This window comes from Actinoplanes missouriensis 431, from assembly GCF_000284295.1.
Lineage (GTDB): Bacteria > Actinomycetota > Actinomycetes > Mycobacteriales > Micromonosporaceae > Actinoplanes > Actinoplanes missouriensis.
Window position 1 is genome coordinate 7854546 of the sequence record NC_017093.1, and the last position, 113640, is coordinate 7968185.

A 113640-nucleotide genomic window follows, 5' to 3' on the forward strand; every position below is an offset into this window, starting at 1 on the left:
CCCCCGAATTAAGAAGGGGATCACGATGGCCGACATCGAGACTTCGGAACAGCCCGGCAAGCCGTTGATCAGGACCGGGGCCGAGCAGTCGTGGGATCCCGAAGATCTGGCCGTGGCCCAGGGCAAATACCCGACGCCGGCGAACATCGCCCGTGCGAAGGCCGAGCTGGAACGGGACGGCGCGGCCGCGATCGAACGCACCGTCCCGTAAAAGAATCAAGGGAGTGCGACGGTCGTACCGCTGCTAATCGCTTTCTCGGCGGCGGCGAGCACCGCCGTGACATCCGCGCCGAACCGGACGTCGCACTCCGGCGAGGCGCCGCCACCCGCAGCCGTCAGCAACTGATCGATGGCGCGGCCGAGCGCCTCGTCCGGGCTCCAGCGGGCCCGCGGCACGGTCCGCACGCCCGCCTCGCCGGCGAAGACCGCCTCCTCCCGGGCCGCCGCGGCCGGCGCGTCCACCGAGAGCGTGAGCCGGCTGGTGGCGCCGCCCTCGTGCTTCAGCAACAGGTGGGTCAGGTCGCTCGTGCCGGCCATCCCGGCCACCTCGGTCACCCGGCCGAGCACCGGGAGGACCAGGGCCAGCGCGTGCGGGCCGACGTCCCAGAGGCCGCCGCGCTCCCGGCGCCACGGTGAGGCGCCGAACGCGTTGCCCGGCTGGAAGATGGAACCCAGGTGGTCGACGCGCGCCTCGGTCCAGCCGCCGGTCTGCGCGGCCTCGGTCAGGAACGCGGACAGCTCCGGGGTGAACCGCCGGGTGAAGAAGACCACCGAGGCGAGGTCGCGTTCGGCGACGGCGGCCGCGACGGCCTCGGCCTCCTCGGCGCGCACCGCGACGGGCTTGTCCAGCACCAGGTGCCGGCCCGCCTGAGCGGCGTGCAGGGCGATCGGGGCCTGGACGTCCGGCGGCAGCGCGATCGCGACCGCGTCCACGTCGGCGATCAGCTGGTCGGCGTCGGCGTACGCGCGCGTCCCGTGTGCCTGTGCCAGCTCCGCGGCCTTACCGGGGTCACGGCCCCAGACGCCGGTGAACTCCACCTCCGGGTGGGCGGCCAGCGCCGGCGCGTGCGCCAGGTGAGCCCACGGTCCCGTACCGAACAATCCGAATCGCACCGGGCGCACCTCGTGTTCTTCCTGTGATCTCCGCCAGGCGGAAGTTACCAGCACATCACCGCATCAGTAACCTGTGCCGGGTGAACGGTCCTCTGTCGGTGGTGACGATCGTCGCCGCCCTGATCCTCGCGGTGTGGTACCTGGCACGCGCGGCACTCGACCGCGCCCCCAGCCGCACCGACCTGCTGGCCACCGTGGCGCTCGGCGCCCTGGTCACGGTCCTCGTCCTGGTCGCCGTGATCGACCTCTTCGCCGGGAGCCAGCCGCAGGAGCTCGCCACCTTCGGCGGTTACCTGTTCACCACCGTGGCGTTCGCCCCGACCGCGCTGGTGCTGGCCCGGATGGAGCCGACCCGCTGGGGCAACCTGATCCTCGGCATCGGCGCCCTCGTCCTGCCGGTCCTCATCCTGCGCCTGCAGCAGATCGCCTCCGTTACAGCTGTCTGAGGAAGTGCCCGTGTCCGACGAATCCACCGCCACCCGGCCCCGCGACGCCGCGCTGAACAGCGGGATCGGCCGGGTCCTCCTGATGGTCTACGGCATCTTCGCGCTCTCCGCGAGCGCTCGCGCGCTGGTCCAGATCAGCACCCACTTCACCGAGGCGCCGCTGGCCTACCTGCTCTCCGCGGTGGCCGGCCTGGTCTACATCGCGGCCACCGTCGGCCTGGCCCGGGGCGGGCCGCGGGGCCGGCTGATCGCGCTGGTCAGCTGCAGCATCGAGCTGGCCGGTGTGCTGATCGTCGGCACGCTCAGCATCGTGGACGCGGTCGCCTTCCCCGACGACACCGTCTGGTCCCACTTCGGCAGCGGGTACGGCTACGTGCCGCTGATCCTGCCGTTCATCGGCCTCTGGTGGATCTGGCGGCACCGCCCCTGATGCTCTAGTTCTTCCCCTCGATCACGTGCGGGAGGAAGTTGCAGGTGTTCGTGGTCACCAGGCCCTCGGTGCCGACGCCCTCGCGGATGCCCATACCCGCCGGCTCGCCGTCGATCAGCCAGGAGCCGATCACCGGGTGCACGGTGCCCTCCAGCGACTCGAAGGACGGCAGCTCGCGCAGCTCCTGCACGATGTAGCGGCCGTCGGCGCCGTACTCGGACGGCTGACCGGTGATCGGCACGCCGTCCCGGACCAGGGTCACCGAGCCGCCCTCACGGCCCCAGACCGGCTTCTTCGCGTACGACGTCAGTTTCGCGGCCGCGGACGACTCGGCGAAATAGGACGGCAGCAGGTACTTCCCCCGCTCCGGGTCGTCGCCGAAGAGCATCCAGAGCACCGGCAGCAGCGCCTTGTTGCCGAGCAGCGCGGCCTTGTACGGCGGCTCGATCCAGACCGTGCCGCGTTTCTCCGGGTCGGCCATGTTCCGGAAGAAGGCCTTGCCGCCCTCCTCGTGCCAGAACCACTCCCACGGATAGAGCATGAAGATCACGTCGATCGGCTCGGCCAGGTGCTCCTGGCCCGGCGACGGGACGAACAGCACGCGGTCGCCTGCCACGTCCCAGCCGATCTGGCTCATCGCGATCAGCTCCACCGGGTAGCCGGCTTCCTCCGCCGTCGCCATCAGGTACGCGACGTTCATCCGGTCTTCCCCGGACGTCTCGCTCGTCTCGTACGCAAAGAAGATCTTGGGTTTCTCGGGCAGCCAGGTCCGGGCCTCGCGCAACTTATTGATGTTGCGCCGCCACGCGCCGGGGTCGCCCGGCTCGCCGGGAACCGCCTCCCAGCCGACCAGGCGCTCGTGGATGGAGTTCCACTGGCGCCACGGGTGGTCGGTGAGGGCTGTCTGATCCATCCAGTGCCACTGGACGACCGCGGCCTCGACCAGCGAGGTCGGCGTCTGCGCGTTGAACTCCAGCAGTTTCGGGCCGCTGCCGGCGCCGTTGTACCACAGGTCGAAGCGGCCGTAGACGGTCGGCGAGAAGTCCGGCGTCTGCATCGGCAGCCGCATGTCCGGGTCCTTGTCGTAGTGCGTCCACGTTTCCGGGTCGCCGTCGTACCAGGTCCGGATGATCTGCTCGTGGGTGTACTCAGGGACACCGATCTTGGCGAGGAAGCACGTCTCCGGGGTGCAGATGGAGGCGAAGTAGCCCCGCTTACGGCCCTCGACGGTCCGCCTCGGGCACTGCTTCACCATCCACTCGCCGGCCTCGATGCACATCTCGTAGAGGACCGAGGTGGCCGTCTCCAGCTCCTCGATCTCGGCCGCGGTGAAGTCGTAGTACGGTCCCTCCTGCCAGTACGACTGCATCGTGCCGTCCGGCAGCTCGGTGTCGTTGTAGGTCAGTCCGAGGCTGAAGTTGGTGAGCCGCCAGCCGTCCCGCACCGGCCCGTACGCGATCCGACGCACGCCTCAGCCACCCGACTTCGACGAGGACTTGCCGCTGCCGCTGCCGCCCTTGCCGACCACACTCGTCTTGATCGTGCCGTTGCTGATCTTGCCGCTCGCCGGCAGCCCGAACTTGGACCGCGACGCCACGTCGTTGTAGGCGAACTTGCTCCCACCGGCCGGCAGCCTGTGCCCCACCGGGTAACCCCTGGCGTAGCTCGTGCTGTGCCAGATGAAGAAGCCGAGACCCGGATGGTAGGAGTCGTCGTCGTCACAGTAATCCTCGTCGACGACCACACCGTTCGCGTCGGCGCAGTAGAAACCCTCGTCCACGTACTCGTCGTTGTCGCACGCCGCCGCTCCCCCCGCGGCCAGCAGAAGAAAGGTGCTGGTCAGCGACACGCTGCGGGAACTCATGCGTCGGTTCATGATTTCTTTGTAACTCTTCTCAGCAAGTTGCCAGCTCAGTCCTGGGGTCCACCGGCCACATAGATGACCTGTCCGGTCACGAATCCCGCGCCCTCGCTCGCCAGGAACGAGACGGTGTGCGCCACGTCCTCCGGCCGGCCGGCCCGGGCGACCGGGATCGCGCCGACCGCCGCCTTCTCGAAATCGGCGAAGTCGACGCCGACCCGGGCCGCGGTGGCCCGGGTCATGTCGGTGACGATGAAGCCCGGCGCGACCGCGTTCGCGGTGATGCCGAACTTCCCCAGCTCGATCGCGAGGGTCTTCGTGAAACCCTGGATCCCGGCTTTCGCGGCAGCGTAGTTGGCCTGGCCCCGATTGCCGAGAGCAGACGTGCTGGAGAGGCTGACGATCCGGCCGAAACCGGCATCCACCATGTGCTTCTGCACCGCGCGGCTGAACAGGAACGCGCCGCGCAGGTGCACCGCCATCACGGTGTCCCAGTCGTCCTCGCTCATCTTGAAGAGCAGGTTGTCGCGGAGCACGCCGGCGTTGTTGACCAGCACGGTCGGCGCGCCCAGCTCGGCGACCACCCGCTCCACGGCGGCGGCGACCTGCGCCGGGTCGGCGACGTCGGCGCCGATCGCCACCGCGGTGCCACCGGCGTCGTGGATCGCGGTCACGGTGTTGGCGCAGGCGCCCTCGTCCAGGTCGACGACCGCGACGGCCAGGCCGTCCTTGGCGAGCCTCAGGGCGATGGCCTCACCGATGCCGCGGGCGGCTCCGGTCACGATGGCCACCCGGCTGGGTACGGACTGCGACATTGCGGCCTCCGACGGACTCCGGGACGCATCAGCGATGCTCCTGGTGTGATCTTCACTGCTCCTGGAGCCCGACTCTAGCGGTGATCAGGCCGTCCTGCGCAGCCGGATCCACCGGTAACCGTGCCCCTCGACCCGGATCTCGTCCAGCTTGCCGGGTTCCGGGTACTCCTGGTCGGCCAGCACGTCGTTGGGAAGCTCGGCCTCCTCGGCGAGACTGCCCAGATCGACCACGGCCGGTTCGGTGCCGAGATTGTGCACGAACACCATCGTTCCGGTAGCGGCGTCGGCCCGGTGCACCAGCACGCCACGCGGCGCCGGCACGTCGACGTGGGTGCAGGTCCCCCGGCCGATCTCCGGCGCCTCCTTGAGGGTGCGGATCATCCGCTCGAACCAGGACAGCAGCGACCGCGGGTCCTGTCGCTGCACCGTCACGTTGACCTTCTCGAAGCCGAACTCGCCACCGGAGATCACCGGCCGGCCCAGCTTCGACGGGTCCGCGCTGGTGAACCCGCCGCTCGGCAGCATCGACCACTGCATCGGCGTGCGGATCGCGTCCCGGCCCTTGAGCGACAGGTCGTCGCCCATGCCGATCTCCTCGCCGTACCGCAGCACCGGCGTGCCCCGCAGGCTGAACTGCAGCGCGTACGCCAGCTCCAGCCAGCGCCGGTCGTTGCCGAGCATCGGCGCGAGCCGGCGGCGGATACCACGCCCGTACAGCTGCATGTCCTCGTCCGGGCCGAACCGGGCGAACACGTCCTGCCGCTGATCAGCGGTGAGCCGGGACAGGTCGATCTCGTCGTGGTTGCGCAGGAACGTGGCCCACTGCCCGCCCTCCGGCAGTTTCGGCGAGTCCCGCAACGCGTCGATGATCGGCTCGGTGTCCTCGCGCGCCAGGCCGAGCACGAGCCGCGCGTTGAGCATGAAGTCGAACAGCATGTGGATCCGGTTGCCGGAGCCGCCCTCGTCACCGAAGAACCGCACCAGCTGATCGGGCTCCACATTGGCCTCGGCCAGCAGCACCGCGTCACCGCGTCGCCACTGCACGTGCTGGCGCAGCTCGGACAGGAAGTTCATGTCCTTCGGCGAGTTCGGGTTGCCCGGCTCGGTCTCCTCGATGATGAACGGCACCGCGTCCATCCGGAACCCGGCCACCCCGAGCTGCAGCCAGAACGAACAGATCTTCTTGATCTCCTCGCGCACCGCCGGGTTCTTGATGTTGAGGTCCGGCTGGAACTTGTAGAACCGGTGATAGAACCAGAGCTTCGCCGTCCGGTCGTAGCTCCAGGTCTCGTTCTGCTCGCCGGGGAAGACCATGCCCTGGTTACGGTCCGGCGGTGCGGTCTCGCTCCAGACATACCAATCCCGGTACGGCGACTCCGGCGAGCTCCGTGCACTCTGGAACCACGGGTGCTGGTCCGAGGTGTGGTTGACGACCAGGTCGATGATGACTTTGATGCCCCGGTTGCCGGCCTCGTGCAGCAGTTCGGCGAAGTCCCCGAGACTCCCGAACCGCGGATCCACGTTGTAGAAGTCCGACGCGTCGTAACCGTCGTCCCGCCCCGGCGAGGGGTGGATCGGGTTCAGCCAGAGACACGTCACACCGAGCCGTGCCAGGTAGTCCAGGCGCCCGATCAGCCCCCGGATGTCCCCACAGCCGTCCCCGTCGGAGTCAGCGAAGGAGTCGATGTCGAGACAGTAGACAACCGCGTTCTCGTACCACCGGTCACTCATGCCCCTGTTTCTTAGCCTCGCCCCCACTCGCCGAAACGTCCGGCCCGCCCCCACCCCCCGACCACGCCGAGGGTGAGAGCCGCGAGCGGGACCAGGGTGAGCGCGAGCGCACCGGCCGTCACCCGCCCCGGCGCCACACCGGCCGTGGCCTCGTCGAGCACCAGCGCGTCCCACCACGCCAGCATCGTCAGCGGCCCCACGACCACCGCCGCGAACAGGGCCGCGCATCGGCTGCGCACCCCGCGCGGCGCGCACGTCACCGCAGCCGCGCCGAGGCCGAGCGGCAACCAGAAATCGAACATCTCGGCGGACAGCGGCGCCGGCAACGGGATCGACAGGTCGGCGAGCACCAGCGTCCACCCGAGGACCGCGACCACCGCCGCGCCGGCCAGCCACGAACCGGACCGGCCCAGCACCCGCAGCGGCGGACGACCCGGCGCCGCCGCCAGGAACGCCCCGAAGACCAGCACCGCCACCGCCGGCGTCCAGGTGAGACGCACCGACTGCCAGGGCGCGACGCCGGCCCAGAACGCGATGGTCCCGATCTGCGCGAGGGCCGCCACCCCGGCCAGGACCGCGGTGACCCGCCGCAGCCCGGCGACCGCCGCGACGGCCACGGCACTCCAGGCGAGCGCCCGGATGCCCGGCTCCGCGATCAGCAGCCCACCGCCGGCGCCCAGCCCGTCCCCGCCGCTCACGCCGAGCCCGCGCCCGGCACTCATCGCCGGCCAGCCGTCCGTCCCGCCACCGGTGGACAGCCACGCGCGGAGGCCGTCGACGAAGGCGTCGATCGCGTCGGTCGCCAGCATCAGGGCGAGCGCGAAACCGGTGAGGGTGGCCGCGTCGCGCCAGCCCGGACCCCGCAGTGCCCGGGCTGACCAGCCGAGACGGGCCGTGAGGCCCGCACCCAGCAGGTCCACCGCGTCGGCCGGGGAGGGGAAGCGACGGCCGGGCGCGGCACCGGACATCAACACCCCCACCATCTCCTCCTCATAGGCAGCACGGTGACCCGCCGGATAGACCCGCAGCAGCCGCCGGTAGCGGCGTTCCAGCGGTGAGGCGCTCATCCGGCGCCCTCGGTGAGCCGGGACCTCTCGAACCGGGTGGTCAGGTGAGACACCACCAGGAACGCCGCCGCCGGGATCAGCACCAGCGCGGTCCACTGGAACGGGTTGATGAGCTGGGTGGACTCCGGGTGGCGCATGTTGTACTCCACGAAACCGTCGAAGCCGGAACGCACCAGCGGCACCGCGGCCAGCACCGGCGCGGCCCAGGCCAGCAGCCAGCGGCGCACCTCGGGGTCCTGCCTGATCACCGCGAACACGACCAGGGCGACGACCCCGAGCATCACCAGGGCTCCGACGCGAACTTCCGTCACGGTCTCGGCGTCCCAGATCGGCGCGGCGCGGTCACCGAGCAGGAGCACCTCGAGCATCCAGCTCGGTGACCACAGGTTCAGCAGGCCCAGCGAGGCCACCAGCGCCGCGGCGGCCAGCATCGGGATCAGCCCGCGCGGGCGGCCCGCACCACGGGCCGCGACCAGGCCGGCGACCAGCACCACGGCGGCGGCCACGATGAGCCAGTAGGCGTTGAGCACCATGGCCGGCGTGTCCAGATACCACCGGGCGGGAGCGGCGATCTCTCCGGCCAGCCCGGCCGAGGCGCCGGCGAGACCCAGAAGCCGCCACCCGAGAAGGGCGGCGAGCACGACCACCGACCACCCGGCCACCCGCAGCGGATCCACCGCGTCGAACTCTCGCCACTCGTGCGTTATGGGGTTGACCAGCGGGATCATCCGCCGCAGCGCGACACCCAGCAGCAACAGCGCGCCGAAGAGCTGGACCACCCCGGCCGCCCGCCGCAGGCCGGCCGGCACCGGCACCCGCCGCAGACGCACCACCAGCGCCGACCGGACCAGATCGATCACCTGGCCCGGACCGGGCCGCCCCTCGGCTGCCAGCACCGCGAGCATCTCCTCCTCGTAGTCCCGGCGGAAGTCGCGGGGATAGAGAGCGAACAACCACCGCTGCGTGCCGCTCATGCGGGCGCTCCCCCGAACTCGGTGCGACGGGCGCGCAGGCGGCTGTCGGCGATCGCGGCCTGCTCGCGCAGGCGGGCGGTCTCGGCGGCCAGGCTCTGCTCGCCGGCCGCGGTGAGCCGGTAATAACGCCGGAGGCGGGACTGCACGACCTCCTCGCGGTCGACCTCGATCAGGCCCTCGGCGCGCAGCCGGTCGAGGGCGGCGTAGAGAGTGCCGGCGCGGAGACGGACCCGGCCGCCGGTCATCGCGGACACGTCCTCGATCACGGCATAGCCGTGCCGGGGCTCCTCGGCCAGGGCAGTGAGAACCAGGAAGGTCGGCTCCCGCATCGGCGCATCGCTCATGCCGGCAGCATATACCGATCGTCGGTATATACGCCATGCGGTTCGTACGCTGGCTGTCGGGTAACACCAGAGAAACCAGGGGAGGACGACACATGGCCGAAAGCGATCTCGGAAATCTCGGCGGCCTGACCGGATGGGTCGCCTCGGTGATCGAGTCGACCGGTGAGATCGGCGTCGGCCTGCTCGTCGCGCTGGAGAACCTGATCCCGCCGATCCCCAGCGAGATCGTCCTCTCGATGGCCGGCTACCTGGCGAGCGCGGGCCGGGTCAACCTGGTGCTGGTCTGGATCGCCGCCACGGTCGGCGCGCTGGTCGGCGCCTTGCTGCTCTACTGGCTCGGCCGCGGCCTCGGCGAGGAACGGCTGCGCCGCTGGCTGGACAAGGTGCCCCTGGTCGACCTCGACGACCTGGACAAGGCGGACCGCTGGTTCGAGAAGCACGAGCGGGCCACCGTCCTGTTCGGACGCTGCGCGCCGGTGGTCCGGAGCCTGGTCTCCATCCCGGCCGGGGCGAACCGGATGCCGGTGGGTCAGTTCGTCCTGTTCACCGCGATCGGCAGCGGCGTCTGGAACGCGCTATTCGTCGGCGCCGGTTACGCCCTCGGCAACCGCTGGCAGGACGTGGAGAAGTACAGCCACTGGTTCGACTACGCCATCTGGGCGTTCTTCGCGATCGCGATCGGCTCCTGGGTGGTCAAGAAGGTGCGCAAACGGCGTCGCGCGGCCGCCCGTGAGGGCGACCGCGCGTCAACCGGCTAGCCGGTTCAGAAGCCGGCGCTCACCTTGGTGAACGCCCAGTCCGCCTGCGCGATGCCGGAGCAGTCGGAGACCACGCCGCCACCGGCGCAGCCGCGGTCCCGGTTGACCGCCCAGAAGGCGAAGCGGGCCAGGCCGTTGTTCCGGGCGTAGTCGCGGATCCGGGTCCAGGTCTCGACGGACGTCACCTCCTGCTGGTCGGAGAGCCCGTTCATGCCGGAGATGCCGATCCGCGAGTAGGCCTGCGCGTCGGTGTACCCGAACGTGCTCTTCAGGACGTTCTTCAGGCCCTCGGTGGCGCCGACCGTGCTGGCGTACATGTCCGCGCCGCCGCTGAAGTCGAACGGCATCTGGGTGAAGACGTCGATGTTCGCGTTCTTCGCCTTGGCCTGCTGGATCAGCCGGACGCCGTGGGCGTTCGGCCCGGTCGTGGTGGTGCCGAAGGTGAGGATGGTCTTCACCGACGGGTTCTTCTGCTTGACGATCTTCAGCGCGTCAACGATCCGGTCCGCCACCACGTAGTTCTCGAACTCGTCGGTGTTCTCGATGTCCACGTCGATCGCCTTGAGACCGAAAGCGTCGATCACCTTCTGGTACGCCCCGGCGAGCGCTTCCGGAGTCGAGCAGTTCGGGCCGAGCTTGTTGCCGCTCCAGCCACCGATCGACGGGATCACGTCCGCCCCGGCCGCCCGGATCGCCGCGATGGTGCTGGCGTGCGCGCCGCCGGTGAGACCGGTGGAACCGTCCCAGGCCGGGTTGCAGCCGTTGCTGGCGAGGACGAAGGCGATGGTGAACGCCTTGATCCCGGTGGCGTTGACGACGGTGGCGGGCGCCGGCGGGTTGCCCCAGCCCGGGTAGATGTACGGCGCGGCCGCCATCTTCGTCCCGGTCGTCGGCGGCGGGGTGGTCGGCCCGGTGGTGGGCGGGGTGGTCGGGGGCGTGGTGCCACCGCAGACGCCGTTGTCGGCCCAGACCGCCCACTGCGAGCTGTTGGTGGCCGGCGACTCGTTCTGGGTCCACCACTTGGCGGTGTAGTTGTGACCGTTCTGCGAGGCGACGTTGTCCTTGACGTAGACGGCGCTCGCGCTCCAGGCCGGGGCACACGCGACGGCCGCGTTCGAGGTGGCCATCGGGAGGACCGCGGCGGCTGTTCCGGCCGTCGCGACCGCCGCGATCACGGCGATCTTCCTGCTGAGTTTCACGGGACGCTCCGAGAGGGGAGGGGATCAGGGGAGGGTGGCGAGGTGCGGGTCGACGGTGTTGGCCCAGCTGGTGCCGTTGGTGACGTCCCAGTTGATGGACCAGGTCATCGCTCCGCGGATTCCCGGGTACGTGGCCGGGGGCTTGAAGGTGCCGCAGTTGGTGCCCCGGGCGAGGCAGTCGAGCGCGGCGTTGACCACCGACGGCGCCACGTATCCGCCGCCGGCCGCCCGGGTGCTGGCCGGCAGGCCGAGGGCGATCTGGTCGGGGCGCAGGCCGTTCTGCAGCGGGATGCAGGCGAGGGCGGTCAGGAAGTTGACGGTTCCCTGGCTGTACGCGGCGTTGTTGTCGCAGCCGAGCATGGAGCCGGAGTTGTAGTACTGGGTGAAGACGACGGTGAGGATGTCCTTGATGTCGAGCGCCAGCTTGAAGTACGAGGACTGCGGACTCTGCATGTCGATGGTCTGCGGCGCCATCGTGATGATCAGGTTGCTGCCCGCCTTGGCCCGCAGTGACCGCAGGGCGCTCGCCATGTAGGTCGGGTTCAGCCCGTTCTCGAGGTCGATGTCGACGCCGTCGAACCCGTAGGTCCGGATCAGCGAGTGCACCGAGTCGGCGAACGCGGTGGCGGCCGCCGTGCTGTTGACCGCGACCGTGCCCTTCTCGCCGCCGACCGAGATGATCACCTTCTTGCCGCGCGCGTGCAGGGTGGCGATGTCCGCCTTGAACTGCGCGTCGGTGTATCCGCCGACCGCGGTGGCCAGGCCCGGGTCGAGATTGAAGGTGACCGCACCGGCCGTCGTGGTGGCGTCGGCGAAGGCGACCGCGATCAGGTCGTAGGCGGCGGGGACGTCGGCCAGCTTGAGGGGCGCGGCGCCGTTGTCGAAGTTCTGCCAGTACCCGGTGATGAAGTGCGCCGGTAGCGCCCCGTTGCTCGGAGACTGCGAGGTCGAGGGCGAACTCGACGGCGAGGAGGAGGGGGACGACGACGGGGACGACGAGGGCGAGGTGGAGGGCGACGACGAGGGGGACGACGACGGCGAGGGATTGACCCCGCCCTCACACACCCCGTTGTCGGCCCAGACGTCCCACTGCCCACTCCGGACGGACGGGGACTCGTTCTGCGTCCACCACTTCGCGGTGTAGTTGTGGCCGGCCAGCGAGACCACGTTGCCCTTCACGTACACGGCGGACGAGTTCCACGCGGTGGCGCAGGCGGTGGCGGCCTGGGCGTTGCCCGCGAACCACGTCGCCGCGCCTCCGGCGACGAGCGCCGTGACCGTTGCGAGGATGACCGATCTGGAGCGCTTCATCGACGTCCTTCCGTACACACTGTGAGGTGTATCAATCTTTAGGACTGTTAACAGTAAAAGTAAAGAGTGACAGCCTTAAACATCCTTAAAAATCTTCGGGTACGACAATGGGCCGCAACCGCAGGTCAGCGGCTACGACCCATCAAAATCAGTCGTTAAAAAGTATTACCGTCGGAACTGGATCCAGTTGAGGTTCACAAAGTCAGCGGGTTGACCGCTACTGAACGTCACGAACACCGTGTGCATGCCCGTCACGTTCGAGACGTTGCCCGGAATCGACTGCCAGGTCTGCCATCCGCCGGTGCCACCGAGCGCGAAGCTGCCGATCGGCGCGTTGCTCCGGCTGTCGAGCCGCACCTCGACCAGACCGCTGACTCCCCCGGCCGCCCCGGATGCGACACGTGCCACGAAGTCCCGCACTCCGCCCGTACCGAAATCGACGTTGTTGAACTGCAGCCAGTCACCGTTCGCGATCCAGCCGACGTCCTGGCCGCCCTCCGCGCACGTCTCCACCTGGACTCCCGCGGACGCGTTGTAGGACTCCGCCTCGATCCGGGAGTACGCGTCCCGGGTGGAGCCGCCGGACGTGGGCGAGGTGGTCGGCGTGGTGCCGCCGGAGGACTGCCAGACCGCCACGTAGTCGACGAGCATCGGGACGCCAGGCTGGGTCTGCGCGGTGGGACCGCCGCCGAAGGCCGCCGGGAAGCCGCCGCCGATCGCCACGTTGAGGATCACGAACATGCCGTGGTGGGTCGCGTTGTTCCAGGTGGTGGCGTCGACCGCAGTCGAATTGAGGGTGAAGTAGTTGACCCCGTCGAGGTACCACCGCATCTGCTCGGGCGAGGTGCTGCGGTCGTACTCCACGGCGTAGGTGTGGAAGCTCGACAGGCAGCCGCTGCAGGCGCGCTCACCGCTGGTCAGACCGGTGGTCTCGTTGCACGGGCCGCCCGGGTTCGTCCCGCAGTGCAGGGCCGCGAAGACGCTGGACCGCCCGTTGATGTTCTCCATGATGTCCCACTCGCCGATGCCCGGCCAGTTGGTGGCGCCGACCGGGCGGGCCGCGTCGCCGAGGGCCCAGAACGCCGGCCAGTAACCGGCGGCCGCCGCGCCCGTCACGTTCGGTTGCTGGATACGCGCCTCGATCCGCACCCGGCCGCCGACCGGCGCGGCGAAGTCGGTCCGCTGGGTCTCCACCCGGCCGGACGTCCACCGGCCCGCCGAGTCCCGGAGCGGCTTGATCGCCAGGTTGCCGCTGCCGTCCTGGTACACGTTCGCGGTCGAGTCGGTCATCGTCTCGACCTCGCCGGTGCCCCAGTTGGCGGCGCCGCCCGGATATCCGGTGCCGGCGGAGTAGAGCCAGTTGCCGCGGTTGAGCCCGGTGCCCGCGGCACCGGTGAAGTCGTCGCTGAAGACCAGCGTCATGCCGGACGGCGGCGGGGGCACCGCCGCGTCGGCCGTGGTCACGATCGTCACGGAGGCGGCCACCACGAGAGCGGCCGCGGCGAGAACTCGGAGACTTCGCATGGGGACACACGCCTTTCGAGGGGGACGAGAGAGCGCTCTCACGGCAGTTTCACGCTTGTTACACGGTGTGTCAACATGTACGAATGTCAATGCTTAGCGGCACGTCCCCACGGGTACTTGGCGGCCCATGGACACCGCCACCGAGGGGACCACGCTCCCCGCGGACATCGCCGCCGAGGCCGAGCGCCACGATCTGCTGACCCTGGGCATCGAAGAGGAGTACCTGCTCGTCGACGCGGCGGAGCCACGCGCCGTGGAGGCGGTCGACGACGTCTTCGCCGAGCTGCCCGAAGAGATCCGGGGCGGCGTTCAGCACGAGTACTACCGCAGCCAGATCGAGGTGGCCAGCCCGCCCCGGCTCGACCTCGCCGACCTGCGCGCGGAGATGACCCGGCTGCGGTCCGGCGTCGCGGCTGCCGCCGAACGCGCCGGCGCCCGCCTGGTCGCGGTCGGCACCGGCCCGGCCGCCGGGCCCAACCTGCGGATCGTGGACAAACCCCGGTACCACCGGATGCGGGACCGTTTCGGCGACCTCTCCCCCGGTCAGGGCATGTGCGGCACCCACGTGCACGTGAGCATCCCGGACCCGGAGACCGGCGTCAAAGTCCTCAACCACTTGCGCCCGTGGCTCCCCGTGCTGCAGGCCGCCGCCGCCAACTCCCCGCTCTTTGCCGGGCGCGACACCGGGTACGCCAGCTGGCGCTCGATGATGTGGGAGCGCTGGCCCACCGTCGGCCCGACGCCGTACCTGCGCTCGCACGAGCACTACCTGACGCTCATCTCGGACCTCGAGGCGAGCGGGGCGATGCTCGACGAGGGGATGCTCTACTGGTACGCCCGGCTCTCCGCGAACTACCCCACCGTCGAGATCCGGCTGGGCGACGTGACCCCGACCCTCGACGACGCGATGCTGCTCACCGCGCTCGCCCGGGGCCTGGTCGCGACCCTGTTGCGCGAGGTGCGCGACGGCATCGAGGCCCCGGACGTGGAGCACCCGCTGCTGATGGCCGCGCACTGGCGTGCCGCGCACGACGGGCTGGAAGGGCTCAACATCGACATGGCCACCCGGGAACCCCGGCCGGCCTGGCGGCTGATGCGGCAGCTCTTCGACTATGTGCGCCCGGAGCTGGAGCGACACGGTGACCTGGAGACCACGACGGTCCTGATGGGACGGCTGCGGGCCGGCGGGACCGGTGGGGCACGGCAGCGCGCCATGCTGGCCCGGGGCGCCTCGGTCGCGGACGTGGTGGACGAGCTCGCCCGCCTCACGAAAGCGACAGAACCGGACCGATAAGGATCACACCCCTATCGGTGCGGATATTGCTGAGCGTAGTCACGTACGGTGACCTGGGGAAATCACCGTACGTGGTAGTGAGATGACCGATTCGGTATCGCGTTCGATCATGCCGCACGGTAGGCATGACGGATGTTTCCGCACAACCCGCGCCCAGCAGCACCGACGTCGGGTGTGGACGGCGCGAAAGGCGGGCGGCACCGCAGGGCGGAGACGTCGGCCGAGAGCGTCCCGGGCCCCTCCCGGGCCACCCGCCGGACCCGCGGCAGCAAGCCGCGCACCGCCCGTCATGCGCGCCGCACCCCCTCGGCGCAGACCGGCGCCCACCGCGCACCGGGGACGCTGCCCGTCGAGGAGTGGATGGCCGCCGCGCGGAACCGGCCGGCGCTGCTGCTCGGCACCCTCGTCGTCGCCGGCGTGCTGCTCGCCTCGGTGCCGACGATCCCGCAGCAGGACGGCGAGCCGACAAGCGTGATGAACGCCGCGGCGCAGGCCGTCGCGTCCCGGGTGACCAACCCCAAGGCGACGCCGACCCCGGCGGTCGACGAGGACCCGTGGACCGAGCCCGCCGCCGAGCCCGAGGAGACGCAGGTCGCCGCGCCGCAGCGTCCGGTCGCCACGCCGACCCGGACCCGGCCCACCTCCGAGGCGCAGCAGGCCGGGCGGAAAGCGCCGCGCGGCGACGGCCCGGCCAACTCGCTGGTGACCACCGGCTCCCGCACGGTGACCCTCAGCTTCGACGACGGCCCCGACCCGAACGAGACGCCGAAGATCCTCGACATCCTGGCGAAATACCAGGTGAAGGCGGTCTTCTGCCTGGTCGGCTCGCAGGCGCAGAAACACCCCGACCTGGTCCGGAAGATCACCGAGGCCGGGCATGTGCTCTGCAACCACACCTGGGACCACGATCTGAAGATCGGCAAGAAGAAGCCGGAGCAGATCCTCCGCGACCTGGACCGGACCAACGCGGCGATCCGGGCGGCCGTGCCCGGCGCGGCGATCCCCTACTTCCGGGCGCCCGGCGGCAACTTCACCGTCCGGCTGGTCGACGTGGCCTACTCGAGCGGCATGACGTCGCTCTACTGGGACGTCGACCCGCGCGACTGGTACCACCCGGCCGGCGAGTCCGACGCGGACCACGTGAAGCGGGTGGTGGCCGAGGTCAAGAAGAACACCCGGCCGGGATCGATCATCCTGTCGCACGACTTCAACCAGCCGGCCACGACCACCGCCTACCAGCAGCTGATGCCGTGGCTGACCAGCAACTTCACGGTGGGCCTGCCGGGCTCGGCACCGACGCCGGCCACGACCGCGCCGGCCACCCCCTCGACGCCCGTGACGACGGCTCCGACGCCCTCGGCGCCGGTTGCCACCCCGACGTCGCCGACCCCGGCGCCGCCGGCCGTCTCGGAGTCCCCGGCGGCGCCCGAGGGCGTGGCGGCCGCCGGCGTCACCCCGCCGGCGACGACCCCGGCCGGCTGAGAAGGCCGCGTCAGCTTCGACCCCGGCGAGGTGATCTCGCCGGGGGTCCGCTGACGGCCGGCTGGCACGTCGGGCACCAGTAGAGATTGCGGCCGGCCAGCGGTCCGCGGGCCACATCGGTCCCGCAGACCAGGCACGGCTGGCCGGGACGGCGGTAGACGTACACCTCGCCGCCGTGCCGGTCGACGCGCGGCGCCCGCCGCATCGCCTCCGGGGTGTGCTCGGTGTGGACGGTGTCGATCCGGCCGCGCGCCACACCCTCCTTCATCAGCGCCCGCAGGTCCTCCCAGATCGCGTTCCAGCGCGTCTCGTCGATCGCGGTGCCCGGCGTCTCCGGCGACAGCCCGGCCCGGAACAGCACCTCGTTGGCGTAGATCAGGCCGCAACCGGCCACGACGGACTGGTCGAGCAGGAGCGCGAAGAGCGGCTTGGTGCTGCTCCGGACCCGGATGAACGCCCGAGCCGGGTCCGCGTCGTCGCGCAGCGGGTCGGCGCCGAGCCGGGCCTTCAGCAGGTCCACCGCGGCCGGGTCGAGGACCTCGCAGGCGGTCGGGCCACGCAGCTCCAGCCAGTGACCGGAACCGGTCATCTGCAGGCGCACCTGGCCGATCGGCGCGGGGGCCGGCAGCTCACCGTCCGCGAACTTGCCGTAGAGGCCGAGATGGACATGCACGGTCCGGTCGTCCTCGTAGTGGTGCAGCAGATGCTTGCCGTACGCCTCGGTGTCGCGCAGCACCCGCCCGTCGACGAGCGCCGCGCCGGCCGCGAACCGGCCCTGCGGGCTGCTCACCTCGACCTGCTGCCCGGCGAAGAGCTCGCGGTGACGTGTGGCGAGGCGGTGAATGGTATGTCCCTCCGGCACGCGACCAAGGTATCCGCCGCGCGACGCCGCACGGATTCGGCGTGATGATTGCCACCGCGGCCCGGTTCTGCCGAGAGCGGATTCGCCCTGAGGGGAATCAGTGGCTGTCACGCCACGCCTGGGAGAAGGTGTGAAACGAGAACAGCGATGCGAGAAGGTGGGCTCATGAGCATTGACACGACCATGCGCGGCGGCGGCGCGTCCTTCGACGACCAGGTGTTCGAGCGGCTGCTCCGGGAGCGGATCATCTTCCTCGGCAGCGAGGTCAACGACGAGGTGACCAACCGGATCTGCGCGCAGATGCTGCTGCTGGCGTCCGAGGACTCCGAGCGCGACATCACGCTGTACATCAACTCGCCCGGCGGCTCGATCAGCGCCGGCATGGCGGTGTACGACACGATGCAGTACATCAAGAACGACGTCGCCACCGTCGCGATGGGCATGGCGGCCTCGATGGGCCAGTTCCTGCTCACCGCGGGGACGGCCGGCAAGCGGTTCGCGCTGCCGCACGCCCGGGTGATGATGCACCAGCTCTCCGGTGGCATCGGCGGCACCGCCGCGGACATCGCCATCCAGGCCGAGAGCATGCTGCACATCAAGCAGGTGATGAACGAGCGGATCGCCTTCCACAGCGGGCACACCCCGGAGGAGATCGAGCGCGACTCGGACCGGGACCGCTGGTTCACCGCGCCGCAGGCGAAGGACTACGGCCTCGTCGACCATGTGATCACCACGACGGCCGACGTGCACACCGGCGCCTCGATCGTCTGATCCTCAGCAGCAAAAGAAGGGCACGTGGAGTGACATCCACGTGCCCTTCGTGTCGTTTCCGGCAGGGTGGGGTATAGAGACGCGTCATCACTGATGAAAACTGCTCGGAGGTGCTGACGTGAGGATTCCTTCCTTCCCCCGCCAGACCTCGGCCGATAGCACGGTCGAGGACCGGCCCACCACGACCACGACGCAGCGTGACGACCGCCTGCCGCACCGCTCGCCGGTCGCGACGCGGGCCGGCACCGTCACCCCGCCGCGGGACGAGACCACCACGACCATCCCGGCCACCCGCACTCTTCCCGAGACCCGTACCGAGTCCGAGCGGGCCGCTGCGGTGACCGAGGAGCGCCCGCCGGCCGGCCGCGCCACGGTCGACCCCCAGCCGGTTGCGGACCGCAAGCCGCGCGCCAGCCTGATGGCCACCGCCGGCCTGGTCCTCGGTGTGGCCGGTGCCCTGCTGGTGCTCTCCGGCCCGCTGATGGGTTACGGCATCGGCGTCGCCGCGCTCGGCCTGCTGCTCTCGCTGGGCGGCCTGCTAGCCACCCGTAAGCGGCACGTCGCCGGCAAGACCGACGCGCTGATCGGCATGCTGCTCTCGCTCGGCGCGATCGTGATCGGCGTGCTGGCCCTGACCGGCTCGCTGAACTGGCTCGGCACCGACATGCAGCCGGTGAACGATCTCCGGCAGTGGCTTGACGCACAGTTTGAGACGCGATTCTGACGGGTATCTGACATCCAGCGCCGGTGATGCACCGGCGATCCTCCTCGGAACCGGGACGGCTCATCGTCGTCCCGCCCCGAAAGCCTCCGGCGGTTCGCCGGAGACACCGCAATGCTCTGAGGGACCGGCGGTTCGCCGGTCCCTCAAGCGTGTGTGCAACGAATCGCCGCACTCCCCCGTGATCACGCAACGATCCGCTGCTGGACGCATGGTTGATCCAGGGTTGCCGTCGGTCGATGCCGCATAGCGTCTTCTTCCATGACGTCCTCCGCCATGCCGCGCCGGTATCTCATGTGCCGGCCCACGCACTTCGCCGTCACCTACCGGATCAACCCGTGGATGGATCCGGCGGCACCGTACGACAACGCGCTGGCCGTCAGCCAGTGGGAGAACCTGCGGCAGACGTTCCTCGACCTCGGTCACACCGTCGAGCTGATCGACCCGCTGCCCGGGCTGCCCGACATGGTCTTCGCCGCGAACGGCGGCACCGTGGTCGACGGGCGGGTCCTGGGGGTTCAGTTCCGCGACGCCGAGCGGGCCGACGAGGCCCCGGCGTACGCGTCCTGGTTCCGCGACCGCGGTTTCGAGGTGCACGAGCCGAAGCACACCAACGAGGGCGAGGGCGACATCCTGCTCGCCGGCGACGTGCTGCTGGCCGGCACCGGGTTCCGCACCGCGCACGCGTCGCACGCGGAGACCCAGGAGGTGCTGCGCCGCCCGGTGATCACGCTGCAACTGGTCGACCCGGCGTACTACCACCTCGACACCGCGCTCTGCGTGCTGGACGAGACGAACATCGCGTACCTGCCGCAGGCGTTCTCGCCGGGGTCGCAGGCGGTGCTGCAGCAGCTGTTCCCGCACGCGATCATCGCGACGCCGCAGGACGCGGCGGTGCTCGGCCTCAACGCGGTCAGCGACGGCCGTACCGTGGTTCTGCCGGTGCAGGCCACGGACCTCACGGCTTCCCTGACGAAAGCCGGTTACCAGACCATCGGGGTCGACCTGTCCGAGCTGCGCAAAGCCGGCGGCGGCCCGAAGTGCTGCACGCTGGAGGTGCGCTCGTGACCACCGTCGATCTTCGTACTCCGGATGCGCTGGCCGAGGCCGAGCGCTGGACCGCACACAACTACCACCCGCTGCCGGTCGTGGTCGCCGAGGCGGAGGGCGCCTGGGTGACCGACGTCGACGGCCGCCGCTACCTCGACTTCCTGGCCGGTTACTCGGCGCTGAACTTCGGGCACCGCCACCCCGGCCTGATCGCCGCGGCGCACGCCCAGCTGGACCGGGTGACGCTGACCAGCCGCGCGTTCGTGCACGACCAGTTCGGCGCGTTCTGCCGGGGGCTGGCCGAGCTCTGCGGCAAGGAGCTGGTGCTGCCGATGAACACCGGCGCCGAGGCCGTCGAGACCGCGATCAAGGTGGCCCGCAAGTGGGGTTACCGGGTCAAGGGCGTCGCCGACGAACGTGCCGAGATCATCGTGGCGTCCGGCAACTTCCACGGCCGCACCACCACGATCGTCAGCTTCTCCACCGACCCGGAGGCACGGGCGGAGTTCGGGCCGTACACACCTGGTTTCGTGGTCGTCCCCTACGGCGACCTGGAGGCCGTCCGCACAGCGATCACCCCGAACACGGTGGCCGTGCTGATGGAGCCGATTCAGGGCGAGGCGGGTGTGCTCGTACCCCCGGCGGGGTTCTTCGCGGGTCTGCGTGAGCTCTGCACCGAGCGCAACGTGCTGATGATCGCCGACGAGATCCAGTCCGGTCTGGGCCGCACCGGTCGCACCTTCGCGATCGAGCACGAGGGCGTCGTCCCGGACATGTACGTGCTGGGCAAGGCGCTCGGCGGCGGGATCGTGCCGGTCTCCGCCGTCGCCGCCGACCGGGCCGTGCTGGGCGTGCTGCGACCCGGCGAGCACGGCTCCACCTTCGGCGGCAACCCGCTGGCCTGCGCGGTCGGCGCCGAAGTGGTCCGGCTGCTCGCCACCGGCGAGTTCCAGGAGCGCTCCGAGCGGCTCGGCGCCCGGCTGCACGCCGGGCTGAACGACCTGATCGGCAAGGGCGTGGTCGCGGTGCGCGGACGCGGGCTCTGGGCCGGCGTCGACATCGACCCACTGCTGATGACCGGCCGTCAGGCGTGCGAGCGTCTCGCCGAGCGGGGTGTCCTCGCGAAGGACACCCACGGCTCGACGATCCGTCTCGCACCGCCGCTCGTGGTCACCGAACAGGACCTCGACCACGCGCTCGCGCAGCTGGCCGAGATCCTGAAGAACTAGCGGCCGACCGGGCGGAACGCCATCGTCGGCGCCTCGCCCATCACCGACTCCGGCTGCACCACGCCACCGCTCGCCCACAGCTTCGAGCGGCCGAGGTGCACCCCGGCGTAGAGCTCGACGACGTCCTCGGGACCGAGGATCCGGCTCTCCTGGCGTTTCAGGGAGAGCCGGGCGTCGTCGTCGGACGAGCCGCCCGGGCGGATGCCCGAGCCGTTCGTGCTGACGTCCTGCACCGTCACCTCCTCGCCGCGCAGGCTGAGCCGGACGTGCCCGCGGCTGATCCACTTGCGGGCGTCGTCGCTGAGCCACTGGCCGAGCATGACGCCGTCGCCGCCCTCGGGCGCCCGGCCGACCACGACCGGCTTGTCCTCGGAGACCACGAACCGCTGGCGGATCACGCCGTCGATGCGCACCGAGAAGACCTCGGTGCCCGGCCGAGCGCCGGCGTCGCGCAACCGCTCACCGTGCCGCGGGCAGGTCGGCACGCCGGCCCGCAGCGCGGGCGGCGGCTGGGAGACCGGGCTGGTGTAGGTCCGCATATCGGAGAAGAAGCTGTCCGAGTCGCCGCTGCTGCCGTAACTCGTGCAGTTCGGCGCCGGGCAGCTCCAGACCCGGGCGAGCAGGCGCTCGCCGAGCGGGGAGCGCGGCACCGGAGGCGCCACCTCGCCGCGGCCGACCCGCGGGACAAGCGTCGGGCCACCCTGGTTCGACACCAGGGCGAGAAGGCGGCCGGGATCGGCCACCCAGGGCCGGCGGTCGCGGAACCGGTCCTCCCGGTCCCGCGTGAGCACCGGCAGGCCGAGCATCTCGGCCACCTCGAGCACCCGGTCGTCGAGCTGCGGAACGACCTCGATCTTGCCGTCGTCGGCCCAGCGGCGGACGACCATCCGCTCGTTCGACGTGAGGTCGGTGTCCGAGATGAGGCCGCGCGGCGCGACCGCGTAGACCGGCACGTTCTCCTCGGCGACGTAACGACCGAGCGCATCGACCAGCAGCCCGAGGCGGACCAGGCTGGCCGGGCGACCACCGTCGAGATCCGCGTAGCGGACGACCTCCGACAGATCGACCACGGCCCGGGCGAGCGCCGGGTCAGTGGTTAGCCGGACCTCGATGGCGTCGAGGACCTTGCTGACCTCGAATCTCACGAGTCCTCCCCATGGGTAACGCGTACCGGCCCATCATGCCCGCCACATGATCCGCCGAGAAATCCGGGCGTCCGCGAGGCCGGACTTGTCCGTTTGCGAAGTCACCCCTCCGGGAACCTGACGATAGACCGGCGTCACATTCCAGGAGGGACACACAATGCGGAAAATCGCCATTTATACGGCGACCGCCACGCTCGCCCTGACGGGTTGCGCCAACGCCGACACCTCGTCACCCGCGCCCTCCACCTCGGTGGAGGCGGCCCCCAGCGTCACCGCGACCGCCGACCCGGCCGCCACCGCCGCCCTGGGCAAGGCCACCGCCGCGCTCGGCAACACCAGCTGGACGATGACCGTCACGGCCGGCAGCGGCTTCACGATGACCGCGCTGCTCGACCCGCCCGGCGGCAAGGGCACCGCCGAGCTGACCGCGAGCGGGCCGAACACCGAGATCACCGTCAAGTCCCTGCTGATCGGGCAGGATCTCTGGGCGCAGATTCCCACCATCACCAAGGACGGCACCTGGACCCACCTCGACATGAGCCGGCTGCCCGAGGGCGCCGAGGTCGGCCTGCGGCCCGGCCGGATCGACCCGGTGGACAGCGCGAACCTGCTCGCCTCGACCACCGACGTGCGGTCCACCGGCGGCAACTCGTACTCCGGCACCGTCGACCTGACCAAGGCGGCGGGCATCGCCGGCCTGGACCGGGTGACCATCGACGGGTACGGCTCGGCGGCCCGGCGCGTCCCGTTCGTCGCCGCGCTCGACGAGCAGGGCCGGCTCGCCACGCTGACGCTGCAGCTGCCCGCCGTGAACGGCACCACGATCGCCCCGGTCGAGGTCCGGTACACCGATTACGGCCGTACCGTCGACGCCGAGCCGCCCGCGGCCGCGACGGTCGTCGAGGCCCCGGAGAACGTCTACCGCGCTCTGGGCGGCTGAAGCCGCGGGAGCGGGAAGTCCGGCGGGTGGTTGTCGTCGATCCACGCGTCGATCCGGGCCCACCAGTCGTAGAGCCAGTCGACCCGCTCCTGCTCGCCGGCCGGCACCTCCTCCGGCGGCACGCTCCAGAACCTCATCACCAGACGTTTGTCCATCGGCAGCTCGCGCCAGACGTCGGACACCGTGACCATCCGGTCCAGGCCGGTGTGCGCCACGAAGATCACTCCGGCGTCCGGCGCGGCGTCGATCGCCGCGAACAGGCCACCCGGTTTCGGCGGCAGCAGGTTGTGCAGGTGCGTGGCCCGGTCGGCCATCTCGTCCAGGCCGCTGGCCCGCAGCCGGGCGATCGCCTTCGTCTTGCGGCCGGGCGTGAAGTTCCCGCCCTCCGGGAAGATCACGAACGCGTCGTTGTCGTCGAGGCCGGTGGCGAGCGCGCCGATCTGGTCCTCCAGCGTCGCCGTCCCGGTGCGGCCGGGCGAGATGAACCGGTTGGGCAGGCGGTTGAGCAGCACGTCCACCGCCGGGTCCCACTGCAGGGCCGCCTTCAGCACGATCCGCGGCTCCCGGGCGAACCAGTTGACCAGCGCGTGGATCAGCGTGAACGAGTCACCCGGACCGGCGTGCCGGCTCACCACGATCTCCGGGCGGCCGGGGATCGCGGTGTCCGGATCGGTGCCCACCACGTCGATCGTCAGGTGCAGCGACCAGCGGGCGAACCAGAACAGGATCCGCAGGAACCAGCCCGTCATCACATAGTGCGCACGCTGGAAGAACGCGTTGCGGATCTGCCAGCCGAACCCCGAGGCCACCCAGGTCACGGCGAGGGCGACGAGCGCCACCGCGTCCCAGACCAGGTAGACGACGATCAGGAAGACCAGCCGCGGCACCCGCAGCCGGCCGGGCACGAACGGCGACGCGGCAAGCGCGATCAGCAGCCAGACCGGCAGCGTGGTGACGAGCGTCGTGGCCAGCAGCACCACGAGCGGGGCGATCACGACCCGGCGCACCCAGATCGGCGGCAGGCCCATCACTGCTCCGGCAGCGGGTTCACGTTGGCCGTCAGGTACCGGCGGGACGCGGTGTAGGCCCGGCTGATCCGGCGGCCGACCGCGGCCATGTCCCGGTACGCCCAGGGGGAATCGTCGCGGGCCTCGCCGCCACCGCTCGGAAGAACGTGCACCCGGACATCGTCGGGCAGCGCCGCAAGCTCCCGGGCGAACCGGTGCCGGCGGGCGATCTCGAACGCCACCTGCGCCACCTCCCACGGCCGTTTCGGCACGCTGAGCTGCCGCTCCACCCGGCCCACCTGAAGCACGAAGATCAGTTTCGCGCCGATCCGGACCGCCTCGCCGATCGGGATCGAGTTCACGATGCCACCGTCCACATAGTGCTCGCCGTCGATCTCGGCGGGTGGCAGCAGACCCGGCACGGCCGAGGAGGCCAGCACCGCGTCGACCAGCGGGCCACTGTCGAACCAGTGCTCGGCGGCCCGCTCGATGCTCGCCGCGCAGCACCGGAACGGGATCTTCAGGTCACCGAACGACGTGCCCTCGCCGAGCTCGCTCTCCAGCAACCGGCGCAGCGGGCGCGGCGAGTGCAGATGGGTACGGGCCGCGAACCGGCGCATCTGGCGGCCGAGCGAGTCGCCGTACACCGCCGCGGCCTCCGGCGAGGTCCAGAGCCGCAGCAGACGATCGGTCACCGCCTCGGACGGATCCGCGGCCACCAGCGCCCCGTTGACCGCGCCGATCGACGTGCCGACCACCACGTCCGGCCGGAACCCGGCCCGGAACAGCGCGCGCAGCATCCCGACCTCGACGGCGCCGAGCACCCCACCGCCACCGAGCACGAACGCCACCGGACCGTTGACCATGAGTCCCATCTTGCCTTGACGCCGGTGTGAAGGCATAACGTCGGCGCATGCTGATCGGAGAGCTCGCCGAGCGGGCCGGCACCAGCCCGCGGACCCTGCGCTACTACGAGGAGCAGGGACTCGTCCGGCCCCGGCGCGACGCGAACGGCTACCGGCAGTACGACGACGCCGAGCTCCGCGTGGTGCACGAGATCCGCACCCTGCTGGCCGACGGCTTCGGGCTCGACGACATCAAGCCGTTCGTCGCGTGCCTGCGCGCCGGCAACGAGGCCGGCCACGTCTGCCCCGACGCGGTCGCCGTGCTGCGCCGCCGCCTGGCCGAAGTGGACGGATACCTCACCCAGCTCACCGACGTCCGGCAACGCCTGCACGACCAACTCAACCAAGCGATCGAACACCGGGAGATCCGATGCCTGATGAATCCCTGCTGACCGCCACTGATCAGAACTTCGCGGAGCTCGTGCTGGCTTCGGAGATCCCGGTCGTCGTCGACTTCTGGGCGCAGTGGTGCCCGCCGTGCGGGCCACTCTCCCGCGTCCTGGCCGAACTGGCGGACGAATTCGCCGGTGAGGTCAGGTTCGTCACACTCGATGTAGACGCCAACCCTGCGAGCACCCGTGACTACCGGGTCCACTCCATGCCGACCCTGCTCTTCTTCAGCAACGGCGCCCTGACGAACACTCTGGTGGGCGCCCGTCCGAAATCGATCCTCCGCAAGGCGATCACCGCAGCCGCATCCCCCTACACCAACGCCGGCTGATCGCCTCCCCCGCACGCTTTCCGAGACCCCTCAACCTTTTCCGATACCTCTCAACCCTTTCCGATACGGCCTGATCCCTCCCCAACCGCACCGATCCGTCCCGCCCCGGCCGGGCGACTGACGCCCCTTCCGCCGGCTCACGCCGCCGCCGGCCCCGGCGTCCCCGCACGCGCACGGGGGTCCCGAGCCGTAGCCCAGACATGTGATCAACGTGGGCGCGCGGCGTCCACTACCCCCTCGGTGCGCCGCCCGCCCGTAACGAGCCGAGCCCATCGTGTGCGCTGGCCGCCCTTAACGAGCCGAGCCCATCGTGTGCGCTGGCCGCCCCCTCCGGGGGCGATGCGGTGGCAGATCGTGGAAATGCCGATGCCGACTGGCGCCCAGCGCGGACAAATCGGACGGCCGACAGCACTGAGAGCCAGCTGGGCGAGTCGAGCTGGCTCTCAGTGCTGACCCTGATGGCTTATTCGGTGGGCGTGTCCGTTACCTATGGCCGTCGATGGAGTTATGTGGTCATGTCGATGCAGCCAAGGCCGTGGCCTGAGGTTCCGGAGCAGACTGCGCGGATGGCGCGGGCGGCGTTTCGGAAGGGGAATCTGGCGACGCGGATCCGTGATGAGTTGGGTCAGGTGTATGAGGACGGCCGGTTTGTGGCTGTGTTCGGGGTGCGGGGACGGCCGGGGATTTCTCCGGCGCAGTTGATGATCGTCAGTGTGTTGCAGTTCGCGGAGGATCTCACCGATCGGCAGGCCGCTGAGGCGGTCCGGGACCGGATCACCTGGAAATACGCGCTGGGTTTGGAGTTGGACGATCCGGGGTTCGATGCCAGTGTGCTCAGTGAGTTCCGGGCGAGGCTGGTCGATGGTGAGCTGAGCAGTCTGGCGCTGGACGCGTTGTTGCAGCGGCTGGCCGCGTTGAAGCTGGTCAAGGCCGCCGGTCGGCAGCGCACCGATTCCACGCATGTGCTCGCGGCGATCCGCCGGCTCAACCGTCTGGAGCTGGCCGGGGAAACGGTGCGGGCCGCGTTGGAAGCGTTGTCCGCCGCGGCGCCGGACTGGCTGACCACGGTGATCGACGCGTCCTGGCTCGACGTTTACGGCGCCCGGATCGACAATCTGCGGCTACCGGCCAGCCAGACCCGACGCGACGAACTGCTGCTGCAGTACGGCCGCGACGGCTATCACCTGCTCGATGCCGTGCACCAGCCGGACGCCCCGCCCTGGCTGGCCGAGATCCCCGCGGTCCAGGCGTTACGCCGGATCTGGATCCAGCAGTTCTGCGGCGACACCGACAGCAGCGGCCGGCGGGAGGTGCGACGGCGGGACCCCGCCCCCAGCGGGGACGGTGTCCCGCCGGCCAGAGACCGGATCGCCTCGCCGTATGAACACGACGCCCGTTACGCCACCAAACGCGGTAAGGCCTGGACCGGATACAAAGTCCACCTCACCGAAACCTGCGACCCACCCGAACCCCACACCGCCAGCGGCAGCACCGGACGCGGGGACCACCCGAACCTGATCACCAACGTGGTCACCACCGCAGCCAGCACCGCCGACAACGCGATGACCGCCACCATCCACCAGCAACTCGCCGACAAGAACCTGACCCCCGCCGAACACCTGGTCGACTCCGGCTACCCGTCCGCGCACCTGCTCGTCACCGCCGCCCGCGACCACGGCATCACCCTGATCGCCCCCCTGCTAACCGACAACTCCACCCAAGCCCGCGCCGGCAACGGCTACGACAAAGCCGCGTTCACCATCGACTACGACACCCACCACAGCGTCTGCCCCCAAGGCCACACCAGCAGCACCTGGACACCCACCCAATCCCACGGCACCGACACCATCATCGTCGCCTGGCCCCGACACACCTGCCAACCCTGCCCCGTCAAACCACTCTGCACCACCAGCGACCGCCGCAAAATCGGCCTGCAACCCCGCGACCTGCACGAAGCCGCCACCACCCACCGCACCCAGCAGAACACCAGCGAATGGAAAACCCGCTACCACACCCGCGCCGGCATCGAAGGCACCATCCGCCAAACCACCCACGTCACCGGCATCCGCACCGCCCGCTACCGCGGCCTGCCCAAAACCACCCTCGAACACACCCTCGCCGCCACCGCCATCAACATCATCCGCCTCGACCACTACTGGACCGGCAAACCCCTCAACCGCACCCGCACCACCCACCTCCAACGCCTCAACTTCACCCTCGCCGCCTAACCACCGAATAAACCAGCAGGGTCAGTGCTGTCAGCAGAGTGCTCCGACTGCGCTGAAAGCCAGCCGGACCAGCCGGACCAGCCGGTCCACAGCGCTGCGGCGGGGCCGTTTCGGGCGTACCCGTCAATCGAGCTCGGGCATCGCGACCGGCTGGGGCCGCGGGCGGCACGTGCCGCATTGGACGGCGTCCTCGACCACCAGCGCCTCGGCGCGGTCGCGGAGCACCGAGCGGCTGATCTCCAGTAGGTATGGGCCGAAGCGGGCGTGTTCCGCGCACACCGCGCGCCCGCAGAACCGGCACGTGGCGCGTGCCCCCTCGGCGCAGAACCAGCAGAGCATCGGTGGTTCCTCCTTCGTCCGCGCCGGGGCGGGGAATGTCAGCCGGCGGAGGTGTCGGTGGTGGGCTGGGTCGTCGGGGGATCGTCCGTCGGTTCCTCGGTGGGTTCCTCGGTGGGCTCTTCGGTCGGTTCCTCGGTGGGTTCCTCGGTCGGCTCGGTCGTCGGGTCCGTGGTCGGGGCGGTGGCGGTGGACCGGCTCGGGGTAGGACGGGTCGACGGCGGCGTGGACGTGGCGGACGGGCGGGTGGTCGTCGCGGCGCGGCCCGGGGTGCGGCTCGTCCGGGTCCGGTCCGGCGCCGGGGTGGTGGAGGTGACCTCCGGGGAGGCGGTCTCCGACGGGGTCACCGAGACGCTCGGCTCCGCCGGGAACGTGCCCTCCTCGGTCGGGTCGTCGCTCGGACCGGCCGCCGGCGGTGTGACGACCACACCGTCGCCACAGGTCAGGCTCTCGCCGGATGCGGGGCTCGCGGCGCCGCCGACGGTGACCGTCCCCTTCGCGACGGTCACCGTGACCAGGTCCGCGGCGTACCAGGAACGGCCGCCGTTCACCACGTCGCCCTGGGCGCGCAGCACGGTCAGGGCGAGCGGCCGGTACGCGCCGCTGGTGCTCGTCGTGTCGGCCAGCACCCGGCCGCTGCCCAGAGCCAGCCGGCCGGAGGGCGACGACGTCCGCCCGCGGGCCACCTCGGCGCGGTCCAGCTGGGTGGACGAACCGGCGCAGAGCACCACCGTCGCGCCGCCCGGGAACGTCAGCGTCGCCTGCCCGGCGTCCGGCACCCGGATCTGCGCTCCGGCCGCGACATAACGACGGCCGCCGGCCGGAATCGTGGACCGGTCCGCGAGGGTCTGCCCGCGCTCCACGGTGAGCAGCACCCGCTCGGCCGGCATCTCCGCCCAGGCCGGACCCGGCTTGACGTTGAGTGCCACGCTGACCAGGGCGCACACCAGCAGCAGGCTGGCGAAACCCCACATCCGGCGCTCGAAGTGACCGTCCACGTCGTACTCGGTGGGCGGTGGTGGCGGGCCGGGCGGGACGGCGAGCGGCGGGTGACCGGCGCCGGGGCGGACCGCGACGGGCGCGCTCGGCCGCAGCGACGGCAGCGGGGCGCCGGGACGCACTCCGCCGATCAGGGGCGGCAGGTCCGAGGCGTCCGGCATGATCCAGAGCCGGACCGGGGTACGGGTCTGCGCCACCGCACCGGGGCTGCCGTCGCCGACCGGACCGACCAGGGTGCCGCGCCGCAGCTCGGTGCCGTCCGGCATGGCGATCACGCCGGACTCGACCACCACGGCGTGGGTGGGTCCGGGCAGGACCACCGGCGCGCCCGGTTCCAGGTCGGCCGGGTACGCCGCGGTGATCAGCGCGAGACGCTGGTCGTCCTCGAGCGCGGCGAGCGCCGGGGTGTCGGCGAAGAGCGCCTCCGCCTCCGCGCGCTCCGCCGGCGCTGGGCCGGGCATCGGGCCGACCACGGCGGTGACGGCCTCGGCCGGCACCGCGAGCAGCGTCGCGCCGGCGGCGGCGAACCAGTCCAGCTGCGCGGCGCGACCGGTGAGCGCGGCGGCCAGGCCGACCACACCGCCCGGACCGGCGTGGTGCCGGATCGTGCCGCCCGGATCGCCGGGGCGGCGGCCGTGCAGCGCGCCGTCCGCGACCACCAGGAGGCCGGCCGGGGAATCGCCGGAACGGACCAGCTGGCGGCCGGTCCGCGGGTGCCGCCAGCGGGCGTGCGCGGCCAGCTCGTGCAGCGCTTGCTCGGGCAGGCCGCCCAGCTCGGAGGCGTGCAACGCGGCCAGGCGCCGGGGCAGGTCGGCGTCCCGGTCCCGCTCGGCGGCCCGCTGCCGGGCCAGGCGCCAGGCCCCGGCGAGACGGCCGAGCACGGCGTAGAGGATCGGGGCGGCCAGGCCCAGCACCATCGCGATCAGCAGGAGGCGGCCGAGAACGCCCTCGTGCCAGAGACCGATGGTCAGGCCGCGCACCCGGTCGGTCCAGAGCCGCCCGCCGAGACCCGCCGCGACGGCCAGCCAGAGGAGGCCGAGCAGGGCGTAGAGCGCGACGAGCCGGCCCTCCCGGTCCAGCGCCCGCCAGCGGGTGCCGCGCAGCCGCAGCCGGCCGGAGGACCAGGACAGGGCGCGGGCCCGCAGGTCGGGGATCTCCAGCCAGTCCATCAGCAGGTAGTGCCCGTCGAGCGGCAGCAGCGGGCTCAGGTTGAAGAACGTGTGCAGGTAGAAGAGGAACGCCAGCTTGAACGCCACGCCACCGGTGGCGGGCACGGCGAAACCGATCACCTGGGCCAGCCCGGCCAGGCCGAGCGCGGCGGCCGGACCGGCGGCGGTGACCGCGAGCCGGGCACGGCGGCCCGCCATCCAGACGTCACTGGTGTCGACGAAGACCGAGGGGATGCCGAACTTGAGCATCAGGCCGGCGGCCGGCACCTCGCGCCCGACCCGTTTCGCGGCGAGCGCGTGACCGCACTCCTGAGCCGCGAGCGCCACCACGTTGAGTAGCACCAGGACGACCGCGCCGAGTAGGTAGGAGTCACCCACCAGAAAGAGTGACAGGCTGCCGCGCTGCCAGGTGGCCGCGAACAGCGCCACCCCGGCGACCGCGAAGGCCACCCCGATCCAGAACGCCACCCGGGTGAAGAGCAGCCGTCCCGCCCGCCGGTAGACCGCGCCGACCAGGCCGTCGACGTCGGCGGAGAGGATCCGGCGCCCGCGAGCGGCGGCCGCGAGCGACCCGCCAATCAGTTTCGGCAGCGGTTCCCGGCGCATCTCGCGCAGCGGCCGGAACGCGTCCACCGGCAGCTCTTCCAGCATCCGGTTGGCGGCCAGGTCGGCGACCACCCGGCGGACCTGGTCGGGCGCGAGCCGACCGGCGATCCGGGCGAACTCGGCGACCAGCCGGGCAACCGTGGACGAGCCGTCCATCATCAGGGCGAGCTGGTACTCCTCCGGACCCAGCCGCAGGTACGACGCGCGGCCACCCTCCTCGGGCGAGCGGAGCATGACGTAACGCCCGCCGCGCACCGTGGCCCGATGCCGGACCTCGATGCCGGCACGCAGCACCGGGCGGGCGCCGGACGGGTCAAGCCGGTCGGCGACCCTGTGCCAGAGCCCGGCGTCGGCCGGTCCGGACGGCACCCCGGGTGCTCGCCCGGCCAGGGCTTCCCAGACGTTGGTCCGGGGTTCGACGTACGTCAACTCGCGGGGCCTCTCACTCCAGACAACACCCGAAGGGCGAATGGAGATTAGGCGGTTGCCTGGGCAAACGCGAGTCCCCGGCGGCAAAAGTAGCCCGTTGGTCGCTAAAGGTCCGGAATCACGGCATAGATAGGAATACGGCGGGTGACGCGCCCACCCCCGGGTCACGTCACCCGCCGTAGCGGGAAAGCTCTGGTTACTGCGCCTCTTGCAGGGTCACCGTGACGGTCTTCTCGCTGCCGTTGCGGGTGAACGTGATCGACATCTTCTGGCCGACGCTGCCGGCCTGAACCGCCGCCACCAGGTCGTCCGACTCGTCGATCGCCTTGCCGTCGACCTTGGTCACCACGTCGCCCTGCTGCAGGCCGGCCTTGGCAGCCGCGCTGTTCTGGGTCACGGTGCTGACCAGGGCGCCGCCGTTCTCCCCGTCGGTCACGCTGACGCCGAGCGCCGGGTGGCTGACCTTCTTGCCCTGCATCAGCGCGTTCGCCACGTCGACCGCCTTGTTGCTCGGGATCGCGAAGCCGAGGCCGATGTTGCCGGAGCTCTGCCCGGAGGTGGCGATCGCCGAGTTGATGCCGATGACCTCGCCGTTCGTGTTGACCAGCGCGCCACCCGAGTTGCCCGGATTGATCGGCGCGTCGGTCTGCAGCAGGCCGGTCATCGTCTGGGTGCCCGACGACTGCTGCTGCTGTTGCTGGCCGCCGCCGAACGGGCTCTGCGGGGTCTCCTGCTCCTCCTCGCCGCCGGACTGGATGGTGCGGTCCTTGGCGCTGATGATGCCCGCGGTGACCGAGCCCTCCAGGCCGAGCGGGCTGCCCAGGGCCAGGACCGTGTCGCCCACCTGGCTCTGCGAACTGTCGCCGAACTTGGCCTCTTTGAGGTTGGAGACGCCGGAGGCCTTGACCACGGCCAGGTCGGTGCGCGGGTCGGTGCCGACGACCGTGGCGGTCGCCTTCGTCCCGTCCGCGAAGATGATGTTGACCGAGTCGCCCTGCGCGGTCGAGACCACATGGTTGTTGGTCACGATGTAGCCGTCGGCGCTGAGCACCACGCCGGAACCCTCACCGGAGCCGGTGGTGATCGAGACGACGCTGTCCTGGACCGCCGCGGCGATCTCGGCGAGCGACGAGCGGTCGACCACGCGGGTGACCGAGGAGTTGCTGGTCTGTGCGCTGGGCGCGGTGCCGCCGTCGTCGAGGGCCAGTGCGGTCGCGGCGCCGACCCCGCCCGCGCCGAGCGCGATCACCACGGCGGCCGCACCGGCCAGGAGGATCTTGCGGCCACGGCCGGAACGCCGCTGCTCGCCGCCGGGCTGGGCCCAGACCGGGACGCCCTCGGCGGTCTGCGTGCCGCCGGGCTGCCAGGCCGACGAGTACGCCGCCTGCTGCGCGTAGTCCTGGTAACCGGGCTGCTGGTAGCCGGCGTAGCCGTGCGGCGCCTGGTAGCCCTGGTGCTGGTGACCGTAGGCCGCGTAGGGCTGGCCGGTGACCGGCTCGGGCGCGCCATAAGGCTGGCCGGACGCGGGCTGCGCGTAAGCCGGCTGGGCCGACGCGGGCTGAGCCGACGCCGGCTGGGCCGACGCGGGCTGGGCCGACGTGGGGTGGGTCGCCGGCTGGGCGGCCCACGGGCTCGGCGCCGGGGCCGGCTGGGCCGGCTGGGTGGGCTGGGCCGGCTGGGTTGGCTGCGGCGGGGCAGCCGGAGTGTGGGGTGCCGCGGACTGGTGAGCGGCGGACTGCGCGGCAACCGTCGGCTGCGCGGCGGTCGGCTGCTCAGACTCCACCCGCGCCGCGCTGTTCTCAGCGGCGGCGTCCGCGGGCCGCGGGTCGGTCTCGTTCTCGTTCATGCGCTTAACTCTGCCCCGTCGTACTCGTACCGAACTGTGTTACTCCTGGACGTTTTCTGTGAAGGTTTTATCCGGATTTATGGTCGGCAAAGTGACGCGGAACGTCGCTCCCTTGCCGTCCTCGGACAGAACCTCCACGGAACCTTGGTGCGCGCGGACGATCGCCGCCACGATCGCGAGGCCGAGCCCGGTGCCGGTCGCCTCCCGGGTGGTGTTGCGCGTCCGTGCTTCGTCTGCCCGGTAGAACCGCTCGAAAACCCGTTCCATCTGCTCGGGTCCGAGACCCGGGCCGGTGTCCGCCACCTCGACCACCGCGGTGTCGCCCGCGCCGGCGTGCAACCGCAGCGTCACGGTCGCGTCCGCCGGCGTGTGCACCAGCGCGTTCGTCATCAAGTTACCGATCACCTGGCGCAGGCGGGCGTCGTCCCCGTACGCCACGAGCCGCTCCGGCTCGTCGCGCACCTCGAGGGTGATCTCGCGGTCCGGCGCGGTCGCCTCGGCGGCCTGCACCGCGTCCAGCGCGAGCACCGGCAGCTCCACCGGGGCGAGCGTGAGCGGCCGCTCCCGGTCCAGCCGGGCCAGCAGCAGCAGGTCCTCCACGAGCAGGCCCATCCGGGCCGCCTCGTCCTCGATCCGCCGGACCAGCCGGGCCACCGCGTCCGGATCGGAGACCGCGCCCTGGCGGTACAGCTCGGCGAAACCGCGGATCGTGGTGAGCGGCGTGCGCAACTCGTGCGAGGCGTCCGCGACGAACTGCCGCATCTTCTGCTCGGACTCCAGCGCCCGCGCCTCGGAACCCTGGGCCGCCTGAGCCGCCTCGCGCGCCGACTGCTCGGCCGCGAGGGCCGCCTGCTCGGACTGCGCGCGGGCCTGGAACGCCGCCTCGATCTGGGCGAGCATCGCGTTCAGCGCGCGGGACAGCCGGCCCAGCTCGGTGGTGGGCTCGCCGTCGTTCTCCTCCGGATCGGGGACCCGGCGGGTCAGGTCGCCGGCGCCGATCGCCGCGGCCGTCCGCTCGATCTGCACCAGCGGGATCAGCGTCTGCCGGACCAGCGCCGCGCCGATCGCGGCGAGCGCCACCAGCACCGCGCCGCCGACCAGGAAGTCGACCCAGACCAGCCAGGCGATCACCGTGTCCACCCCGGACATGCGCTGACCGACGTAGAGCGCCGAGTCGTTGTCGGTCCGGACCACGAGCATCCGCCAGGCCAGCGTGCCGTCGACCGACCTCGTCGTGTACGGCGTCCCGTCGTGCTTGTTGATCTCGTCGACGCCGGTCAGGATCTCCGGGAGCTGGTTGTCGGTGTAGTCCCCGCCGACCAGGATGCGCGTGCGGCCCACCCCGCTCACCGACGTGGTGGTGGTCAGGTAGTCCGACGGCAGCACGATCCGGATGGTGTCCGAGCCGCCGGCCTTGAGCCGGGCCAGCGCGAACCGCTTGAGCTCGTCGTCCATCCGGCTGATCAGGTACGTGTTCAGCGCGTAGGTGCTCGTGGCGCTGATCAGCGTGAGCGCCGCGAAGACCAGCACCAGCACCGAGGCGACCAGCTTGGTGCGCAACGAGATCTTGCGCAGGTTCGGGTGCAGCGGGATCGCGCCCCGCACCCGCTCGGCGAGCTTCATGCCCGCGCCTAGACGGCGGGCTTGCGCAGCACGTAACCCACGCCGCGCAGGGTGTGGATCAGTCGCGGCTGCACGTTGTCCACCTTGCGACGCAGGTACGAGATGTAGGACTCGACGATGTTGTCGTCGCCGCGGAAGTCGTATTTCCAGACGTGGTCCAGGATCTGCGCCTTGGAGAGCACCCGGTTGGCGTTGAGCATCAGGTAGCGCAGCAGCTTGAACTCGGTCGGCGAGAGCTGCACCCGGCTGCCCGCCCGGTAGACCTCGTGCGTCTCCTCGTCCAGCTCCAGGTCGGCGAAGACGAGCCGGGACGGCTGCTCCTCGCCGGCCGTGGTGCGGCGCAGCACCGCCCGGATCCGGGCGGTGAGCTCCTCCAGGCTGAACGGCTTGGTGACGTAGTCGTCGCCGCCGAGCGTGAGCCCGCGGATCTTGTCGTCGGTGCCGTCGCGGGCGGTCAGGAAGACCACCGGGGTGCGCTGCCCACCCTCCCGCATCAGGCGGATGACCTCGAAACCGTCGAGGTCGGGAAGCATGACGTCGAGCACGACGAGATCAGGCGCGGAGGTGCGCGCGGCGCTGACGGCCGCACTGCCACTGGTCGCGGTGGTGACGTCGAACCCGGCGAAGCGCAGGCTGGCGGAGAGCAGCTCGAGGATGTTCGCATCGTCCTCGACGACGAGCAGTTTCGCCTCGCTCTGCTTGGGCTGGGTCTGGGCGGCCATGGCGCCATTCTTTCTCCGCCCGCTGCGGCTCCGCTGCACAGTTGCTGAAAATTATCTGTGAGAGAGTCACGCTGCCAGGCGATAGGCCCGTCCGCCCAGGCTGGCCTGCGCGGCACGGGCCAGCGCGCCCCGCCCGGCACCGCTCTCCGGACGCAGCGCGGGAGCGGCCACCAGCGTGACGGTCAGCCGCCGGACCCGGGCCACCCGCAGCACCGAGGCCCAGAGCGTGTCGGCGCCGACGAACGCCGCCTCGGTCGAGTCGTAGCTGATCGAGATCGGGGCCACCGGCGCGCCGGCGTCGATCGCCGCCTGGAACAGAGCGGGGCGGAACGGGCCGCTCTCGGCGCCACAGTACGTCGTACCCTCGGGAAAGACCGCGACCGACCGCCCGGCGCGCAGCGCGGCAGCCACCTCGCCCACCGTCCGCGGCAGCGATTTCGGCCGGGTCCGGTCGATGAAGATGGCGCCGCTGCGGCCCGCCGTCGCGCCGATCGCCGGCCATTGCCGCACGTCGTGCTTCGCGACCAGCCGCACCGGGACGACCGCGTGCAGCGCGACGACGTCCAGCCAGGAGACGTGGTTGGCGACCAGCAGGCTGCCGGGGCGCGGCGCCGGACCGCGCCAGACCAGGCGGACACCGAGGACCGCGAGGATCGCGCGGGGCAGGGTCCGCAGCGCGCCGCCCCGCAGCAGCGCCGCCGGCAGCAGACCCATCAGGAGTACGGCGATCAGCCCGGCCACCCGCAGCGCGACGGTGACCGGAGTGGACGGCGACGCGTCACCGGGACGGCAGTCGTCGCCACACCCCGAAGCAGGCTGCCAGGTCGTGGCAGGGCTGGTCATCGTGGCAGGGCTGGTCATCGTGGCCGGGCTGGTCATCGTGGCCGGGCTGGTCATCGTGGCGGGGCCGGTCATCGTGGCGGGGCCGGTCATCGTGGCGGGGCCGGTCATCGTGGCGGGGCCGGTCATCGTGTCGCGCCCAGGAAGTGCCGCCGGTACCGCGGGTCCAGGCGATCCATCGAGAAGAGCACGTAGAAGTCGGCGCAGTCGAAGGCCGGGTCGTAGGCCGGCTCGCCGCAGACCCAGCTGCCCAGCCGCAGATATCCGCGGAGCAGCGCCGGAACCGCCACCTTGGGGTCGCCGGCGACGCCCTCGGCCGGGGTCCACGGCCGGCGCGGCTTCACCCGCAGCGCCGGCGGGGAGAGGTGCTTGCCGTTGATCCGCTCCCGGACGCCGGCCGCGGTCACGCCACCGTCGCCGAGCGGCACCGAGGCGCAGCCGCCCAGCCAGCGCAGGTTGTTGAGGTGCAGGTACCGGGCGATACCGGCCCACATCAGGTTGACCACGGCCCCGGAGCGGTGGTCCGGGTGCACGCAGGACCGGCCGATCTCGACCAGGTGGTCACGCAGCGGGCGCAGGGCGCTCAGGTCGAACTCGGAGTCCGCGTACCGGCGGCCGGCCAGCTCGGCGGCGCGCGGCGGGAGCATCCGGTACGTGCCCACCACCTCGCCGGTCGAGTCGTCCCGGACGATCAGGTGGTCGCAGTACGCGTCGAACTCGTCGCTGTCGAGACCGGCCGACCCGGTCAGTGTGGCGCCGAGCTCGCCGGCGAAGACGTCGTGACGCAGTCGCTGCGCGGCCTCGACGAGGCTCGCGTCGTCCGCGATGAGGAGCGTGTAGCCGCTGGTCCCGGTGGGTGCGGCGGCCGTCATCAGAACTGCCATGAGATCTGTGTAAGGGTGACAGCTGCCGATGGCGTGTCGGCTCAGGTGGCGATGCGTGACCGGTTGATGAACGACGTGTGCGACGGCTGATCGATAGGGTCGGTGGATGCTGATCCCGGCTCGATACAACGGACCTCCCGGAACCGGCAACGGCGGCTGGTGCGCGGGTGTCTTCGCGCAGGCCGCGGGCGTGCCGCGGGCACAGGTGACGCTGCGGGTGCCGCCGCCGCTGGAGGTCGAGCTCGACCTGCGCGACGACGGGGTCTGGGCCGGCGGCACGCTCGTCGCCTCGGTGGAGTCCGCCGGCTCCTTCCCGGACGTCGGCGTCGCGCCGGTGCCGCACGCCGAGGCGGTGACCGCCGCGAAAGGCTTCCCCGGCTTCACCCGGCACCCGTTCCCTGGCTGTTTCGTCTGCGGCCCGGACCACCCGGACGGCCTGCGGATCTTTCCGGGGGTGCTGCCGGACGGGCGGACCGCCGCGCCGTGGACGGTCCCGGACGAGGTGACCGCGCCGGCCGTGTGGGCGGCGCTGGACTGCCCCGGCGGCTGGGCCGCGATCGCGGGCGGCCGGCCTTACGTCCTCGGGCGGATCACCGCGGCGATCGACGCTCTGCCGGAGCCGGGAGCCGAGTGCGTGGTGGTCGGCGCCGCCACCGGGATCTCCGGCCGGAAGGCGACCGTGGAATCCGCCGTGCACGGACCGGACGGGCGCCGGCTGGCCGCCGCGCGCGCCACCTGGATCGCCGTCGGCTGACGATGAGGTCCGCGCCGTGGAGACGGTGCTCACATTCCGCGCCACCAGGCAACCTGACAAGGCGATTGGTCACAGAGTGGACGTCCGGATGGAGGGCGCTCATACACGGCGTAGCCTTGACGAGGAATCCTACCCGTCCTGCGTGACGGAGCAGTCACGTGATGACAAACACGGTGAAAGAGGCGAACGCGGCAGTGTCGACGCAGCAGACTTCGCAGGACAATCCACTCGCGGACTTCGGTCCCAACGAGTGGATCGTCGATGAGATGTACCAGCGATACCTGGCCGACCCGACCAGTGTCGACCCTGCCTGGCACGACTTCTTCGCCGACTACAAGCCGGCGATGGCATCGGGTTCGATCGCGACTCCGGACGAGGCCACGGCGGCCAACGCCACCGCGACCGCCGCGAAAGCCGGCACTGACGCGCCCGCCGCGGCCACGGTCGCCCCGCCGAAACCGGTGACCCCGGCCGCCGCGCCGAAGGCGGAACCCAAGTCGAAGCCCGCCCCGGCCGAGAAGGCCGCGCCGAAGCCGTCGGCCAACGCCGCGGCGACCGGCGAGGCGAAGACCACCCCGCTGCGCGGTGTCGCCTCCAAGATCGTGCAGAACATGTCGGCCTCGCTCGAGGTCCCGACCGCCACCTCGGTGCGCGCGGTCCCGGCCAAGCTGATGGTCGACAACCGCATCGTGATCAACAACCACCTCTCCCGCGGTCGCGGTGGCAAGGTCAGCTTCACCCACCTGATCGGCTGGGCGCTGATCCGCGCGGTCGTCGAGCACCCGGAGATGAACAACTCCTTCGCCGAGATCGACGGCAAGCCCAACCTGGTCCAGCCGCCGCACATCAACCTGGGCATCGCGATCGACCTGGCGAAGAAGGACGGCTCGCGCACCCTCGTCGTGCCGTCCATCAAGGGCTGCGAGGCGATGGACTTCCGGCAGTTCTGGCAGGCGTACGAGGACGTGGTCCGGCGCGCCCGCCGCAACGAGCTGACCATGGAGGACTACTCCGGCACCACGATCTCGCTGACCAACCCCGGCGGCATCGGCACCGTCCACTCCATCCCGCGCCTGATGAACGGCCAGAGCGCGATCATCGGTGTCGGCGCGATGGAGTACCCCGCGCCGTACGCCGGGATGAGCGACGAGATGCTCACCGAGCTCGGCGTCAGCAAGGTCACCACGCTGACCAGCACCTACGACCACCGGGTCATCCAGGGTGCGCAGTCCGGCGAGTTCCTCAAGGTGATGCACGAGCTGCTGCTCGGCAACCACGGCTTCTACGACGAGATCTTCACGTCGCTGCGGATCCCGTACGAGCCGGTCCGCTGGGTGCGCGACGTGGCCCGGACCTCCGAGGGGCAGATCGACAAGGCCGCCCGGGTGGTCGAGCTGATCCACGCGTACCGGGTGCGCGGTCACCTGATGGCCGACACCGACCCGCTCGAGTTCACCATCCGCAAGCACCCCGACCTGGACGTGCTGCAGCACGGCCTGACCCTGTGGGACCTGGACCGGACGTTCCCGGTCGGTGGCTTCGCCGGCAAGCAGAAGATGAAGCTGCGCGACGTCCTCGGCGTGCTGCGGGACAGCTACTGCCGCCGGGTCGGCATCGAGTACATGCACATCCAGGACCCGGAGGAGCGCCGCTGGGTCCAGGAGCGCATCGAGGTCAAGTACACCAAGCCGGACGCCGAGGAGCAGAAGCACATCCTGCACCGGCTCAACGCCGGCGAGGCGTTCGAGACCTTCCTGCAGACCAAGTACGTCGGTCAGAAGCGGTTCTCGCTGGAGGGCGGCGAGTCGCTGATCCCGCTGCTCGACGCGGTCCTGCAGTCGTCGGCCGAGGCCGGTCTCGACGAGATGGTCATCGGCATGGCCCACCGCGGCCGGCTGAACGTGCTGACCAACATCGTCGGCAAGCCGTACGAGAAGATCTTCAACGAGTTCGAGGGTCAGATGGACCCGCGGTCGGCGCACGGCTCCGGTGACGTCAAGTACCACCTCGGTCAGACCGGCAAGTACACGACGCCGGACGGCGAGCACTCCACCACGGTCAGCGTGGTCGCCAACCCGTCGCACCTGGAGGCCGTGGACCCGGTGCTCGAGGGCATCGTCCGGGCCAAGCAGGACCGCCTCGACCTGGGCCTGCACGGTTACACCGTGCTGCCGGTGCTGGTGCACGGCGACGCCGCGTTCGCCGGTCAGGGCGTGGTCGCCGAGACGCTGAACCTGTCCCAGCTGCGCGGTTACCGGACCGGTGGCACGGTGCACGTCATCGTGAACAACCAGGTCGGTTTCACCACCGCCCCGGAGTACAGCCGCTCGTCGATGTACTCGACCGACGTGGCCCGGATGATCCAGGCGCCGATCTTCCACGTGAACGGCGACGACCCCGAGGCCGTGGTCCGGGTCGCGAAGCTGGCCTTCGAGTACCGGCAGACGTTCAACAAGGACGTCGTGATCGACATGATCTGCTACCGCCGCCGCGGTCACAACGAGGGCGACGACCCGTCGATGACCAACCCGCGGATGTACCAGATCATCGACACCAAGCGCAGCGTCCGGAAGCTCTACACCGAGGAGCTGATCGGCCGCGGCGACATCACCGTGCAGGAGGCCGAGGAGCAGCTGCGCGACTACCAGGGCAAGCTCGAGGGCGTCTTCAAGGCGACCCGGGACGCGGCCGGCACCCCGCCGCGGCCGCGGGTGCTCGCGGAGGAGCCGGAGCCGGTGACCGAGACCGCCGTCGACCCGGGCGTGGTGCGCGCGGTCGGCCAGGCGCACGTCGAGCTGCCCGAGGGCTTCACCCCGCACAAGCGGGTCCAGCAGCTGCTGGACCGGCGCGCCAAGATGTCCACCGACGGCGGCATCGACTGGGGCTTCGGTGAGCTGATCGCGTTCGGCTCGCTGCTGCACCAGGGCGTCACGGTCCGCCTCGCCGGTCAGGACTCGCGGCGCGGCACCTTCACCTCCCGGCACGCCGCGATCGTCGACGCGAAGACCGGCAAGGACTTCCTGCCGATCTCCACGCTGGCCACCGGCAACGCCCGGTTCTTCGTGCACGACTCGCTGCTCAGCGAGTACGCCGCGATGGGCTTCGAGTACGGGTACTCGGTGGAGAACCCGGACGCGCTGGTCCTCTGGGAGGCCCAGTTCGGCGACTTCGTCAACGGCGCGCAGTCGATCGTGGACGAGTTCCTCTCCTCCGGCGAGGTGAAGTGGGGCCAGCAGTCGTCGCTGGTGCTGCTGCTCCCGCACGGCATGGAGGGTCAGGGCCCGGACCACTCGTCCGGCCGTCCCGAGCGCTTCCTGCAGCTCTGCGCGCAGGACAACATGCGCGTGGCGAACCCGACCACCCCGGCGAACTACTTCCACCTGCTGCGCCGCCAGGCCCTGAGCAGCAAGCGCAAGCCGCTGGTGGTCTTCTCGCCGAAATCGCTGCTGCGTCACAAGGCAGCCGTCTCGTCGGTGAGCGAGTTCACCGAGGGCACCTTCCAGCCGGTGATCGGCGACGCCGGGATCAACGGCACGCCGCTCGACGCGAACGCGGTGAAGCGGGTCCTGCTCTGCTCCGGCAAGGTCTACTACGACCTGGCGCAGGCGCGGGCGGACCGCGGCAACACCGACACCGCGATCATCCGGATGGAGCAGATCTACCCGCTGCCCGTCGAGGAGCTGCGGTCGCTGCTCGCGCAGTACCCGAACGCCGAGGACTTCGCCTGGGTCCAGGAGGAGCCGGCGAACCAGGGCGCCTGGTCGTTCGTGGCGCTCAACCTGCTCGAGCACCTGGAGGGCGTCCGGCTCCGCCGGATCTCCCGCCCGGCCGCCGCCGCCCCGGCGGTGGGCTCGGCCAAGATGCACGACGCCGAGCAGGCCGCGCTGATCGAGGCGTCGCTGCCGCGTCCGTGACGAGCGGACCGTGCCCGTGACGAGCTGACCGTACCCGTGACGAGCTGACCTCGTCCGTGACGAGCTGAAAAGGCGGGGCCGCGCAGGGATTCCTGCGCGGCCCCGCTTACTATCCGCTCATGTACTTCACCGATCGTGGCATCGAGGAGCTCGTCGAACGGCGCGGCGAAGAGACCGTGACCCTGGAGTGGATCGGCGAGCAGCTGCGTACCTTCGTCGACATGAACCCGGAGTTCGAGACTCCGATCGAGCGGTTCGCCACCTGGCTGGCCCGTGACGACGAGGACGAAGACGAGTAGATCTCACAGGCGGAACGGGACTTTCGGCCCGGCCGGAGGCTGATCAGGCCGGTAGGTTGAATCCCGTGGCACGCAGCGTTTACGTCGCGGGTTTGGGCCCCGGCGTCGGAAAAGGAACCGTGGCGCTCGGCATCGTCGAGCTGCTGTCCCGGCGAGTGGCGAAGGTGGCGGTCTTCCGGCCGCTTGTCGCGGGCGCCGGGCGAGATTCCGTTCTCTCCGTCCTCCAGGACCGCTATCCCGGGCCGGTGCCCTACGAGGAGTCGTTCGGCGTCACCCTCGCCGAGGCGACGGCGCTGGTCGCCGACGGCCGGCGCGAGGAGCTGATCGGCCGGATCGTGGAGCGCTACCGGGAGGTGGAGCGCCGCAGCACGGCTGTGGTGATCGTCGGGAGCGACTTCACCGACAAGATCGAGGAGGGCCGCGACGAGCTGCCCCGGGAGCTGGCCTTCAACGCCCGGCTGGCGACCGAGTTCGGCAGCGTCGTGGTCCCGGTGGTCAGCGGCGAGGGGCGTACCCCGGAGTCGCTCGCGGCGGCGGCCCGCAGCGCGTACCACTCCCTGGTGGATCTCGGCGCGACGGTCCTCGCCGTGATCGCCAACCGGGTGCCTTTCCCGGATCCGGCGGTGACCGGCCTGCCGGTCCCGTTCTGGGCGATGCCGGAGGTCGCGGCGATCGCCGCACCCACGGTGGGCGAGGTGGCCGCCGCCCTGGACGCCACGATCTTCACGGGTACGCCCGGCGCCCTCGACCGGGACGTGCTGGACTACGTGGTCGGCGCCGCCCAGGTCCCCACCGTCCTGCAGCACCTCACCGAGGGCGCGCTGCTGATCACCCCCGGCGACCGGGCCGACCTGCTGGTGGCCGCGAGCGCCGCGCACGCGGCCGGCACGGTCACCCTGGCCGGCCTCGTGCTGACCCTCGGTGAGCCGCCGGACCGGCACGCCGTCGAGGTGATCGAACGCCTCAACACCGGCCTGGCCATCCTGATCTCCAAGGCCGACAGCTACCACACCATCGCCGCGGCCGGCCGGATCAAGGCCGAGCTGAGCACCCCGCGCAAGATCGAGGCGGCGCTCGGCGTCTTCGAGAAGCACGTGGACACCGACGAGCTGGCCTCCATGCTCGACGTGGCCCGGTCCAGCCGGGTCACCCCGCTGATGTTCGAGAACGACCTGATCGACCGGGCCCGGGCCGACCGCCGGCACCTGGTGCTGCCGGAGGGCACCGAGGAACGGATCCTGCGGGCCGCCGAGACGCTGCTGCGGCGCGACGTCGCCGACCTCACCCTGCTCGGCGACCCGGCCGAGATCACCCGGCGGGCCCGGGAGATCGGCGTGGAGATCGGCGGGGCGCAGCTGGTGGACCCGGCGGCCAGCGCCTGGCGCGAAGACTTCGCGGCCCGCTACGCCGAGCTGCGCAAACACCGCGGCGTCACGATGGACCTGGCGTACGACGTGGTCCGCGACGTGAACTACTTCGGCACCCTGATGGTCGCCGCCGGGCGCGCCGACGGCATGGTGTCCGGCGCGAACCACACGACGGCGGCCACGATTCGGCCGGCCTTCGAGATCATCAAGACAGTTCCGGGGCTGTCGGTGGCGTCCAGCGTGTTCTTCATGCTGCTCGCCGACCGGGTGCTGGTCTACGGCGACTGCGCGGTCAACCCCGACCCGGACGCCGCCCAGCTCGCCGACATCGCGCTCTCCTCGGCGCAGACCGCCGCCGCGTTCGGCCTCGAGCCCCGGGTCGCGATGCTGTCGTACTCGACCGGCAGCTCGGGCTCCGGCGCGGACGTGGACAAGGTCGTGGCGGCCACCGCGCTGGTCCGCGAGCGGCGGCCGGACCTGCCGGTCGAGGGCCCGATCCAGTACGACGCGGCGATCGACCCGGCCGTGGCCGCCGCGAAACTCCCCGGCAGCGCGGTCGCGGGCAAGGCGACGGTGTTCGTGTTCCCCGACCTGAACACGGGCAACAACACGTACAAGGCGGTGCAGCGGTCGGCGAACGCGGTGGCGGTCGGCCCGGTCATGCAGGGCCTGCGCGCGCCGGTCAACGACCTGTCCCGCGGCGCGACGGTCAAGGACATCGTGAACACGGTCGCCATCACGGCGATCCAGGCGGGAGCGAAATGACCCGGGTACTCGTGCTCAACTGCGGCTCCTCGTCGGTGCGCTACCGGCTCTACGAGGGTGACGAGGTGCTCACCAAGGGGCTGATCCAGCGGATCGGCGAGGCTGACGGCGACGCCGCCGACCACGACGAGGCGCTGCGGAACCTGATGGACCGCCTCGACCTCGGCGGGCTGACCGCGGTCGGTCACCGGGTGGTGCACGGCGGGGAGCGGTTCACCGCGTCCACGGTGGTGACCGACGAGGTGCTCGCCGCGATCGAGGATCTGATCCCGCTCGCCCCGCTGCACAACCCGGGCGCGCTGACCGGGCTGCGGGTGGCGCGCAAGCTCCTGCCGGACGTGCCGCAGGTGGCCGTCTTCGACACCGCGTTCCACGCGACGATCCCGCCCGAGGGCGCACTCTGGGCGATCGACTCCGCGCTGGCGAAGCAGTGGGGACTGCGACGGTACGGATTCCACGGCACCTCGCACGCCTACGTGTCCCGGGAGACGGCCCGGCTGATCGGCAAGCCGGTCGGGGAGACCAACGTGATCACCCTGCACCTGGGCAACGGGGCGAGCGCGACGGCGGTCCGCGGCGGCCGGAGCGTGGCGACCTCGATGGGGATGACGCCGCTGCCGGGGCTGGTCATGGGCACCCGCTCCGGGGACATCGACCCGAGCCTGATCTTCCACCTGCACCGGGTGGCCGGGCTGTCGATGGACGAGATCGAGGACGCACTGACCCGCCGGTCCGGGCTGCTCGGCGTCTCCGGGCACAACGACATGCGGACGGTCCTGGAGCGCCGGGAGGCCGGGGACCCGGACGCCACGCTGGCGCTGGACCTCTACTGCCGGCGGATCCGGGAGTACGTCGGGGCGTACCTGGCCGTGCTGGGCCGGGTGGACGCGATCACCTTCACCGCCGGCGTGGGCGAGCACTCGCCGGAGGTCCGGGACCACGCGCTTGCCGGGCTGGAGGCTCTCGGCATCGCGGTGGACCCGGACCGCAACGCACGCAACGAACTGATCATCTCCCCGGACGGCTCACCGGTCACGGTGTGCGTGGTGCCGACCGAGGAGGAGCTGGAGATCGCCTCGGAGGCCCTGCGAGCCGTGCGCTCAGAGGGCCAGCCAGAGGACTAGGGCGATCAGCACGACGGCGGCAACGGCGCCGCCGATCACGAACGGGAGCTTGGAGGGCGGCCCGGAGTCCGGCCCGGTCCGGGTGAACGCCCGGAACGCCTCGGTGTTGCCGCTGGGGTCGACGCTGTTGTCAGACATGCGCCGACCCTAGCCAAACCGGTCAAGAATGGCGAAAAGGCCACCTGATCAGGCGAGATGATCAATAACCACCTTGCCGAAGACGTCGCCGGACGCCAGCCGCTCGAACGCCCGCTCGACCTCGCCGAACCCGAACGTCGTGTCGATCACCGGGCGAACCGTTCCCTCCTCGATCATCCGCAGCAGGGCGGCGAGTTCGTCGGGCGTGCCCATGCTGCTGCCCAGGATCTCCAGCTGCATGGCGAACACCCGGCGCAGGTCGATCTCGGCCCGGTGCCCGGCGGTCGCGCCGCACACCACGATCCGGGCGCCCGGCGCCGCGCACTTCATCGAGTGGTCGAACGTCGGCGCTCCGACCGACTCGATCACCACGCCGACGCGCTCCGGAAGACGGGCGCCGGGTTCCACCGCGGTCGCGCCCAGCTCGGCGATCCGCTCCCGTTTCCCCTGCTCACGACTGGTCGCGTAGACCCGCTTGCCGAGCGCGACACCGAGCGCGACGGCCGCGGTGGCGACGCCGCCGCCGGCCCCCTGCACCAGCACGGACTCGGCCTCGGCGATCCGGCCGCGGGTCACCAGCATGTGGTACGCCGTGAGCCAGGCCGTCGGCAGGCAGGCCGCGTCCGCGAAGGACACTCCGGCCGGTTTCGGGATGAGGTTCTCCCGGGGCGCCGCGAGCCGTTCGGCGATCGTGCCGGGGTGGCGCTCGGAGAAGAGCGAGAAGCCGCGGGGGTCGGCCCTGTCCTCGACCACCGGGTAGACGACGACCTCGTTGCCGTCCGGGTCGACGCCGGCCGCGTCACAGCCGAGGATCATCGGGAGCCGGTCGGGCGGCAGGCCGACGCCGCGCAGCGACCAGAGGTCGTGGTGGTTGAGCGAGGAGGCCCGGACCTCGACCGTCACCCAGCCGTCGGGTGCGGGCGATGCGGGCAGGTCACCGACGGTCAGGCCGCGGAGGGGCTGGTCCGGGTGCAGGGCGGAGGCGTAGGCAGCGCGCATGTCGTGACCTTAACGTCAGATAAGGCGACGACGCCGCCCCCGAGAGCCGGGGCGGCGTCGTTACCCGTACCCGTCAGGCGGTCTGCCGGACCTCGGCCACGACGGAAGCCGGCGCCGGAACGGCGGCCCGGCGCGCCACGCCGTCCTCGATCGCCGCCGCCGCGACCGCCGCGGCGACGGCCGGACCGACCCGCGGGTCCAGCGGGGACGGCACGATCGCCTCGGGACGCAGGTCGTCGGCGACGATCGCGGCGATCGCGTCGGCGGCCGCGACCTTCATCCGCTCGGTGATCGTGGTGGCCCGGACGTCGAGCGTGCCGCGGAAGATGCCCGGGAAGGCCAGCACGTTGTTGATCTGGTTGGGGAAGTCGCTGCGGCCGGTCGCGACGATCGACGCGTATCGGTGCGCGAGCGCCGGCGGAACCTCCGGCGTGGGGTTGGCCAGCGCGAAGATGATCGCGCCGGGCGCCATGCCGGCCAGCGCCGACTCCTCGATCGCGCCACCGGAGACGCCGATCAGCACGTCGGCGCCGATCAGCGCCTCGGTGATCCCGCCGGTCCGCCCGGAGATGTTCGTGGTCGCGGCGATCCGCTCCTTGAACGGGCCCAGGTTCGCGCGGTCGGCGTGGATGATGCCGCGCGAGTCGCAGACGATCATGTTGGCGCCCTGGACGCCGGCGGCGATCAGCGTGTTGGTGATCGCGACACCGGCCGCGCCCGCACCGCTGACGACCACGCGCAGGTCGGCGAAGCGACGCCCGAGCAGCTTCGCGGCGTTGCGCAGCGCGGCGAGCGTGACGACCGCGGTGCCGTGCTGGTCGTCGTGGAAGACCGGGATGTCGAGCTCGGCGTCGAGCCGCTCCTCGATCTCGAAGCAGCGCGGCGCGCTGATGTCCTCCAGGTTGATCCCGCCGAACGACGGCGCCATCGCCTTGACCGCGGCGATGATTCCCTCGACGTCCTGGGTGTCCAGGCAGATCGGGATCGAGTCGACCCCGCCGAACTGCTTGAACAGGACGGACTTGCCCTCCATGACGGGCATCGCGGCCTTGGGGCCGATGTTGCCGAGGCCCAGGACGGCGGAACCGTCGGTGACCACGGCGACGGTGTTGGCGGTCCAGGTGTAGTCGGCGTAGAGCGACTCGTCCTCGGCGATCGCCTCACAGACGCGGGCGACGCCGGGCGTGTAGGCGAGGGACAGATCGTCGCGACTGGACAGCGGGACCGTCGCGCTCATCGTCATCTTGCCCTGGCGGTGCAGGTCGAAGACCGGATCGGCGGCAAGGGCAGGATCGAGCTCGAAACTGAAGAAAGACACGGTGAACTCCACACGGCATCGGCGTTGATACGTGGCACCTGACCACTGCTGGACGCGAGTATGCGCCAGGGGACGGTGCGATGCGGGGATCACCCGAGAAAGCGTCCGCAGCGCGGGTGTGCGCTGGGGATTACAAAACACTACTTTATCGGCCCTGGCCTGGGCCAGTACCGAAATGTCACACGCCCGAGGACATCGGCAACCCCATACGCCCGCGAGTCGTCGATGACTAGCTGATTGTCGCCCTCGAGCCACCATCCGCCGTCCTGCTCGCGGATCGCGCGCTTGACCACCAGCAGGCCGGGCCGGGACCGGAAACCGGCCACCACCACGTCACCGGGACGGATCCGGCCACCCCGGCGGACCAGCACGGCGTCGCCGGACCTCAGCGTGGGGACCATGGACGGGCCCTGCACCAGCGCTGCGAACAGTGGTAATTGCCATGCCAAGGCAGGAAGCCTCCGTCGCGTTCGCCTACCGGCGTAAGGGGTAGTGTCAACCACGGATCATCGCAAACTCTATGGAGGAGTCCTGATGCGACTTCCGCGTTTCCTCACGCCGCGCACCGTGGTCAGCGCGCACTGTGACCTGCCCTGCGGGGTCTACGACCCGGCCCAGGCCCGGATCGAGGCCGAGTCGATCAAGGCGATCGCCGAGAAGTACCAGGCGAACACCGACCCGGAGTTCCGCACCCGGGCCATCCTGATCAAGGAGCAGCGCGCCGAGCTGGTCAAGCACCACCTGTGGGTGCTCTGGACCGACTACTTCAAGGCGCCGCACTTCGAGAAGTACCCGAACCTGCACCAGCTCTTCAACGAGGCCACCAAGCTGGCCGGCGCCGCCGGCGCCAAGGGCTCGGTCGACCCGTCGGTCGCCGAGCAGCTGCTTGGAAAGATCGAGGAGATCTCCAAGATCTTCTGGGAGACCAAGCAGGCCTGAGGGCTGCTCCGGGCCCGGCAGCCGATCATTCGGCCGCCGGGCCTGCCCTTACCCAGAGTGAGCGGCTAGAGTCTCCTCCATCAGGAGGAGGGGCCCGGGGTGACTCAGCTGATGCAGACAGAGCCGGACGTCGGCGACGACGTCGTACTACTGACCGTTCCCGCCGACGGCGGATACCTCGGCGTCCTCCGCACGGCCACCGCGGGTCTCGCGGCGCGGCTGCACTTCGCCCTCGACGAGATCGAGGACCTGCGCATCGCCGTCGACGAGGCGTGCGCCATGCTGCTCGCGATCGCCACCCGCGACGCCGAGCTGGAGTGCCGGTTCGCGGTCACCGACGACGCCCTGACCGTCGAGGTCACCGTCGCCACGGTGCGCGGCGCGCGGCTGCCCTCCGAGTCGTCGTTCGCGTGGAAGGTGCTGACCGCCCTCACCACGTCGGCCGAGGCCGAGGCGAACGGGCGGTACGCGACGATCCGCCTGCTCACCAGGCGCACCGAGTTCTAACCGGCCGGGCTTTTCAGCGGACTGCCTCCGCTATGTAATCCAGGTGCTCGGCCGCCAGCCGGGTCGCTGACTCGGCGTCGCGCGCGACGAGACGCTCCAGCATTCGCCGGTGGTCGGCGTCGATGCGCATCCAGTAACCCTCGGGCAGCACACCTGTCACCTCCTCGCCGTACGAAGCCTGGTAGAGCGGGCTTCCCACGAGCTCGAACAGCGGATTCGCGGTAGCTTTCGCCATCGCCCGATGGAACACCGCGTGCGCCGCCATCATGGTGTCGAAGTCGTCGATCGTCGGATCGAAGAGCGCCCCGCGCAGCTCGGCCAGATGCACGTCGGTGCGGCGGACCGCGGCCAGGCCGGCGATCGGCACCTCGAGCGAGCGCCGCAGCTCCAGCATGTCGGCGAGACCGACGCTGGCCGAGTGCGTGAGCAGCGCGAACCCGGTGGAGAGCCCGTCCGCGAGCTGCTCGGCATCGGGATGCGCCACGAAGCTGCCACCGGTGACCCCACGGGTCGTGACGATCAGATGCTGGCTGGCGAGCAGCCGCAGAGCCTCCCGCACCGTGCTCCGGCTGACGCCGATCTTGACGCACAGCTCGGGCTCCGGTGGCAGTCGCTCACCGGGTTGCAGGCGTCCCGAAGTGATATCTGCTCGCAAATCGTCCGCGAGTTGTTGGTAGGCGGGCGGGCGCACCGTTGAGCCGGTCACCTGTCCAGGTTAGGCCCTGATCCGCCGCTGGAGACCCGCTAATCGACGCCCAACGCTCGACTACTCGGTGGAACCAGGATCAGCGCCGCGGTCACCGCCGCCAGCAGCAGCATCCCCGCGCCCTGCCAGGTCATCCCGATCTGCACCAGGAATCCACCGGTCGCCAGCAGGAAGAGCTGCACCACGACGGCCGGTCCGCGGGCGCGCACCGCCCGGCGGCCCAGCGCCCGGGCCACCAGGAAGACCACGAACGCGGCCAGGGCGGCCATCACGGTGAGCGAGGCGGCCACCGCCACCTCGATCTCACCGCTGGTCAGATCAAGGACGATGAGGTACGCGGTGAGCACAGCGAGTCCCGCCGCCTCGAGATACAGCAGCCGCACCCCCCAGTCGAGGGTCCCCGCACGATCCATCACAGGTTTCTCACCGGTCACTCGTGCACCATACCGACAGCCCGGAGCCGTTCCGGCGGGTACAGTGCCGCCCATGCGAGCGTTGCTGGTGGTCAACCCCCGGGCGACCACGACCAGTGAGCGCAGCCGCGACGTGCTGGTGCGGGCGCTGCGCAGCGCGGTGGATCTGACCGTGCGGTATACCGAACGGCGCGGCCACGCCACCCGGCTGGCCCGGGAGGCAGCCGAGAGCGGCGTCGACCTGGTCGTCACGCTGGGTGGCGACGGCACGGTGAACGAGGCGGTCAACGGCCTGCTCACCGCATCGACCGCGCTCGCCGGGCTGCCCGGCCCGCTCGCGTTCCGGCTGCCGGCCCTCGCGGTGGTCCCCGGCGGCTCCACCAACGTCTTCGCCCGCGCGCTCGGCATGCCACGGGACTGGGTGGACGGCACCGGCGTGATCATCGCCGGCATCCGCGACGGACGGCACCGCGTGATCAATCTCGGTCGAGCGGATGATCGCTACTTCACCTTCACGGCCGGTCTCGGGTGGGACGCCGCGACGATTCGCGGCGTCGAGCAGGCCCGTCTCCGCGGCCGCACGTCCACACCGGGGTTGTACGTCCGCTCGATGGCCGGCCAGTTCCTCACCGGCATGGACCGTAAGGACCCGCCGCTCTCGCTGGAACAGCCCGGCGAGGAGCCGACGGCCGGACTGAGCACCGTGATCGTGCAGAACACCGCGCCCTGGACCTACGTCGGCGAGAAGGCCGTCGATCTCAACCCCGGCGCCTCGTTCGATCTCGGGCTCGACGTGCTGGCACTGCGCCGCCTGAATATTCCGGGGACGGCCCGGACCGTGACACAACTCGCGTGGCGATCCGGTGATCTACGAGGTAAACAAGTATTACGGCTGCATGACATCGCCGAGTTCACCGTGGTGGCGTCCCGGCCCCAGGCATTCCAGCTGGACGGCGACTACTTAGGGGAACGACAGAAGGTGCACTTCGTGTCCGTCCCCTCGGCGCTGCGTGTGATCTGCTGACAGTGGGGTACGTGAAACCGGAAGGTGCTCACGATCCGTTACAGAAACACGGTCAAAAGGTCGGCGAAGTGGGCAGGACCGTACTACATTGATGGGAGCGTTCGTCAACCGGCCCGCGCAGGAACGGCGGAACCGGACATAAGGGTGCGTGAGCCAGCTCACCCGCCGGGAGAAACTTCCAGCGCTACCCTTGACATCGCGAGAGTTCGTGAAAGCATTCACAAGCGATAAGAAGTAACCGGTTGCTGCTTGTACGCGTTCCTAATCCAGAAGCGCGGAACAGCTACCAAACACCAAAAGCTTGCTGACGCACTGGTGATCACACGGGTACAACCCGTCGCCACCACTGCGCACGCATATAGGTAAACAGCACTGTTTTCATTACCCCATCCGAAACAAGGAGTTTGCCGCCATGGACTGGCGTCACGATGCGATCTGCCGCGACGAGGACCCTGAGCTGTTCTTCCCGATCGGGACGTCCGGCCCGGCGCTCCTGCAGGTCGAGCAGGCCAAGGCCGTGTGCCGGCGGTGCCCGGTGACCGAGTCGTGCCTCTCGTGGGCGCTCGAGTCCGGTCAGGACGCCGGCGTCTGGGGCGGGATGAGCGAAGACGAACGGCGCGCCGTGAAGCGTCGTGGTGGCCTTCGGGTCGGCGCTCCTACCGCCTGATTCAATCCCCCGCACAGCATTTACGCCCCGGGCCTGACGGCACCGGGGCGTCTTGCTGTTTCCAGCCGCTCACGCTTCGCTTCCATTCCACAGTGCGCAATTGCGATCACCGTACGTTTAGCGCAAGCCCTGAAATGATCTCGAAATTCGGATCGAGGCGCTTTGCGTCGCCGACTCGGCACACTCCGCATTGGAGTGACCCGATCACTCTTTCGCTGTTACCTTGCGCGGACCACCGGTAACCCAGAGTGAACTAATCCGTTTACCGGCGAACGCGGTCGCCGTGACCCTGATCGGACTAGCTCGCGGGGACGCTGAGCGGCCCGCAGAGCCGTTCCCCGCGCCGTCCCCGCCTTCATAGGCCGCCTCGGAGCCTCCGCCCCGCAGAATCGATCTCGGGCAGTCGCTCTTACCCGCCGACACGCACGCCGGCGCCTGCGGGCATGGCGGTGTCCCCCGCGCGCCCGCCCGGCCGGGTGAGCGCCCGCCCGGCCGGGTGAGCGCCCGCCCGGCTAGGTGAGCGCCCGCAGCGGTGTGCTGGGCCGGATCAGGCGGCCAGCGGGAGGGGGTGGCGCAGCGCCGACTCCACCCGGGCTGCCACGAGACGCACCAGTTCCGGTGACGCCGTCAGGGGCTCGGCGATCGCCACCGCGCCGGCCTCCCGGGCTGTGCGGGCCGCGAGGTCGTGGAGCAGGCCCGGTGCGAGGAAGTAGGCGGACATACCGACCCTTCGCGCGCCGGCGGCCCGCAGCGCGGTGACCGCCTCGCCGGGCGTGGGGCCCGCGCCGGACGCGTAAGCCACCGCGGCGGGCAGCCCGAGACGCCTTCCCAGGGCCACGGCCGCGTCGGCCACGGTCGCCCGCGCCGCCTCGTTGCGGGTTCCGGCGGACGCCAGCACCACACCGTCGAGAGCCCACGGAAGCGAACCGGCCGGATCGGGCACCACGCCGGGAAGCGACCCGGCCGGATCGGGCAGCACGCCGGGAAGCGGATCAGACGTCACGCCGGGAAGCGACCCGGCCTCGGTGGCGGCTGACTGTGTCGCGGCCAGCAGGCGCCGGCTCAGGGCGGAGAGCAGCAACGGCGACGCCGGGCCGAGGACGTCCGTGGCGGTCACGCTGATCGGCAGCGACTCGGCCGCGCGAACCACGGCCGGCAGGTCGACACGCCCGTGATAGGCCGCGGTCAGCAGCAACGGCACCAGGATGGCCCGGGATGCCGGCGCCGACGCCAGCACGTCGAGCGGCCGCGGTCCCGCATGGTCCAGGTAGGACGCCTCCACCAGCCACGCCGGGCAGGCCCGGCGGACCGCCCGGGCCAGCGCCTCGGTCGCGACGGCGGCCCGCGGGTCACGGCTGCCGTGCGCCACCAGCACCACCGCCGGCCGCGCCAGTCCTCCGGCCGGCGAAGATCCCTGCGCCGGCCCCGACGAAGCCGGCCCGGGGTAAGCCGGCCCAGAACAAGCCGGCCCAGAAGAAGCCGGCCCAGAACAAGCCGACCCGTCGGCCGAGCGGATCAGACGTGGAGGCCGCATTCGGTCTTCTCGAACATCGCCCAGCGACCCGCCCGCGGGTCCTCCCCCGCCTTGGTCCGCCGGGTGCACGGCCAGCAGCCGATCGACCCGTACCCCTTCTTGAACAGCTCGTTCACCGGCACGTTCCAGCGGCTGACATACCGATCCACGTCCGCCTGGGTCCAGGCCGCGATCGGGTTGACCTTAACCTTGCCCTTCTTCGCGTCGAACGCGACGACCGGTGTGTTCGCGCGGGTCGGGGACTCGTCGCGGCGCAGGCCGGTGGCCCAGGAGTCGTACTCGGCGAGGGCGCGCTCGAGCGGCTCCACCTTGCGCAGGAAGCAGCACTCGTCCGGGCTGCGGGCGAAGAGGCGGGGACCGTACTCGCCGTCCTGCTGGCCGACGGTCATCCGGGGGCGGACCGAGCGCACGTTGACGTTCATCGTGCGGACCACGGTGTCGCGGACCTTGAGGGTCTCCGGGAAGTGCAGGCCGGTGTCGAGGAAGACCACGTCGACGCCGGGCGACACGCGGGAGAAGATGTGCGCCACGACGGCGTCGGCCATCGAGCTGGTGACGCAGAACCGCGAGCCGAAGGTGTCGGTCGCCCACTTGGCGATCTCCTCGGCGGGCCGGCCCTCGAGAGCCTGAGCGGCGTCCAGCGCGAGCGCCTTGAGCTCGTCAGGGGTGCGGCGACCGGATTCGACAGGGGCGGTGAGATCGACGAGGCCGAAGCCGGCAGCGTTGAGGAGGCTCATCTGTTTACTCCCTTGGACAGCAACCCGATGAACTTGACCGAGAAAACCCGCGCGCAGGAGTGGCACTCCCAGGCGCCGTGCGAGGCCTCGCCGGGGCGGAGGTCCTCCTCACCGCAGTAGGGGCAGTACAGGACGGCGGATCTGGCATCGCTCATTTCAGGAGCTCCTCGTCGGCCCGCAGCACCCAGGTAGCGAACGTCTCGCCGTCGGTGCGGCCGTCCAGGTAGTGGCGGGCGACGCGTTCCACGTACTCCGGAAGCTCTTCGGCGGTGGCCTTGAGGCCCCGCACCTTGCGCCCGAAGCCGGCGGTCTCGCCCTTGGCCATGCCGAGCGCGCCGCCGAGGTGGATCTGGAAGCCCTCCACCTGCTCGCCGTGCGCGTTCATGACGAGCTGGCCCTTGAGGCCGATGTCGGCGACCTGGGTGCGCGCGCAGGCGTTCGGGCAGCCGTTGATGTGCACCGAGATGTCGGCGTCGAAGTCCTTGAGCCGGTCCTCGAGCCGGGCCACCAGTTCCTCGCCGCGGGCCTTGGTCTCGACGATCGCGAGCTTGCAGTACTCGATGCCGGTGCAGGCCATCGTGCCGCGCCGCCACGCCGACGGCCGGGCTTCGAGCCCGATGCCCCGCATCGCGGTGATCAGGGACTCCACGTTCTCGTCGGCGACATCGAGGACCAGGAGCTTCTGGTACGCGGTGAGCCGCACCCGGTCCGAGCCGTGCGCCTCGACCAGGTCCGCCAGCCGGCTCAGCTGGGTGCCCGAGGAGCGGCCGACCACCGGGGCGGCGCCGACGTAGTTCCGGCCGTCCTTCTGCTTGTGCACGCCGATGTGGTCGATCGGCTTCTCCGGCAGGTCCGGCGAGGGGCCGTCGAGCAGCGTCCGGCCGAGGTACTCCTTCTCCAGGACCTCGCGGAACTTCTCCACGCCCCAGTCGGCGAGCAGGAACTTCAGGCGGGCGCGGTGACGCAGCCGGCGGTACCCGTAGTCCCGGAAGATCCCGACGACGCCCTCCCAGACGTCCGGGATCTCGTTCAGCGGCACCCAGACGCCGAGCCGCTCGGCCAGGCGCGGGTTGGTGGAGAGGCCGCCACCGACCCAGAGGTCGAAGCCGGGGCCGTGCTCGGGGTGCACCACACCGACGAACGAGATGTCGTTCGCCTGGTACGGCCCGTCCGCCAGCCAGGAGATCTGCGACTTGAACTTGCGGGGCAGGTTCGAGTACCGCGGGTCGCCGACGTACCGCTTCACGATCTCGTCGATCGCCGGGGTCCCGTCGATCACCTCGTCGGCGGAGACACCGGCGACCGGGCTGCCGAGGACGACGCGGGGGCAGTCACCGCAGGCCTCGGTGGTCTGGAGCCCGACGGCTTCGAGCCGGCGCCAGATCTCCGGCACGTCCTCGACCCGGATCCAGTGCAGCTGGATGTTCTGCCGGTCGGTGATGTCCGCGCTGTCCCGGCCGAACTCGGTGGAGATCTCCGCGATGGTGCGCAGCTGGGCCAGGCTGAGCGCGCCGCCGTCGCAGCGGACCCGGAGCATGAAGTACTCGTCCTCGAGCTCCTCCGGCTCCAGCACCGCGGTGCGGCCGCCGTCGATGCCCGCCTTGCGCTGGGTGTAGAGGCCCCACCAGCGGAACCGGCCGCGCAGGTCGGCCGGGTCGATCGAGGAGAACCCGCCGTGGGCGTAGATGTTCTCGATGCGCGCGCGGACGTTGAGCGGGTTGTCGTCCTTCTTGCTGCGCTCGTTGGGGTTCAGGGGCTCGCGGTGGCCGAGCGCCCACTGACCCTCGCCGCGGACCTTGCGAGGCCGGGCGGCCGGCGTTGCGGGGGTGTTGCTGGGCGCCATCTCGGCTTCCCTCCGGGTTTCGTGGGCGCACGGTGCCGCTCACGGCCCTGGAGGCTCGTGACATCTGTGTCAGGAGTGGGCCCGGCGGTCGCGTGCCCGAAAATGAAAAGCGGGCGGCGTCAGGAAGCCGGACACATCGCGCTGCGGACACGGCCGTAGTCCACGTGGCGGCGGGCCACGAAGCGGCGGTCAACTGCAGCGGTCATGTCGGCTAGCGTCTCACGCCCGGCGAATCCAAGCCAGTGCGGTCCAGAATCCGGGAGTGTGCCACGTAACACAGCCGTCACAAGTGGTAACACTTGACATTGGCCACTCGGGGTAGTGACACAGGCACCCGGGGTTGCCAGACTCGGGCGTAGGTCGTCCTCCCCGGGAGCCGCGCATGACCGTCCAGGCCGCTTACGACGACTCCCCGACCCGGCCACTCGCGGCGCCCCGGCGCGCCGGCGCCCGCGGACCCCTCGCCCTCGCCTGGGCCTGGGGTCCTTTTCTCGTCCCGGCCGCGATCACCGTCGCGGTGGGCCTGATCGGGCTCGCGACGCCCGCGCCCGGCCCGCGCGAGCGGCTCGTCCTGGCGGTCAGCGCGCTGACGCCGGAGCAGATCCTGGACACGGCCCGCGACACCGACGCCGTGAACGCCTTCTACCACCTGCTGATGCACTTCTGGGCCGGGCCGGCCGGCGGCGACGTCACCGCGCTGCGCCTGCCGTCGGTGATCGCGATGGGGATCGGCGCCGGGCTCGCCGGCGAGCTCGGCCGGCGCGTGCTCACCCCCGGCGCCGGACTCTGCGCCGGGCTGCTGCTGGCCGTGCTCCCGGCGGTGAGCCGATGGGCGCAGGAGGCCCGGCCGTACGCCCTGGCGTTCCTCTGCGCCACCGGGGCGACCCTGCTGCTCTACCGGACGCTGGACCAGCCGCGATGGTGGCGCTGGGCCGGGTACGGATGCCTCGTCACGCTCACCGGCCTGCTCCACGTCACAGCGCTGCTGGTGCTCGCGGGGCACGCCTTCACGGTCGTCTCCCGCTGGCTTCTGAGCAGGCAGCCGGCGCTGTTCTGGTGGTTTCCGGTGACCGTGCTGTCACTCGTACCCCCGGCGCCGTTGATCTCTCTTGCGGCCCGGCAGCGGGCCGCCGAGCTGGCCTGGCACCCACACCTGCCGCGGGAGATCGTGGAAGGCCTGCCGGCGGCCGGGGTGCTCGTGATCGGGCTGGCGCTGGCGGCGCGCTGGCCGGACCGGGCGCTGATCCGTGAGCTCGCGGTGCTCGCCGTCGTGCCGCCGACTGCGCTGCTGGCCGCCACGGTCCTGACCGCCAAGGCGTGGACGCCGGGGTCCGCGCTGCCGGCACTCGTGCCGATCACCCTGTGCGCGGCGGCGGCGCTGCGCGGGCTCCGGTTCCGCGCGGTGGTGGTGCTGCTGGCGGTCGCGCTGCTGGCACTACCCCAGCAGCGCGAGATCCGCTCACCGGACGGGCACTCGGCGGCTGTTGCGGCCGACCGCCGACACGTGGGCGATCTTCGGCGTCGACGTGCGGTCCGTTAGCGGCGGTCGTTCCCGGCGCCCTCAGCGCTTCGCCAGCGGCACCACCAGGACGGCCTCGGTGCCGCCGCCGGCCCGGTTGCGCAGCTCGATGCTCCCGCGCAGCTCGCCGGTGGCCAGCGCCCGGACGATCTGCAGCCCGAGCCGCCCGCTGGCGTCCGGCCGGAAACCCTCCGGCAGACCGCGCCCGTTGTCCGCGACAGTGACGTGCAACTGCTTGCGGAACCGGTGCGCGGAGACCACCACCTCGCCGCTCTGGTCCGGCGCGGCCGTCTCCTCGTCCTCGTCCTCCGGGACGGAGAAACCGTGCTCGACCGCGTTGATCAGCAGCTCGTTGAGCACCATCACCAGCGAGGTCGCGATCTCCGCGGGGAGCACGCCGAACGTACCCTCCCGGCGCATCCGCACCGGGAAGCTGGTCGCGGCGACCTCGGTGGCGGCGGTGGCGACCCGGTCCACGATGCCGTCGAACTCGACCGCCTCGTCGCTGGACATCGAGAGCGTCTCGTGGACGAGCGCGATCGAGGCGACCCGGCGTACCGACTCCTCCAGGGCCATCCGCGCCTCCGGCGCGTCCACCCGCCGGGCCTGGAGGCGCAGCAGGGCCGCGACGGTCTGCAGGTTGTTCTTCACCCGGTGGTGGATCTCCCGGATGGTGGCGTCCTTGGTCATCAGGGCGCGTTCCCGGCGGCGGATCTCGGTGACGTCGCGGACCAGCACCAGCGCGCCGATCGGCACACCGGCAGGCAGCAGCGGCAGCGCCCGGGTGAGCACCGTGGCGCCGCGGGCCTCCACCTCCATGCGCGGTGCGAACTCGCCGCGCAGCGAGCCGAGGATCCGCTCGGACGCGTCGTTGCCCTCCAGCGGGTCGGCGGAGAGCCGGCTCGCCAGTTTCGCCAGCTCCTCGCCGACGAGGTGGGAGTTGAAACCGAGCCTGCGGTACGCGGACTGCGCGTTCGGGCTGGCGTAGGTGACCTTGCCGGACGAGTCCAGCCGGATGATCCCGTCACCGACCCGGGGCGCCGACGTGGTCTCGCCCGGGTGCCGGGGCGGCGGGAACGTGCCGTCCGACACCATCTGGGCCAGGTCGTCCGCGGTGGTCAGATAGTTCAGCTCGAGCTGGCTCGGCGTCCGCGCGGTGCTCAGGTTGGTGTCGCGGCCGATCACCGCGATCACCTCGCTGTAGCCCTCCTCCAGGTCGGCGGCGTCACGCAGCCGCACCGGGATGGCCTCGTGGCGGGCGGGGGTGTCGCCGTACCAGACCGGGTCGCCCTCCCGCCAGATCCGCTCCTGGGTGAGCGCCACGTCGAGATGCGCCACCTCCGGCCCGCCGACGATCTTGCCGACCTGGTCGTCCTGGTACGCGGTCGGCGCGGTGACCGGCCGCACCTGGGCGACGCAGAGGAACTCGCGGGGCTGCCGCGGCTCCCCCTTGATCGGCACCCAGAGCAGCAGGTCCGCGAAGGAGAGATCGGAGAGCAGCTGCCAGTCACCGGCCAGCCGGTGCAGGTGGTCGATGTCGGCGGGACTGAGGTTCGTGTGTTCTTCGACGAGGTCACGCAGGGTGGACACGAGACCAGCTTATTTCTAGAAGGTCGTGGTGACCTTCTTGAGGCCGCGTGGCGCGTCCGGGTCCTCGCCACGGGCCAGCGCGAGAGCCAGCGCCAGTTTCTGCAGCGGGAGGATGTCGAGCATCGGGCTGTACCGCTCATCGACGGCCGGCACCGCGAGCCGGGCCGCCGCGCCGGGGACGTCGGCGGCGCCGATCGTGACGACGTCGGCCCGGCGCTCGCCGAGACGGGTCACCACGTCCCGCATCGAGCGGCCGCCCGGACCGTCGCCGACCACCGCGAGCACCGGCACGTCGGGGTCCGCCATCGCGAGCGGCCCGTGCAGCAGATCGGCGCCGGAGAAGGCGAGCGCGGGCAGGTACGACGTCTCCATCAGCTTCAGGGCGGTCTCGCGGGCGGTGGGGTACGCATATCCCCGGCCGGTCGTCACCAGGCTGGAGGCGAACCGGTAGCGCTGCGCCAGGTCCTCGGCCGACGTGTCGGCGAGCGTCGTCTCGGCGAGCCGGGGCAGCTCGGCCAGCGCGTCGCGCTCCTCGGCGGGCAGCCGGCCGTCACCGGCGCGGACCCCCTCGATCAGCATCAGCAGCGCCAGCAGCTCCGCCGTGTACGTCTTCGTGGCGGCCACCGCCCGCTCGTGCCCGGCGGCCACGTCGATGGCGAGCTCGGCGGCCTCGGCCAGCGGCGACGACGGGTTGTTGGTGACCGCGACGGTGAGCGCCCCGTTCTCCCGGGCCACGCCGAGCACCCCGGTGAGGTCGGCCGAGCCGCCGCTCTGGCTGACCCCGATCACCAGCGTGCCGGTGAAGTCGGGACGGGCGCCGTAGAGCGTGATCGCGCTCGGCGAGGCGCTCGCGACCGGCAGGCCCAGGCGGATCTCGGCGAGGTACGCCCCGTAGAGCGCCGCGTGGTCGGAGGTGCCCCGGGCCACGAACAGCACGTTGCGCGGGCGGCGTCCCGCGATCTCGGCCGCGACCTCGGCGATCGCGCCGGCGTTGCGGTCCTCCAGCAGCCGGGCGAACCCGGCCGGCTGCTCCTCGATGTCCGCCGACATGCCGTGGCCTCGCTGTGTCACGTGATCCTCCTCATCGCCGTTCAACCCGCACTGTCCTAATCCCGCGCGTTTCGTGCGCAGTCTTGCAAGAAACAGCTTACAAGGTCAAGGTTTCGCGCAGAAGTGAGCAGACATGAGGACTGACATATGGCGCTGCTTCCCCTAGGGTCTTTGCACGTGGATTCCCCCTCGGCCCGCCGCGACCTCGCGCGCGCCCGCGCCGCATTCGACCGCGGCGAGATGGCGGACGCCGCCGGCCATCTGACCGGTGCGCTCACCCACGCACCCACCCTGCCCGAGATCCATGAGCTGCTCAGCCGGATGGCAGCGACGCCCGGCGGCGGGCTCGACCTCTTCCCGCCCGAGCCGCACGAGCCGGTCGGCCGTTCGGTCGCCCGCGCGCACCTGCTCGCCGCCGCCGGTCGCCCGGAGGACGGCCTCCACCTGCTCGCCGGCGCCAGCGGCAACCATCCCGGCACCGACTGGGCCGGTGTGCCGTGGGTCAGCGACCCGGCGCTCGGCGTGCGCGTCGACCCAGGGCTGCTGGCTCGCACGATCATGCGGCTCTGCACCGCGGTGGGCGATCCCGCGCCGGCCGGGACCGTCGACTCGCTGAAGCCCTATCTCACCGTGATCAGGCACGCGGTCGCGGCGCACGGCGAACAGGCGATGCTGCTCGGCGCCGGCTCGGCACTGGCGCGCCGGCTCGGCGAGGTGCGCCTCGCCGTCGACTGGGCCACCCGCGGCGCGCGGGCGCAGCCCTCCAAGCTGGGCGAGATCTGGCTGGGGTACGCGTACCGCAGCGCCGGCCGGATGCCGGAGGCCCTCGCCGCGCTTCGCCGGGCCGTCGCCTACGACCCCGACGACCTCTCGGTGTACGCCGACGTCGCCGCCACCCTGGCCGACCTGGACCGGCTCGACGAGGCGCTGCGCTGGACCGAACTGGCCCTGGAACGCGACCCGGACTTCGACTGCGTCGTGCACACCGCCCACCGGCTGCGGCACCGGGCCGACGGCGACGTGGCCCACCTGGTCGCGCTCGCCGACTTCATCCGTGACCACCCGGACGACGCGCACGAGCACACCGACCTCGAGGAGTGCTGCCGGGAAGCGGCCTGGCTCGGTGGCATGCCGGCCGGCGCCCCGCTCCGGGCCGGCCGCGCCCCGGTGAACGCCGAACCGTCGGCGGACGCGCTCCGGCGGCTGCTCCGGATCGCCACACCGACCTGGGCGCACCCGCCCGCCGCCTACGACCGGGCGCTCGGCCTGGTGCTGGTCGAGCCGTGGGAGCTGCTCGCGCTGCTCGCCCATCCGGCCGTCGTGGAGGCCCGCCAGCCCACCGGGTACGAGGTGTGGGCCTGTCTGGGCCTGCTCCACCACGGTTCCGAGGAGCCGTGGCTGGACTCCAACCGCCGCCGGTTGCTGCTCGGCCTGCTCGACGGCGACCTGGACCGGGTCACCCAGGCGGCGCTCTTCGCGCTGATCACCTACGCCTGGGTGGATCCGGAGGCCCGCTCCGACGTGGCCGCCGTGGTGGCCGGCCGGCTCAGCGAGATGGCATCCGGCCCGGCGGCCCGGGCGGTCGCCGAGCTGGCGCTCGCGGCGCCCGGCCTGGACCGCCCGACCCGGGAGCTGGCCGCCGCGACGATCCGCGTCCCGCAGGTCCCCCGGCAGAGGCGGGCCGGCTGGATCCGCCGTTCCTTCTACCGGGGCTAGGCCTGTCCTGGCCGGCTCCGCTCCGCGGAGATCACCGGGCCGGCCGGTGCGGCTCTCAGTTGATGACGGCGATCAGGTCGCCCTCCTGGACGACGTCGCCCTCGTTCACGGCGAGCTGGGCCACCGTCCCGTCCGACTCGGCGATCACCGGGATCTCCATCTTCATCGACTCGAGGATCACCAGCGTGTCGCCGTCCGCGACGGAGTCGCCGACGTTGGCCACGACCTTCCACACGTTGGCCACCATCTCGGCCCGGATCTCGTCAGCCATCAGGGGATCGCCCTCCCGCTCGCGGAACGCCTGTCGTGAACGCTTGTTCAGGTGAACGCCATCAAATCACGGATCCCCGCCGGGCACGTCCCGGCGCGTCGGAGCGGCCCACTACGATCGGCAGCGGAACGGCACCACTAACCAGGGAGTCCCGCCATGGCGAAGAAGGCCCGTAAGAAGAAGGCCCGTAAGAAGAGCTCTGCCAACCACGGCAAGCGTCCCAACAGCTGAAAAAAGGCCCGGCGGACGCCGGGCCTTTTTCATGTCCTGATCACGGTCAGGGGAGGAACTCGCGGGTCTCGGTCTGCACCTCGAGCTGGTCCAGCTTGTGACGCAGCCGGTCACGCAGCTCCACCGGCGCCCGCTCGTCACCGCAGCAGCGGCCGACCAGGGCCTTCACGTCGTGCTCGATCCCGAACTCGCGCAGGCAGCCGGTGCACTCGTCCAGGTGTTTCTGGATCAGCTGCCGGCGCTCCTCGCTGCACTCCAGGTCCAGGTAGAGGTAGACCTCGCTGAGGACTGAGCTGCAGTCGGTCTCGTTCTCGTCGGTCGACATCGGTGTCAGGCCCCCTGCGGTTCGGACGTCGTGGCGCGGGTTATGCCCCGGTCGGAGGCGTAGTTCTCCAGGAGGTTGCGCAGGTTGCGCCGCCCCCGGTGCAGCCGGGACATGACCGTGCCGATCGGCGTGCCCATGATGTCGGCGATTTCCTTGTAGGAGAAGCCCTCGACATCGGCGAGGTACACCGCGAGCCGGAAGTCCTCCGGCAGGGACTGCAGCGCTTCCTTGATGTCGCTGTCCGGAAGCCGGTCCAGCGCCTCGGTCTCGGCCGACCGCAGACCCGACGACGTGTGCGACTCGCTCGACGCGAGCTGCCAGTCGGTGATCTCCTCGGTCGGCGCCTGCACCGGCTGCCGCTGCTTGCGACGGTACGAGTTGATGTACGTGTTCGTCAGGATCCGGTACAGCCAGGCCTTGAGGTTCGTACCCTCTTCGAACTGGTGGAACGCGGAGAACGCCTTGAGGAACGTCTCCTGCACCAGGTCCTCGGCATCGGCCGGGTTACGGGTCATCCGCAGTCCGGCGGCGTACAACTGATCCACGAACGGGAGCGCGTCACGCTCGAAACGCTGACGACGCTCGTCGGTCCGCTCTTTCTGGGCCACCCTGGACTCCCCCCTCGACCGCCCCGCCGAGGATACGGGTAGTGCCCGTGTAACGCCTTCGAAAACCGCGGGTGTGCTGACGCTCACCGAAGAAGACAAAGGCTGTGTCTCGGCCGCCGGCCACTCCGGGGAGCTCAACAAGCTCTGCACCCGGGCCACCTCCCGGCCGTCGCGCTCGACGATCTCGGTACCGGCACCCACTACGCCATCCCCTTCCGACGAACAAAAGTGTCCGGTCGGTGTAACGCCGGCGGGGTGCCCGTCATTCCGTCCTCAGCGCGCCCAGCCGTGCCCCCGCAGCCAGCCGATCGCGATCTCCGCGGTCTCGCCCACGCCCTTGCGGAGGTCGTGGACGGCGCCGGGCCGCACGGCCACCTCGACCGAGCCGGCGGGCTCGGGCACGCCGAACGGATCACGGTCGCCATTGATCACCAGCGTGGGCAGTGTCAGCGCCAGCTCGCCGGCTCGGCTCTTCTCCGGCTTGCCCGGCGGATGCAGCGGGAAGGCGAGCGCGAGAACACCCGCGGCCCCGAGGGTGGTCGCGGTGCGGCACGCGACCCGCGCTCCGCTGGAGCGTCCTCCGACGATCAACGGCATTTCCGGTACGTGTAACGCGTCGCCCACGGCGAGCCAGGCCTCGTCGAGGTGCCCGGCCGGCGCGGGCGCGCGGCGGCCGGCCACCCGATAGGGCTGGGTGACCAGCGCGACCCGCACACCGGCAGCCACCGCCGCGTCGTGCACCGCCACCAGGTCCGGCGCGTCGACGCCTCCCCCGGCGCCATGGCCGAGGAGGAGCAGACTCACCGCCGGACCGGATGGGGCGGTGACGCGGACGGCGGCGGGGCCGCGCGGGGTGGTTACCGTCAGTTCCTCGGGGCTGTGCACAGCCCCCGTTCTATCAGCGACTGACGGGGATCAGGTTCAGCAACCGGCGATCGTCGTCGGCGGAGTCGTCCTCGACCATCTCGCCGTCCGGCGTGACGCGCTCCCGCCAGGCGACCAGCATGGCCCGCCGCTCGCGTGGCGTGGTGCCACCCCAGACGCCGTGGCAGTCGCCGACCTGCAACGCCCACGCCAGGCACGGGCCCTGCACCTCGCAGGTCCCGCAGAGCGCCACAGCCGAACCGGACGGCTCGTTGGGCGCTGGAAAGAACGTCTCGGGATCAACGCTGCGGCAGGCGCCTCGCGTGCGCCAGGCCTCGTCGGTACGTCGTTGCGCGATCGCCTCGAGCAGTCGCGGGTCGCGTCGCGCGATGGCCACCTCGTGCGGACGCGGCATGCGTGCTCGTGTCATCAGCCCACCTCCCCCGTGGGACCGGAAGTGCTGTGGCGGCCGAACCGCACCCTACGGACCGGTACCACTCCGGCGCTGGTTTGTACCGCACCGTACAAGATCAGAACAAGGGGGTGATCTATCTTGAAACAAAGTTGTTGATTCAGAATTGGCGCATAATCCGACAAAGAAGAACGTTGATCTAGCGCCGTTCAGAAAAGCGTTACCTCGGAGCGAGGTTCCAGCAACTCGGGTCCATTGTTGCGGACATTGCCGACCTCGGGCCCGATCGCACGGATCTCGATGGCCTCCAGATCGCTCTCCGGGAGCGGGCGCAGCAGCCGCTCCGGATCACCGCCGCCGGCCAGCCAGTCGTCCCACCGATCGGCCGGCAGGATCAGCGGCATCCGGTCGTGCACCCTCGTGAGGCCGCCCAGCGCCGCCGTGGTGATCACGCTGGTGGTGAGCACCGACTCCGGCCCCCACGCCGACCACAGCCCGGCGAACGCGAGCGGCCGCCCGTCGCTCGGCGTCATGTAGAACGCCTGCTTCTGCTTGCCGGTTTGCTGGTTGCCGGACCGCACCCACTCGAACCAGCCGTCCGCCGGCACCAGGCAGCGCCGTTTCGCGAACGACGGGGCGAACGACCGCAGCGTCGCCACCGTCTCGGCCCGCGCGTTGATCATGCGGGCGCCACCGCGCAGGTCCGGCGCCCAGTGCGGGACCAGGCCCCAGCGGGCGGTGTCGAGCACCCGGCCCTCGTGCTCTTTCGACGTGCGGATCAGCGGCACCGGATCGGTGGGCGCCACGTTCCAGCTGGCGCGCAACGGCTCGGCCACGTCGACGGCCTCGAAGAACGAGCTGAGGTCGGCGTTGCTCCGGGTCGTCGCGTATCGGCCGCACATGGACAGCACGGTACTGCGCCGGACCCGCACTCGTCCGCCCCGACACCACCCCGGCGAATCCCGCACGATTCTGCGGTGTCGTGGGCGCGCTCCCACGGAATGCGTCGCCAGAGTCCTCGGAGAGAAAGGAAATCGCTGCGGAATCGCGGGTCCGTCCCGTGAGCCGGGAATGCCGCCGGGTGCGACCGGCCCGCGACGGCAGAATGGGGTGGTGACTGCTGAACCTCGCCCCTGGCTCGCCCCGCCCGCTTCCGGCCCGGTCTCGGCGACCGTGCGGCTGCCCGGCTCGAAGTCGATGACCGCCCGCGCACTGGTGATCTCCGCGCTCGCCGACGGGCCGTCGGTGATCGAGGCGCCGCTGCGGGCGCGCGACACCGTGCTGATGGCGGCCGGCCTGCGGGCGCTCGGCATCGGCGTCGACACCGGCTCCGACGAGCGCTGGATCGTGACGCCGGGCCCGATGCGCGGACCGGCCCGGATCGACGTCGGCCTGGCCGGCACGATCATGCGGTTCCTGCCGCCGGCCGGCGCGCTGGCGGACGGCACGGTCGAGTTCGACGGCGACCCGCACGCGCGCAACCGGCCGCTGCGCCCGATCGTCGAGGCGCTGCGCTCGCTCGGCGTCGCGATCGAGGCCTCGCCGACCGGCGGGCTGCCGCTCACCGTGCGCGGGACCGGGCTGGTCGAGGGCGGCGAGGCGATCATCGACGCGTCCGGGTCGAGCCAGTTCGTCTCCGGCCTGCTGCTCTCCGCGCCGCGCTTCAGCAAGGGGCTGACCCTGCGCCACGAGGGTCCGCCGGTGCCGTCCGCCCCGCACCTGCGGATGACCACGCACATGCTGCGGGCCGCCGGAGCGGTGGTCGACGAGAGCGTGCCGGACGTCTGGACGGTCGAGCCGGGAGCACTGCACGGTCGCACCTGGACGATCGAGCCGGACCTCTCCGGCGCGGCGCCGTTCTTCGCGGCGGCGGCCGTCACCGGCGGGTCGGTGACCCTCACCGGCTGGCCGGCCGACAGCTGGCAGCCGGTCGAGCGGCTCGCCGAGATCTTCACCGCGCTGGGTGCCGAGGTCTACTTCACGCAGGAGGCCGAGCCGGGCGACGAGGCCGCGGTGGGCGGGCTCACCGTGCGCGGCACCGGCACGCTGCGCGGGATCACGGCGGACCTCTCCGAGGTGAGCGAGCTCACCCCGGTGATCGCGGCCCTCGCGGCGCTCGCCGAGGGCCCGTCCGAGCTGCGCGGCGTCGCGCACATCCGGGGCCACGAGACGGACCGGATCGCCGCGCTCGCCACCGAGCTGGGCAAGGCCGGCGCCGAGGTGACCGAGTTCCCGGACGGGTTGCGCATCGAGCCGCGGGCGCTGAAACCGACGACCTTCGAGACGTACGCGGACCACCGGATGGCACACGCCGCGGCGGTTATCGGACTCGCCGTGCCGGGCATCAACCTCGCCGACGTAGGTTGTACGTCGAAGACGTTGCCCGAGTTCCCCGAACTCTGGGCGGGACTCGTGGCGAGGAGCTAGATCTGCCAGGGCGTAAGCGGGAGTACGACGAGGACGACGTCCGGATCCGGCCGGGGCGCGCCTCCCGCCCGCGTACCCGGACGCGGCCGAAACACGACGACGCGGTCGACGCGCTGGTGATCACCGTCGACCGCGGGCGGTACGGCTGTGTCCGCGAGGACACCGGCGGCCTCGACGTGATCACCGCGATGCGGGCCCGGGAGCTGGGCCGCAAGTCGGTGGTGGTGGGCGACCGGGTGTCGCTCGTCGGTGACGTCTCCGGGGCGCCCGGCGCGCTGGCCCGGATCGTGCGGATCGGCGAGCGGACGTCGGTGCTGCGCCGCACCGCTGACGACGACGAGACGACACCCGAGGGCCGGCTGGAACGGGTCGTGGTGGCGAACGCGGACCAACTGGTCATCGTGAGCGCGCTGAGCGACCCGCCGCCGCGGACCGGGTTCATCGACAGGTGCCTGGTGGCGGCGTACGACGCGGACATCGAGCCGCTGCTCTGCCTCACCAAGGCCGACCTGGCCGGTCCGGAGCAGGTGCTCGACTACTACGCCGAGCTCGACCTGCCGTACGTCCTGGTGCGTCCCGGCAGTGATCTCGACGAGCTGCGCGGCCGGCTGGCGAACCGGATCTCGGTGCTGGTCGGCCACTCCGGCGTGGGCAAGTCCACGCTGGTGAACCGCCTGGTGCCGGACGCGCTGCGGGCGGTCGGGGCGGTCAGCGCGATCGGCAAGGGCCGGCACACGTCGACGAGCGCGGTGGCGCTGCGGCTGCCGCCGGTCGGCAAGAGCCGCGAGGACCCGGGCTGGATCGTCGACACGCCGGGCATCCGGAGCTTCGGCCTCGCCCACGTGAGCGCGGAAAGCCTGCTGCACGGGTTCCCCGATCTGGTCGAGGGCACGCTCGAGGACCAGCCGAACTGCGGGCACACCGCGGCCGACGCGGACTGCCGCCTCGACGGGTGGGTGGCCGAGGGCAAGGCCGATCCGCGACGGCTGGCCTCGTACCGGAGGCTGTTGAGCTCGCGTGCCGGTGAGCTGGACGCGCGCAACGACGAGCAACCCCCATCCGACCGCCCCGCCCACCACCCGAAACAGGACTGAAGGCCGTCCGCCTGGGACGCGCATCCATGCACTAACTTTCTGGCATGGCTGGATATGCGGACGATCTCGCGCTTGCCCATCTGCTCGCCGACACGGCCGACGCCATCTCGACGGCCCGGTTCCGCGCGCTCGATCTGCGCGTCGACGCGAAGCCGGACCTGACGCCGGTCTCCGACGCGGACACCGCGGTGGAGAACGCGATCCGGTCCACGCTGGCCCGTGCCCGCCCGCGCGACGGCATGCTGGGTGAGGAGTTCGGCCGGACCGTCGCGGCGGCCGGGCCGGGCAGCCGGTACTGGGTGATCGACCCGATCGACGGGACCAAGAACTTCGTGCGCGGCGTGCCGATCTGGGCCACGCTGATCGCGCTGATGGAGGGCGACACCCCGGTGGTCGGCCTGGTCTCCGCACCCGCGCTGGGCCGTCGCTGGTGGGGCGCGCGCGGCCTGGGGGCGTACGCGGGAAAGCACCAGCACGCCGCGAGCCGGATCAGCGTCTCCTCGGTGCGCTCTCTCGCCGACGCGAGCTTCTGTTACGCCAGCCTGAACGGCTGGGCCGACAACGGGCGCCTGGACGCGATGCTGGACATCCTGCTCGGCGTCTGGCGGAGCCGGGCCTACGGCGACTTCTACGGCTACATGCTGCTCGCCGAGGGCGCCTTGGAAGCGATGGCCGAGCCGGAGCTGTCGCTCTGGGACATGGCCGCGCTCATCCCGATCATCACCGAGGCCGGTGGCAAGGTCACCGATCTGGACGGCCGGGCGCCCGCGGACAACAGCTCGGTGATCGCGACGAACGGGCTGCTGCACGAGACGGTGCTGACCGCGCTGGCCCGGCGGGGCTGATCGGACGGACAGATCGGGGCATGAGTCCACCCGGGCGGGGTACCCAGCTGTTCTGCGGATCACTGGCCGCCACGGTGACGACTGATCCTCTCGCCGAAATGCGAGGAGCTGACGCGTTATGCACAATGGAGCGATCATGCCGACCGAGGTTCGTCATCTGGTGGACCGCGACCAGGCCTATCCCCTGGTCCGGTTGACCGGGGTGCTCAATGACCAGACCGCGGCGGCGGTCCGGTCGGTGCTGCTCGACGTGCTCGCCGATCAGCCGGAGGCGGTCGTGGTCGACGTCGCCGACCTGGTGGCGCCGCGGGCCGGTTCGACCGCGGTACTGCGGGACGTCCTCGACGTGACGCGGGACTGGCCGGGCTCGCACCTGGCGCTCTGCGGAGCGGCCGACGCCACGGCGTGGAAGGCGAGCGGCTGGCCGGTCTGGCCGGACGTGCGCGAGGCCTTCGCCGCGCTGGGCGAGCCGGAACGGGATCGCCGCGTCAGCATCGATCTGGACCCGGTGGTCGGCGCGGCCCGCCGGACCCGGGAAGTGATCACCGAGTCGTGCGGCAGGTGGGACTGCCCGGACCTGACCGGCAGCGCCTGCATCGTGGCGACCGAGATGGTGAACAACGTGGTGGCGCACGCCCGTACGCCGATGCGCGTGCTGCTGGCCCTGCAGGGCGACACGATGAGCGTCGCGGTCCGGGACCGCTCACCGACACTGCCGCGCTTCGCCGGGCCGGTCGCCGTCACCTCGTACGGCGGCCGGGGTCTGCTTCTGATCGACACCGTCTCGGCCCGCTGGGGTCACCTGGAACTGGGCGACGGCAAGGTGGTGTGGGCGCGCCTGGAACCGGATCGGACGGCGATGCCGGTATGAGGCAACCCGAGCGTGGGTAGATTGCGGTACATGCGAGAGAACGACTACCCGACCGAGGTCAGCGATCCGGAGGCCTCGGGACTGCCGGATACCGCCGATGACGATTCCACCGCGTACGACGAGGTGAACAGCACCCGGTGGAGCGACGGGCCGGATCCCGCCGCGCTGCCCGGTGTCGGCCCCGGCGGGTCGAACCGCTTCGGTGACACCGCGGAGGAGCAGCGCCAGGGAGAGTCGCTGGACCAGCGGCTGCGCCAGGAGGTGCCGGACGTCGGCGCCGAGCGCGAGCAGATCCAGCGGGAGCGGGACCCGCTCGACGAGACCGTCGACAGTTCCGAGCAGCGGGCGTTCGACCGTGACGTCTGGGAGGACGGCCCGACCTCGGACCCGAAGTCGCAGGTGTCGCTCTACGACGACGGCCAGCTCGACGACGAGGACCCGGAGACGGTGGGCCGGCTGGTCGCCCCGGACGAGGGTTCCGGGTGGGACGAGGAGCCGGACAGCGTCGCCTACGACGCGGGCTCGGCCGGTGGCGGCGCCAGCGCCGAGGAACTGGCGATGCACGAGACGCGGGCGCCGGATTACGACTGATGGCGTAACGCAGCTCAAAAGATCGGCCCCCACTCTTGCCGAGAGCGCTCCCAACTAGGCACAGTGCTCGCGCGAGTGATCAAGAGTGGGGGATTCGATGAAGAGCGTGCGCCTGCTGCGGTCACTGACGGCGGCCGCGGTGTTCGCCTCCGGGCTGGCGGTCACGGCCGCCCCGGCCGCGGCGGCGACGGTGACGCGCACCGTCTTCAGTGACGGGTTCGACGGCGACCGGGGCGCCGCGCCCGACCCCGCGAAGTGGTCCCCGACCCTCGAGGCCTGGCTGGACGGCGCGGGCGCGCTGGCGCTGGACGACCCGCTGCGGACCGCGACGACCTTCACCCAGAAGTCCGGGCACGCCGAAGCAAAGATCAAACTCCGGCGTACGTCGGGAGCGTGGCGTGCCCTGGGCGTGCTCGACGAGTCGGGGCGGATCCCGGCCGGTCAGGTCGAGGTGCTCGCCGACGACGGGGTGAGCGACGACCAGTTCCACACGTACGCGATCGACTGGACGCCCACCTCGATGGTCTGGTCGGTCGACGGCACCGACGTCATCCGGTTCACGCCCGCCGAGAGCGGCCGGCCGTTCTTCCTCGCCCTGAACCTGAACTCGGCGGGGCGGCGCGCGGACACCATGCTCGTCGACGCGGTGCGGGTCACCGTGCGGGTCACCGTGGCGAGCAAGCCGTGGAAGAAGTTCACCACGTACAAGGCGGGGCAGTACGTCACGTACAAGGGCGGCACCTACCGGGTGAAGGAGCGGCACACCTCGCTGCCGGGGTGGCAGCCGACCCTCGTACCCGCGCTCTTCACCAAAATCTAGCGGCAAAGCGTTATCCGGCGGTTCCGGAACCCGTCTCCATTGACCGACAGCAGTCTATCTCTAAAGACTGTTTGGAGTAACGGCTTCCCTCTCCCCCGGAGGATCCCCATGCGCAAGTTACGGATGCTGCTCAGCGCGGCGGTGGTCGCCACCACGCTGGCCGGCACACTCACCCTCGCCTCCCGCGGCGACACCGCCGACGCCGCGATCGGCCCGGTCACCTGGTCCGACGAGTTCAACGGCGCGGCCGGCGCGCCGGTGGACGGCTCGAAGTGGAACTTCGACACCGGAGGTGGCGGGTTCGGCAACAACGAGCTGCAGTACTACACGAACTCGACGAACAACGTGCGCCAGGACGGCGCCGGGCACCTCGCGATCACCGCGCGCCGGGAGAACCCGGCGAACTACCAGTGCTGGTACGGCACCTGCCAGTACACCTCCGGCCGGCTGCTCACCTCGGGCAAGTTCACCCAGCGGTACGGCCGCTTCGAGGCGAGCATCAAGGTCCCCAAGGGCCAGGGCATCTGGCCGGCGTTCTGGATGCTCGGCGACAACCTGGGCAGCGCCGGCTGGCCGCAGGCCGGCGAGATCGACATCATGGAGAACGTCGGCAAGGAGCCGAACCGGGTCTACGGCACGATCCACGGACCGGGTTACTCGGGCGGCAGCGCGGTCGGCGGCAACCGGACGCTCTCCGCACCGCTCGGGGACGCCTTCCACTCGTACGCGGTGGAATGGTCCCCGAACCTGATCGTCTGGTTCCTCGACGGCGTGGAGTACTTCCGGGCCACGCCGGCCTCGGTCGGCGGCAACCAGTGGGTGTTCGACCACCCGTTCTTCCTGATCCTGAACGTGGCGGTCGGCGGCAACTGGCCGGGCAGCCCGGACGCGAGCACCTCGTTCCCGCAGACCATGCTCGTCGACTACGTCCGGGTCTCCGCCTGGACCGAGTCCACCGGCGGCAGCGCGCTGAAGAGCACCTTCAACGGCCGCTGCATCGACGTGCCGGGCGGCACCGCCACCGACGGCGCCCGCCTGCAGATGTACGACTGCAACGGCACCGCCGCCCAGCGATGGACCGCCGCCTCCGACGGCACCCTGCGCGCCCTCGGCAAGTGCATGGACCCGGCCGGTGGCGCGCTCGCCAACGGCACCCCGATCCAGCTGGTCACCTGCAACGGCAACCCGGTGCAGCGGTTCACCCTGTCGGCCGCCGGCGACCTGGTCAACGTCTCGGCGAACCGGTGCGTGGACATCACCGGGTGGAACAACGCCAACGGCGCGCAGCTCCAGCTCTGGGACTGCGGCGGCACCGCCAACCAGAAGTGGGTGAGGGCCTGACGGCCTGAGGCCATGGGGACCGGTCAGCGGCTCACCGTGTACCGGTCCCCGTACACCTGCCAGCTCAGCGGCGCGGTCAGGTCCAGGTTGGCCGTCCGCAGGAACACCCGCTGCGCGGTCTCCACCCGGCTGGTGTCGCTGTGCGCCGCCTCGGTGCGCATCTCGGCCGCCCGCGCGTCCAGGAAGGCCGCCAGATAGCCGATCTCGTCGCCGTCGCGCGCCGGCGGCCGGGCCGACCGTGCCGCCCGGCCGCGGATCTCCTTGAGGCCGTCGACGCCGTGCATCACGGCCGCGTCGTAGTAGGCGAACTGGCCCAGCGCCCGCAGCCCGTCCGACTCCGCGAGCCGGACCGCCGGGCCGAAGTAGATCCGGTCCCGGGCGTCCTCCTGGACCTGCCGGAACACCGGATCGGCCGCCGCCGTGCGCCACGCCGTCACGAAGCCCGGGCCGAGACCCCGGTGCGAGTCCGTGCCGTCCACCGCCCGCAGCGCCGGAAGATAGCGGACCAGCCCGTTCGACGGCCTGCGCCGGGCGTACTCGGTGACGACCCCGAGCATGTCCGAGGTGCCCGAGGTGAACCCGACGATCCCGCCGGTGTAGCCCCGGCCGTCGCCGATGTCCTCGATGTAGCCGAACGACCTCCGCCAGTCCAGCGTCGAGTTCTCCGCGCTGGCGACCAGCTTGAGCGCGGTCTCCTTCTTGCCGGCCGAGGTCAGGTCCGCGGCCTCCCCCGGCACCCCGGCGGTCGCCCGCCGCCCGCTCTCGGTGACCGGCCCGGACGGCCCGGGGCCGTACGCCCGCATCTCCCACAACGAGTAGCCACCCGAGGCGATCGACCGCCGGGTGGCGAGCAGGCGCAGGTAGCGCCCGGACCCGTGCAGGTCGCGCACGTCGTCGGCGCCGCCGTTGCCGGAGCTGGTGCGGTAGAGATCGCGCCAGACCGAGCCGTTGTCGGAGACCTGCAGCCGGTACGCCCGGGCGAACACCTTGGCCCAGCTCAGCCGGACCCGCCTGACCTCCTGGGCGGTGCCGAGGTCGATCTGGACCCACTGCGTCCCCGGGCCGGCGGCGCTGGTCCACCGGGTCCGCTGGTCACCGTCGTCCACGCCGTTCGCCGTCCAGGCGACCGAGGCGGTCGAGGACGCGAGAGCAGGCCGGCCCTGCGAGATCAGCACGTCGGCGCCGGCCACGGCGGCCACCGAGACGGCCGGTGGCACACAGAGGACAGCGGTGATCCCACCGATCAACGCGAACGAACGAAACGACCCGCCCATGCATTTACGCTAGGGCGGGAGCGGTCAGCGACGCTTCCGGTTCCGCGAAATCAACACTATCGCCAATACGACCGCACCCACGACGAACAGGCAGCAGAGCAGGCCGAAGAAGCCGAAGACGCCGAAGCCGCCCCGTGAGCGGCGGCGTGCCGCCTCGACCGCCAGATCCGCCACACCGTTGCTCGCCGCCCATGCGTGCGCCGGAACGACCAGGGCCAGGACCGCGCCCGTCACCACTGCGGCCGCTCGTGACCACCACTTCATCAGATGAGTCATGCACTCAATGCTGACCCATGGGTGCAACGGGTAAGGGACCAGTACCTACGGGAAGGGAACACGCGATGAACGCGGATCTGGTGGCGCTGGCCGAGGCGCACGGGGTTGCCACGTGGTACGAGGACTGGCAACGGCAGCGAACCGACGTCTCCGAGGAGTCGGTGATCGGCGTGCTCGGGCTGCTCGGCGTCGACGCGAGCACACCCGCCGCGGTGCGCGCCGCGCTCGCCGAGGTCCGAGGCCGGAAGCAGGGCGGGCTTCCCGGCACGATCGTGCTGCGCGCCGGCTCGCCGCTGGAGCACACCGGTCAGATCACGCTGGAGGACGGCCGGACCCTCCCGGCGGATGCCGCCGACATCCCGCTCGGCTGGCACCGGCTGCGTTCCGGCGACCAGGAGGCCACCCTCGTCGTCGTCCCCGCCGGGCTGCCCGAGCCGCCCGAGACCTGGGGGTGGATGGTCCAGCTCTACACCCTGCACTCCGCGGAGTCCTGGGGCATGGGCGACCTCGGCGATCTGCGGTCCTTCGTGGCCGGCGTGAAGGGCGCCGGCCTCGTGCTGCTCAACCCGCTGCACGCGATCACGCCGGTGCGGCCGGTGCCGGCCTCGCCCTACTCGCCGTCGAGCCGCCGCTTCGCCAACCCGATCTACCTGCGGATCGCGGACATCGAGGCGTACCAGCGGGCGGACGGCGCCCTGCGGGCACGGGTGGACGCGCTGAAGCCGTCCCCGCCCGCCGACGGGCTGATCGACTACGACGGGGTCTGGGCCGCGAAACTGGCCGCCCTGGAACTGCTCTGGCCGCTCGCCGGCCCGGTCGACCTGGAGAGCGACCCCGGCCGCACCGACTTCGCCCGGTTCTGCGCGCTCGCCGAGGAGCACGGATCGGACTGGCGCACGTGGCCGGAGGAGCTGCGCCGGCCGGACTCGGCGGCGGTCACGGCGTACGCCTCGGACCGGATCGCCTTCCACGCCTGGGTCCAGCACCTGGTCGAGGAGCAGCTGGTCGCGGCGCGGGAGGCGGCCACCGGCATGCCGGTCGGGATCGTCCACGACCTGGCGGTCGGCATCGATCCGGGCGGCGCCGACGGCTGGCTGCTGCAGGACGTGCTGGCGCCGGGCGTCCGGGCGGGCGCGCCGCCGGACGCGTTCAACCAGCTGGGCCAGGACTGGGGTCTGGCGGCCTGGCGGCCGGACCGGCTGGTGGCGACCGGGTACGCGGCGTACCGGGACATGCTCCGGCGGATCTTCCGGCACGCGGGCGGGCTCCGGGTCGACCACGTGGCGGGTCTGTGGCGGCTCTGGTGGGTGCCGCCGGGCCTCGGCGCGGCGCAGGGCACCTACGTGCACTACGACCCGGAGGCCATGCTCGGCATCCTGACCCTGGAGGCGCACCGGGCGGGCGCCGTGGTGATCGGCGAGGATCTCGGGACGGTGCTCCCGGAGGTGACCGCCGGGCTGGAGGGCCGGAACATGCTCGGCTCGGCCGTGCTCTGGTTCACCCGTGACTCGGGCGGCGACTACCTGCCCGCCGCCGAATACCCGCGCAACGCCCTGGCCAGCATCTCCACCCACGATCTGCCGACCGCCGCCGGCTTCCTGGCCGGCGAGCAGGTCCGGGTACGGGCGGAACTGGGCCAGCTGGCCGGTCCGGTCGAGAAGGAGCGCGCCACCTGGCAGAAGGACCGCGCCGAGCTGCTGGACCTGTTGCGGGCCGAGGGTCTGCTCGGCGACGACCCGGACACCGAGCAGACCGTGCTCGCCATGCACCGCTTCCTGGCCCGGACCCCGTGCCGGTTCGTCACCGCGTCGCTGCACGACGTCCTGCTGGAGATCCGTCAGCCCAACCTCCCGGGCACGTTCGACGAGTACCCGAACTGGCGGATCCCGCTCGGCCCGGACCTGGCCGACGTGATCGGGCACCCGCTCTTCCGGGAGGTGGCCGAAATTCTGGGTAAAAGAGAGCCCATGGGTTTCTTGGACAAGGCGAAGCAGCTGGTCGACAAGCACGAGGACAAGGTCGACAAGGCGCTCGACAAGATCGGTGACGAAGTGGACCGGCGTACCGGCCACAAGCACACTTCGAAGATCGACCGGGGCGTGGAAGAGATCAAGAAGCGCACCGGCCCGACCAGGAGTTAGACCGCGAGGGGCTCCGGCGGCGGGTCGTCGTCCACCGCGTACAGCATGGGGTGCAGCGGCAGGAAGGTGTCCGGCCGCCGGCAGCGAGCCGGCGGGAGCAGCGAGGATCCGTGCGCCGGGTGTTCCCGGCAGTGCCGGTGTGCCCGGGACAGCGCGTCCTCGTGATGCCGCCCGCCGCCGTACTCCCCGCAGCCGGCGCAGTCCCACCTCCAGAACGGCGCGCCCTCGTCGGACGTGTGCCGCCGGATCCGCAGCGGCGGACCGGCGGCCTCCTTCGCGGCGGCCAGGATTTCCGGCATCTCCCGGGCCGGCGGCGGGCCCAGTGGCCGCCGCTGCCCCATGATCTCGGCCAGCACGTTGCTCGACACCGTGACCTCCGTGTTCGTACCGGTGTGTATCAGAGGTTTCAGTGTCGAACGCACCCTTGGCACCAAAAGGCCTTTTGGCCGGTTTTTAACGCGGCGTGATGACACCCAGCGACGAAGCCGTCACTCCGGGGAAGACGCTCGTCATGTCCCCGACTCCGCACCGGGCCCGCAGGATCTCGCCGATCACCGCGCGATAGTCGGTGGTCACCGCCAGATCGCCGTCGCACAGGTCGCCCGCGGCGAGGCCGGGCCACCGCCCGTGAACCGTGCCGCCGCGCACGCCGCCACCCAGCACGAACATCGCGTTGCCGTACCCGTGGTCCAGCCCGCCGGACCCGTTCTGCGTCACCCGGCGGCCGAACTCGCTGATCGTGATCAGCGTGACCCGCCGCATGCCCTCCGGCCCGAGGTCGGCCGCGAACGCCGCGAGGGCGGTGGCGAACAACGTCAGCTGGTCGTACATCCGCCGGCCCGCCGCCGCGACACCGAGGTTCTCGTGCATGTCCCAGTCGCCGGAGTCGACTGTCGCGCTGCGCAGCCCGGCATCCGACTTGATCAGCCGGGCCACGTCACGCAGCGCCTCGCCGAGCCCTGTGCTCGGATAGACCGCGCCGTTCGCCGGCTGGTACCCGGCGGCCCGCAGCTGGGCGCCCCGGCTCAGCGCGCCGGTGAGCTGCCCCGCCGTGGCCGCGAGCGCGGCCGGTGCCCCGGCGTAGAGCCTGCTCATCGTCGCGGCGATCGGCCGGTCCGCCTGATCGCCGTTGAGCTGCAGGTCGTCGACGGCGGTCAGCCCCAGGTAGGGCGCCGGGCCGGACAGCACCCGGGCCGGCATCGCGGTGCCCATCGCGACCGCCTGGAACGGGTCGGCCGTGCCGGAGACGCCCAGCATCCGGTTCAACCAGCCGGTGCGGATCGACGTGCCGGGCGCGGCCCGCTCAAGCTCCTCCATGGCCGAGAAGTGCGACCGGTTCGGCGCCGGCTGCCCGACCGCCTGCACCGCGGCGAGCTGACCGCCGGTCCAGTACGGCAGGAGCGGGGCGAGCGCCGGGTGGAGCCCGAAGAACGCGTCACCGCCGATCAGCTGGGCCTTCGGGACGCCGATGCCCGGGCGGGCGGCGTAGTAACCGGGGTCGCCGTGCGGCACCACCGCCGAGAGACCGTCGAAACCGCCCCGCATCGAGAGCAGCACCAGGACATCACCCGAGTAGGACGGGTCGGCCGCGAAGGCGAGGCTGGTGTCCAGCTGCGTTCCGGCCAGGCCGGCGAACGCGCACGCGGTGCCGGTCGCGAGCAGGCGGCGCCGGGACAGGGTCTTCGTGGTCATCGTCGCTCCGGGGGTCATCGTCGCTGCGGGGGTCACCTTTGCTCCGGGGGTCATCGCAGCGCGAACGTCGGGGAGTTGAGCAGCATCGCCATCAGGTACGAGAACATCCAGCCGGCGGCCGGTTCGTCGGCTCTCAGCGGCGACGCCGGCGTCCTGCCGTAGAACTCGGCGAGCGCCGTCACGTGCGCGGCCGGCGGCGCCATCCCGAGCAGCCGCACGCCCAGCTGGGTGATCAGCGCGCCGTACGTGGCAGGCAGCGCCCCGAGCATCCCGGTCATCAGGTTCGCCGGGCGCACCAGCGTGTCCGGCCACCAGCCGGCCGCGATCAGGAGGTGGAAGTTCCAGCGGATCAGCAGGCCGGACGGTGACGCCCAGGCGCTCGCCACGTCCGGGAAGCCGTTCGGCGGCGCCCAGGACAGCGGCGCGTGGCCGGCGTCACGGGCCATCGCGTAGAGGCTCTCCAGGAACTTCGTGCCGGTGGGCGCCGGTCCGTACCCGAGGATCCGTACCGTCGCGGCCAGGTCCTCCAGCGGCGTCCGCGTCTTGGCGCCGGCCGAGGCAGCGAACGCGGCCGAGGTGAACAGCGCCCGGAGCACCGGCACGATCGCCGACTTGTTGTCCAGGTAGACCTTGACCAAAGCGGTGATCAGCTCGGCCGGCGGGTCGTCGGCGACGAACCGGACGCAGAGTTTCGTGACGATCCGGCGCGCGGTCACCGGGTGCAGGGCCAGGTAGTCGAGCAGCGCCAGAGCCGCCTTCTCCCCGCCGGCAGCCGTCGCGTTGGCGTTCTGGAAGGAGAGGATCCGGACCGCACCGGTGGCGTGCGCGGCCGCGTCGTACCGGTACTTCCCGGTGGTGTTGTCCACGGTCAGACCGGTCAGCAGCCGGGCCGCGTCCTTGACGTCCGACTCGGTGTAGGCCAGACCCACGGTGTGCAGTTCCAGCAGCTCACGGCCGTAGTTCTCGTTCGGCGAGGTCTTGCTGGAGAACCGGTTGTCGAGGTAGGTGAGCATCGCCGGATGCCGCGCGGACGCCTTGAGCATCGCGGCGAAGGACCCCAGGGCATGGGTACGGATGACGGCGGTGTCATAGTCGATCCGGCTGTCCCACACGTCCCCGTGCGGGCAGGTGACGTTCAGGTGGTTGCTCCAGAAGTCCACCATCACCTCGAACAGCTGGCGCTCGCTCCAGATGGCCCGGCCCACCGCCGAGAAGCCCAGCTGCCACATCGGGTCCCAGCTGTACTGCTTGAGCTTGCGGGCGGTCACCAGGTTGCGGATTCCGGCGATGCCGAGCCGGGCCAGCGGGAAGCGGGCGACCAGGCCGTCGGCGACCTTGTCCGGGATCGAGGACGGCTTCAGCTGACGCTCCAGCCAGGCCGTCGTGCCCAGCTTGCGGATCTCCGCGATGGACGACGGGCTCGGGCCGAACGTGGCCCGGCGCAGCAGGTGCAGCTGCGGGTCGTCGGGGACGAAGTCGGCCGGGCGGGTCACGGCGGCCGCGGCAGCGGGGGTACCGACGGGAAGCACCGTGGCCACGCCGGCTGCCGCGGCAACGCCCACGACCGCGCGACGTGTCACCGTCTGCTCTGATGCGCTCACATCAGGCATACGTCGGGAGTTCCACGAGTGATCGTTGGGTTCCCTGCGGCGTGCTCCCGAACTGCTACGGAGATACTGGCCGGATGGCACAGCGCAGGGCGTCCCGGAGACGCGTGGAGACGGTCGCTTCCGGGGTCGCCGAGCTGGCGCCGGACCCGGATCGGGACACCGCCTGGACGCTGCTGCTGGACGGCGCGCCGCAGTCCCACGTCGACCTCGCCGACCCCACATACCTGCAGTTCGAGTACGTGCGCCGGATGGCCTCGGCGATCGACCTCGTCGCTCCGCCCGGCCGGCCGCTGCGCACGCTGCACCTGGGCGGCGGCGCGCTGACCCTGCCCCGGTACATCGCGGCCACCCGGCCCGGTTCCGCACAGCGGGTCATCGAGATCGACGGGCCGCTCGTCGAGCTGGTCCGCGAGGCGCTGCCGCTGCCGCCCTCGGCCGGCATCCGGGTCCGGGTCGCCGACGCGCGCGAGGCGGTGGAGGGCATGCGTGACGCCGGGTACGACCTGGTGATCCTGGACGTGTTCGCCGGCGCCCGCACCCCCGCGCACCTCGCCTCCGCCGAGTTCGCCCAGCAGGTGGCGCGGGTGCTCGACCCGGCCGGCTGGCTGATCGCCAACGTGGCCGACGGCCCGCCGCTGAAGTACGCCCGCACCCAGGTCGCCACGATTCGCGCCGCGCTGCCGCAGGCGTGCCTGATCGCTGACGCCGGAGTGCTGCGCGGCCGCCGGTTCGGCAACCTCGTGGTGCTCGCCGGGCGGACCGCGCCGCCGCTCGCCGAGCTGTCCCGGCGTGCCGCGGGAGACTGGTTCCCCGGCCGGGTGGAGGACGATCTGGATCGCTTCGCTGCGGGGGCCGTACCCGTGCCGGACGCCGCGGCGGTCCCCTCACCGCAACCACCGACCGGCCTGTTCGGTAACCGAAAGTAATGGCCGGATCTGCCCTTGGTGCACGCCTGATCACCGGACTGCGTCGATTTCGAAAGATGCGCTGTGATTCGTGCCCGGTCACTGGCGGCACCCGGCGCAACCCGCTGTAATCGGGGACGGCCGCGAGAAGCGCATCGCGGCGATCACGGGGAAGGCGGACGATGTTCCACCAGCACTTCCTGTCCGCGCCCGGTACGGACCTGGGACCGCTGGACACCGGGGAGCGCGTGCTCTGGCAGGGCTACTGCGCCGTCGCCGAGTACGCGTTCGACGAGGCGTCCTCGCTACCGCGATGGACCCTGCCGGAAGACACCGAGGTCCTCGTGACGGACCGCCGGGTGCGGTACACGTTGGCGAACTCGTCGACGCTCAGTAGTGGCGAGCTGTTCTGGCTGTGGCCCCAGCACCTGCGCGTCCAGCCGGGCAACCGGGAGGTCGGGCGCAACGCCACGGTCACCCAGATCCAGCTGGTGTGCAACGGGCCGGGCGGGAGCTTCCCGGCGCTGGTCTTCGCCGGTGGCGCACTGGGCACGGTCGGCGACGCGGACCGTCTCGCCAACGTGATGCGCCAGGCGATCGCCCGGTTCCGGGTGGAGAATGCCAACGAGATCGGCGTGCCGGCCCCGCAGGCCCGGATGCTGTCCCGCCTGGTGATCGGGCCGGAGTTCAGCAACTACCAGGGCGGCGAGGGGCAGACCGTGACGCTGCTCGGCTCGGTGCCGGTTCCGGCGCCCGTCGACGTCGAGCCGGATTTCATCGAGGACGCCGAGCTCGTCGAGGACGACTACCCGGTCTCGGCCGTGCCGGCCTCCGCAGTGCCCACCTCCGCCATGCCGGCATCCGCGGTGCCCACCTCCGCCATGCCGGCATCCGCGGTGCCCACCTCCGCCATGCCGGCATCCGCGGTGCCCACCTCTTCCGTGCCCACCTCCGCCATGCCCACCTCTTCCGTGCCGACCTCCGCGGTGCCCACCTCGGCCATGCCCGCGTCCGCGGTGCCGGTCTCCGCTGCCGCCTTCGACCGTCCCGGCCGGGAGGCCGACGCGCAGCGCGCCCAGGAGGCGATCCGCGCCGAGCTGGACAGCCGGTACGCGGAGCCCGACCTGGCCTCGCGCGCGGCCAGTCTGGCGGCCCGGATCGCCGGGCTGGTCTCCTCCTCGGACGACGACGACCGGCCGGGGCACGTGACGAACCTGTCCGCGTACCTGAACGCGGACGTCGACCCCGGCACCGCCCGCTAGACCCGCCGCGGGCCGGACCCCGCCGGATTTCCGCTGGCCTGCCCTCGCCGGACCTCCGCGGGCCGGTCCCGGCTGGTTCTCCGCCGGCCGGCCACCGCTCAGGCGGAGGCCGGCTTTCCGGTCGCCGACGGGGCGAAACACCGGCCTTCGGCGACCCGCTCGGCGTGCACCTGGTGCGCCCGCCGGAGCAGGGCCATCAGCTCGTCCTCCTGGCGGATCCGGGCGCGGTGACGCTCCGGCAGCTTGCGCAGGTTTTCCTCCTCGCCGAGGAGACGGTGGTAGATCTCGTCGCAGTACGCCGGGTCGGTCTCGACGTCGAGGAACTCGGTGGCGTGCCGGCGCGCGGCCGCCACGTATGTCCGGGCCCGGCCCTTCGGGCTGAGCAGCGACGCCACCACCGTGATCACCAGGACCCCGACGATGATCCCGAGGGAGAGCGCGGTCGGGATCTCGGCGACGTGCACCGGCTCACCGTCGTTGATGAACGGGACGTTGTTCTCGTGCAGCGCGTGCAGCACCAGTTTCACGCCGATCAGCGCGAGGATCGCCGCCAGGCCGTAGGAGAGGTAGACCAGCCGGTCCAGCAGGCCGTCGATCAGGAAGTACAGCTGCCGGAGTCCGAGCAACGAGAACGCGGTCGCGGTGAAGACCAGGTAGACGTTCTGGGTGAGCCCGAAGATGGCCGGGATCGAGTCCAGCGCGAACAGGATGTCGGTGCCGCCGATCGCCACCATCACGAGCAGCATCGGGGTCAGCACCCGCTTGCCGTTCTGGTAGGTGAAGAGCTTGTCCCCGTCGTACTCGTCGGAGGTGTGCAGGAACCGGCGCGCCAGCCGGATGATGATGTTGTCCGGTGCCTCGTCCGGGTCCTCGCTCTTCTCCCGCAGCAGGTTCCCCGCCGTGACCAGCAGGATCAGCCCGAAGATGTAGAAGATCCAGGCGAACGAGTTGATCAGGGCGGCACCGAGCAGGATGAACCCGGTCCGGGCCAGCAGCGACACCACGATGCCGAACAGCAGCACCTTCTGCTGGTCCGCGCGCGGCACCTTGAAACTGCTCATCAGCAGTAGGAAGACGAAGAGGTTGTCGACCGAGAGGGCTTCCTCGGTGACGTAGCCCGCGAAGTACTCGGCACCCATCGTGGAGCCACCGAAGATCCAGACTCCGACGCCGAACAGGATCGCGATCGACACGTAGATCGAGGTCCAGAACGCTGCCTCGCGCAGCCGGGGCACGTGGGCACGGCGTACGTGGAAGAAGAAGTCGAAGAGCAGCAGGCCGATGATGAAGAGAACCGTCAGCACCCACACCGTGCCGGAGACCTGCTGCATGCGCCCATCCTATGTGTGATCGGTGTCCATCACTGCCGCACGACGCTGCGACGGGGTGAGAAAGAGCACGCCCACAAGTTTCGCCCCGCGTAGATCCGTGCCGCGCAGGTCCGCGCCGGTGAAATCGGCTCCGCGCAGGTCCGCGTCACGCAGATCCGCTCCGATCAGTAGTGCCCCGCGGAAGCTCGCTCCACGCAGGTCCGCGCCCCGCATCCGGCGGCCGATCAGCTGCGCGCCGCTGTGATCCGGACGGCGGCGGCCGAACCGGGCACGCGCCAGCTCGCTCGCCTTGCGCAGCAGCGGATTGACCCGGCTGCGGTGCGCGTCCACGTCCAGCGTCCGCAGCAGGTCGGCGCTGCCTGCCGCGAGCCGGTCGGTCTCCTCGAGCGCGGCAGAGAGCTCCGGGTGCAGGCGCCGTGCCTCGTCCAGCTTCAGCGCCTCGGTGAGGTACCACATCAGCTCGTGCAGCTGCCGCACGATCGGCAGCGCGGCGAACATGTCCCCCGCGATGCCCGGCGCCGACCGCCAGTCCTGCCCGCCGAACGTCTCCTGGGTGATCCGCTGCCCCGCGCCGAAGCAGTCGAACACCACACACCCCGGGAAGCCACGCTGTGGCAGCTGCTCGTGGATGCCGCAGCGAAAGTCGTCTTTCAGGTTGCGGCAGGGCTGGCCGGCCGGTTTGTTCACCGCGAAGTCCGACGACTTGGCGAACGCGGGCGCCACACAGCAGAGCCCGGCGCAGCGCGAGCAGTCAGCGGCCAGAAGCCTCACCGGAGGTGCCCCGCGAAGACGCCACGACGGTCCAGCGTCCCGGACTCACTCAGTGCGACGCCGTGCGCTCCCCGAAGGTGCCCGGCCACCTCGTTGTAGCAGCTCAGCAGCGAACACAACTGCTCGACGAGGGTCTCTTCCGGCTTCACGCCGCGCAGCCTAATCCAACCGCACCGCCGAACGCACATGGATAGCGACCGGCGCCACCCCCTCCGTCCGAAGAATGCCTGGTCAACGCGGTAGCCCCGGCCCGTCAGACCCCCAGGCGCAGCCCGGTGTAACCCGTGCTCAACCCCCGCGCTAAGCTATATCTACCGACGCGGGGTGGAGCAGCTCGGTAGCTCGCTGGGCTCATAACCCAGAGGTCGCAGGTTCAAATCCTGTCCCCGCTACGAGTGGATGAGGGGTCGTGTTCGCGGAAAGCGCGAAGCACGGCCCCTCTTCGCATGTCTGCTTGGGGGCCGAGCCCCCAGACCCCGCGGTGCGGTGGTTGCGGTTCGTTGTTTGCCGCCGCGCTCTCGCACGCCCGCGCTCTCGCACGCCCGCGCTCTCGCACGTGCTCGCTCTCGCTGGATCTTGGCAAGCCTGGCCCGCATCCTGACCATGACTTGCCTGGATCGCCGGGCATCGGTGCAGCGGTGCTATGGCGCGGCGGCCGACAGTGCGCGGTGAGGGGCGGCGGCGCGGTTTCTGGGCGCCTTGGGGGCGATGTCAGCGGCTGGCGAGCCTGGATTGGTTGCGGGGCGCTGAGCGTGCGGGTGCCGCACCGTGGGGTCTGGGGGCTCGGCCCCCAAGCAGACATGCGAAAAGGGACCGAGGTCAGCGCTTTCCGCTGACACACGGTCCCAATTCCCTTGTAGCGGGGACAGGATTTGAACCTGCGACCTCTGGGTTATGAGCCCAGCGAGCTACCGAGCTGCTCCACCCCGCGTCGGCTTGTTAAGACTAGCGCACCGTCTCCGGGGGCTGCAAAACGGCCCCCGGAGACGGTGGACACATCAGCTTCCGGCGCTGGCGGACGGGGCCACGGAGGGCGCCGCCGGCGGCGGGGTGCTGGCTTCCGCGGCCTGGAGCTGCTGGAAGCGGTTGACGGCGTCGTCGAGTGCCTTCAGGGCCTCACCCTGCTTGACGAAGTCGCCGGCCTGCTGGGCGGCCTTCAGGTCCTCGATCGCCTTGTCGACGGCCGCGGCGGCCTGGGCCACGTCACCGGTGACCACGGGTGGCGTGGTCGGCGGTGTGCTGGGGTTCGTACCCGGTGTGGTGGGTGTGCTTGGTGTGCCTGTGCTCGGCGTGCCGCTGGTGCGGCCCAGTTCGGCCAGTGCCTGCAGGCCCTTGGTGAGGTTGTCCTCGAGGACGACGTAGGTGCCGCCGTCGCCGTAGGACATCAGGACCTTCTGCAGCAGCGGGGCCGCGTTGGCCTGGCTGTTGCTCCGCACGTAGACCGGCTCGACGTACAGGATGTCCTTCTCCAGCGGCAGGGAGATCAGGTTGCCGTAGAGGACGGTGGCCTGCCCCTGTCTGCTCAGCAGCGCGAGGTCGGAGGCGACGTTCGCGTTGTTGACCATCCGTTGATGGACCTGGACCGGGCCGGAGACGACGGTGTCGTCGGGTAGTTCGAGGATCTCCAGCTTGGGCAGGCCGTCCACGTACGAACCGGAGATCAGCGCCGCCATGTTCTCCCGGTTCGCCGGTGTGACGCCGGCGGTGAGCTGGAACCGTGTCTCCTCCTGCTCGGGGAGTTTCACGTTCAGGTAGAACGGTGGCTGCTTGACCCCGTTCTGTGGCGCGTCCGGCGCGTTCGGGACCTCCCAGAAGTCGTTGCCGGAGAAGAACGTCTGCGGGTCGGTGACGTGGAACTTGGTCAGCAGGTTGCGCTGCACCTTGAACAGGTCGGCCGGGTAGCGGAAGTGCGAGGAGAGGTCGGCCGGGATCTCCGCCTTCGGCACGATCAGGTCGCCGCCGAACGCCTTGTTCCACGCCTTGAGGACCGGGTCCTTCTCGTCGAACTCGTAGAGGGTGACGGTGCCGTCGTACGCGTCGACGGTGGCCTTCACCGAGTTGCGCATGTAGTTGACGTCGTCCCGGGCGAGGGCGAACGAGCCCTGACCGGTCAGTTCGTCACGCGTCTCGGTCGCCAGGTTGATCTTCTGCGCGTACGGGTAGGTCTGCGCCGTCGTGTAACCGTCCAGGATCCAGACGATCTTGCCGCCGACGACGGCCGGGTACGGGTCGCCGTCGATGGTGAGGAACGGCGCGACCTTCTCGACGCGGTCCCGCGGGTTGCGGATGTACATCAGCCGCGACTTCGAGTTCACCGCGTCGGAGAGCAGGAAGTTGCTCTCGGTGTTCTTGATCGCGAAGACCGCGCGCCGGAAGAACGAGCCGATCGGCACGCCGCCCTCACCCTCGTAGGTGTAGAGCTCCGAGGCGTCGCTGTTCTGCTCCTGCGGCCGGTCGAACTCGACCTTCTTCTCGTCGTTCTCCTGGCCGACGATCACGTACTCGGTGGACTGCTCGCCGTAGTAGATCCGCGGCTGCTCGGCCTTGATCTCGTCGGTCTGCGCCGAGCAGTTGCCCTGGCCGGTGTTGCTGCCGAGGAAGCCGGAGACGAAGTACGGCAGGCCGGTGCCGCAGACCTGGTTGGCCGGCGCCGCCACCAGGCCGTAGCCGTGGGTGTAGACGGTGTGCCGGTTCAGCCAGTTGCGCTGCTGCGCGGTCAGTTTCTCGTCGTTGATCTCGCGGGCGCCGACGACGTAGTCCTGGGTCTTGCCGTCGATCGTGTAGCGGTCGACGTCCAGTTTCGCGCCGAAGTCGTAGAAGCCCCGGGACTGCTGCGACTGGGTGAACGCCTGGGAGACCAGCTGCGGGTCGATCAGCCGGACGTTCTGCGCGCTGCTGTTCTCGGCGAGGTTGGCCGGTGGGCTGCCGCTGGCCGCGGTGTACTGCGTGACGGCCGTCGACTCCAGGCCGAAGGCCTCGCGTGTCGAGTCGATCGACCGTTTGATGTACGGCGCTTCCTTGTCCGACAGGCTCGGCTTGACCTGGAAGTTCTGCACGGCGAGCGGGTAGATGCCGCCGATCGCGACGGCCGAGATGGCGAGCAGCGCCAGGGAGACGCCGGGCCAGACCAGGTTCCGCATCACCGCGTTGGAGAACACGATGATCGCGATGGCGACCACGACCGAGATGTACGCCAGGATCTCCTTGGCCGGCAGCAGCGCGTTGACGTCGGTGTAACCGGCGCCGTACAGCCCCGGCGACACGTGCTGCTCCAGCAGGAGCGCGCGCCGGTCCAGCACGTACGCCACCGCCTTGAGCAGGACGAAGATCGCCACCAGCGTGGTGAGGTGTGCCCGGGCCGCGGTGGTCATCCGGTCCCCGACGCCCTGCAGCCGCACACCGCCGAAGATGTAGTGCACGGCGAGCGAGCCGAGCACCGACAGCACGACGGCGGTGAAGCCGACGCCCAGCAGGTACCGCAGCAGCGGGTACTCGAAGATGTAGAAGGAGACATCCACCTTGAACTCGGGGTCCTGGACGCCGAAGGGCCCGCCGTTGCGGAACAGCATCCAGTCGGCCCAGCGGCTCTGCGCGGAGAGGCCGGCGAAGAAGCCGACGATCAAGCTCACCACGGTGACCCAGGTGCCCAGGCGGGGCGCCAGGATCATCCGGTAACGCTCCAGGGTGGCCTGTTCCGCGGAGTGCGGGCGCAGCAGTGGCCGCAACCGGTACGCGAGGTACAGGTTGGCGCCGACCACCAGGGCCATCACCGCACCGATCGCCAGGAACAGCAGCAGCCTGGTGATCAGGACTCCGGAGAAGACGTTCGTGAAGTCGACCTCGGAGAACCACAAGTAGTCGGTGTACGCGTCGATGCCCCATCCGAGCAGCGTGAAGAGTATGAATACCCCGACCAGGACGCCGACGGTGACGCGACCGCGCCGGCTCATCCTCGGTAGAGGACTGTTACGCATGACCAACGTTGGCTCCACACTTCGTCTGGCCGGTGATTCACCTTACGATGTCGCATCCAGCTTCTATACGCGGCGAAACTCGTCCGTCACCACCGGTGCGGGATCACGATGCCGAACAGGGCTTCGGGGTCCCACCGGAGGTGAATGTCGCGAGCGCGGCGAGGGCATCGTCCACCGTGGCGACCTCGGCCATGGGCAGGCCGGGCACCACGTTGCGAAGCGCCTCGGCGCAGTTGTCCTTGGGCACCAGGAAGAGCTCGGCGCCGGCTTTCTCGGCACCCACCAGTTTCTGCGGGATGCCGCCGATCGGCCCCACGTTACCGTTGTCATCGATGGTTCCGGTGCCCGCGATGATCTTGCCGCCGGTCAGATCCTCGGGCTTGAGCTTGTCGATGATGCCGAGACTGAACATCAGACCGGCGCTCGGGCCGCCGATCTTCTCGAGGTCGATCTCGATGTCGAACGGGTTCGGCTGCTTGGTGCCGATCTCGATGCCCAGCCGGGGGGTGTCGTCGTCCGCCGCGGCCTTCGTGGCGATCCGCACGGTTGCGTCCTTGCCGTCCCGTTCGTAGCGCACGGTCAGCGTGGTGCCGACCGGCTTGGCCCGGACCAGCTCGGAGATCTGCTCGGGACGCTCGATCTTCGTACCGTCGATGGCGATGATCACATCGCCGGCGGCGAGCCTGCCCTCGGCCGCCCCACCGGCCGTGATCTTGTCCACGAACGTCAGCACGGGGTAACCCAGCTCACGCAGGGCGACCGTCTCGGCGCTGGTCTGCGACGCTTTCCACTCCTGCGCGTTCTGCTCCTGGACCTGCTTCACGGTCTGGTTCGGCGGATAGATGAGCTCTTTCGGGACGACCGCGTCCTCACCGCTCAGCCAGCCCTCGATGGCCCAGACCAGCTCCACCTTCGACTGCACGTTGACCGTGGTGAGACGCAGCTGACCCGCCGACGTCGAGGTCTCGCCCTTCTTTACCTGGATGACCTCGGTGCCGTTGTCCGAACCGAGGGTGTCGACCGTGGGCCCGGGCTTGAGGACCACGTAGGGCAGGGGTGCGACCATGACACCGGCTGCCAGCAGAGCGGTGATCAGGGCGCCGAGGATGACCGTGACACCGCGACGTCTCATGCGCGTGAGCGTACCCACCCACCCTGAGTTCTCTCTGAGCTGATACCTCCCTCAGTCCGCTGCGGGCATTTCGCGCGTACCGTTGGGGTCGTGCCTGATATCCCGTTCGGCTTCTCCCTGCCGGGCGCTCAGCCGCCCGACCCCTCCGACCCGCAGCAGATGCAGCAGTTCATGGCGCAGCTGCAGCAGATGTTCGCCGCGCCCGGCAGTGGCCCGGTCAACTGGGACCTGGCCCGGCAGGTCGCCGCCAGCCAGCTCTCGGCGACCGGTGACCCTGCGGTCAACATGCTGGAACGACACCAGGTCGAGGAGGCTCTACGGCTCGCTGACCTCTGGCTCGACCCGATCACCGCCCTTCCGAGCGGCATCCACAAGGCCGTGGCGTGGAACCGCAACGAGTGGATCTACAACACCCTCGAGGTGTGGAAGAAGCTGTGCGAGCCGATCGCCGGCCGCATGGTGGGCGCCATGGGCGACCTCGTGCCCGAGGAGGCCCGCGCTCAGCTCGGCCCGATGCAGTCGATGGTGGCCACCCTGGGTGGCGCACTCTTCGGCGGTCAGCTGGGCCAGGCCTTCGGCCAGCTCGCCGCGGAGGTGCTCTCCGCCGGCGACATCGGGCTTCCGCTCGGCCCGGCGGGCACGGCCGCGCTGGTGCCGGCCAACATCAAGGTGTACGGGTCGGGCCTCGAGCTCCCCGAGGACCAGGTCCGCCTCTATGTGGCCCTGCGCGAGGCGGCTCACCAGCGGCTCTTCGGGCACGTCCCGTGGCTGCGGGCGCACGTGCTGAGCGCCGTCGAGACCTACGCGAACGGCATCACCGTGAACCGCGAGGCGATCGAGGACGCGATGAGCCGGGTCGACCCGAGCGACCCCGAGTCCATGCAGCAGATGGCTCTCGAGGGCATCTTCACGCCCGAGGACACCCCGCAGCAGAAAGCCAGCCTGGCCCGCCTGGAGACCGCGCTCGCGCTGGTCGAGGGCTGGGTCGGTCACGTGGTGGACGCCGCCGCGGCGGACCGGCTGCCGTCGGTGGCCGCGCTCGGCGAGGCGTTCCGGCGCCGCCGGGCAGCGGGCGGTCCCGCGGAGCAGACCTTCGCCGCCCTGGTCGGCCTGGAGCTGCGGCCGCGGCGGCTGCGCGAGGCCGGCGCGCTCTGGGCGTCGGTGGCCGAGCACCGCGGCATCGCCGGGCGGGACGCGCTCTGGGACCACCCGGACCTGCTCCCCACCGACGAGGACTTCACCAACCCGGAGTCCTTCGCGCAGAGCAGCTCCGACTGGGACATCAGCGAGCTGGACAACCTCGGCGAGGGTCCCACCGAGAAGTGATCAACCGCCGAGGAGGGCCCGGGTGTTCTCCCAGCCCTCCAAGGCGGGGTCGAGAGTCGCGAGCTCGGCGGGGCCGCGCAGGCGGCGCCACTGCGCCGTCGAGGTGACCTCGCCGGGCGCCGGCGCGGTCCGGCGCAGCAGCTGCGGCGTGGCCGTGTCCAGGTCGTGGTCGACGAGCCACTGCGGCGCGGGCAGATTGGTGGCGACGCCGAGCAACCCGCCGGACGGTCCGCCGGGCGCCACCGCCACCGCCCTGGAGTCCAAGGGCTGCAGGAGCTTCCCGAGGGTCATGCCGGGCACGTCGGGCGCGTCGGCGGCGATCACCGCGGCCTGGTCGTAACCGTCCGCGGCGGCGGCCGCCAGCACCGGCAGCACGGTCGGCGACGGCACGTCGTAGATCTTCATCCCCGGCCAGGCGATCTCGTCGGCCAGCTCCCGGTCGCCCGGCCCGGCCGCGATCGCGGCGTCGGCGGCGGAGAGCCGGGCGAGCAGGTCGACCACGTCCTCGGCCAGGGCCGCGCGCCAGGACCGCAGGTCCACCCCCGGCGGGCTCCACGGGACCGGGACCAGCAACGTCACCACCACGCGCCGCACCACGGACGCCAGCTTAGTGCTCGGCCATCTCCAGGTTGCCGGCCGCCGAGACGCCCTCGAGGTAACCGCGGGCGCGCTCTGCTTTCCCGAACCGGTTGACCAGCTCCCAGAAGCGGGCGTTGTGGCTGGGCACGACCAGGTGCGCCAGCTCGTGCAGGACCACGTAGTCGATCACCCACTCGGGCATCTCCTGGATGCGGTGGGAGATCCGAATCGTCGCGTCGTCCGGGGTGCAGGAACCCCAGCGGCCGTTCTGGTTGGTGACCCATCGGACGCTGGCCGGGACCACGACGTCCGCGTGATCGGCGAGGTAGCGCGCGGTCAGCCGCCGGGCCCGGGCCAGCAACTCGGCATCGGTGCACCTCAGGCGCTCCTCGCGGGCGGCCAGCCGGGCGAGCATCCGCTCCACCCACTCGGTCTCCTCAGCGCGCGAGAACCGGTCGGGGATGAGCACGACGACGCGCTCACCGTCGCGATACGCGGACACCGTCCGGCGTCGGCGCTGACTACGCCGCACCTCAACGACAGGCTTGCGCGTGCGGGCGGTCATTACCGGCTCGCGCAGCCCAGATTCGGGTTCACGTTGAGACGCTAATCCGCCAGCCCCTGGTCACCGCAAGAGTACGGGCAATGACCGTCTCCGAAAATGTGCACTTCCGCCGCATATACCCGAAAAAATTTTCCTCAGCGGCAACATCGAAGACATCCGTCAACCTAGACCATCTTCAACTCAGGCTTCCGCCGGACCACAGGGCCGCTTTACGCCTTTCTGATGGGGGTCGTCGGCGTGTCCCGGCAAATCTGGCGGAAAAGGACACTTCGCACCGGCACACTCACGTCGTCGGTGACACCGCCGACGCTGCGTTGACATGGAACCGGCCTGACCTGGGTAAGTGACCGCCCCGGACGGGTGGCCACATCCGTGTGGCCGCGCGGTCCAGCGCCGCAGACAGGTTCGCACCCGTAGCCGCGAACAAGGCACCGGGCTGAGCGGCCGACGACACGACGAGGAGGAACCGTGGCCGACACCACATACAACGGCTACTGCGTGAAGTGCAAGGAGAAGCGCGACTTCCAGGGCAACGTGGAAGTCTCCAAGACCGGCATGAACATGGCGAAGGGCAAGTGCCCGGTCTGCGGGACCACCATGAACCGGATCCTGGGCAAAGCCAAGGCATCTTGATCGAAGCGTCGTGAAAACCGCCCGGCTCCCCCGGGCGGTTTTCCGGCTCCTTCCCGCCGGAACCGTAACCGTGGTCGCCCGACCACGTTGAGTTAACGGGCGTCCTGTGGATAACTGCGGACAGGCTGTGGACAAAGCTGCCCGGGCCCCTGCGGGCCTGTGGATAACATCAGCTCTCCGCAGTGCTGCCATGACAACCTGTCACCCATGTCCCGGATGCGTCCCCCTCGACCGGCTCTGTCCCGGCCGACCCTGATCCCCGGGCTGCCCCGCATCTGGCGCGGCCCCGGCGAGCTGCAACTCGGGCTGGACGCGGCGCACGCCGTGGTCCTGAAACTGCCCGATCCCCGGGCCGCCCGGGTTCTCGATCTTCTCGACGGCGTCCGCTCCGAGCGTGCCGTCCTGGTCCGCGCGGCGGAGTTCGGCGTTCCGCCGGACGAGGTACGCGTGCTGCTCGACCTCCTGCACCGGGCCGGCCTCGTGCTGCCCGGCGCGGCGTTGCTGCCCCCGGCCCTGTCACCCGAGGTGCGCGCCCGCCTCACCGGCGAGGCCGCCGCAATGGCCCTGAGCGCCGCCGGCGGGCCGGACGGTCGGCTGACCCCGGCGCGGGTGCTACGCCGCCGGCAGGGCGCCTGTGTGGTGCTCAGCGGGCGGGGCCGGCTCGGTGCCCCGATCGCGGTGGCGCTCGCCGAGGCCGGCGTGGGACACCTTTACCCGGACCTCTCCGGCGTGGTCGGTGCCGCCGAGATCACCGGTGGCCCGCTCGGCGCCGCCGACACCGGGAGCCCGCGCCGGGCGGCGGTGACCGCCGCCGTCCTGCGCGCCGCCCCCGGCACGGACGTGCACGGCTCCCACCGGATGCCCGCCGCCCTGGTCGTCCAGCTGGCGCACGACGAGCCGGCCGCACTGGTCGCCGCCGGCCACGCCACCCGGCGTCAAGCCCACCTGGCGGTGACCGTCCGGGACGGCGCCGCGGTGATCGGCCCGCTGGTCCCGGCCGGCGGCTCACCCTGCCTGCGCTGTGTCGACCTGCACCGGCAGGACCGGGACGCCGGCTGGCCGGGCACGCTCGCGACAACCGGCCCGGACACCGAGCCGTGCACGGTCGCCACCCTGCTCGCCGCCACCGCGTACGCGACAGCCGAGGTCCTCGCCCACCTCGACGGCCACGTGCCGGAGACCCTCGGCGCCTCGGTCGAGATCACCACGCCGGGCCGCTTCCGGCGCCGCACCTGGCCCCCGCACCCGGGTTGCGACTGTCAGCGGTGGACACGATCCTCTACCGGACCTTCACCACATAAGCCCAAAACCACCAGGCGACGGGCAGAGTAGCCGCCGAGAGTCGGTCACAATGATCTGGTGACGGACATACCCCGCCGTGCGGCGTCCCGGACCGCGAAACTGGCCGCGCTGCCGCTCGGCTTCGCCGGCCGGACCGCACTGGGCCTGGGCAAGCGTGCCGTCGGGATCGCCTCCGACGTCATTTCCGCGGACATCCAGCAGCGCACCGCCGAGCAACTGTTCAGCGTCCTCGGCCAGCTCAAGGGCGGCGCCATGAAATTCGGGCAGGCGCTGTCGGTCTTCGAGGCCGCCCTGCCCGACGAGATGGCCGGCCCCTACCGGCAGGCCCTGACCAAGCTGCAGGAAGCGGCGCCGCCGATGCCGGTGGCGAACGTGCACAAGGCGCTCGCCGAGCAGCTCGGGCCGGACTGGCGGGACAACTTCGCCGAGTTCGACGACAGCCCCGCCGCCGCGGCCAGCATCGGCCAGGTGCACCGGGCGGTCTGGAAACTGCCGCCGGCGCGCCGCAACGCCAAACCCAAACTGCTGCCGGTCGCCGTGAAGGTGCAGTACCCGGGCGCCGGCGACGCGCTCGTCGCTGATCTGAACCAGCTGTCCCGGCTGGCCGGCATGTTCAAAATCATCCAGCCGGGCATCGACGTGAAACCGCTCATCGCCGAGTTGCGGGAGCGGATCATCGAGGAGCTCGACTACGAGATGGAGGCGGAGACCCAGCGGGCCTTCGCCGCGGCGTTCAAGGACGACCCGGACATCTTCGTGCCCCGAGTGGTGGCGTCGGCCCCTCGTGTCCTGGTCACCGAGTGGGTCGACGGGACTCCGCTGGCCGCGGTGATCGCCGGGGGCAGCATCGAGGAGCGCGACGAGGCCGGCCGGCTGATGGCGACCCTGCACTTCTCCGCGCCCGCCCGGGCCGGGCTGCTGCACGCCGATCCCCACCCCGGCAACTTCCGGATCCTTCCGGACGGCCGCCTCGGAGTGATCGATTTCGGCGCTGTCGCCCGTCTGCCGGAGGGCATGCCGGAACCGGTGGGCCGGCTGGTCCGGCTCGCCCTGGAGGGCCGCGCCGAGGCGGTGGCCGACGGCCTGCGGGACGAGGGCTTCATCAAGCCGGACGACGAAATCGACGCCGAGGCGGTGCTGGAGTTCCTGCTCCCGATGATCGAGCCGATCGCGCTGGAGCGATTCCGGTTCACCCGGGCCTGGCTGCGCGGTGAGGCGACCCGGCTCGCCAGCCCGCGGTCACCGGCGTACCAGTTGAGCCGCAAGCTCAACCTGCCGCCGTCCTACCTGCTCATCCACCGGGTCACGCTGGGCTCGATCGGCGTCCTGTGCCAGCTGGAGGCGGAGGCGGCGTACCGGGAGATCCTCATCGAATGGCTGCCCGGCTTCGCCGAGCAGAGCGAGCAGACCGAGTCCGAATAAGCAGCGCAGACGCCGAAGGCCCGTCCGCATCAGCGGACGGGCCTTCAGTCATCGATGGTGGAGAACGACGTTACGGGTCAGAGTCCGCCCAGCTCGCGAGCGGCCCGGTGACGGGCCTCCATGGCGATACGGCGGGCGGAGCGGTAAGCCTCAGGTGCACGGTCACTCTGAGGCCTTGGCATTCGGGCCCTCGACAACGCTTCGTGGATGAGTCTCATCTTGTTTCCTACGCTCGGGTTCATCTCGTTACTCGGCTTTCGGATCTCGATCACGGTCATGGGGAGGGAGTGCATCTCAAGCGGCCAGGCGAACCGAGCTGCGGGTCTCGAGACCGTTCGCGGCGAGCCGCTCCTCGACCTCGACGGCCAGCTCGGCGTCGCGCGCGACGTCGACCTTGCGGGGACGGCCACGGGGCCGCTTGCGCGGAACGACGGCTCCGCGCTCGAAGATCTCTCCACCCCAGACGCCCCAGGGCTCGCTGCGCTCCACGGCGCCGGCGAGGCACTCGACGCGCAGCGGGCAGTCCCCGCAGAGCGACTTGGCCAGCTCCAGCTGTCCGGGAGTGTCAGAGAACCAGAGGTCAGGGTCGAACTTCCGACAGGGCAGGTTTGCCTCGAGCTCGACGGTCACGTCGAGTGGGGCCAGCGCCAGACTCATAAAGCCCGGTCACCTCTCTCTTCTTCTCGATCTTTCTGGATCGCGATACATCACGTGCGCCGGCCGGTGAGCCGGCAAAAAATTAAGGCCGCGGATCCCGGTTACGGGTTCCGCGGCCTCGAGGTGAGCCGGAGGTCTGTTTAGACCGGCCTTCCTCGAGGCGGGACACCGCTGCCACCATCCGTGTAGCGCTTACGGGAGATGGGGGCGTTGCTGCCAGTGAACCCAGTGGTCCCCTTGTTTCCATCGACGAGCACCAGAACGGCTTTGCCCAGCTCGGACTGAGCGAGAGCCTGGTGCGCCGACGGAGCCACGAACCGCTCGGCAGCCGGAACGGCCAGCGGAGCGGGCATGACGGGGCACAGCATGCGGGCAGCGGTCGGCAGCATCGACGGAACCGTCATCGTGTTGAGCTTCATCGTTGCCACCTCCTCCGTTACCTGCACTCGTGTCCTGAATCCGGCGAGCAGAGCCCCGCTCGCCAGGTGTGTTCTGAGGCTATGCCTGCCCTACAGCAGAGGGCAAACGAATTAACGGACTAACTTTCGAAGTTTTTCTGGGCAAGATCATCTGGACTTGCCCCGGCCACCAGGGCGAACACCGCCTCGCCGTACTGGCCCAGTTTCCGGGGACCGATCCCGGCGATCGCCAGCAGCTGCGCCGGGTCGGCCGGGCGACGCTCCGCCATGGCCACCAGCGTGGCGTCGGTGAATACCACGTACGCAGGAACTTTGAGCTCCGCGGCGGTGCTCGCCCGCCACACCTGCAGGCGCTGGTACAGGTCCTCGTCGAGGTCCGACGGGCAGGTCGGGCAGCGGCCCAGTTTCCGGTCCGCGCCGGCCAGCAGCGTGGCCCCGCAGATCCGGCACGAGGAGACCTGCGGACGGCGGCGGTCGGGTTTCCGACTCGGGGTTCCGCGCTCGCCCCGGTCCGCGGACGGGCCGCCGGACCGGCTCAGCTGCGGCAGGAAGCGGCACGGGCGGCGCGGACGGCCACCGGGGGCGCGGGACTGCCCGTACGACAGCCACAGCCACTGGCGGGCCCGGGTGACACCCACGTAGAGCAGGCGGCGCTCCTCCTCCAGCTGGTCGGGCGTCTTCGCGTACGTCGTCGGCAGGGTCCCGTCGGCGAGGCCGACCAGGAACACCGCGTCCCACTCCAGGCCCTTCGCCGAGTGCAGCGAGGCGAGCGTCACACCCGCCACCGTCGGCGCGTGCTGCTGCTCGACACGGCGGGCCAGCTCGTCGTTGAACGCCGAGAGCGACACCTCCCGCTGCACCCGGCCGGCCTCGCCGATCGGCAGGATCTCCGGGGTCGACGCGTACTCCTCGGCGAGCGTGACGAGCGCCGCCAGCGCCTCCCACTGCTCGCGTGCCGCGCCACCGGGCGGAGGCTGGTGACGGTTCCACCCGGTCGCCGCCAGGGCCTCCACGACCGCCTCGACCAGCGGCGTCTCGCCCGGGATGGAACGCACCGCGGCGCGCAGCGCGACCATCGCCTGCCGCACCTCGGCCCGCTCGAAGAAGCGTTCCCCGCCCCGGACCAGGTACGGCACCTCGGCCTCGGCCAGCGCCTCCTCGTACGCCTCGGACTGCGCGTTGGTCCGGAAGAGCACCGCGATCTCGCTGGCCGGCGTGCCGGACGCGATGAGCTCACGGCAGCGCCGGGCAACCGCGGCGGCCTCCCCCGGCTCGTCCGGGAAGATCTTGAGTTCCGGCTCCGGCCCGGCCGGCCGCTGCCCGACCAGCTCCAGGCGCAGTTTCGCCTCGGTGCCCCGGGCCTGCCGGATCACCGCGTTGGCGAGGCCCACCACCTGCGGCGTCGAGCGGTAGTCGCGGACCAGCCGGACCACCACCGCGTCCCGGCGCTTGCGCGGGAAGTCGATCAGATAGCCGGAGGTCGCCCCGGTGAACGAGTAGATCGTCTGGCTGGCGTCGCCGACCACGGTGAGGTCGTCCCGCCCGCCCAGCCAGGCCTCCAGCAGGCGCTGCTGCAGCGGGTTGACGTCCTGGTACTCGTCGACCACGAAGTGCCGGTACTGGGCGCGGATCTGGTCGGCCACGTCCGGGTGCTCCTCGATGCCCCAGACCGCGGCGCGCAGCAGGTCCTCGAAGTCGATCACGCCTTGACGGCGCTTGAGCGACTCGTAGGCGGCGAAGACCTCGGCCACCTTGGCGGGCTCGAACGGCGGCTCACGCAGCGCCTTGGCGGCGGCCACGGCGTACTCGCCGGGCTCGACCAGTGACGACTTGGCCCACTCGATCTCACTGGCGAGGTCGCGAGCGGCGGCACGGTCCGCCCGTACCCCGGCCCGGGCCGCCGCCAGACCGACCACTCGGACCTTGCTCTCCATCAGCTCCGGCATGGCGCGGCCGGACAGCAGCCGGGGGGCGAAGTAACGGACCTGCCGCAGGGCGGCGGCGTGGAACGTGCGGGCCTGCACACCGGCGGTGCCCAGCGCGGTGAGCCGGGCACGCATCTCGGCGGCCGCGCGAGCGGTGAAGGTGACCGCGAGCACGTGCCGCGGGCTGATCTCCCCGGACGAGGTCCGGTAGGCGATCCGATGGGTGATCGCCCGGGTCTTGCCGGTGCCGGCGCCGGCGAGGATGCAGACCGGGCCGGCGGGGGCGGTCACCGCCGTCCGCTGCTCCGGATCCAGCCCGGCCAGCACCGCTTCAATCCGCACGATTGGGAATCATGACACCCTCGCCCGGCGTTGTGCTTCTCAGCCGCACCGCCGTGTGACCTGGATCGAAGGAGCCTGACCGATGCTGACCATGTACTCGACGTCCTGGTGTGGGTACTGCCACCGCCTGAAGAGCCAGCTCGATCGGGAGGGCATCGCCTACGACGTCGTGGACATCGAGCAGGACGAGGCCTCGGCCGCGTTCGTGCGCAGCGTGAACGGCGGCAACCAGACCGTGCCCACCCTGAAGTTCGACGACGGGTCGGCGCTCACCAACCCGTCCATCGTGCAGGTGAAGCAGCACTTGGCGACGATCTCCGCCTGAGGCGCGAAAAAGGCCGGCCCCGAGGGGCCGGCCTTTTTTCATGTCTTACGGGATCAGCGCCGGGATGCTCGAGTCGAGCAGGCCCCGCTCCTTGAGCGCGCCGTAGAGCGGCGTGGTCTCCGGGTAGTGGCCCCACTGGTGGTCGCCGTCGCCGTTGCCGAAGCCGCCGAGCAGCTGCTTCTGCACCTCGGTGAAACCGTTCCACTCCGGCCGGTTCGGCAGGTCCGAGACCTCGTCGCGGATCGCGATCCAGCGCGGGGTGTAGCCGAAGAACGCGCCGACACGGGTGATGTCGGAGTAGTTGTCCGACCGGGCGTGCCAGATGCGGCGGTCGAAGACGACCAGGTCACCCGGGTTCGCGGTGATCTGGATCGCGCCCTCGGGCTGCGGCCACGGAACGCCACGGCTCGGCGGGCCGGGCAGCCAGTTGGTCTTGTGGCTGCCCGGCAGGACGGTGAAGTTGCCCCGGCCGGTCTCGCTCACGTCGGAGAACCAGTACGCCAGCTTCACCGACATCATCGGGCGCGGGTCGGTCTCGATCTCCCGGTTCTGCCGGCCACCGTCCTGGTGCCAGTGCCACCAGGGCTTCTGCTGCTCGTGAATCTGCGGGTGCACGTCGATGTGCGAGTGGTACACGTGGACGTTCCAGCCCAGCAGCGACCAGATGTACTTGAAAGCTCGGGGGTGGTCGAGCAGGAAGGCCAGCTCCGGCACGTGAGCCACCGGGGAGAGCTGGTGCAGAGCGCCGCCCTCCGGCTTCATCTTCTCGTAGTACCCCAGGATCGCGGCCCGACCGGCCTCGATCTCACTTTCGCTGAGCACCGACGGCACGATGATGTAGCCATCGCGCTCGAACGCCTCCCGCTCCTCCGCGGACATCGGCGTCCACGCCGGGGCTTCCACCTGGGTCATCGGTTCCCCTCTCGTCTTTGTATCCAAGACGCCGCGAGGCACCGAATTGGTTGCCACCCAATCAGAAAAACTTTTCTGTTAACCCTGCAGCCACTTCTCGACCAGGTAGAACGCGATCGACGAACGCATCGGCAGACTCATCGGCACACCGCTCTCCGGATCGACGTAACCACCGGCGATCATCTTGGCGATCGCGTCCCGGGAGAACCAGTGCGCCTCGTCGATCTCCTCCGGGTCGAGGCGCAACACCTGACCCGGATCGGCGACGGCGTGGAAACCGAGCATCAACGAGCCGGGGTACGGCCAGGACTGGCTCCCCGCGTACCGAAGGGAGCTCAGCGTGATGCCGACCTCCTCCTGCACCTCCCGGACCACCGCCGCCTCGGCCGACTCGCCCGGCTCGACGTAACCGGCGAGGCAGGAGAACCGCCGCACGCCGTCCGGCCCGGTGGGCCAGGACGCGTTGTGCCCGAGCAGGCAGCGACCGGACGGCCCGGCGACGCCGTCGTGCACCAGCACGATCATCGCCGGGTCGGTCCGCGGCCACATCAGCTGCCCGTCCGCGTCGGCACGGGCCCAGCCGGCCTCCACCGCGGTGGTGGGCCTGCCGGTACGCGGCGAGAAGGCGTGACTGCGGTGCCAGTTGCCGAGCGCCGCCGCCGCCGTGAACAGGCCGGCGTCCCGGTCGTCGAGCAGGTGGCCGATCTCCCGCAGGGTCGACGCGCGACGGCCCTCGGACGCCGTGACGGGGGCATCCACGGTCCAGAGCGGGGTGCCGTCGGCATCCTCGCCGAGGAACCAGCGCTCGGCCTCCGGCGCCTCGGACGACGGCACCAGGATCAGTGCGGCGCCGCCGTCCGGACGGTCGGTGACCAGGGCGCGGCCGCCCTTGTCCAGGTCGACCACGAGAACCTGCCCGCGCGTCCACGCCTCGGCGAGCCAGGCGTCGTCCTTACGCCGGTGCGCGGCGCGGTCCAGGGTGGTACGGGCCAGCGGCGGGGTACCGGGTTGCTCCCCCAGATCTGGCTGTTCAGGTTCGGTCACTCTGTGCTGCGCTCCACGGCCGTCAGTACGGACAGTTGCGACTCGATCTTGTCGGCGTCGCCGAGCACCACGGTAACCGCACGGGAGGGTGCCAGGTACCGTGCTCCGGCCGCGAACACCTCCTCACGGGTGACAGCGGCGATCGCTTCGGAGTGCTCGCGCAGGTGCTCCAGGCGCAGGCCGAAGCCCGCGTAGACACTTGCCAGGCCGGCCAGCCCGGACTGGGTGGACATGCCCAGGCGCAGCGTGCCCAACGCGTACCGCCGGGCCTGTTCCAGCTCCTCCTCGCCGGGCGGGAGGCTGGCGATCCGGCCCAGCTCGTAGAGCGTCTCGAGCAGCGAGGGCCCGGTCACCTCGGTGGCCACCTCGGCCGCGCCCTGCCAGGTGGACCCGGCCACGAAGTGCTCGACCACCGAGTGCGAGCCGTAGGTGTAGCCCTTGTCCTCGCGAATGTTCTCCACCCACCGGGAAGAGAAATACCCACCGAAGATCAGGTTGGCCACCGTGAAGGCGGCGTAGTCCGGATCGGTCCGGGTGATGCCGGGCAGCGCCAGCCGCAGCGACGACTGCACCGAGCCGGGCCGGTCGACGAGCAGCAGCGGGCCGGTCCGGATCTCCGGGGTGGCCGGGATGACGCCGTCCGGCGCGGAGCCGGTCCAGCCGCCGAGCACCTTCTCCGCGACGTCGATCGCCTGGTCCGGGTCGATGTCGCCGACCAGCACCAGGGTGGCGCCGGCCGGGCGGACCCGCTCGGCGTGCAGCTCGCGCAGGCCGGCCGGCTCGACCGACCGGATCTCGTCGGGAGTGGGGGTCTGCACCGCGTACGGATGGGTGTCGTAGATCCGTTTGAGAAGAGCGACGCGGACCAGGTGCGCGGGCTGGCTCAGGGCGACCTGGATGCTGTCGACCAGGCGCTCCCGCTCGGTCGCCACCTCCTCCGCCGGATAGGTGGCGTCGGTCAGCACCCCGGCGAGCAGCTCCAGCGTCCGATCCAGACCGTCGGCCAGGGCGTTTCCGCTGATCAGCAGCCGGTCCGGGTCCAGGCCGGCGGCCAGGCTGCCGCCGACCGCCTGCAGCTCGGCGGCGAGGTCGATGCTGGACAGCGCGCTGGTGCCGGTGAAGAGCGCCTGGGAGAGCAACGTGGCCGGGGCCAGCGGCGCGCGCCCGAACGGGATGCGCAGCCGCAGCTCGACCAGCGGCACCGCCGAGCGGCGGATCGCGATCACGGTCAGCCCGTTGGACAGCCGGCGCTCCGCCTCGTGCGGAAGGTGCAGATCCGCGTCCGGAACCAGATCGGGCAGGGTCTTCACACTCACGCCGCCACCTCCGCTGCGCTCCGGCGTCGACGTGATTCGTGCGCTGAATTCAATGATTCGCTCGCAAGCTCGCTCATTGGGCTGCTCCCGGGATGACTTCGATGCTGGCGCGGCACTCCGGGCGCAGCGTGGACGCGGCGGCGACGATCTTCTCGGCGGTGACCTCGCTGACCAGCTTGGGCAGCTCGTTGAGCAGCTCCGGCCGGCCGCGCTGCAGCTCCAGGACGGCCATCGGCTGGGCCCGGCCGAGCACGTCGTCGGTGCCCTGCAGCAGGCGGGTCGCCATCCGGGCCTGGGTGCGGTCCAGCTCGCCGGCCTTGAGACCGTCGGTGACCAGCCGGTCCAGCTCCTCGTCGATGGTCTGCAGCACCTTGCCGGCGTCGCCGCCGGGCGGGAGGTGGGCCTGCAGCAGCAGGGCAGTGGGGTTGCGAACCTGGTACTCGTCGCCCATGAAGCCGAGGTAGCCACCGAGGTTGGTGGCCGACCTGTCGCGCTGGACCAGGCGCTCCACGAGCCGCGACGCGTCGCCGTCGGTGAGCACCTCGGCGAGCACCGCGTACGGCAGGTAGGCGTCGAAGTCGCTGATCGGGTCCGGCACGCCCCAGCCGGCCGCCACGGCGGGCAGCGGCGCGATCCGGTCGAGGTAGGTCTCGCGTTTCTCCTCGGTGAGCCCGGCCTCGGCGAAGTCGGGCAGCTCCGGCGCGGGCCGGGCCGGCACGTCGCCGAAGTGCCGCTCGATCATCGCGGTCGCCTCGGCGACGTCGAAGTCGCCGGCGACCGAGAGCACCGCGTTGCCGCAGGCGTAGTAGCGGTCGAAGAAGCCCTGCGCGTCCTCGACGGTGGCGCTCTCCAGGTCCTCGAACGAGCCGTAACCGTCGTGCGCGTTCGCGAACGTATCGAACATCACCGGTGGCAGCTTGAGCCAGGGGAACCCGCCGTACGGCCGGTTCAGCACGTTGACCCGGATCTCCTCCTTGACCACGTCGACCTGGTTGCGCAGGTTCTCCTCGGTGAGCCGGGGGCCGCGCATCCGGTCCGCCTCGAGGAAGAGCGCGCGCTCCAGGCCGCCCGATGGCAGCTCCTCGTAGTAGTCCGTGTAGTCCAGGTGGGTGGAGCCGTTGAAGGTGCCACCGGCACCCTGCACGTGCCGGAAGTGGGCCAGCTTCTCCAGGTTCGCCGAGCCCTGGAACATCAGGTGCTCGAAGAGGTGGGCGAAGCCCGTGCGGCCTTCCGGTTCGCTGCGGATGCCGACGTCGTAGACAACGGCCACGCCGACCACCGGAGCACTGCGATCCGGGGACAGGACCACGCGCAGGCCATTGCCGAGAGTGAATCGCTCGACCGGATATTTCGTCGCGGGGATCTTGATTCTGGGCGCCACGGTACGAATCTAGCGTGTCGGCACGGATCCGCGCGGTAGTCGAGCTTCACCCAACGGCGTAAATGCGCCGATATCCCGATCCGCCGATCTTTGCGGAGGCCTACGCGCCGTGTGTTGCCCCCGACACAGGGCTTGACGCACTAAACCTATCTGTTCCAGTATTCCCATCCAGCAGATAGGTAAAGCAAAGTATTGCGGGAGGGGGCGGCCGAACGTGTACGTCTCGGCACGCACGGACTACGCCGTACGAGCGATGCTCGCGGTCACCTCCGAGCACCCCCACCTGGTCAAAGCCGCCAGCCTGGCGGCCGCCCAGGACATCCCGCTCAGTTTCCTGCAAGGAATCCTGCTCGACCTGCGCCGCGCCGGGCTGCTGCACAGCCATCGCGGGGTGGACGGCGGGTACGCCTTGGCCCGCCCGGCCGAGGAGATCACCGTCGGCGACGTGGTCCGTGCCGCCGGTGGTGCCCTCACCACGGTCCGAGGGCTACCCACATCCACGGCGACCTATCACGGTGCGGCGACGGCGCTGCACGACGTGTGGATCGCCGTCGAGGCGGCCATCGAGGGCGTCGTCGACCACCGGACCCTGGCCGAACTCTCCCTGAACTCAGTGAAGAACTAGGAGTGAGCATGAGCTCCCGCACCATACGTGCGCTCGCCCTTGCCACGGCCGCTGTCGCGGCCTCCACCGCGCTGGCCGCTTGCGGTTCGAACGACGACAACACCGCCGAGGGTACGAGCGGAGCAGCCGCCGAAGCCAAGACGATCAACCTCGGTTACTTCCCGAACATCACGCACGCCCCGGCCCTGGTCGGCGTGAACAAGGGCCTGTTCAAGGACGCCCTGGGCAGCGCCACCACCCTGGAGACCAAGACCTTCAACGCCGGCCCGGCCGCGATCGAGGCGCTGCTCTCCGGTGCGATCGACGCGACGTACATCGGCCCGAACCCGGCGATCAACGGATGGTCCACCTCCAAGGGCACCGCGCTGAAGATCGTCGCGGGCAGCACCTCCGGCGGCGCCGGCCTGATCGTCAAGGAGGGCATCAACTCCCCGGCCGACCTCAAGGGCAAGAAGATCGCCACCCCGCAGCTCGGCAACACCCAGGACGTCGCGCTGCGCGCCTGGCTCAAGGAGAACGGGCTGAACGCCGACACCAACGGCGGCGGCGACGTCTCGGTCCTCCCGCAGGACAACGCCACCGCGGTGCAGGCCTTCGCGCAGGGCACCATCGACGGCGCCTGGGTTCCCGAGCCCAACTTCAGCAAGCTGCTCCTGGAGTCCAAGGGCAAGGTGCTGGTCGACGAGAAGACCCTGTGGCCGAACCAGGAGTTCGTGACCACCCACCTGATCGTCAGCCAGAAGTTCCTGAAGGAGTACCCCGGCACGGTCAAGAAGCTGCTGCAGGGTCACATCGCGGCGGTCAAGTACATCAACGACAACAACGCCGACGCGCAGACGGCCGCGAACGCCCAGATCGAGTCGCTCACCGGCAAGCCGCTGAAGCCGGCGATCCTCGCCGCCGCGTTCAAGAACCTGAAGTTCACCCACGACCCGATCGCGTCCTCGCTCTACACCAGCGCGAAGCACGCCGAGGAGGTCGGACTGCTCAAGCCGGTCGACCTGAACGGCATCTACGACCTCGGCCCGCTGAACGAGCTGCTCAAGGCGGACGGCCAGCCCGAGGTCAGCGACGCCGCGGCGTCCTGACGGATCACCTGGACGGGAGGGCGAGTATGAGCACGGTTGTCCGTATCGACGACGTCACCAAGGTGTACGGCTCGGGGGGCAATGCTCTGCTCGCCCTCGATCACATCTCACTCGGCGTCCAGCAGGGCGAGTTCGTCTGCCTGCTCGGCGCCTCCGGCTGCGGCAAGAGCACGCTGCTCTCGCTGGTGGCCGGCCTCGACAAGATCACCACCGGCACGCTGGACATCGGCGGCCGCCACGTCGCGCTGATGTTCCAGGAGGCCGCGCTCTTCCCCTGGCTCTCGGTGAACGGCAACGTCGAGCTGCCGCTGCGATTGCAGGGCATCGGCAAGGCCGAACGCCGGAAGCGCGCGAGTGAGCTGCTGGACATCGTCCGGCTCGGCGGTTTCGGCGACAAGCGGCCGCACGAGCTCTCCGGCGGCATGCGGCAGCGCGTCGCCCTGGCCCGGGCCCTCGCCCAGAACGCCGACGTCCTGCTGATGGACGAGCCGTTCGGCGCGCTCGACGCGATGACCCGGGACATCCTGCACGACGAGCTGGAGCGGATCTGGCGCGAGCAGGAGCTCACCGTCCTCTTCGTGACCCACAACGTCCGCGAGGCGGTCCGCCTCGGCGACCGGGTGGTGCTGCTCAGCAGCCGGCCGGGCCGGGTCATCGAGGACTACCGGATCAACCACCCGCGCCCCCGGCGCATCGACTCCCCCGAGGTCTCGGGCCAGGCCGCCGAGATCACCGACCGGCTCCGCGCGGAGGTCGCCCGCCATGCCAGCTGAGCACTCCGCCACCGGCGCCGCCCTCCAGGGCGCCATCGACCCGGACGGGTTCCCGCCTCCGCTGCCGGCCAAGCCGGTCGACCTGGCGGCCGCCGACCGGGTCAGCGGCCTGGACGCCCTCGAGCTCGGCCCGAAGAAGGAGAAGGGCGCGCTCGGCAGGCGGATCTGGAACAGCACCTGGCCGAAGCTGCTCGCGATCGCGATCGTCGTCGCGATCTGGCAGGCCGCCGTGCTCGCCGAGTGGAAGCCGATCTACGTGCTGCCGGCGCCGCTCGACGTCTTCGCGGTGCTCCGGGACCTGGTCACCACGGCCGACTTCTGGGACGGCGTACGCCTGACGATGACCCGGGCGATCACCGGCTTCCTCCTGGCCGTGCTGATCGGCACGGTGATCGGCGCCGCGGTCTCCCGGTTCGCCCCGCTGCGGGCCGCGATCGGCTCGCTGATCACCGGCTTGCAGACCATGCCGTCGATCATGTGGTTCCCGCTCGCCATCCTGCTCTTCCAGCTCGGCGAGAGCGCAATCATGTTCGTGGTCGTCCTCGGCGCCGCGCCCTCGGTCGCGAACGGCCTGATCAGCGGCATCGACTACGTGCCGCGGACCTGGCTGCGAGTCGGCAAGGTGATGGGCATGAAGGGCCTCGCCCAGTACCGGCATCTGATCCTGCCGGCGTCCCTGCCGTCCTTCGTGTCCGGCCTGAAGCAGGGCTGGGCGTTCTCCTGGCGCAGCCTGATGGCCGGTGAGCTGCTGGTCATCGTGCCGGGCACGGTCTCGATCGGTGTCCGGATGCAGAACGCGCGCGATCTGTCCGACAGCGCCCTGGTGATCAGCTACATCATCGTGGTGCTGGTCATCGGCATCCTGATCGACCAGCTCTTCAACTTCGCCGACAACAAGCTGCGCAAGCGCTGGGGCCTTACAGAGGCCTGAGCCGGCTGGCTCCCGCTTCGCTCCGCTGCAAAACGCCTTATACCCGGCGTTTTGCGGTTCATAGGGGCCGGACTGAGCTCAGGACTTCCTCTACTACGTAGTCGAACTGTTTGTGGGTGCCGGGAATCGACACGTACAGGATCGCGGCCGTTGGTTTTCCGACGTCGATGACCGCCACCGCGGAGAGCTCCTCGGTGGCGGTCAGCCCGTTCGCCTCGAACCGGAGCCGGAACTCGCTCACCCAGGCCGGCAGCCCGCCGAGCGTGGTGACCTCGTCCCGGAGCGGCTCCATGGTGTTCGGCTGCGGGTAGTACTCGGCCCGCACGTCCGCCGCCACCTGCCGGCCGACGCACTCCAGGTCGAGCGAGACCGCGTCGTTGTCGGCCGCCGGCACCGCCCCGGACAGGATCGACGCGTGGTACTCCCCGCCGCTGTACACCTCGGTCACGAAGTGCTGTCCCACCCGGTACGGCACCTCCAGCGCGCCCGCTTTCCACACCGTGTCCCAGACCTGCCAGGGCGCGCCGTACCTGCGGTAGGAGATGCCGGCCTCGGTGTCGGTGGTCCGCTCCCCGGTGGCCGGCGCCGCCGTGCTCGGCCGCGGCGTGGGCGCGCCGCTGGGGGACCCGGTCGGCGCGGGACAGGCCTGTGCCAGCGGTGGCCGCAGGTCGGCGGGACCGGCCGCCTCGTCGCTGAACGGGTTGCTCTCCCCGCCGAGGATCACGATCAGCAGCACGGTCAGACCGGCGGCCAGGATGCCCGCGGCGATCCCTGAGAAGATCCGCAACTGCCGCCGGCGCCGCTCGGGTCCATCCGGGCGGGGCGCCTCCGGCGGCGCGGGTGGATCAGGCGCCAGCGGCGGTACGCCCGAAGCCGTCACCATGCCCGACGACCACGTCCCGCCGGACCCGCTCCACGCGTTCCGTTCCGACATGCTCTTCAGTGAACACCACCCGAGGTAGCGGCACCCGGCACGGTCATCGGCATTGACCACCCGTACCACGCCTTTCCCAGAAATCTCAGCTACCGTGCTGCCATGGAACTGGTGTATCCCCCCGTTGTCGGTCTGGCGAAGACTCTGTTTCGCGTGCTCGACCTGAAGATCGAGGTCGAGGGCGGCGAGCACATCCCGTCGAGCGGCGGGGCGGTGCTGGCCAGCAACCACTCGAGCTACCTGGATTTCATCTTCTGCGGCCTGGGGGCGCAGCCGTCCAAGCGGCTGGTCCGGTTCATGGCGAAGAAGTCGGTCTTCGACCACAAGGTGAGCGGCCCGCTGATGCGCGGCATGAAGCACATCCCGGTCGATCGCAAGGCCGGCACGGCGGCGTTCCGCGAGGCCACCGAGGCGCTGCGGAACGGCGAGATCGTCGGCGTCTTCCCGGAGGCGACGATCAGCGAGTCGTTCACGGTCAAGGGGTTGAAATCGGGCGCGGCGCGGATGGCGCAGGAGGCGGGCGTCCCGCTGATCCCGATGGCGGTCTGGGGGCCGCACCGGCTCTGGACCAAGGGCCGCAAGAAGGAGCTGACCAAGCGGCACGTGCCGGTGCTCATCAAGATCGGTGAGGCGCTGCACGTGCCGGAGGGCGCCACGCCCGAGGCGGTGACCGCCCTGCTGAAGGAGCGGCTGACCGGGCTCCTCGACGCGGTGCAGAAGGCGTACCCGGAGAAGCCCGCCGGTGACGACGACCGCTGGTGGCTTCCCGCCCACCTCGGCGGCACCGCCCCGCTGCCGCCCGCGCGTCAGGCGTCCGACGCTTCCGGCGTCTGACGCTTCAAACGTCTGACGCTTCAGGCGTCTGACCGAAACAGATCAGTGAAGCCCTCGGCGTGCCGGGGGCTTTCCGCTGTCGCTGAAACGGCATCGGCGTCGCACCCCGGCTGGGCACGACGCCGATTTCAGTTGAGACCTACAGCTGCTGGTGGCAGCCGATCAGGCTCGGAATCAGACGGAGCGGATGTTCGCGGCCTGCGGGCCCTTCTGGCCCTGGGTCACCTCGAACTCAACCCGCTGGTTCTCCTCCAGGCTGCGGTAGCCCGACATCTGGATCGCGGAGAAGTGGGCGAAGACGTCGGCGCCGCCGTCGTCCGGGGTGATGAATCCGAAGCCCTTGTCCGCGTTAAACCACTTCACAACGCCGGTAACCATGATCGTCTCCTCGACGGTCGATCGTTCCTGCCCATTATGGACGGGAACGAGGTAATAAGACCCGCATTCTGCGGGACTCGTGTCGCCGTACTGATCGCCCGTACCGGAGAAACCCGGGTTACGACAAAGAGCGCCTGGGGCAGACTTCCCCACAGGCGCTCCTGAGTACTTGGGAACCAAACTGACAACGCTCGCGAGCGTATCACGGGAGAGGAGGCCGGGAAGTGCTCGGTATGGAAACGGCGCGGCAGCTCAAGGACGCCGGTTTGATCTGGAAGCCCCGGCTGGGTGACAGGTTCGCGGTGCCGGACCGGGACCTCGACGACGAGTTGTTCGTGCTCAGCAACATGACGATCCAGGTGCACGACCGGCCGGAAGGCCGGATCATCGGCTTCAACGGCACCACCGAGTGGGCGCTCGACGACGTCGAACTCGACGAGGCGATCTGGCTGCCCCGCGAAGATCAACTTCGCGAGCTGCTCGGCGGCACGTTCCGGGAGCTGCGCCGCACGGGAGGCGATTATTCGGTACGCGTTCAACTGCTCGACACCGAGCAGATCTTCGTGGCGTCCAGCGCCGAGAAGGCGTACGCGGATGCTCTGGTCCACCTCCTGGCCGCCGCCGGCGTTCACTCCTCAGAGTGACTCCTCCGGCACCTCCTCGATCAGCGCGGCCAGCTCGGCGGCGTCCAGGAGATCGGCCGGACGCACCGTGACCTGCTCACGGACGTAGTGGAAGCCGGCACGGACCCGGTTCACCGGGACGCCCGCGAGGGTCGCCCAGGCCAGCCGGTACGCGGAGAGCTGCACCGCCGCAGCCTCCGCCTCCGTGCCCGACGGCCGCCGCCCGGTCTTCCAGTCGATCACGTCGAACCGGTCGTCCCCGTCGGCGAAGACCGCGTCCATCCGCCCGCGCACCACCACCCCGGCCACAGTCGTGGCGAACGGCACCTCCACCTCCACCGGGGTCCGGTCGGCCCACTCCCCGGTCAGGAACGCCTCCTGCAACGCGGCCAGCTCCTCGTCACCGGCCGCGCCGTCGTCGGCCGCGCCGGGCAGCTCGTCGATGTCGATCAGCCGGCTCGCCCCGAACCGCTGCTCCAGCCAGGCGTGGAACGCGGTCCCCCGGCGTGCCTGGGGGGCCGGGCGGTGCGGCAGCGGCCGCCGCAGCGACCGGGCCAGCGCCTGCGGGTCGCGCCGGAGCACGACGAGCTGCGAAACGGACAGATGCGGCGGAAGCGCCACCTCGGCCGGCCCGTCCTGCCGGGTCCGCTCGGCCCGCTCGGCGAGCAGCAGCCGCGCCTCCCGCCGCCAGCGGGCGATGTCGGGGTCGGCGCTCTCCCCGGCGTCGTCGGCGTCGCCGTCAACAGCACCGGCGTCGTCGGCGGCCTCATCGGCCTCGTCCTGGCGTGCCGGGCCACCGGCCCCGCCGGGCCGGCCCGGATGCACGGGGTCGCCTGCTGAGGGCAGGCCCGCGGCGTCGGCCGCCTCCCCGGCCCGCGCCGCCACCTCCGGCTCGCTCTCGGCCAGCTCCGCGAATGCCTCCGCCACCGACACGTCCGGATCCGTGATCATCCGGCGGATCAGGTCGGCCGCCGCCGCCATCGCCGGCCGGCGCAGGCCCAGCGGGTCGGACGGCCACTCCGCGCTCGCCACCGCCTGATCACCCGGGTTCGACTCCCCCGGCGCGGGCTCCGGCGTCCACCTGTCCACCACACCGGACCCGGCGGCGCAGACCTCCCGGATCTCGTCGAGGAAGACCGACGGCCCGCGCGGCCGCTTCACGCCCTCGCCCCACCAGTACCCGGAGCAGAGCAGCAGCCGGCGGGGACGGGTCACCGCCACGTACGTGAGCCGCCGTTCCTCCCGCTCGTCGTGCTCCCGCCAGGCCCGGCCGAACGTCGTGAGCGCGCCCGCCACGTCCTTCTGATCCTCCGCGCCGGACAGGTCCAGGTCCGGCAGCCCGTCCGCGTCGCCGCGCAGCGGGAACGGCAGCACCCCGATCCCGCCCAGGTAGTGGTCGGAGGCACGGGACTGGCCCGGCCAGACACCCCGGCACAGGCCGGCCACCGCTACCACGTCCCACTCCAGGCCCTTCGCGGCGTGCGCGGTCAGGATCTGCACCGCGCCCTCGACCACGTCGACCTGGCCCGGCTCCAGGCCGCGCTCCTCCTCCTCGGCGGCGGCCAGGAACGCCAGGAAGCCGGCGAGCGTGCCGCTCTCGTTCTCGCTGCCGTAGCGGGTCGCCGCCTCGCCGAGCGCGTCCAGGTGGGCGCGGGCCAGCCCGGCGTCACCGGCCGCCCAGCCCCGGACCGCCACCTCCACGTCCAGGCCGATGGTCCGTTCGATGTCCGCGAGCAGGTCCGGCAGCGGCTGGTCGAGACGCTGCCGCAGCGCGCCCAGCTCCAGCCCGTACGCCCGGAGCCGCGCGTACCCCTCCGCCGAGTACTGCGCCGCGATCCCCAGGTCGGCCATCGCCTCGACGAGCGTCGCGTCGTCCAGCCGGTCGGCGGTCGCGTCCGCCTCCTCGGCGTCGGCGGGTGGCGGGGTGCGGGCCGCGGCGATCGCCCGGGAGCGGCGGTGCAGCGCCACCAGGTCGCGCGGGCCGATCCGCCAGCGGGCGCCGGTCAGCAGCCGCAACAGCGAGGCGCCGTCGGTCGGGTCGGCCAGCACGCGCAGGGTGCAGACGATGTCCCGTACCTCCGGGGTGTCCAGAAGACCGCCCAGACCGACCACCTCGACCGGAAGGCCACGGGACCGCAGCGCCTCCTCGATCACCGGGATCTGGCTGCGGACCCGGACCAGGACCGCGCTGGTGGGCCGCTGTTCCAGCGGGATCTCGGCGGCCGGGGCGCTGGGCATCCCGGCGGCCAGGCGCCACCCGGTCAGCATCGAGTCGGCGATCCAGTCCGCCTCGTCGGCGTACGTCGGCAGCAGCGCGCAGGTGACCGTCCGGCCGCCGACCGCCTCGGCCACCCGGTCGGCCGACGTGAGCTCGGTGACCGCCGCCCCGGCCCGCAGCGGCGCCGAGATCCGGTTCGCCACCGCGAGGATCTCCGGGCGGTTGCGCCAGCTCTTGGAGAGCGTCCGGATCCAGGCCGGATGCCCGGTCCGGTCGGGGAACTCGGTGGCGAACCGTTCCAGCGTCCCCGCCGAAGCGCCACGCCAGCCGTAGATCGACTGCGAGGGGTCGCCGACCGCGGTGACCGCGTGCCCGCCGCCGAACAGGTTGTTCAGCATGGTCACCTGGGCGTGGCTGGTGTCCTGGTACTCGTCGAGCAGCACGATCCGGAACCGGCCGCGCTCGATCGCCCCGACCTCCGGATGGTCCCGCGCCACCAGGGCCGCCCGGGCCATCTGGTCGCCGAAGTCCATCGCCTCCAGGTCGAGTTTGCGCTGCTGGTAGAGGCGGACCAGGGGCAGCAGAGTGAGCCGCTGCTGCTGGCGGCGCAGCATGTCGGCGACGTCCTTGTAGACCCGGCCCGGGAACTCGGTGACGTCGGCGTAGAACCCGCCGGTCCAGGCCGAGACGTCGTCCGGCGTGCGCAGATGCTCGGCGATCTCGGCGGAGAGCGCGAGCACGTCGTCGGTGACCGTGCCCGGCGCCCGGTTCAGGCCGGTCATCTCCCCCGTGTACGCCCGGACCAGCGAGTCCACGATCTGCCAGCGGGCGGCCTCGGTGAGCAGCCGGGCCGACGGCTCGTAACCGGCGCGCAGGCCGTGCTCGGTGACGACCCGGGCCGCGTAGGCGTGATAGGTCGAGATGGTCGCCTCACCGGCGAACGCGTCGTCCCGGCCGAACCGGCGGATCAACTGCCCGACCCGGGTACGGACCCGGTGCGCCAGCTCCCCGGCCGCCTTCCGGGTGAAGGTGAGACCGAGGATCTCGCCCGGATGCGCGTACCCGTTGGCGACCAGCCAGACCACCCGCGACGCCATCGTCTCGGTCTTGCCGGATCCGGCGCCCGCGACCACCAGCAGCGGGGCCACCGGCGCCGCGATGATCGCCTCCTGCTCGGCGGTCGGCGGCGGCAGGCGCAGCATCCGGGCCAGCTCGCGCGGCGTGTACCGGGGTCCGGAGTCGGCGCGGCGCCGCGGCCGAGGCTGTTCGTCGTTGAAGAGGGTGGTTTGACTCATTGCGGTTCGACGACCTGCCGCCCCTTGCCGGAGATGGGACAACTCGTGCGGACCGGGCAGACCCGGCATCGGCTGTTCGCCACCGCCGAGAACGTCGACGCGGCCATCGTCTCGGCAGTCCGCCGGACCATCTCGTACGCCCACTGCGGGTCGGTGGCGTCGGTCAGCGGCACCTGCATCTGCTCGCGGGCCTCCTTGCCCGGACCGAGCTGCACCAGGGCCGCGCCGCCGCTGTCACTGCCGTAATCCGCGAAACCGCCCGCCTCGACCGCCGCCTGATAGCCCGCGAGCTGCGGATTCTCCGCCACGTCGGCGCCGGAGACCGCGGTGCTCCTGCCCGTCTTCAAGTCGATCACCACGAGCCGGCCCTCGTCGTCGATCTCCAGCCGGTCGACCCGTCCGGTGAGCTGGATCGGCCGG

The 113640-nt window shown here is 70.9% G+C and carries 107 protein-coding genes, 2 tRNA genes and 2 pseudogenes (1 of these 111 cut by a window edge); 48 read left to right on the top strand and 63 right to left on the bottom strand.

Going from position 1 to position 113640, the window contains the following annotated elements; translation table 11 throughout:
• Nucleotides 1-25 precede the first annotated feature (25 nt).
• Nucleotides 26-211, top strand: coding sequence for a hypothetical protein (locus tag AMIS_RS35730; RefSeq protein WP_014447346.1), 186 nt, complete (start codon nt 26-28; stop codon nt 209-211).
• Nucleotides 212-216: 5 nt separating this feature from the next.
• On the opposite strand, the gene AMIS_RS35735 is transcribed toward AMIS_RS35730, so the two are convergent.
• Nucleotides 217-1113 carry a Gfo/Idh/MocA family protein gene (locus AMIS_RS35735; protein WP_014447347.1) on the bottom strand — a complete coding sequence of 299 codons (897 nt, stop codon included), beginning with the start codon at nt 1111-1113 and terminating at the stop codon, nt 217-219.
• A gap of 80 nt (nt 1114-1193) precedes the next feature.
• On the opposite strand from AMIS_RS35735, the gene AMIS_RS35740 reads away from it, so the two are divergent.
• Nucleotides 1194-1559, top strand: a complete 366-nt coding sequence (locus tag AMIS_RS35740; RefSeq protein ID WP_014447348.1) for a hypothetical protein — start codon at nt 1194-1196, stop codon at nt 1557-1559.
• Between the two features lie 4 nt (nt 1560-1563).
• On the top strand, nt 1564-1989 hold the full coding sequence (locus AMIS_RS35745) for a hypothetical protein (protein ID WP_014447349.1): 426 nt from the start codon (nt 1564-1566) through the stop codon (nt 1987-1989).
• Between the two features lie 4 nt (nt 1990-1993).
• Here the strand turns inward: AMIS_RS35745 and AMIS_RS35750 are convergent, their stop codons facing one another.
• The 7 genes from AMIS_RS35750 to AMIS_RS35780 form a co-directional block, all read right to left on the bottom strand.
• Nucleotides 1994-3457 carry a glutathionylspermidine synthase family protein gene (locus AMIS_RS35750; RefSeq protein WP_014447350.1) on the bottom strand — a complete coding sequence of 488 codons (1464 nt, stop codon included), beginning with the start codon at nt 3455-3457 and terminating at the stop codon, nt 1994-1996.
• A gap of 3 nt (nt 3458-3460) precedes the next feature.
• Nucleotides 3461-3865, bottom strand: coding sequence for a hypothetical protein (locus AMIS_RS35755; RefSeq protein ID WP_014447351.1), 405 nt, complete (start codon nt 3863-3865; stop codon nt 3461-3463).
• Nucleotides 3866-3900: 35 nt separating this feature from the next.
• Nucleotides 3901-4665: a 3-oxoacyl-ACP reductase FabG gene (gene fabG, locus AMIS_RS35760; RefSeq protein WP_014447352.1), complete on the bottom strand. Its 765-nt coding sequence runs from the start codon at nt 4663-4665 to the stop codon at nt 3901-3903.
• A gap of 84 nt (nt 4666-4749) precedes the next feature.
• Nucleotides 4750-6396 (bottom strand): alpha-amylase family protein, encoded by a 1647-nt coding sequence (locus tag AMIS_RS35765; protein ID WP_014447353.1) that lies wholly within the window; start codon nt 6394-6396, stop codon nt 4750-4752.
• An 11-nt stretch (nt 6397-6407) separates the two neighbouring features.
• A complete protein-coding gene (locus tag AMIS_RS35770; RefSeq protein ID WP_014447354.1) occupies nt 6408-7463 on the bottom strand; it encodes a hypothetical protein in 1056 nt (351 codons plus the stop codon).
• Entirely contained in the window at nt 7460-8437 is a 978-nt protein-coding gene (locus tag AMIS_RS35775) for a hypothetical protein (RefSeq protein WP_014447355.1), read from the bottom strand. Before AMIS_RS35775 ends, AMIS_RS35770 begins: the two co-directional genes overlap by 4 nt.
• Nucleotides 8434-8781, bottom strand: coding sequence for a PadR family transcriptional regulator (locus AMIS_RS35780; protein WP_014447356.1), 348 nt, complete (start codon nt 8779-8781; stop codon nt 8434-8436). The genes AMIS_RS35775 and AMIS_RS35780 overlap by 4 nt, the downstream gene beginning before the upstream one ends.
• A gap of 92 nt (nt 8782-8873) precedes the next feature.
• Here AMIS_RS35780 and AMIS_RS35785 point away from each other — a divergent pair, with 92 nt between their 5' ends.
• A complete protein-coding gene (locus AMIS_RS35785; RefSeq protein WP_041830275.1) occupies nt 8874-9539 on the top strand; it encodes a DedA family protein in 666 nt (221 codons plus the stop codon).
• Nucleotides 9540-9544: 5 nt separating this feature from the next.
• On the opposite strand, the gene AMIS_RS35790 is transcribed toward AMIS_RS35785, so the two are convergent.
• From AMIS_RS35790 to AMIS_RS35800, 3 genes are all read right to left on the bottom strand, one after another.
• Nucleotides 9545-10738, bottom strand: a complete 1194-nt coding sequence (locus tag AMIS_RS35790; RefSeq protein ID WP_014447358.1) for a carbohydrate-binding protein — start codon at nt 10736-10738, stop codon at nt 9545-9547.
• A gap of 24 nt (nt 10739-10762) precedes the next feature.
• Nucleotides 10763-12049, bottom strand: a complete 1287-nt coding sequence (locus AMIS_RS35795; RefSeq protein WP_014447359.1) for a chitinase — start codon at nt 12047-12049, stop codon at nt 10763-10765.
• Between the two features lie 165 nt (nt 12050-12214).
• Nucleotides 12215-13573 carry a carbohydrate-binding protein gene (locus AMIS_RS35800; RefSeq protein WP_014447360.1) on the bottom strand — a complete coding sequence of 453 codons (1359 nt, stop codon included), beginning with the start codon at nt 13571-13573 and terminating at the stop codon, nt 12215-12217.
• 127 nt (nt 13574-13700) lie between these two features.
• Between AMIS_RS35800 and AMIS_RS35805 the strand changes: the two genes are divergently transcribed.
• Both AMIS_RS35805 and AMIS_RS42090 read left to right on the top strand, forming a co-directional pair.
• On the top strand, nt 13701-14867 hold the full coding sequence (locus tag AMIS_RS35805; protein WP_014447361.1) for a carboxylate-amine ligase: 1167 nt from the start codon (nt 13701-13703) through the stop codon (nt 14865-14867).
• 132 nt (nt 14868-14999) lie between these two features.
• A complete protein-coding gene (locus AMIS_RS42090; protein ID WP_014447362.1) occupies nt 15000-16349 on the top strand; it encodes a polysaccharide deacetylase family protein in 1350 nt (449 codons plus the stop codon).
• 10 nt (nt 16350-16359) lie between these two features.
• Here AMIS_RS42090 and AMIS_RS35815 read toward each other — a convergent pair whose 3' ends face one another.
• On the bottom strand, nt 16360-17211 hold the full coding sequence (locus tag AMIS_RS35815; RefSeq protein WP_014447363.1) for an Fpg/Nei family DNA glycosylase: 852 nt from the start codon (nt 17209-17211) through the stop codon (nt 16360-16362).
• 165 nt (nt 17212-17376) lie between these two features.
• On the opposite strand from AMIS_RS35815, the gene AMIS_RS35820 reads away from it, so the two are divergent.
• From AMIS_RS35820 to rocD, 4 genes are all read left to right on the top strand, one after another.
• Complete coding sequence (locus AMIS_RS35820) at nt 17377-17982, top strand: ATP-dependent Clp protease proteolytic subunit (RefSeq protein WP_063711189.1); 606 nt, start codon at nt 17377-17379, stop codon at nt 17980-17982.
• Nucleotides 17983-18100: 118 nt separating this feature from the next.
• Nucleotides 18101-18706 (top strand): hypothetical protein, encoded by a 606-nt coding sequence (locus AMIS_RS41065; protein WP_014447365.1) that lies wholly within the window; start codon nt 18101-18103, stop codon nt 18704-18706.
• A gap of 258 nt (nt 18707-18964) precedes the next feature.
• Nucleotides 18965-19771 carry a dimethylargininase gene (ddaH, locus tag AMIS_RS35830; protein WP_014447366.1) on the top strand — a complete coding sequence of 269 codons (807 nt, stop codon included), beginning with the start codon at nt 18965-18967 and terminating at the stop codon, nt 19769-19771.
• The gene (rocD, locus tag AMIS_RS35835; RefSeq protein WP_014447367.1) at nt 19768-20982 is read left to right on the top strand and encodes an ornithine--oxo-acid transaminase; all 1215 of its coding nucleotides are present in this window, start codon (nt 19768-19770) and stop codon (nt 20980-20982) included. Before ddaH ends, rocD begins: the two co-directional genes overlap by 4 nt.
• On the opposite strand, the gene AMIS_RS35840 is transcribed toward rocD, so the two are convergent.
• A complete protein-coding gene (locus AMIS_RS35840) occupies nt 20979-22127 on the bottom strand; it encodes an FHA domain-containing protein (protein ID WP_014447368.1) in 1149 nt (382 codons plus the stop codon). The two genes, rocD and AMIS_RS35840, sit on opposite strands and share 4 nt — an antisense overlap.
• Before the next feature lie 157 nt (nt 22128-22284).
• Here AMIS_RS35840 and AMIS_RS35845 point away from each other — a divergent pair, with 157 nt between their 5' ends.
• On the top strand, nt 22285-23067 hold the full coding sequence (locus AMIS_RS35845; protein ID WP_014447369.1) for a lipoprotein: 783 nt from the start codon (nt 22285-22287) through the stop codon (nt 23065-23067).
• Here the strand turns inward: AMIS_RS35845 and AMIS_RS35850 are convergent.
• Together AMIS_RS35850 and AMIS_RS35855 are read right to left on the bottom strand one after the other, a co-directional pair.
• Entirely contained in the window at nt 23046-24095 is a 1050-nt protein-coding gene (locus AMIS_RS35850; protein ID WP_014447370.1) for a 1-acyl-sn-glycerol-3-phosphate acyltransferase, read from the bottom strand. The two genes, AMIS_RS35845 and AMIS_RS35850, sit on opposite strands and share 22 nt — an antisense overlap.
• Nucleotides 24095-24940: a patatin-like phospholipase family protein gene (locus AMIS_RS35855; protein WP_041831612.1), complete on the bottom strand. Its 846-nt coding sequence runs from the start codon at nt 24938-24940 to the stop codon at nt 24095-24097. The genes AMIS_RS35850 and AMIS_RS35855 overlap by 1 nt, the downstream gene beginning before the upstream one ends.
• A 47-nt stretch (nt 24941-24987) precedes the next feature.
• Between AMIS_RS35855 and AMIS_RS35860 the strand changes: the two genes are divergently transcribed.
• The 3 genes from AMIS_RS35860 to AMIS_RS35870 all read left to right on the top strand — a co-directional run bounded on the left by AMIS_RS35860 (nt 24988) and on the right by AMIS_RS35870 (nt 27928).
• Entirely contained in the window at nt 24988-25371 is a 384-nt protein-coding gene (locus AMIS_RS35860; RefSeq protein WP_014447372.1) for a MerR family transcriptional regulator, read from the top strand.
• Entirely contained in the window at nt 25350-25700 is a 351-nt protein-coding gene (gene trxA, locus AMIS_RS35865) for a thioredoxin (RefSeq protein ID WP_014447373.1), read from the top strand. The genes AMIS_RS35860 and trxA overlap by 22 nt, the downstream gene beginning before the upstream one ends.
• A 515-nt stretch (nt 25701-26215) precedes the next feature.
• Nucleotides 26216-27928: an IS1182 family transposase gene (locus AMIS_RS35870; protein ID WP_014441294.1), complete on the top strand. Its 1713-nt coding sequence runs from the start codon at nt 26216-26218 to the stop codon at nt 27926-27928.
• A 123-nt stretch (nt 27929-28051) separates the two neighbouring features.
• Here the strand turns inward: AMIS_RS35870 and AMIS_RS35875 are convergent, their stop codons facing one another.
• From AMIS_RS35875 to AMIS_RS35905, 7 genes are all read right to left on the bottom strand, one after another.
• On the bottom strand, nt 28052-28267 hold the full coding sequence (locus AMIS_RS35875) for a hypothetical protein (RefSeq protein ID WP_014447374.1): 216 nt from the start codon (nt 28265-28267) through the stop codon (nt 28052-28054).
• Nucleotides 28268-28305: 38 nt separating this feature from the next.
• The gene (locus AMIS_RS35880) at nt 28306-31467 is read right to left on the bottom strand and encodes a cyclic nucleotide-binding protein (RefSeq protein ID WP_014447375.1); all 3162 of its coding nucleotides are present in this window, start codon (nt 31465-31467) and stop codon (nt 28306-28308) included.
• Nucleotides 31468-31663: 196 nt separating this feature from the next.
• Nucleotides 31664-33313, bottom strand: coding sequence for a S1C family serine protease (locus AMIS_RS35885; protein ID WP_014447376.1), 1650 nt, complete (start codon nt 33311-33313; stop codon nt 31664-31666).
• A 39-nt stretch (nt 33314-33352) separates the two neighbouring features.
• Nucleotides 33353-34936, bottom strand: a complete 1584-nt coding sequence (locus tag AMIS_RS35890; protein ID WP_014447377.1) for a sensor histidine kinase — start codon at nt 34934-34936, stop codon at nt 33353-33355.
• 8 nt (nt 34937-34944) lie between these two features.
• Nucleotides 34945-35658, bottom strand: a complete 714-nt coding sequence (locus AMIS_RS35895; RefSeq protein ID WP_014447378.1) for a response regulator transcription factor — start codon at nt 35656-35658, stop codon at nt 34945-34947.
• A gap of 66 nt (nt 35659-35724) precedes the next feature.
• Nucleotides 35725-36627, bottom strand: a complete 903-nt coding sequence (locus tag AMIS_RS35900; protein WP_014447379.1) for a lysophospholipid acyltransferase family protein — start codon at nt 36625-36627, stop codon at nt 35725-35727.
• Nucleotides 36624-37382: a GNAT family N-acetyltransferase gene (locus AMIS_RS35905; protein ID WP_014447380.1), complete on the bottom strand. Its 759-nt coding sequence runs from the start codon at nt 37380-37382 to the stop codon at nt 36624-36626. The genes AMIS_RS35900 and AMIS_RS35905 overlap by 4 nt, the downstream gene beginning before the upstream one ends.
• Before the next feature lie 106 nt (nt 37383-37488).
• Between AMIS_RS35905 and AMIS_RS35910 the strand changes: the two genes are divergently transcribed.
• The 5 genes from AMIS_RS35910 (at nt 37489) to AMIS_RS35930 (ending at nt 45605) form a co-directional block, all read left to right on the top strand.
• Complete coding sequence (locus tag AMIS_RS35910) at nt 37489-38136, top strand: hypothetical protein (RefSeq protein ID WP_014447381.1); 648 nt, start codon at nt 37489-37491, stop codon at nt 38134-38136.
• 194 nt (nt 38137-38330) lie between these two features.
• A complete protein-coding gene (locus AMIS_RS35915; protein WP_041830276.1) occupies nt 38331-42050 on the top strand; it encodes a multifunctional oxoglutarate decarboxylase/oxoglutarate dehydrogenase thiamine pyrophosphate-binding subunit/dihydrolipoyllysine-residue succinyltransferase subunit in 3720 nt (1239 codons plus the stop codon).
• A 119-nt stretch (nt 42051-42169) separates the two neighbouring features.
• Complete coding sequence (locus AMIS_RS35920) at nt 42170-42349, top strand: DUF6104 family protein (protein WP_014447383.1); 180 nt, start codon at nt 42170-42172, stop codon at nt 42347-42349.
• Nucleotides 42350-42405: 56 nt separating this feature from the next.
• On the top strand, nt 42406-44481 hold the full coding sequence (pta, locus tag AMIS_RS35925; RefSeq protein ID WP_172666643.1) for a phosphate acetyltransferase: 2076 nt from the start codon (nt 42406-42408) through the stop codon (nt 44479-44481).
• Nucleotides 44478-45605 (top strand): acetate/propionate family kinase, encoded by a 1128-nt coding sequence (locus tag AMIS_RS35930; protein WP_014447385.1) that lies wholly within the window; start codon nt 44478-44480, stop codon nt 45603-45605. Before pta ends, AMIS_RS35930 begins: the two co-directional genes overlap by 4 nt.
• Here the strand turns inward: AMIS_RS35930 and AMIS_RS43535 are convergent.
• From AMIS_RS43535 to AMIS_RS35945, 4 genes are all read right to left on the bottom strand, one after another.
• Complete coding sequence (locus tag AMIS_RS43535; protein WP_014447386.1) at nt 45582-45743, bottom strand: hypothetical protein; 162 nt, start codon at nt 45741-45743, stop codon at nt 45582-45584. The genes AMIS_RS35930 and AMIS_RS43535 overlap by 24 nt on opposite strands.
• A 48-nt stretch (nt 45744-45791) precedes the next feature.
• Nucleotides 45792-46742 (bottom strand): zinc-binding dehydrogenase, encoded by a 951-nt coding sequence (locus tag AMIS_RS35935; RefSeq protein WP_014447387.1) that lies wholly within the window; start codon nt 46740-46742, stop codon nt 45792-45794.
• Nucleotides 46743-46815: 73 nt separating this feature from the next.
• Nucleotides 46816-47985 carry an NAD(P)-dependent malic enzyme gene (locus AMIS_RS35940; protein WP_231859434.1) on the bottom strand — a complete coding sequence of 390 codons (1170 nt, stop codon included), beginning with the start codon at nt 47983-47985 and terminating at the stop codon, nt 46816-46818.
• Between the two features lie 215 nt (nt 47986-48200).
• On the bottom strand, nt 48201-48509 hold the full coding sequence (locus AMIS_RS35945) for a S26 family signal peptidase (RefSeq protein ID WP_014447389.1): 309 nt from the start codon (nt 48507-48509) through the stop codon (nt 48201-48203).
• A gap of 85 nt (nt 48510-48594) precedes the next feature.
• On the opposite strand from AMIS_RS35945, the gene sodN reads away from it, so the two are divergent.
• Together sodN and AMIS_RS35955 are read left to right on the top strand one after the other, a co-directional pair.
• Nucleotides 48595-48999 carry a superoxide dismutase, Ni gene (gene sodN / locus AMIS_RS35950; RefSeq protein ID WP_014447390.1) on the top strand — a complete coding sequence of 135 codons (405 nt, stop codon included), beginning with the start codon at nt 48595-48597 and terminating at the stop codon, nt 48997-48999.
• Between the two features lie 111 nt (nt 49000-49110).
• Nucleotides 49111-49506 carry an ATP-binding protein gene (locus tag AMIS_RS35955; RefSeq protein ID WP_083888854.1) on the top strand — a complete coding sequence of 132 codons (396 nt, stop codon included), beginning with the start codon at nt 49111-49113 and terminating at the stop codon, nt 49504-49506.
• A gap of 13 nt (nt 49507-49519) precedes the next feature.
• Here the strand turns inward: AMIS_RS35955 and AMIS_RS35960 are convergent, their stop codons facing one another.
• Together AMIS_RS35960 and AMIS_RS35965 are read right to left on the bottom strand one after the other, a co-directional pair.
• On the bottom strand, nt 49520-50212 hold the full coding sequence (locus AMIS_RS35960) for a FadR/GntR family transcriptional regulator (RefSeq protein ID WP_014447392.1): 693 nt from the start codon (nt 50210-50212) through the stop codon (nt 49520-49522).
• Between the two features lie 38 nt (nt 50213-50250).
• Nucleotides 50251-50625 (bottom strand): hypothetical protein, encoded by a 375-nt coding sequence (locus tag AMIS_RS35965; protein WP_014447393.1) that lies wholly within the window; start codon nt 50623-50625, stop codon nt 50251-50253.
• Nucleotides 50626-50698: 73 nt separating this feature from the next.
• Here AMIS_RS35965 and AMIS_RS35970 point away from each other — a divergent pair, with 73 nt between their 5' ends.
• Nucleotides 50699-51649 (top strand): diacylglycerol/lipid kinase family protein, encoded by a 951-nt coding sequence (locus AMIS_RS35970; protein ID WP_014447394.1) that lies wholly within the window; start codon nt 50699-50701, stop codon nt 51647-51649.
• Nucleotides 51650-52061: 412 nt separating this feature from the next.
• Entirely contained in the window at nt 52062-52316 is a 255-nt protein-coding gene (locus tag AMIS_RS35975; RefSeq protein WP_014447395.1) for a WhiB family transcriptional regulator, read from the top strand.
• A 547-nt stretch (nt 52317-52863) separates the two neighbouring features.
• Here AMIS_RS35975 and AMIS_RS35980 read toward each other — a convergent pair.
• The 3 genes from AMIS_RS35980 to AMIS_RS35990 form a co-directional block, all read right to left on the bottom strand.
• A complete protein-coding gene (locus AMIS_RS35980; protein ID WP_014447396.1) occupies nt 52864-53694 on the bottom strand; it encodes a sirohydrochlorin chelatase in 831 nt (276 codons plus the stop codon).
• A gap of 137 nt (nt 53695-53831) precedes the next feature.
• On the bottom strand, nt 53832-54587 hold the full coding sequence (locus AMIS_RS35985) for a phosphoadenylyl-sulfate reductase (RefSeq protein WP_014447397.1): 756 nt from the start codon (nt 54585-54587) through the stop codon (nt 53832-53834).
• Nucleotides 54588-54738: 151 nt separating this feature from the next.
• Nucleotides 54739-56430: a nitrite/sulfite reductase gene (locus tag AMIS_RS35990; RefSeq protein WP_014447399.1), complete on the bottom strand. Its 1692-nt coding sequence runs from the start codon at nt 56428-56430 to the stop codon at nt 54739-54741.
• A gap of 382 nt (nt 56431-56812) precedes the next feature.
• On the opposite strand from AMIS_RS35990, the gene AMIS_RS41070 reads away from it, so the two are divergent.
• Entirely contained in the window at nt 56813-57970 is a 1158-nt protein-coding gene (locus tag AMIS_RS41070; RefSeq protein ID WP_014447400.1) for a glycosyltransferase family 39 protein, read from the top strand.
• Between the two features lie 21 nt (nt 57971-57991).
• On the opposite strand, the gene AMIS_RS36000 is transcribed toward AMIS_RS41070, so the two are convergent.
• Both AMIS_RS36000 and AMIS_RS36005 read right to left on the bottom strand, forming a co-directional pair.
• Nucleotides 57992-59539: a sensor histidine kinase gene (locus AMIS_RS36000; RefSeq protein ID WP_014447401.1), complete on the bottom strand. Its 1548-nt coding sequence runs from the start codon at nt 59537-59539 to the stop codon at nt 57992-57994.
• A 15-nt stretch (nt 59540-59554) separates the two neighbouring features.
• Nucleotides 59555-60589 (bottom strand): SIS domain-containing protein, encoded by a 1035-nt coding sequence (locus AMIS_RS36005; protein ID WP_014447402.1) that lies wholly within the window; start codon nt 60587-60589, stop codon nt 59555-59557.
• 177 nt (nt 60590-60766) lie between these two features.
• Between AMIS_RS36005 and AMIS_RS36010 the strand changes: the two genes are divergently transcribed.
• Complete coding sequence (locus tag AMIS_RS36010) at nt 60767-62305, top strand: tetratricopeptide repeat protein (RefSeq protein WP_331428994.1); 1539 nt, start codon at nt 60767-60769, stop codon at nt 62303-62305.
• Nucleotides 62306-62360: 55 nt separating this feature from the next.
• Here the strand turns inward: AMIS_RS36010 and AMIS_RS36015 are convergent, their stop codons facing one another.
• A complete protein-coding gene (locus AMIS_RS36015; RefSeq protein WP_014447404.1) occupies nt 62361-62576 on the bottom strand; it encodes a biotin/lipoyl-binding carrier protein in 216 nt (71 codons plus the stop codon).
• 156 nt (nt 62577-62732) lie between these two features.
• On the opposite strand from AMIS_RS36015, the gene AMIS_RS45060 reads away from it, so the two are divergent.
• Nucleotides 62733-62807 (top strand): 50S ribosomal protein bL37, encoded by a 75-nt coding sequence (locus AMIS_RS45060; protein ID WP_369752275.1) that lies wholly within the window; start codon nt 62733-62735, stop codon nt 62805-62807.
• Between the two features lie 46 nt (nt 62808-62853).
• Here the strand turns inward: AMIS_RS45060 and rsrA are convergent, their stop codons facing one another.
• From rsrA to AMIS_RS36040, 5 genes are all read right to left on the bottom strand, one after another.
• Nucleotides 62854-63132 carry a mycothiol system anti-sigma-R factor gene (rsrA, locus tag AMIS_RS36020; RefSeq protein WP_014447405.1) on the bottom strand — a complete coding sequence of 93 codons (279 nt, stop codon included), beginning with the start codon at nt 63130-63132 and terminating at the stop codon, nt 62854-62856.
• Nucleotides 63133-63137: 5 nt separating this feature from the next.
• Nucleotides 63138-63941, bottom strand: coding sequence for a sigma-70 family RNA polymerase sigma factor (locus AMIS_RS36025; protein ID WP_014447406.1), 804 nt, complete (start codon nt 63939-63941; stop codon nt 63138-63140).
• A 72-nt stretch (nt 63942-64013) separates the two neighbouring features.
• Nucleotides 64014-64625, bottom strand: coding sequence for an alpha/beta hydrolase family protein (locus AMIS_RS36030; protein ID WP_014447407.1), 612 nt, complete (start codon nt 64623-64625; stop codon nt 64014-64016).
• A gap of 13 nt (nt 64626-64638) precedes the next feature.
• Complete coding sequence (locus AMIS_RS36035) at nt 64639-65034, bottom strand: WhiB family transcriptional regulator (protein ID WP_014447408.1); 396 nt, start codon at nt 65032-65034, stop codon at nt 64639-64641.
• A 191-nt stretch (nt 65035-65225) separates the two neighbouring features.
• Entirely contained in the window at nt 65226-65918 is a 693-nt protein-coding gene (locus tag AMIS_RS36040) for an SOS response-associated peptidase (protein ID WP_014447409.1), read from the bottom strand.
• A 169-nt stretch (nt 65919-66087) separates the two neighbouring features.
• On the opposite strand from AMIS_RS36040, the gene aroA reads away from it, so the two are divergent.
• The 7 genes from aroA to AMIS_RS36075 all read left to right on the top strand — a co-directional run bounded on the left by aroA (nt 66088) and on the right by AMIS_RS36075 (nt 73005).
• A complete protein-coding gene (aroA, locus tag AMIS_RS36045; RefSeq protein WP_051042281.1) occupies nt 66088-67443 on the top strand; it encodes a 3-phosphoshikimate 1-carboxyvinyltransferase in 1356 nt (451 codons plus the stop codon).
• A gap of 2 nt (nt 67444-67445) precedes the next feature.
• Nucleotides 67446-68537: a ribosome small subunit-dependent GTPase A gene (rsgA, locus tag AMIS_RS36050; protein WP_014447411.1), complete on the top strand. Its 1092-nt coding sequence runs from the start codon at nt 67446-67448 to the stop codon at nt 68535-68537.
• A 44-nt stretch (nt 68538-68581) separates the two neighbouring features.
• A complete protein-coding gene (gene hisN, locus AMIS_RS36055) occupies nt 68582-69382 on the top strand; it encodes a histidinol-phosphatase (protein ID WP_014447412.1) in 801 nt (266 codons plus the stop codon).
• 136 nt (nt 69383-69518) lie between these two features.
• Nucleotides 69519-70253, top strand: coding sequence for an ATP-binding protein (locus AMIS_RS36060; protein WP_041831618.1), 735 nt, complete (start codon nt 69519-69521; stop codon nt 70251-70253).
• A gap of 30 nt (nt 70254-70283) precedes the next feature.
• A complete protein-coding gene (locus tag AMIS_RS36065) occupies nt 70284-70844 on the top strand; it encodes a DUF5709 domain-containing protein (protein ID WP_014447414.1) in 561 nt (186 codons plus the stop codon).
• 97 nt (nt 70845-70941) lie between these two features.
• Nucleotides 70942-71664 (top strand): carbohydrate-binding protein, encoded by a 723-nt coding sequence (locus tag AMIS_RS36070; protein WP_014447415.1) that lies wholly within the window; start codon nt 70942-70944, stop codon nt 71662-71664.
• Between the two features lie 108 nt (nt 71665-71772).
• Nucleotides 71773-73005, top strand: coding sequence for a glycoside hydrolase family 16 protein (locus tag AMIS_RS36075; RefSeq protein ID WP_014447416.1), 1233 nt, complete (start codon nt 71773-71775; stop codon nt 73003-73005).
• Nucleotides 73006-73028: 23 nt separating this feature from the next.
• Here AMIS_RS36075 and AMIS_RS44775 read toward each other — a convergent pair whose 3' ends face one another.
• Nucleotides 73029-74279, bottom strand: coding sequence for a chitosanase (locus AMIS_RS44775; RefSeq protein ID WP_014447417.1), 1251 nt, complete (start codon nt 74277-74279; stop codon nt 73029-73031).
• Between the two features lie 24 nt (nt 74280-74303).
• Nucleotides 74304-74555, bottom strand: coding sequence for a hypothetical protein (locus AMIS_RS36085; protein WP_014447418.1), 252 nt, complete (start codon nt 74553-74555; stop codon nt 74304-74306).
• Nucleotides 74556-74620: 65 nt separating this feature from the next.
• Between AMIS_RS36085 and malQ the strand changes: the two genes are divergently transcribed.
• Nucleotides 74621-76696 carry a 4-alpha-glucanotransferase gene (gene malQ, locus AMIS_RS36090; protein WP_014447419.1) on the top strand — a complete coding sequence of 692 codons (2076 nt, stop codon included), beginning with the start codon at nt 74621-74623 and terminating at the stop codon, nt 76694-76696.
• Here the strand turns inward: malQ and AMIS_RS36095 are convergent.
• The 3 genes from AMIS_RS36095 to AMIS_RS36105 all read right to left on the bottom strand — a co-directional run bounded on the left by AMIS_RS36095 (nt 76693) and on the right by AMIS_RS36105 (nt 79968).
• Nucleotides 76693-77064, bottom strand: coding sequence for a hypothetical protein (locus AMIS_RS36095; RefSeq protein WP_157435185.1), 372 nt, complete (start codon nt 77062-77064; stop codon nt 76693-76695). The two genes, malQ and AMIS_RS36095, sit on opposite strands and share 4 nt — an antisense overlap.
• An 85-nt stretch (nt 77065-77149) precedes the next feature.
• Nucleotides 77150-78388 (bottom strand): DUF1501 domain-containing protein, encoded by a 1239-nt coding sequence (locus AMIS_RS36100; protein ID WP_041830278.1) that lies wholly within the window; start codon nt 78386-78388, stop codon nt 77150-77152.
• 50 nt (nt 78389-78438) lie between these two features.
• The gene (locus tag AMIS_RS36105) at nt 78439-79968 is read right to left on the bottom strand and encodes a DUF1800 domain-containing protein (RefSeq protein WP_231859163.1); all 1530 of its coding nucleotides are present in this window, start codon (nt 79966-79968) and stop codon (nt 78439-78441) included.
• A gap of 104 nt (nt 79969-80072) precedes the next feature.
• Here AMIS_RS36105 and AMIS_RS36110 point away from each other — a divergent pair, with 104 nt between their 5' ends.
• Entirely contained in the window at nt 80073-80924 is an 852-nt protein-coding gene (locus tag AMIS_RS36110) for a spermidine synthase (protein ID WP_014447423.1), read from the top strand.
• A 472-nt stretch (nt 80925-81396) separates the two neighbouring features.
• Nucleotides 81397-81879 (top strand): annotated as a pseudogene (locus AMIS_RS45065) (pentapeptide repeat-containing protein); the annotation flags it as partial.
• A 630-nt stretch (nt 81880-82509) separates the two neighbouring features.
• On the opposite strand, the pseudogene AMIS_RS36120 reads toward AMIS_RS45065, so the two are convergent.
• The 3 genes and pseudogenes from AMIS_RS36120 to AMIS_RS43190 form a co-directional block, all read right to left on the bottom strand.
• Nucleotides 82510-83496, bottom strand: a pseudogene (locus tag AMIS_RS36120) (TerC family protein); the annotation flags it as partial.
• Between the two features lie 9 nt (nt 83497-83505).
• A complete protein-coding gene (locus tag AMIS_RS36125) occupies nt 83506-84267 on the bottom strand; it encodes a pentapeptide repeat-containing protein (RefSeq protein WP_014447426.1) in 762 nt (253 codons plus the stop codon).
• On the bottom strand, nt 84264-84416 hold the full coding sequence (locus AMIS_RS43190; RefSeq protein ID WP_157435186.1) for a hypothetical protein: 153 nt from the start codon (nt 84414-84416) through the stop codon (nt 84264-84266). Before AMIS_RS43190 ends, AMIS_RS36125 begins: the two co-directional genes overlap by 4 nt.
• Nucleotides 84417-84585: 169 nt before the next feature.
• On the opposite strand from AMIS_RS43190, the gene AMIS_RS36130 reads away from it, so the two are divergent.
• A tRNA-Met gene (locus AMIS_RS36130) sits at nt 84586-84659 on the top strand.
• 465 nt (nt 84660-85124) lie between these two features.
• Here the strand turns inward: AMIS_RS36130 and AMIS_RS36135 are convergent.
• From AMIS_RS36135 to AMIS_RS36145, 3 genes are all read right to left on the bottom strand, one after another.
• Nucleotides 85125-85198, bottom strand: a tRNA-Met gene (locus AMIS_RS36135).
• 67 nt (nt 85199-85265) lie between these two features.
• Entirely contained in the window at nt 85266-88247 is a 2982-nt protein-coding gene (locus AMIS_RS36140) for a UPF0182 family membrane protein (protein ID WP_083888761.1), read from the bottom strand.
• Between the two features lie 97 nt (nt 88248-88344).
• Nucleotides 88345-89373: a YlbL family protein gene (locus AMIS_RS36145; protein WP_014447429.1), complete on the bottom strand. Its 1029-nt coding sequence runs from the start codon at nt 89371-89373 to the stop codon at nt 88345-88347.
• A 90-nt stretch (nt 89374-89463) separates the two neighbouring features.
• Here AMIS_RS36145 and AMIS_RS36150 point away from each other — a divergent pair, with 90 nt between their 5' ends.
• Nucleotides 89464-90699, top strand: a complete 1236-nt coding sequence (locus tag AMIS_RS36150) for a zinc-dependent metalloprotease (RefSeq protein WP_014447430.1) — start codon at nt 89464-89466, stop codon at nt 90697-90699.
• Here AMIS_RS36150 and AMIS_RS36155 read toward each other — a convergent pair whose 3' ends face one another.
• The gene (locus tag AMIS_RS36155) at nt 90700-91296 is read right to left on the bottom strand and encodes a hypothetical protein (RefSeq protein ID WP_014447431.1); all 597 of its coding nucleotides are present in this window, start codon (nt 91294-91296) and stop codon (nt 90700-90702) included.
• A gap of 10 nt (nt 91297-91306) precedes the next feature.
• Nucleotides 91307-91843, bottom strand: coding sequence for a M48 metallopeptidase family protein (locus AMIS_RS36160; RefSeq protein ID WP_014447432.1), 537 nt, complete (start codon nt 91841-91843; stop codon nt 91307-91309).
• A gap of 468 nt (nt 91844-92311) precedes the next feature.
• Here AMIS_RS36160 and AMIS_RS43545 point away from each other — a divergent pair, with 468 nt between their 5' ends.
• From AMIS_RS43545 to AMIS_RS36170, 3 genes are all read left to right on the top strand, one after another.
• Nucleotides 92312-92476 carry a DUF5679 domain-containing protein gene (locus AMIS_RS43545; RefSeq protein WP_014447433.1) on the top strand — a complete coding sequence of 55 codons (165 nt, stop codon included), beginning with the start codon at nt 92312-92314 and terminating at the stop codon, nt 92474-92476.
• Nucleotides 92477-92683: 207 nt separating this feature from the next.
• Nucleotides 92684-93808 carry a hypothetical protein gene (locus AMIS_RS36165; RefSeq protein ID WP_014447434.1) on the top strand — a complete coding sequence of 375 codons (1125 nt, stop codon included), beginning with the start codon at nt 92684-92686 and terminating at the stop codon, nt 93806-93808.
• Between the two features lie 27 nt (nt 93809-93835).
• Entirely contained in the window at nt 93836-95200 is a 1365-nt protein-coding gene (locus AMIS_RS36170; RefSeq protein WP_014447435.1) for an ABC1 kinase family protein, read from the top strand.
• Between the two features lie 294 nt (nt 95201-95494).
• Here AMIS_RS36170 and AMIS_RS36175 read toward each other — a convergent pair whose 3' ends face one another.
• The 3 genes from AMIS_RS36175 to AMIS_RS36185 all read right to left on the bottom strand — a co-directional run bounded on the left by AMIS_RS36175 (nt 95495) and on the right by AMIS_RS36185 (nt 98543).
• Nucleotides 95495-95857, bottom strand: a complete 363-nt coding sequence (locus AMIS_RS36175) for a WhiB family transcriptional regulator (RefSeq protein ID WP_014447436.1) — start codon at nt 95855-95857, stop codon at nt 95495-95497.
• 140 nt (nt 95858-95997) lie between these two features.
• Complete coding sequence (locus AMIS_RS36180; RefSeq protein ID WP_157435187.1) at nt 95998-96276, bottom strand: hypothetical protein; 279 nt, start codon at nt 96274-96276, stop codon at nt 95998-96000.
• A gap of 119 nt (nt 96277-96395) precedes the next feature.
• A complete protein-coding gene (locus tag AMIS_RS36185) occupies nt 96396-98543 on the bottom strand; it encodes an ATP-dependent DNA helicase UvrD2 (RefSeq protein ID WP_014447438.1) in 2148 nt (715 codons plus the stop codon).
• An 82-nt stretch (nt 98544-98625) separates the two neighbouring features.
• Here AMIS_RS36185 and AMIS_RS36190 point away from each other — a divergent pair, with 82 nt between their 5' ends.
• On the top strand, nt 98626-98868 hold the full coding sequence (locus AMIS_RS36190) for a mycoredoxin (protein ID WP_014447439.1): 243 nt from the start codon (nt 98626-98628) through the stop codon (nt 98866-98868).
• Between the two features lie 45 nt (nt 98869-98913).
• On the opposite strand, the gene AMIS_RS36195 is transcribed toward AMIS_RS36190, so the two are convergent.
• The 4 genes from AMIS_RS36195 to AMIS_RS36210 form a co-directional block, all read right to left on the bottom strand.
• Nucleotides 98914-99780 carry a phytanoyl-CoA dioxygenase family protein gene (locus AMIS_RS36195; protein ID WP_014447440.1) on the bottom strand — a complete coding sequence of 289 codons (867 nt, stop codon included), beginning with the start codon at nt 99778-99780 and terminating at the stop codon, nt 98914-98916.
• Nucleotides 99781-99858: 78 nt separating this feature from the next.
• Complete coding sequence (gene nudC / locus AMIS_RS36200) at nt 99859-100824, bottom strand: NAD(+) diphosphatase (protein ID WP_014447441.1); 966 nt, start codon at nt 100822-100824, stop codon at nt 99859-99861.
• A complete protein-coding gene (locus AMIS_RS36205) occupies nt 100821-102140 on the bottom strand; it encodes a M16 family metallopeptidase (protein WP_014447442.1) in 1320 nt (439 codons plus the stop codon). Before AMIS_RS36205 ends, nudC begins: the two co-directional genes overlap by 4 nt.
• A gap of 73 nt (nt 102141-102213) precedes the next feature.
• Nucleotides 102214-103521, bottom strand: coding sequence for a M16 family metallopeptidase (locus AMIS_RS36210; RefSeq protein WP_014447443.1), 1308 nt, complete (start codon nt 103519-103521; stop codon nt 102214-102216).
• A gap of 214 nt (nt 103522-103735) precedes the next feature.
• Here AMIS_RS36210 and AMIS_RS36215 point away from each other — a divergent pair, with 214 nt between their 5' ends.
• Genes AMIS_RS36215 through AMIS_RS36230 form a run of 4 tightly spaced genes read left to right on the top strand, consistent with a single transcriptional unit; the run spans nt 103736 to nt 106938 of the window.
• Nucleotides 103736-104146 (top strand): RrF2 family transcriptional regulator, encoded by a 411-nt coding sequence (locus AMIS_RS36215; RefSeq protein ID WP_014447444.1) that lies wholly within the window; start codon nt 103736-103738, stop codon nt 104144-104146.
• An 8-nt stretch (nt 104147-104154) separates the two neighbouring features.
• Nucleotides 104155-105234 (top strand): ABC transporter substrate-binding protein, encoded by a 1080-nt coding sequence (locus AMIS_RS36220; protein WP_014447445.1) that lies wholly within the window; start codon nt 104155-104157, stop codon nt 105232-105234.
• A 26-nt stretch (nt 105235-105260) separates the two neighbouring features.
• Nucleotides 105261-106007: an ABC transporter ATP-binding protein gene (locus AMIS_RS36225; RefSeq protein WP_014447446.1), complete on the top strand. Its 747-nt coding sequence runs from the start codon at nt 105261-105263 to the stop codon at nt 106005-106007.
• Nucleotides 105997-106938, top strand: a complete 942-nt coding sequence (locus tag AMIS_RS36230) for an ABC transporter permease (protein ID WP_014447447.1) — start codon at nt 105997-105999, stop codon at nt 106936-106938. Before AMIS_RS36225 ends, AMIS_RS36230 begins: the two co-directional genes overlap by 11 nt.
• A 58-nt stretch (nt 106939-106996) precedes the next feature.
• Here the strand turns inward: AMIS_RS36230 and AMIS_RS36235 are convergent, their stop codons facing one another.
• Nucleotides 106997-107872, bottom strand: coding sequence for a hypothetical protein (locus AMIS_RS36235; protein ID WP_014447448.1), 876 nt, complete (start codon nt 107870-107872; stop codon nt 106997-106999).
• Between the two features lie 102 nt (nt 107873-107974).
• Between AMIS_RS36235 and AMIS_RS36240 the strand changes: the two genes are divergently transcribed.
• On the top strand, nt 107975-108706 hold the full coding sequence (locus tag AMIS_RS36240) for a lysophospholipid acyltransferase family protein (RefSeq protein WP_014447449.1): 732 nt from the start codon (nt 107975-107977) through the stop codon (nt 108704-108706).
• Between the two features lie 174 nt (nt 108707-108880).
• Here the strand turns inward: AMIS_RS36240 and cspE are convergent, their stop codons facing one another.
• Nucleotides 108881-109084: a transcription antiterminator/RNA stability regulator CspE gene (gene cspE / locus AMIS_RS36245; protein WP_014447450.1), complete on the bottom strand. Its 204-nt coding sequence runs from the start codon at nt 109082-109084 to the stop codon at nt 108881-108883.
• 233 nt (nt 109085-109317) lie between these two features.
• On the opposite strand from cspE, the gene AMIS_RS36250 reads away from it, so the two are divergent.
• Nucleotides 109318-109728 (top strand): pilus assembly protein CpaE, encoded by a 411-nt coding sequence (locus AMIS_RS36250; RefSeq protein WP_231859436.1) that lies wholly within the window; start codon nt 109318-109320, stop codon nt 109726-109728.
• Here the strand turns inward: AMIS_RS36250 and AMIS_RS36255 are convergent.
• Both AMIS_RS36255 and AMIS_RS36260 read right to left on the bottom strand, forming a co-directional pair.
• Entirely contained in the window at nt 109720-113220 is a 3501-nt protein-coding gene (locus tag AMIS_RS36255) for an ATP-dependent helicase (protein WP_014447452.1), read from the bottom strand. The genes AMIS_RS36250 and AMIS_RS36255 overlap by 9 nt on opposite strands.
• Nucleotides 113217-113640, bottom strand: the 3' portion of a protein-coding gene (locus tag AMIS_RS36260) for an ATP-dependent helicase (RefSeq protein WP_014447453.1). It continues 3413 nt past the right edge of the window; the window shows 424 of its 3837 coding nt (coding positions 3414-3837); its start codon lies beyond the right edge, outside the window; it ends in the stop codon at nt 113217-113219. The genes AMIS_RS36255 and AMIS_RS36260 overlap by 4 nt, the downstream gene beginning before the upstream one ends.

Coding starts and splice junctions, on each gene's coding strand:
- AMIS_RS35730 (WP_014447346.1), top strand. CDS start 26: ATGGCCGACATCGAGACTTCGGAACAGCCCGGCAAGCCGTTGATCAGG.
- AMIS_RS35755 (WP_014447351.1), bottom strand. CDS start 3,865: ATGAACCGACGCATGAGTTCCCGCAGCGTGTCGCTGACCAGCACCTTT.
- fabG (WP_014447352.1), bottom strand. CDS start 4,665: ATGTCGCAGTCCGTACCCAGCCGGGTGGCCATCGTGACCGGAGCCGCC.
- AMIS_RS35765 (WP_014447353.1), bottom strand. CDS start 6,396: ATGAGTGACCGGTGGTACGAGAACGCGGTTGTCTACTGTCTCGACATC.
- AMIS_RS35770 (WP_014447354.1), bottom strand. CDS start 7,463: ATGAGCGCCTCACCGCTGGAACGCCGCTACCGGCGGCTGCTGCGGGTC.
- AMIS_RS35775 (WP_014447355.1), bottom strand. CDS start 8,437: ATGAGCGGCACGCAGCGGTGGTTGTTCGCTCTCTATCCCCGCGACTTC.
- AMIS_RS35780 (WP_014447356.1), bottom strand. CDS start 8,781: ATGAGCGATGCGCCGATGCGGGAGCCGACCTTCCTGGTTCTCACTGCC.
- AMIS_RS35785 (WP_041830275.1), top strand. CDS start 8,874: ATGGCCGAAAGCGATCTCGGAAATCTCGGCGGCCTGACCGGATGGGTC.
- AMIS_RS35795 (WP_014447359.1), bottom strand. CDS start 12,049: ATGAAGCGCTCCAGATCGGTCATCCTCGCAACGGTCACGGCGCTCGTC.
- AMIS_RS35800 (WP_014447360.1), bottom strand. CDS start 13,573: ATGCGAAGTCTCCGAGTTCTCGCCGCGGCCGCTCTCGTGGTGGCCGCC.
- AMIS_RS35805 (WP_014447361.1), top strand. CDS start 13,701: ATGGACACCGCCACCGAGGGGACCACGCTCCCCGCGGACATCGCCGCC.
- AMIS_RS42090 (WP_014447362.1), top strand. CDS start 15,000: ATGTTTCCGCACAACCCGCGCCCAGCAGCACCGACGTCGGGTGTGGAC.
- AMIS_RS35820 (WP_063711189.1), top strand. CDS start 17,377: ATGAGCATTGACACGACCATGCGCGGCGGCGGCGCGTCCTTCGACGAC.
- ddaH (WP_014447366.1), top strand. CDS start 18,965: ATGACGTCCTCCGCCATGCCGCGCCGGTATCTCATGTGCCGGCCCACG.
- AMIS_RS35845 (WP_014447369.1), top strand. CDS start 22,285: ATGCGGAAAATCGCCATTTATACGGCGACCGCCACGCTCGCCCTGACG.
- AMIS_RS35850 (WP_014447370.1), bottom strand. CDS start 24,095: ATGGGCCTGCCGCCGATCTGGGTGCGCCGGGTCGTGATCGCCCCGCTC.
- AMIS_RS35855 (WP_041831612.1), bottom strand. CDS start 24,940: ATGGTCAACGGTCCGGTGGCGTTCGTGCTCGGTGGCGGTGGGGTGCTC.
- AMIS_RS35860 (WP_014447372.1), top strand. CDS start 24,988: ATGCTGATCGGAGAGCTCGCCGAGCGGGCCGGCACCAGCCCGCGGACC.
- trxA (WP_014447373.1), top strand. CDS start 25,350: ATGCCTGATGAATCCCTGCTGACCGCCACTGATCAGAACTTCGCGGAG.
- AMIS_RS35870 (WP_014441294.1), top strand. CDS start 26,216: ATGTCGATGCAGCCAAGGCCGTGGCCTGAGGTTCCGGAGCAGACTGCG.
- AMIS_RS35875 (WP_014447374.1), bottom strand. CDS start 28,267: ATGCTCTGCTGGTTCTGCGCCGAGGGGGCACGCGCCACGTGCCGGTTC.
- AMIS_RS35885 (WP_014447376.1), bottom strand. CDS start 33,313: ATGAACGAGAACGAGACCGACCCGCGGCCCGCGGACGCCGCCGCTGAG.
- AMIS_RS35890 (WP_014447377.1), bottom strand. CDS start 34,936: ATGAAGCTCGCCGAGCGGGTGCGGGGCGCGATCCCGCTGCACCCGAAC.
- AMIS_RS35895 (WP_014447378.1), bottom strand. CDS start 35,658: ATGGCCGCCCAGACCCAGCCCAAGCAGAGCGAGGCGAAACTGCTCGTC.
- AMIS_RS35900 (WP_014447379.1), bottom strand. CDS start 36,627: ATGACCGGCCCCGCCACGATGACCGGCCCCGCCACGATGACCGGCCCC.
- AMIS_RS35905 (WP_014447380.1), bottom strand. CDS start 37,382: ATGGCAGTTCTGATGACGGCCGCCGCACCCACCGGGACCAGCGGCTAC.
- AMIS_RS35910 (WP_014447381.1), top strand. CDS start 37,489: ATGCTGATCCCGGCTCGATACAACGGACCTCCCGGAACCGGCAACGGC.
- AMIS_RS35920 (WP_014447383.1), top strand. CDS start 42,170: ATGTACTTCACCGATCGTGGCATCGAGGAGCTCGTCGAACGGCGCGGC.
- AMIS_RS35930 (WP_014447385.1), top strand. CDS start 44,478: ATGACCCGGGTACTCGTGCTCAACTGCGGCTCCTCGTCGGTGCGCTAC.
- AMIS_RS43535 (WP_014447386.1), bottom strand. CDS start 45,743: ATGTCTGACAACAGCGTCGACCCCAGCGGCAACACCGAGGCGTTCCGG.
- AMIS_RS35935 (WP_014447387.1), bottom strand. CDS start 46,742: ATGCGCGCTGCCTACGCCTCCGCCCTGCACCCGGACCAGCCCCTCCGC.
- AMIS_RS35940 (WP_231859434.1), bottom strand. CDS start 47,985: ATGACGATGAGCGCGACGGTCCCGCTGTCCAGTCGCGACGATCTGTCC.
- sodN (WP_014447390.1), top strand. CDS start 48,595: ATGCGACTTCCGCGTTTCCTCACGCCGCGCACCGTGGTCAGCGCGCAC.
- AMIS_RS35955 (WP_083888854.1), top strand. CDS start 49,111: ATGCAGACAGAGCCGGACGTCGGCGACGACGTCGTACTACTGACCGTT.
- AMIS_RS35965 (WP_014447393.1), bottom strand. CDS start 50,625: ATGGATCGTGCGGGGACCCTCGACTGGGGGGTGCGGCTGCTGTATCTC.
- AMIS_RS35970 (WP_014447394.1), top strand. CDS start 50,699: ATGCGAGCGTTGCTGGTGGTCAACCCCCGGGCGACCACGACCAGTGAG.
- AMIS_RS35975 (WP_014447395.1), top strand. CDS start 52,062: ATGGACTGGCGTCACGATGCGATCTGCCGCGACGAGGACCCTGAGCTG.
- AMIS_RS35985 (WP_014447397.1), bottom strand. CDS start 54,587: ATGAGCCTCCTCAACGCTGCCGGCTTCGGCCTCGTCGATCTCACCGCC.
- AMIS_RS35990 (WP_014447399.1), bottom strand. CDS start 56,430: ATGGCGCCCAGCAACACCCCCGCAACGCCGGCCGCCCGGCCTCGCAAG.
- AMIS_RS41070 (WP_014447400.1), top strand. CDS start 56,813: ATGACCGTCCAGGCCGCTTACGACGACTCCCCGACCCGGCCACTCGCG.
- AMIS_RS36005 (WP_014447402.1), bottom strand. CDS start 60,589: ATGTCGGCGGACATCGAGGAGCAGCCGGCCGGGTTCGCCCGGCTGCTG.
- AMIS_RS36015 (WP_014447404.1), bottom strand. CDS start 62,576: ATGGCTGACGAGATCCGGGCCGAGATGGTGGCCAACGTGTGGAAGGTC.
- rsrA (WP_014447405.1), bottom strand. CDS start 63,132: ATGTCGACCGACGAGAACGAGACCGACTGCAGCTCAGTCCTCAGCGAG.
- AMIS_RS36035 (WP_014447408.1), bottom strand. CDS start 65,034: ATGACACGAGCACGCATGCCGCGTCCGCACGAGGTGGCCATCGCGCGA.
- AMIS_RS36040 (WP_014447409.1), bottom strand. CDS start 65,918: ATGTGCGGCCGATACGCGACGACCCGGAGCAACGCCGACCTCAGCTCG.
- aroA (WP_051042281.1), top strand. CDS start 66,088: ATGCCGCCGGGTGCGACCGGCCCGCGACGGCAGAATGGGGTGGTGACT.
- hisN (WP_014447412.1), top strand. CDS start 68,582: ATGGCTGGATATGCGGACGATCTCGCGCTTGCCCATCTGCTCGCCGAC.
- AMIS_RS36060 (WP_041831618.1), top strand. CDS start 69,519: ATGCCGACCGAGGTTCGTCATCTGGTGGACCGCGACCAGGCCTATCCC.
- AMIS_RS36065 (WP_014447414.1), top strand. CDS start 70,284: ATGCGAGAGAACGACTACCCGACCGAGGTCAGCGATCCGGAGGCCTCG.
- AMIS_RS36070 (WP_014447415.1), top strand. CDS start 70,942: ATGAAGAGCGTGCGCCTGCTGCGGTCACTGACGGCGGCCGCGGTGTTC.
- AMIS_RS36075 (WP_014447416.1), top strand. CDS start 71,773: ATGCGCAAGTTACGGATGCTGCTCAGCGCGGCGGTGGTCGCCACCACG.
- AMIS_RS44775 (WP_014447417.1), bottom strand. CDS start 74,279: ATGGGCGGGTCGTTTCGTTCGTTCGCGTTGATCGGTGGGATCACCGCT.
- AMIS_RS36085 (WP_014447418.1), bottom strand. CDS start 74,555: ATGACTCATCTGATGAAGTGGTGGTCACGAGCGGCCGCAGTGGTGACG.
- malQ (WP_014447419.1), top strand. CDS start 74,621: ATGAACGCGGATCTGGTGGCGCTGGCCGAGGCGCACGGGGTTGCCACG.
- AMIS_RS36100 (WP_041830278.1), bottom strand. CDS start 78,388: ATGACCACGAAGACCCTGTCCCGGCGCCGCCTGCTCGCGACCGGCACC.
- AMIS_RS36110 (WP_014447423.1), top strand. CDS start 80,073: ATGGCACAGCGCAGGGCGTCCCGGAGACGCGTGGAGACGGTCGCTTCC.
- AMIS_RS36145 (WP_014447429.1), bottom strand. CDS start 89,373: ATGAGACGTCGCGGTGTCACGGTCATCCTCGGCGCCCTGATCACCGCT.
- AMIS_RS36160 (WP_014447432.1), bottom strand. CDS start 91,843: ATGACCGCCCGCACGCGCAAGCCTGTCGTTGAGGTGCGGCGTAGTCAG.
- AMIS_RS36165 (WP_014447434.1), top strand. CDS start 92,684: ATGTCCCGGATGCGTCCCCCTCGACCGGCTCTGTCCCGGCCGACCCTG.
- AMIS_RS36175 (WP_014447436.1), bottom strand. CDS start 95,857: ATGAGTCTGGCGCTGGCCCCACTCGACGTGACCGTCGAGCTCGAGGCA.
- AMIS_RS36180 (WP_157435187.1), bottom strand. CDS start 96,276: ATGAAGCTCAACACGATGACGGTTCCGTCGATGCTGCCGACCGCTGCC.
- AMIS_RS36190 (WP_014447439.1), top strand. CDS start 98,626: ATGCTGACCATGTACTCGACGTCCTGGTGTGGGTACTGCCACCGCCTG.
- AMIS_RS36195 (WP_014447440.1), bottom strand. CDS start 99,780: ATGACCCAGGTGGAAGCCCCGGCGTGGACGCCGATGTCCGCGGAGGAG.
- AMIS_RS36220 (WP_014447445.1), top strand. CDS start 104,155: ATGAGCTCCCGCACCATACGTGCGCTCGCCCTTGCCACGGCCGCTGTC.
- AMIS_RS36225 (WP_014447446.1), top strand. CDS start 105,261: ATGAGCACGGTTGTCCGTATCGACGACGTCACCAAGGTGTACGGCTCG.
- AMIS_RS36230 (WP_014447447.1), top strand. CDS start 105,997: ATGCCAGCTGAGCACTCCGCCACCGGCGCCGCCCTCCAGGGCGCCATC.
- AMIS_RS36235 (WP_014447448.1), bottom strand. CDS start 107,872: ATGTCGGAACGGAACGCGTGGAGCGGGTCCGGCGGGACGTGGTCGTCG.
- AMIS_RS36240 (WP_014447449.1), top strand. CDS start 107,975: ATGGAACTGGTGTATCCCCCCGTTGTCGGTCTGGCGAAGACTCTGTTT.
- cspE (WP_014447450.1), bottom strand. CDS start 109,084: ATGGTTACCGGCGTTGTGAAGTGGTTTAACGCGGACAAGGGCTTCGGA.
- AMIS_RS36250 (WP_231859436.1), top strand. CDS start 109,318: ATGGAAACGGCGCGGCAGCTCAAGGACGCCGGTTTGATCTGGAAGCCC.
- AMIS_RS36255 (WP_014447452.1), bottom strand. CDS start 113,220: ATGAGTCAAACCACCCTCTTCAACGACGAACAGCCTCGGCCGCGGCGC.